This is a genomic window from Bradyrhizobium sp. DN3 (genome assembly GCF_041357655.1).
Taxonomy (GTDB): Bacteria; Pseudomonadota; Alphaproteobacteria; order Rhizobiales; family Xanthobacteraceae; genus Bradyrhizobium.
On the sequence record NZ_JAULLN010000020.1, the window covers coordinates 1 to 114,480 of the forward strand.

The 114,480-nt window shown below is 58.3% G+C and carries 104 protein-coding genes, 1 tRNA gene and 12 pseudogenes (1 of these 117 only partly in view); 58 read left to right on the forward strand and 59 right to left on the reverse strand.

Annotation, left to right across the window (positions count from 1 at the left end; all coding sequences use genetic code 11):
• On the reverse strand, positions 1–2,761 hold a 2,761-nt coding region (locus AAE027_RS26630), incomplete at its 3' end, for an amino acid adenylation domain-containing protein (protein ID WP_370986904.1).
• 884 nt (positions 2,762–3,645) lie between these two features.
• Between AAE027_RS26630 and AAE027_RS26635 the strand changes: the two genes are divergently transcribed.
• Positions 3,646–4,512: a hypothetical protein gene (locus AAE027_RS26635; protein WP_370986905.1), complete on the forward strand. Its 867-nt coding sequence runs from the start codon at positions 3,646–3,648 to the stop codon at positions 4,510–4,512.
• Positions 4,513–4,702: 190 nt separating this feature from the next.
• On the opposite strand, the pseudogene AAE027_RS26640 reads toward AAE027_RS26635, so the two are convergent.
• A pseudogene (locus AAE027_RS26640) lies at positions 4,703–5,154 on the reverse strand (integrase core domain-containing protein); the annotation flags it as partial.
• A 505-nt stretch (positions 5,155–5,659) separates the two neighbouring features.
• Between AAE027_RS26640 and AAE027_RS26645 the strand changes: the two are divergent.
• Complete coding sequence (locus AAE027_RS26645; RefSeq protein WP_479714247.1) at positions 5,660–5,887, forward strand: hypothetical protein; 228 nt, start codon at positions 5,660–5,662, stop codon at positions 5,885–5,887.
• Positions 5,880–6,230, forward strand: coding sequence for a hypothetical protein (locus AAE027_RS26650; RefSeq protein WP_370986907.1), 351 nt, complete (start codon positions 5,880–5,882; stop codon positions 6,228–6,230). Before AAE027_RS26645 ends, AAE027_RS26650 begins: the two co-directional genes overlap by 8 nt.
• 128 nt (positions 6,231–6,358) lie before the next feature.
• Here the strand turns inward: AAE027_RS26650 and AAE027_RS26655 are convergent, their stop codons facing one another.
• Positions 6,359–7,126, reverse strand: a complete 768-nt coding sequence (locus AAE027_RS26655) for a hypothetical protein (RefSeq protein WP_370986908.1) — start codon at positions 7,124–7,126, stop codon at positions 6,359–6,361.
• Positions 7,127–7,662: 536 nt separating this feature from the next.
• Between AAE027_RS26655 and AAE027_RS26660 the strand changes: the two genes are divergently transcribed.
• On the forward strand, positions 7,663–7,785 hold the full coding sequence (locus tag AAE027_RS26660; RefSeq protein WP_256466460.1) for a hypothetical protein: 123 nt from the start codon (positions 7,663–7,665) through the stop codon (positions 7,783–7,785).
• Between the two features lie 414 nt (positions 7,786–8,199).
• On the opposite strand, the gene AAE027_RS26665 is transcribed toward AAE027_RS26660, so the two are convergent.
• The 5 genes from AAE027_RS26665 to AAE027_RS26685 all read right to left on the reverse strand — a co-directional run bounded on the left by AAE027_RS26665 (position 8,200) and on the right by AAE027_RS26685 (position 13,793).
• Complete coding sequence (locus AAE027_RS26665) at positions 8,200–8,346, reverse strand: hypothetical protein (protein ID WP_370986909.1); 147 nt, start codon at positions 8,344–8,346, stop codon at positions 8,200–8,202.
• Positions 8,346–8,813: a hypothetical protein gene (locus tag AAE027_RS26670; RefSeq protein WP_370986910.1), complete on the reverse strand. Its 468-nt coding sequence runs from the start codon at positions 8,811–8,813 to the stop codon at positions 8,346–8,348. Before AAE027_RS26670 ends, AAE027_RS26665 begins: the two co-directional genes overlap by 1 nt.
• A 756-nt stretch (positions 8,814–9,569) precedes the next feature.
• Positions 9,570–11,039, reverse strand: coding sequence for an RES family NAD+ phosphorylase (locus tag AAE027_RS26675; RefSeq protein ID WP_370986911.1), 1,470 nt, complete (start codon positions 11,037–11,039; stop codon positions 9,570–9,572).
• A 116-nt stretch (positions 11,040–11,155) separates the two neighbouring features.
• The gene (locus tag AAE027_RS26680) at positions 11,156–12,433 is read right to left on the reverse strand and encodes a DUF6035 family protein (RefSeq protein ID WP_370986912.1); all 1,278 of its coding nucleotides are present in this window, start codon (positions 12,431–12,433) and stop codon (positions 11,156–11,158) included.
• A 163-nt stretch (positions 12,434–12,596) separates the two neighbouring features.
• Positions 12,597–13,793 (reverse strand): Fic family protein, encoded by a 1,197-nt coding sequence (locus AAE027_RS26685; RefSeq protein WP_370986913.1) that lies wholly within the window; start codon positions 13,791–13,793, stop codon positions 12,597–12,599.
• Positions 13,794–13,970: 177 nt separating this feature from the next.
• Here AAE027_RS26685 and AAE027_RS26690 point away from each other — a divergent pair, with 177 nt between their 5' ends.
• From AAE027_RS26690 to AAE027_RS26705, 4 genes are all read left to right on the forward strand, one after another.
• Complete coding sequence (locus AAE027_RS26690; protein ID WP_370986914.1) at positions 13,971–14,537, forward strand: hypothetical protein; 567 nt, start codon at positions 13,971–13,973, stop codon at positions 14,535–14,537.
• A 121-nt stretch (positions 14,538–14,658) separates the two neighbouring features.
• Positions 14,659–15,648 carry a S1 family peptidase gene (locus tag AAE027_RS26695; RefSeq protein ID WP_370986915.1) on the forward strand — a complete coding sequence of 330 codons (990 nt, stop codon included), beginning with the start codon at positions 14,659–14,661 and terminating at the stop codon, positions 15,646–15,648.
• 31 nt (positions 15,649–15,679) lie between these two features.
• Positions 15,680–16,300 carry a hypothetical protein gene (locus tag AAE027_RS26700; RefSeq protein ID WP_370986916.1) on the forward strand — a complete coding sequence of 207 codons (621 nt, stop codon included), beginning with the start codon at positions 15,680–15,682 and terminating at the stop codon, positions 16,298–16,300.
• Complete coding sequence (locus tag AAE027_RS26705) at positions 16,297–16,785, forward strand: hypothetical protein (RefSeq protein WP_370986917.1); 489 nt, start codon at positions 16,297–16,299, stop codon at positions 16,783–16,785. The genes AAE027_RS26700 and AAE027_RS26705 overlap by 4 nt, the downstream gene beginning before the upstream one ends.
• A gap of 73 nt (positions 16,786–16,858) precedes the next feature.
• Here AAE027_RS26705 and AAE027_RS26710 read toward each other — a convergent pair whose 3' ends face one another.
• Both AAE027_RS26710 and AAE027_RS26715 read right to left on the reverse strand, forming a co-directional pair.
• On the reverse strand, positions 16,859–17,347 hold the full coding sequence (locus AAE027_RS26710) for a DUF2937 family protein (RefSeq protein ID WP_370986918.1): 489 nt from the start codon (positions 17,345–17,347) through the stop codon (positions 16,859–16,861).
• Between the two features lie 335 nt (positions 17,348–17,682).
• Positions 17,683–17,895, reverse strand: a complete 213-nt coding sequence (locus AAE027_RS26715; protein ID WP_479714248.1) for a hypothetical protein — start codon at positions 17,893–17,895, stop codon at positions 17,683–17,685.
• A gap of 580 nt (positions 17,896–18,475) precedes the next feature.
• Here AAE027_RS26715 and AAE027_RS26720 point away from each other — a divergent pair.
• Positions 18,476–19,105 (forward strand): LabA-like NYN domain-containing protein, encoded by a 630-nt coding sequence (locus tag AAE027_RS26720; RefSeq protein ID WP_370986919.1) that lies wholly within the window; start codon positions 18,476–18,478, stop codon positions 19,103–19,105.
• Between the two features lie 394 nt (positions 19,106–19,499).
• Here the strand turns inward: AAE027_RS26720 and AAE027_RS26725 are convergent, their stop codons facing one another.
• Positions 19,500–20,066: a hypothetical protein gene (locus AAE027_RS26725; protein ID WP_370986920.1), complete on the reverse strand. Its 567-nt coding sequence runs from the start codon at positions 20,064–20,066 to the stop codon at positions 19,500–19,502.
• A 306-nt stretch (positions 20,067–20,372) separates the two neighbouring features.
• On the opposite strand from AAE027_RS26725, the gene AAE027_RS26730 reads away from it, so the two are divergent.
• From AAE027_RS26730 to AAE027_RS26750, 5 genes are all read left to right on the forward strand, one after another.
• Positions 20,373–20,594, forward strand: coding sequence for a hypothetical protein (locus AAE027_RS26730; protein WP_370986921.1), 222 nt, complete (start codon positions 20,373–20,375; stop codon positions 20,592–20,594).
• 94 nt (positions 20,595–20,688) lie between these two features.
• Positions 20,689–21,018 carry a hypothetical protein gene (locus tag AAE027_RS26735; RefSeq protein ID WP_370986922.1) on the forward strand — a complete coding sequence of 110 codons (330 nt, stop codon included), beginning with the start codon at positions 20,689–20,691 and terminating at the stop codon, positions 21,016–21,018.
• 171 nt (positions 21,019–21,189) lie between these two features.
• Positions 21,190–21,423, forward strand: a complete 234-nt coding sequence (locus tag AAE027_RS26740; protein WP_370986923.1) for a helix-turn-helix domain-containing protein — start codon at positions 21,190–21,192, stop codon at positions 21,421–21,423.
• A gap of 65 nt (positions 21,424–21,488) precedes the next feature.
• The gene (locus AAE027_RS26745) at positions 21,489–21,956 is read left to right on the forward strand and encodes a HipA N-terminal domain-containing protein (RefSeq protein ID WP_370987167.1); all 468 of its coding nucleotides are present in this window, start codon (positions 21,489–21,491) and stop codon (positions 21,954–21,956) included.
• Entirely contained in the window at positions 21,914–22,531 is a 618-nt protein-coding gene (locus AAE027_RS26750; protein ID WP_370986924.1) for a HipA domain-containing protein, read from the forward strand. The genes AAE027_RS26745 and AAE027_RS26750 overlap by 43 nt, the downstream gene beginning before the upstream one ends.
• A gap of 145 nt (positions 22,532–22,676) precedes the next feature.
• On the opposite strand, the gene AAE027_RS26755 is transcribed toward AAE027_RS26750, so the two are convergent.
• Positions 22,677–23,222 carry a hypothetical protein gene (locus AAE027_RS26755; RefSeq protein ID WP_370986925.1) on the reverse strand — a complete coding sequence of 182 codons (546 nt, stop codon included), beginning with the start codon at positions 23,220–23,222 and terminating at the stop codon, positions 22,677–22,679.
• Between the two features lie 526 nt (positions 23,223–23,748).
• On the opposite strand from AAE027_RS26755, the gene AAE027_RS26760 reads away from it, so the two are divergent.
• The 6 genes and pseudogenes from AAE027_RS26760 (at position 23,749) to AAE027_RS26785 (ending at position 28,788) form a co-directional block, all read left to right on the forward strand.
• Positions 23,749–24,141, forward strand: a complete 393-nt coding sequence (locus AAE027_RS26760) for an avidin/streptavidin family protein (protein WP_370986926.1) — start codon at positions 23,749–23,751, stop codon at positions 24,139–24,141.
• Positions 24,142–24,278: 137 nt separating this feature from the next.
• Positions 24,279–24,536 carry a glutathione binding-like protein gene (locus AAE027_RS26765; protein ID WP_370986927.1) on the forward strand — a complete coding sequence of 86 codons (258 nt, stop codon included), beginning with the start codon at positions 24,279–24,281 and terminating at the stop codon, positions 24,534–24,536.
• A gap of 21 nt (positions 24,537–24,557) precedes the next feature.
• Positions 24,558–25,319: a pyridoxamine 5'-phosphate oxidase family protein gene (locus AAE027_RS26770; RefSeq protein ID WP_370986928.1), complete on the forward strand. Its 762-nt coding sequence runs from the start codon at positions 24,558–24,560 to the stop codon at positions 25,317–25,319.
• A gap of 600 nt (positions 25,320–25,919) precedes the next feature.
• Positions 25,920–27,389 (forward strand): MocR-like pyridoxine biosynthesis transcription factor PdxR, encoded by a 1,470-nt coding sequence (gene pdxR, locus AAE027_RS26775; RefSeq protein WP_370986929.1) that lies wholly within the window; start codon positions 25,920–25,922, stop codon positions 27,387–27,389.
• A gap of 103 nt (positions 27,390–27,492) precedes the next feature.
• Positions 27,493–28,122 carry an FMN-binding negative transcriptional regulator gene (locus AAE027_RS26780; RefSeq protein WP_370986930.1) on the forward strand — a complete coding sequence of 210 codons (630 nt, stop codon included), beginning with the start codon at positions 27,493–27,495 and terminating at the stop codon, positions 28,120–28,122.
• Positions 28,123–28,160: 38 nt separating this feature from the next.
• Positions 28,161–28,788, forward strand: a pseudogene (locus AAE027_RS26785) (LysE family translocator).
• A 131-nt stretch (positions 28,789–28,919) separates the two neighbouring features.
• On the opposite strand, the pseudogene AAE027_RS26790 reads toward AAE027_RS26785, so the two are convergent.
• Positions 28,920–29,401, reverse strand: a pseudogene (locus AAE027_RS26790) (YybH family protein).
• A 120-nt stretch (positions 29,402–29,521) separates the two neighbouring features.
• On the opposite strand from AAE027_RS26790, the gene AAE027_RS26795 reads away from it, so the two are divergent.
• Positions 29,522–29,881, forward strand: coding sequence for a hypothetical protein (locus AAE027_RS26795; RefSeq protein WP_370986931.1), 360 nt, complete (start codon positions 29,522–29,524; stop codon positions 29,879–29,881).
• Here AAE027_RS26795 and AAE027_RS26800 read toward each other — a convergent pair.
• From AAE027_RS26800 to AAE027_RS26820, 5 genes and pseudogenes are all read right to left on the reverse strand, one after another.
• Positions 29,864–31,259: pseudogene (locus AAE027_RS26800) on the reverse strand (M20 family metallopeptidase). The gene AAE027_RS26795 and the pseudogene AAE027_RS26800 sit on opposite strands and share 18 nt — an antisense overlap.
• Before the next feature lie 29 nt (positions 31,260–31,288).
• Entirely contained in the window at positions 31,289–32,416 is a 1,128-nt protein-coding gene (locus tag AAE027_RS26805) for an ABC transporter ATP-binding protein (protein ID WP_370986932.1), read from the reverse strand.
• Positions 32,413–33,594, reverse strand: a complete 1,182-nt coding sequence (locus AAE027_RS26810) for a M24 family metallopeptidase (protein WP_245471351.1) — start codon at positions 33,592–33,594, stop codon at positions 32,413–32,415. The genes AAE027_RS26805 and AAE027_RS26810 overlap by 4 nt, the downstream gene beginning before the upstream one ends.
• 66 nt (positions 33,595–33,660) lie before the next feature.
• Entirely contained in the window at positions 33,661–35,451 is a 1,791-nt protein-coding gene (locus AAE027_RS26815; protein ID WP_370986933.1) for an ABC transporter permease subunit, read from the reverse strand.
• A gap of 7 nt (positions 35,452–35,458) precedes the next feature.
• Positions 35,459–36,574, reverse strand: coding sequence for an ABC transporter substrate-binding protein (locus AAE027_RS26820; RefSeq protein WP_370986934.1), 1,116 nt, complete (start codon positions 36,572–36,574; stop codon positions 35,459–35,461).
• 133 nt (positions 36,575–36,707) lie between these two features.
• On the opposite strand from AAE027_RS26820, the gene AAE027_RS26825 reads away from it, so the two are divergent.
• On the forward strand, positions 36,708–37,190 hold the full coding sequence (locus AAE027_RS26825) for an Lrp/AsnC family transcriptional regulator (RefSeq protein WP_370986935.1): 483 nt from the start codon (positions 36,708–36,710) through the stop codon (positions 37,188–37,190).
• 29 nt (positions 37,191–37,219) lie between these two features.
• Here the strand turns inward: AAE027_RS26825 and AAE027_RS26830 are convergent, their stop codons facing one another.
• The gene (locus tag AAE027_RS26830) at positions 37,220–38,371 is read right to left on the reverse strand and encodes a diaminopropionate ammonia-lyase (protein ID WP_370986936.1); all 1,152 of its coding nucleotides are present in this window, start codon (positions 38,369–38,371) and stop codon (positions 37,220–37,222) included.
• Positions 38,372–38,633: 262 nt separating this feature from the next.
• On the opposite strand from AAE027_RS26830, the gene AAE027_RS26835 reads away from it, so the two are divergent.
• A complete protein-coding gene (locus AAE027_RS26835) occupies positions 38,634–39,863 on the forward strand; it encodes an aminotransferase class V-fold PLP-dependent enzyme (RefSeq protein WP_370986937.1) in 1,230 nt (409 codons plus the stop codon).
• 898 nt (positions 39,864–40,761) lie between these two features.
• On the opposite strand, the gene AAE027_RS26840 is transcribed toward AAE027_RS26835, so the two are convergent.
• The 6 genes from AAE027_RS26840 to AAE027_RS26865 form a co-directional block, all read right to left on the reverse strand.
• Complete coding sequence (locus AAE027_RS26840) at positions 40,762–41,940, reverse strand: Wadjet anti-phage system protein JetD domain-containing protein (RefSeq protein WP_370986938.1); 1,179 nt, start codon at positions 41,938–41,940, stop codon at positions 40,762–40,764.
• Positions 41,941–41,942: 2 nt separating this feature from the next.
• Positions 41,943–45,380 carry an SbcC/MukB-like Walker B domain-containing protein gene (locus AAE027_RS26845; RefSeq protein WP_370986939.1) on the reverse strand — a complete coding sequence of 1,146 codons (3,438 nt, stop codon included), beginning with the start codon at positions 45,378–45,380 and terminating at the stop codon, positions 41,943–41,945.
• The gene (locus tag AAE027_RS26850) at positions 45,377–46,015 is read right to left on the reverse strand and encodes a DUF4194 domain-containing protein (protein ID WP_370986940.1); all 639 of its coding nucleotides are present in this window, start codon (positions 46,013–46,015) and stop codon (positions 45,377–45,379) included. The genes AAE027_RS26845 and AAE027_RS26850 overlap by 4 nt, the downstream gene beginning before the upstream one ends.
• A complete protein-coding gene (locus AAE027_RS26855) occupies positions 46,008–47,516 on the reverse strand; it encodes a Wadjet anti-phage system protein JetA family protein (RefSeq protein WP_370986941.1) in 1,509 nt (502 codons plus the stop codon). The genes AAE027_RS26850 and AAE027_RS26855 overlap by 8 nt, the downstream gene beginning before the upstream one ends.
• Before the next feature lie 548 nt (positions 47,517–48,064).
• Positions 48,065–48,229, reverse strand: a complete 165-nt coding sequence (locus tag AAE027_RS26860; RefSeq protein ID WP_370986942.1) for a hypothetical protein — start codon at positions 48,227–48,229, stop codon at positions 48,065–48,067.
• A gap of 94 nt (positions 48,230–48,323) precedes the next feature.
• Positions 48,324–49,400 (reverse strand): tyrosine-type recombinase/integrase, encoded by a 1,077-nt coding sequence (locus tag AAE027_RS26865; protein ID WP_370986943.1) that lies wholly within the window; start codon positions 49,398–49,400, stop codon positions 48,324–48,326.
• 542 nt (positions 49,401–49,942) lie between these two features.
• On the opposite strand from AAE027_RS26865, the gene AAE027_RS26870 reads away from it, so the two are divergent.
• Positions 49,943–50,434: a hypothetical protein gene (locus tag AAE027_RS26870; protein ID WP_370986944.1), complete on the forward strand. Its 492-nt coding sequence runs from the start codon at positions 49,943–49,945 to the stop codon at positions 50,432–50,434.
• 1,104 nt (positions 50,435–51,538) lie between these two features.
• Positions 51,539–51,757: a hypothetical protein gene (locus tag AAE027_RS26875; protein WP_370986945.1), complete on the forward strand. Its 219-nt coding sequence runs from the start codon at positions 51,539–51,541 to the stop codon at positions 51,755–51,757.
• 104 nt (positions 51,758–51,861) lie between these two features.
• On the opposite strand, the gene AAE027_RS26880 is transcribed toward AAE027_RS26875, so the two are convergent.
• Positions 51,862–52,404: an ATP-dependent DNA ligase gene (locus AAE027_RS26880; RefSeq protein ID WP_370986946.1), complete on the reverse strand. Its 543-nt coding sequence runs from the start codon at positions 52,402–52,404 to the stop codon at positions 51,862–51,864.
• A gap of 336 nt (positions 52,405–52,740) precedes the next feature.
• On the opposite strand from AAE027_RS26880, the gene AAE027_RS26885 reads away from it, so the two are divergent.
• Positions 52,741–52,947: a cold-shock protein gene (locus tag AAE027_RS26885; RefSeq protein WP_370986947.1), complete on the forward strand. Its 207-nt coding sequence runs from the start codon at positions 52,741–52,743 to the stop codon at positions 52,945–52,947.
• Positions 52,948–53,985: 1,038 nt separating this feature from the next.
• On the opposite strand, the gene AAE027_RS26890 is transcribed toward AAE027_RS26885, so the two are convergent.
• The 4 genes from AAE027_RS26890 to AAE027_RS26905 form a co-directional block, all read right to left on the reverse strand.
• Positions 53,986–54,240 carry a hypothetical protein gene (locus AAE027_RS26890; protein WP_370986948.1) on the reverse strand — a complete coding sequence of 85 codons (255 nt, stop codon included), beginning with the start codon at positions 54,238–54,240 and terminating at the stop codon, positions 53,986–53,988.
• A 673-nt stretch (positions 54,241–54,913) separates the two neighbouring features.
• Positions 54,914–55,102: a hypothetical protein gene (locus AAE027_RS26895; RefSeq protein WP_130217015.1), complete on the reverse strand. Its 189-nt coding sequence runs from the start codon at positions 55,100–55,102 to the stop codon at positions 54,914–54,916.
• 200 nt (positions 55,103–55,302) lie between these two features.
• On the reverse strand, positions 55,303–55,479 hold the full coding sequence (locus AAE027_RS26900) for a hypothetical protein (RefSeq protein ID WP_370986949.1): 177 nt from the start codon (positions 55,477–55,479) through the stop codon (positions 55,303–55,305).
• A 40-nt stretch (positions 55,480–55,519) separates the two neighbouring features.
• The gene (locus AAE027_RS26905; protein ID WP_370986950.1) at positions 55,520–55,738 is read right to left on the reverse strand and encodes a hypothetical protein; all 219 of its coding nucleotides are present in this window, start codon (positions 55,736–55,738) and stop codon (positions 55,520–55,522) included.
• An 81-nt stretch (positions 55,739–55,819) separates the two neighbouring features.
• Between AAE027_RS26905 and AAE027_RS26910 the strand changes: the two genes are divergently transcribed.
• Both AAE027_RS26910 and AAE027_RS26915 read left to right on the forward strand, forming a co-directional pair.
• Positions 55,820–56,449, forward strand: coding sequence for a hypothetical protein (locus AAE027_RS26910; protein ID WP_370986951.1), 630 nt, complete (start codon positions 55,820–55,822; stop codon positions 56,447–56,449).
• Between the two features lie 294 nt (positions 56,450–56,743).
• On the forward strand, positions 56,744–57,001 hold the full coding sequence (locus AAE027_RS26915; RefSeq protein ID WP_370986952.1) for a hypothetical protein: 258 nt from the start codon (positions 56,744–56,746) through the stop codon (positions 56,999–57,001).
• On the opposite strand, the gene AAE027_RS26920 is transcribed toward AAE027_RS26915, so the two are convergent.
• Together AAE027_RS26920 and AAE027_RS26925 are read right to left on the reverse strand one after the other, a co-directional pair.
• Positions 56,998–57,177: a hypothetical protein gene (locus tag AAE027_RS26920; protein ID WP_370986953.1), complete on the reverse strand. Its 180-nt coding sequence runs from the start codon at positions 57,175–57,177 to the stop codon at positions 56,998–57,000. The genes AAE027_RS26915 and AAE027_RS26920 overlap by 4 nt on opposite strands.
• A 242-nt stretch (positions 57,178–57,419) precedes the next feature.
• Positions 57,420–57,493, reverse strand: a tRNA-Gln gene (locus AAE027_RS26925).
• Positions 57,494–57,759: 266 nt separating this feature from the next.
• Here AAE027_RS26925 and AAE027_RS26930 point away from each other — a divergent pair.
• The gene (locus AAE027_RS26930) at positions 57,760–57,897 is read left to right on the forward strand and encodes a hypothetical protein (protein WP_370986954.1); all 138 of its coding nucleotides are present in this window, start codon (positions 57,760–57,762) and stop codon (positions 57,895–57,897) included.
• Here the strand turns inward: AAE027_RS26930 and AAE027_RS26935 are convergent.
• The 4 genes and pseudogenes from AAE027_RS26935 to AAE027_RS26950 all read right to left on the reverse strand — a co-directional run.
• Positions 57,894–58,772, reverse strand: coding sequence for a HipA domain-containing protein (locus AAE027_RS26935; RefSeq protein ID WP_370987168.1), 879 nt, complete (start codon positions 58,770–58,772; stop codon positions 57,894–57,896). The two genes, AAE027_RS26930 and AAE027_RS26935, sit on opposite strands and share 4 nt — an antisense overlap.
• Positions 58,773–58,928: 156 nt before the next feature.
• Positions 58,929–59,161: pseudogene (locus AAE027_RS26940) on the reverse strand (HipA N-terminal domain-containing protein); the annotation flags it as partial.
• Positions 59,158–59,442, reverse strand: coding sequence for a helix-turn-helix domain-containing protein (locus tag AAE027_RS26945; protein ID WP_370987169.1), 285 nt, complete (start codon positions 59,440–59,442; stop codon positions 59,158–59,160). The gene AAE027_RS26945 and the pseudogene AAE027_RS26940, both read right to left, overlap by 4 nt.
• Before the next feature lie 165 nt (positions 59,443–59,607).
• A pseudogene (locus AAE027_RS26950) lies at positions 59,608–59,817 on the reverse strand (tyrosine-type recombinase/integrase); the annotation flags it as partial.
• Positions 59,818–60,124: 307 nt separating this feature from the next.
• Here AAE027_RS26950 and AAE027_RS26955 point away from each other — a divergent pair.
• Positions 60,125–60,649, forward strand: a complete 525-nt coding sequence (locus AAE027_RS26955; RefSeq protein ID WP_370986955.1) for a hypothetical protein — start codon at positions 60,125–60,127, stop codon at positions 60,647–60,649.
• An 806-nt stretch (positions 60,650–61,455) separates the two neighbouring features.
• Here the strand turns inward: AAE027_RS26955 and AAE027_RS26960 are convergent.
• Entirely contained in the window at positions 61,456–62,196 is a 741-nt protein-coding gene (locus AAE027_RS26960) for a ferredoxin--NADP reductase (protein WP_370986956.1), read from the reverse strand.
• 740 nt (positions 62,197–62,936) lie between these two features.
• Between AAE027_RS26960 and AAE027_RS26965 the strand changes: the two genes are divergently transcribed.
• A complete protein-coding gene (locus AAE027_RS26965) occupies positions 62,937–64,898 on the forward strand; it encodes a putative bifunctional diguanylate cyclase/phosphodiesterase (RefSeq protein WP_370986957.1) in 1,962 nt (653 codons plus the stop codon).
• 1,482 nt (positions 64,899–66,380) lie between these two features.
• Positions 66,381–67,361, forward strand: coding sequence for a DMT family transporter (locus AAE027_RS26970; protein WP_479714249.1), 981 nt, complete (start codon positions 66,381–66,383; stop codon positions 67,359–67,361).
• Positions 67,362–67,375: 14 nt separating this feature from the next.
• Here the strand turns inward: AAE027_RS26970 and AAE027_RS26975 are convergent, their stop codons facing one another.
• A complete protein-coding gene (locus AAE027_RS26975) occupies positions 67,376–70,012 on the reverse strand; it encodes a bifunctional diguanylate cyclase/phosphodiesterase (RefSeq protein ID WP_370986958.1) in 2,637 nt (878 codons plus the stop codon).
• Between the two features lie 187 nt (positions 70,013–70,199).
• Here AAE027_RS26975 and AAE027_RS26980 point away from each other — a divergent pair, with 187 nt between their 5' ends.
• The 5 genes and pseudogenes from AAE027_RS26980 (at position 70,200) to AAE027_RS27000 (ending at position 74,521) form a co-directional block, all read left to right on the forward strand.
• Positions 70,200–71,060: a hypothetical protein gene (locus tag AAE027_RS26980; protein ID WP_370986959.1), complete on the forward strand. Its 861-nt coding sequence runs from the start codon at positions 70,200–70,202 to the stop codon at positions 71,058–71,060.
• 392 nt (positions 71,061–71,452) lie between these two features.
• Positions 71,453–71,743: pseudogene (locus AAE027_RS26985) on the forward strand (hypothetical protein); the annotation flags it as partial.
• A gap of 113 nt (positions 71,744–71,856) precedes the next feature.
• Positions 71,857–72,144, forward strand: coding sequence for a hypothetical protein (locus tag AAE027_RS26990; protein WP_370986960.1), 288 nt, complete (start codon positions 71,857–71,859; stop codon positions 72,142–72,144).
• A 1,012-nt stretch (positions 72,145–73,156) separates the two neighbouring features.
• Entirely contained in the window at positions 73,157–74,050 is an 894-nt protein-coding gene (locus AAE027_RS26995) for a ferritin-like domain-containing protein (protein WP_370986961.1), read from the forward strand.
• Positions 74,051–74,167: 117 nt separating this feature from the next.
• Entirely contained in the window at positions 74,168–74,521 is a 354-nt protein-coding gene (locus AAE027_RS27000; protein WP_370986962.1) for a hypothetical protein, read from the forward strand.
• Positions 74,522–74,538: 17 nt separating this feature from the next.
• Here the strand turns inward: AAE027_RS27000 and AAE027_RS27005 are convergent, their stop codons facing one another.
• Both AAE027_RS27005 and AAE027_RS27010 read right to left on the reverse strand, forming a co-directional pair.
• On the reverse strand, positions 74,539–74,709 hold the full coding sequence (locus AAE027_RS27005; RefSeq protein WP_370986963.1) for a hypothetical protein: 171 nt from the start codon (positions 74,707–74,709) through the stop codon (positions 74,539–74,541).
• An 851-nt stretch (positions 74,710–75,560) separates the two neighbouring features.
• Positions 75,561–76,523 (reverse strand): LysR family transcriptional regulator, encoded by a 963-nt coding sequence (locus tag AAE027_RS27010; RefSeq protein WP_370986964.1) that lies wholly within the window; start codon positions 76,521–76,523, stop codon positions 75,561–75,563.
• Positions 76,524–76,590: 67 nt separating this feature from the next.
• Here AAE027_RS27010 and AAE027_RS27015 point away from each other — a divergent pair, with 67 nt between their 5' ends.
• The 5 genes from AAE027_RS27015 (at position 76,591) to AAE027_RS27035 (ending at position 79,544) form a co-directional block, all read left to right on the forward strand.
• Complete coding sequence (locus AAE027_RS27015) at positions 76,591–77,622, forward strand: Bug family tripartite tricarboxylate transporter substrate binding protein (protein ID WP_370986965.1); 1,032 nt, start codon at positions 76,591–76,593, stop codon at positions 77,620–77,622.
• A gap of 53 nt (positions 77,623–77,675) precedes the next feature.
• The gene (locus AAE027_RS27020) at positions 77,676–78,014 is read left to right on the forward strand and encodes a cupin domain-containing protein (RefSeq protein WP_130212569.1); all 339 of its coding nucleotides are present in this window, start codon (positions 77,676–77,678) and stop codon (positions 78,012–78,014) included.
• A gap of 327 nt (positions 78,015–78,341) precedes the next feature.
• Positions 78,342–78,635 carry a ParB/Srx family N-terminal domain-containing protein gene (locus AAE027_RS27025; protein ID WP_165405239.1) on the forward strand — a complete coding sequence of 98 codons (294 nt, stop codon included), beginning with the start codon at positions 78,342–78,344 and terminating at the stop codon, positions 78,633–78,635.
• A gap of 26 nt (positions 78,636–78,661) precedes the next feature.
• Complete coding sequence (locus AAE027_RS27030) at positions 78,662–78,970, forward strand: hypothetical protein (RefSeq protein ID WP_370986966.1); 309 nt, start codon at positions 78,662–78,664, stop codon at positions 78,968–78,970.
• Positions 78,971–79,358: 388 nt separating this feature from the next.
• Positions 79,359–79,544 (forward strand): hypothetical protein, encoded by a 186-nt coding sequence (locus AAE027_RS27035; protein WP_479714250.1) that lies wholly within the window; start codon positions 79,359–79,361, stop codon positions 79,542–79,544.
• Positions 79,545–79,693: 149 nt separating this feature from the next.
• On the opposite strand, the gene AAE027_RS27040 is transcribed toward AAE027_RS27035, so the two are convergent.
• The gene (locus tag AAE027_RS27040; protein WP_370986967.1) at positions 79,694–80,833 is read right to left on the reverse strand and encodes an SMP-30/gluconolactonase/LRE family protein; all 1,140 of its coding nucleotides are present in this window, start codon (positions 80,831–80,833) and stop codon (positions 79,694–79,696) included.
• Positions 80,834–81,007: 174 nt separating this feature from the next.
• Here AAE027_RS27040 and AAE027_RS27045 point away from each other — a divergent pair, with 174 nt between their 5' ends.
• Positions 81,008–82,144, forward strand: a complete 1,137-nt coding sequence (locus AAE027_RS27045) for a Mom family adenine methylcarbamoylation protein (protein WP_370986968.1) — start codon at positions 81,008–81,010, stop codon at positions 82,142–82,144.
• 128 nt (positions 82,145–82,272) lie between these two features.
• Here the strand turns inward: AAE027_RS27045 and AAE027_RS27050 are convergent, their stop codons facing one another.
• Positions 82,273–82,566, reverse strand: coding sequence for a hypothetical protein (locus AAE027_RS27050; protein WP_370986969.1), 294 nt, complete (start codon positions 82,564–82,566; stop codon positions 82,273–82,275).
• 59 nt (positions 82,567–82,625) lie between these two features.
• Positions 82,626–82,988: a DUF6876 family protein gene (locus AAE027_RS27055; protein WP_370986970.1), complete on the reverse strand. Its 363-nt coding sequence runs from the start codon at positions 82,986–82,988 to the stop codon at positions 82,626–82,628.
• A 318-nt stretch (positions 82,989–83,306) separates the two neighbouring features.
• Here AAE027_RS27055 and AAE027_RS27060 point away from each other — a divergent pair, with 318 nt between their 5' ends.
• The 3 genes and pseudogenes from AAE027_RS27060 (at position 83,307) to AAE027_RS27070 (ending at position 84,539) form a co-directional block, all read left to right on the forward strand.
• Positions 83,307–83,813 carry a hypothetical protein gene (locus AAE027_RS27060; RefSeq protein ID WP_370986971.1) on the forward strand — a complete coding sequence of 169 codons (507 nt, stop codon included), beginning with the start codon at positions 83,307–83,309 and terminating at the stop codon, positions 83,811–83,813.
• Positions 83,814–83,850: 37 nt separating this feature from the next.
• Positions 83,851–84,267, forward strand: a pseudogene (locus AAE027_RS27065) (phage terminase large subunit family protein); the annotation flags it as partial.
• A gap of 116 nt (positions 84,268–84,383) precedes the next feature.
• Positions 84,384–84,539, forward strand: a complete 156-nt coding sequence (locus tag AAE027_RS27070) for a phage terminase large subunit family protein (RefSeq protein WP_283806555.1) — start codon at positions 84,384–84,386, stop codon at positions 84,537–84,539.
• Between the two features lie 61 nt (positions 84,540–84,600).
• Here the strand turns inward: AAE027_RS27070 and AAE027_RS27075 are convergent, their stop codons facing one another.
• The gene (locus tag AAE027_RS27075; RefSeq protein WP_370986972.1) at positions 84,601–84,783 is read right to left on the reverse strand and encodes a hypothetical protein; all 183 of its coding nucleotides are present in this window, start codon (positions 84,781–84,783) and stop codon (positions 84,601–84,603) included.
• 283 nt (positions 84,784–85,066) lie between these two features.
• Between AAE027_RS27075 and AAE027_RS27080 the strand changes: the two genes are divergently transcribed.
• Complete coding sequence (locus AAE027_RS27080) at positions 85,067–85,450, forward strand: hypothetical protein (RefSeq protein WP_370986973.1); 384 nt, start codon at positions 85,067–85,069, stop codon at positions 85,448–85,450.
• Here AAE027_RS27080 and AAE027_RS27085 read toward each other — a convergent pair.
• Positions 85,419–85,826, reverse strand: a complete 408-nt coding sequence (locus tag AAE027_RS27085; protein ID WP_370986974.1) for a response regulator — start codon at positions 85,824–85,826, stop codon at positions 85,419–85,421. The genes AAE027_RS27080 and AAE027_RS27085 overlap by 32 nt on opposite strands.
• Positions 85,827–86,288: 462 nt before the next feature.
• Entirely contained in the window at positions 86,289–86,666 is a 378-nt protein-coding gene (locus AAE027_RS27090; RefSeq protein ID WP_370986975.1) for an ATP-dependent DNA ligase, read from the reverse strand.
• A gap of 199 nt (positions 86,667–86,865) precedes the next feature.
• Between AAE027_RS27090 and AAE027_RS27095 the strand changes: the two genes are divergently transcribed.
• Positions 86,866–88,038 carry an IS110 family RNA-guided transposase gene (locus tag AAE027_RS27095; RefSeq protein ID WP_370986976.1) on the forward strand — a complete coding sequence of 391 codons (1,173 nt, stop codon included), beginning with the start codon at positions 86,866–86,868 and terminating at the stop codon, positions 88,036–88,038.
• Between the two features lie 685 nt (positions 88,039–88,723).
• On the opposite strand, the gene AAE027_RS27100 is transcribed toward AAE027_RS27095, so the two are convergent.
• Positions 88,724–89,032, reverse strand: coding sequence for an alpha-amylase family protein (locus AAE027_RS27100; protein ID WP_370986977.1), 309 nt, complete (start codon positions 89,030–89,032; stop codon positions 88,724–88,726).
• Positions 89,033–89,392: 360 nt separating this feature from the next.
• On the opposite strand from AAE027_RS27100, the gene AAE027_RS27105 reads away from it, so the two are divergent.
• The 5 genes and pseudogenes from AAE027_RS27105 to AAE027_RS27125 all read left to right on the forward strand — a co-directional run.
• Positions 89,393–89,701: a hypothetical protein gene (locus AAE027_RS27105; RefSeq protein WP_130212558.1), complete on the forward strand. Its 309-nt coding sequence runs from the start codon at positions 89,393–89,395 to the stop codon at positions 89,699–89,701.
• A 156-nt stretch (positions 89,702–89,857) separates the two neighbouring features.
• A pseudogene (locus AAE027_RS27110) lies at positions 89,858–90,109 on the forward strand (cyclic GMP-AMP synthase DncV-like nucleotidyltransferase); the annotation flags it as partial.
• Positions 90,110–90,260: 151 nt separating this feature from the next.
• Entirely contained in the window at positions 90,261–91,040 is a 780-nt protein-coding gene (locus AAE027_RS27115; RefSeq protein WP_370986978.1) for a hypothetical protein, read from the forward strand.
• Positions 91,041–91,382: 342 nt separating this feature from the next.
• Positions 91,383–91,529, forward strand: a complete 147-nt coding sequence (locus tag AAE027_RS27120; protein ID WP_370986979.1) for a hypothetical protein — start codon at positions 91,383–91,385, stop codon at positions 91,527–91,529.
• Between the two features lie 290 nt (positions 91,530–91,819).
• A pseudogene (locus AAE027_RS27125) lies at positions 91,820–92,148 on the forward strand (NYN domain-containing protein); the annotation flags it as partial.
• 73 nt (positions 92,149–92,221) lie between these two features.
• On the opposite strand, the gene AAE027_RS27130 reads toward AAE027_RS27125, so the two are convergent.
• Positions 92,222–92,515, reverse strand: coding sequence for a hypothetical protein (locus AAE027_RS27130; protein WP_370986980.1), 294 nt, complete (start codon positions 92,513–92,515; stop codon positions 92,222–92,224).
• Positions 92,516–92,534: 19 nt separating this feature from the next.
• On the opposite strand from AAE027_RS27130, the gene AAE027_RS27135 reads away from it, so the two are divergent.
• From AAE027_RS27135 to AAE027_RS27150, 4 genes and pseudogenes are all read left to right on the forward strand, one after another.
• Positions 92,535–94,217 (forward strand): methyl-accepting chemotaxis protein, encoded by a 1,683-nt coding sequence (locus tag AAE027_RS27135; protein WP_370986981.1) that lies wholly within the window; start codon positions 92,535–92,537, stop codon positions 94,215–94,217.
• A gap of 78 nt (positions 94,218–94,295) precedes the next feature.
• Complete coding sequence (locus tag AAE027_RS27140; protein ID WP_370986982.1) at positions 94,296–94,565, forward strand: hypothetical protein; 270 nt, start codon at positions 94,296–94,298, stop codon at positions 94,563–94,565.
• Positions 94,566–94,763: 198 nt separating this feature from the next.
• Positions 94,764–95,796, forward strand: a pseudogene (locus tag AAE027_RS27145) (IS110 family RNA-guided transposase).
• A 1,143-nt stretch (positions 95,797–96,939) separates the two neighbouring features.
• A pseudogene (locus tag AAE027_RS27150) lies at positions 96,940–97,359 on the forward strand (sigma-54-dependent Fis family transcriptional regulator); the annotation flags it as partial.
• Between the two features lie 600 nt (positions 97,360–97,959).
• On the opposite strand, the gene hisN reads toward AAE027_RS27150, so the two are convergent.
• Positions 97,960–98,748, reverse strand: coding sequence for a histidinol-phosphatase (gene hisN / locus AAE027_RS27155; protein WP_370986983.1), 789 nt, complete (start codon positions 98,746–98,748; stop codon positions 97,960–97,962).
• A 335-nt stretch (positions 98,749–99,083) separates the two neighbouring features.
• Positions 99,084–99,350: a hypothetical protein gene (locus tag AAE027_RS27160; RefSeq protein ID WP_091894593.1), complete on the reverse strand. Its 267-nt coding sequence runs from the start codon at positions 99,348–99,350 to the stop codon at positions 99,084–99,086.
• Positions 99,351–100,651: 1,301 nt separating this feature from the next.
• On the opposite strand from AAE027_RS27160, the gene AAE027_RS27165 reads away from it, so the two are divergent.
• On the forward strand, positions 100,652–101,221 hold the full coding sequence (locus AAE027_RS27165; protein WP_370986984.1) for a hypothetical protein: 570 nt from the start codon (positions 100,652–100,654) through the stop codon (positions 101,219–101,221).
• A gap of 809 nt (positions 101,222–102,030) precedes the next feature.
• Here AAE027_RS27165 and AAE027_RS27170 read toward each other — a convergent pair.
• The 9 genes from AAE027_RS27170 to cysN form a co-directional block, all read right to left on the reverse strand.
• Positions 102,031–102,273: a hypothetical protein gene (locus tag AAE027_RS27170; RefSeq protein WP_370986985.1), complete on the reverse strand. Its 243-nt coding sequence runs from the start codon at positions 102,271–102,273 to the stop codon at positions 102,031–102,033.
• Positions 102,274–102,517: 244 nt separating this feature from the next.
• Complete coding sequence (locus AAE027_RS27175; protein WP_370986986.1) at positions 102,518–103,855, reverse strand: glutamine synthetase family protein; 1,338 nt, start codon at positions 103,853–103,855, stop codon at positions 102,518–102,520.
• Positions 103,855–105,135 (reverse strand): ATP-grasp domain-containing protein, encoded by a 1,281-nt coding sequence (locus AAE027_RS27180; protein ID WP_370986987.1) that lies wholly within the window; start codon positions 105,133–105,135, stop codon positions 103,855–103,857. Before AAE027_RS27180 ends, AAE027_RS27175 begins: the two co-directional genes overlap by 1 nt.
• Entirely contained in the window at positions 105,132–106,001 is an 870-nt protein-coding gene (locus AAE027_RS27185) for an EamA family transporter (protein WP_370986988.1), read from the reverse strand. The genes AAE027_RS27180 and AAE027_RS27185 overlap by 4 nt, the downstream gene beginning before the upstream one ends.
• Positions 106,002–106,151: 150 nt before the next feature.
• Positions 106,152–106,937: a gamma-glutamyl-gamma-aminobutyrate hydrolase family protein gene (locus AAE027_RS27190; protein WP_370986989.1), complete on the reverse strand. Its 786-nt coding sequence runs from the start codon at positions 106,935–106,937 to the stop codon at positions 106,152–106,154.
• Positions 106,938–106,966: 29 nt separating this feature from the next.
• Positions 106,967–108,025 carry a dhydrorhizobitoxine desaturase gene (gene rtxC / locus AAE027_RS27195; protein ID WP_370986990.1) on the reverse strand — a complete coding sequence of 353 codons (1,059 nt, stop codon included), beginning with the start codon at positions 108,023–108,025 and terminating at the stop codon, positions 106,967–106,969.
• 31 nt (positions 108,026–108,056) lie between these two features.
• Entirely contained in the window at positions 108,057–110,468 is a 2,412-nt protein-coding gene (locus AAE027_RS27200; RefSeq protein WP_370986991.1) for a 2-aminoethylphosphonate--pyruvate transaminase, read from the reverse strand.
• A gap of 1,252 nt (positions 110,469–111,720) precedes the next feature.
• Positions 111,721–112,176 carry a hypothetical protein gene (locus tag AAE027_RS27205; RefSeq protein ID WP_370986992.1) on the reverse strand — a complete coding sequence of 152 codons (456 nt, stop codon included), beginning with the start codon at positions 112,174–112,176 and terminating at the stop codon, positions 111,721–111,723.
• 587 nt (positions 112,177–112,763) lie between these two features.
• A protein-coding gene (gene cysN, locus AAE027_RS27210; RefSeq protein ID WP_370986993.1) for a sulfate adenylyltransferase subunit CysN crosses the window boundary here: on the reverse strand, positions 112,764–114,480 show its 3' portion. 167 nt of this gene lie beyond the right edge of the window; the window shows 1,717 of its 1,884 coding nt (coding positions 168–1,884); its start codon lies beyond the right edge, outside the window; it ends in the stop codon at positions 112,764–112,766.

Sequence of the window (114,480 nt, forward strand, 5' to 3'; positions counted from 1 at the left end):
CGGGCCGGTTCAGATAACCGCGCGCCACCCCCGCCCCGCCGACGTAGAGCTCCCCGACCGCGCCAAACGGAACCGGCGCACCATGATCATCCAGCAGATAGACCACCGAATTCCGGATTGGTCGTCCCAGTGGCACCCGTTGCTGGCCATCGAAGCCAGCAGGCACCGGGTAGCAGAGACTGAAGGTGGTGTTCTCGGTCGGGCCGTAGCCATTTGAGATTCGCAGCGTCGGATGTCGCTTCTGACATGCTCTGATGGAACTGGCTGAGACCTCTTCGCCCCCGACCAGCAGTTGCTGCAGCCCACTGGTGCTCCGCCCCTCCCCGACATAGACGTCGAACAACCGCGCAGTCATCCAAGCAATAGTGATGCCTTGGTCTTGGATGATCCGGGCCAGAGTTGCCGTCGAGAGATAGCGTTCAGGATAGAGCACAACACTGGCGCCGTTCGCCAAGGCTCCCCAGACTTCGAACGTGGTCGCATCGAATGTCGGCGAGGAAGCGTTGAGAAAAACGTCCTGCGGCGAGATCTCGACGAAATCGTTCTCCGCCACCAGACGCACCACTCCGCGATGCTCGACCATGACCCCCTTGGGCGTGCCTGTTGATCCGGAGGTATAGATCACATAGGCGAGATGGCGTGAGGTGAGGCCAAGCGCACGCGGGTCCGGATCCGACGCCGGCAGATTTGCCCACGCCGGCATGGCCGTCTCCAGATCCACCACGCTCACATCGGCCAGCGCATCGGCGCCCAGCGCGGATCGGCCGGCCGCATCGGCCAGCAGGAGCCGCGGCGCCGCATCGTCGAGAACCTGCCGCAGCCGCGCCGGTGGATAGGCGGGGTCCAGCGGCAGGTACGCCGCGCCCGCCTTGAGGATCGCTAAAAGCCCGACCACCATCGCCACGTCGCGCGCAACGCAGATCGCCACCGGTTGGTCCGGCCTGACCCCGAGCCCGATCAGATGATGCGCCAGGCGGTTGGCCCGCGCATTCAGCTCGCCATAACTTAGCCGCTCCTCCTCATGGACCACCGCCACTGCGTCCGGCGCACGGCGAACCTGTGCCTCGAACAGCTCGTGGATGCACACGTCCGACGGATAGGCCGATGCCGTCCGGTTCAGCTCCTCCAGCAGGTACGCGCGCTCAGCGAATGACAAGAGTTCAATCTGCCCCACCGGCTGCCGCGGATCTGCCTTCACAGCACATAGCAAATTTTGCAAATGCTGGGTCATACGGTCGATATGCTTGGGCTCCAAGCGACTTGCATCAAAGTGCCATCGAAAGCTCCCATCTAGAGCGCAAACCTCAAATGTTAACGCCTCACCGGGCAGGGCTGCCTCAGAAGTCGGGCTCGAAGCTAGGTCACCAGTGGCAGACTCGCCACTTACAGTAAGCATAACGCCAACGGGCCAGGGCCGGCGCGATCGTAACGCCTCCATACCGAGCAACGTTGGGCAGCGCGCGATAAGATCTCGCGCGAAGCTATCCTGCTCCTTCAGCTGAGCGAATTCGGCCGCCACCACCGTGCGCGCCTCTGCAAAATCATTGTCGAGATCGATGGTAATTGCCATCGGCACAACAGAAGCGACAAGCACCTCAAGCGCTTTCAAGCCCGCTCGCGATCCACTCGACGCGGGAGTCCATCCCAATTGAAGCTCTAATTCTCCCGTGGTGCGGGCTAGGTAGATCAGCCAAGCCGTTAGCAAGAATTCCGTGCGATTACTGGGAGACAGCTCAGCCAAAGCATCTGGAATTCGCCATGAACTCAACTGCCATTGAGGTGCAGCCAAAGCTACTGAAGACGACAAAAAGGAAAGCTGGGATGTCTTGAACTGTTCAAGCCGCCGTCGCCAAAAACTCTCACGAGGCGCTAACATTTCATGCGCAACCGTTATGCTCCGCGCCTCGTCATCGCTCAGAATCGGGAGGCGGTCGCCTACATGGGAATCAGAACGCCTCGCGAGTGCCCGCGCATCCAGAGCCTTACCATCCAAGCTGCTAAGCCAAACATCAACATCCTCTGTCCCTGTCGCCACACGCCAGTGGCTGGGGTGGATCTCAACTAAAGACCCCGCAGTAAAGCCCGAGCGCCGAGCCGTCACCTCCAAGCGCCTGACGACGACAACGTCATCGCCTACGAGAGCCTTGGACAACCCCAATGAATTGGTATGATACGGGCCAAAGTCTAAGGCGCGCGTCATCGCTTCCAGATCTTGTGCGGATCGATCCCATCGCAGACAGCCCGCAGCATCTGGGCGTCGACCTTTCGGGAAAAAGCTTCGGTCCGCTAGCGCTTGCGGACGAGCACTAAGCTCTCCATTTGTTAAGCCAGTTAGAAGCTCGCGGAAGCCATCGATAGCAGCCTCATAACATTTGAGATTCAGCGTCAGCGCAGTATCGCTCGTCGCAATCAACACTTGGCGTTGGACGACCAGCTCACCAGTATCAACACCGTGATCGATACGATGCCACGTGATGCCATGTTCGGTCTCTCGGGCAAGAAGCGCCCAAGACGTCGCATGAGTTCCGGCATATCGCGGCAAGGGAGCGTCGTGGTAACTGAAAGCGCCTCTACGCGCTTTCCCAAACACATCTGCTGGCAATATGAACGGATTGGCAACGGAAAATATCCACTCGACTGGCTCGGCGTTGAGCAGCGCAGATAGCTCTTCAATGCTCGTCACACACAAGATATCGGCGAGAGCGGCCCAATCGCGGAATATGGCGTCGGCACACAGCGCCGCCCGGATCACGTGGCCCATCTCCATCACTAGCTGAGCACATCTAATAGCTAGCGTACCACCACCAACAAAGATGCAAGAGCCAACCGGTGTAGCAAGTTTCATCTGAACTCTTAGACAGGGGCTACGATGAAGGCCGTAACGGATCACCCCGCATTTCAAGCAATCGGCATACCAATGACGTACTGCGAGCGTTTCCTGAAGAAACAACGCGCGCCTCGCTCGGAATGCCGCCGTCGGACTTGGGACATCGACGTCCTGAACCAGACACAGCTCAGCACAACAATACGGACGTCATTGGCGACGATCACCGCATGGGCGTCCGCAAAGTCGTCGGAGGCTCTGCAACAGCCGCCGTCATCACCGCGCATACAGCAGAATCTCCTTGGCGCTCACGTTAAGTAACGGACGCGCCAATGACCTTCTGCGAGCTCATTCTGAAGAAAACAACGCTTCTCGCCGGGCTGCCAGAATTTTGCCGTCATGCCGTCGGGCTTGGGACATTAACGCCTCGAACGAACAGAGCTCAACACAACGGCACGCGCCGTCAACAGCGACGACCACTCAAGATCGGGCGCCCGCGCCTTGCCCGAATTGCCTTTGCGAGCCGAAATGCTCGCCGCTGCTTTCTCCAGGTGGTCTGCTCGTCGAGTGAGAGAGGGTCCTGCGGCAGGGATTCCGCTCATGTTGCAAAGTTCGCCACGCATCGCGTTTTCGCAGATTGGCGGGGGCTCGGCGTTTTCGCCTAATGCCCGCTGACGTCTGTGGCACGGCCCTTGCTCGTGAGGCGACGAAAGCGACGAAGAACGGGTCCACGGCGAATGTCGCAACCACAACTGACTCCTGATCTCTCACATCGGCGCATGCTGTTGACCCTTGGGTGCAGCGACTTGGATGTGACTGCCGTGATCGAGGCACTCAGTCGAGACTGTGTCATTTTGATTCGTAAAGTCTCACCGAGCGGGGCGGACGGCCTCGTACATCAAATTGCCGGTGAACTGGGATTGCAAAAAAAGCTAGAGCTGGAGGCCGGCTTTTCCGATTTTCTTGGTCACCGACGGCGGATCAACAACTACTTCATGAGCGTTAATTCCCGAGATGATTATCAGTTTGTCACCCCGCATTCCGAAGGAGATAGAATATCTAATATGCAGTTGTCGTGCTTTTATTGTTTCGAGAATAGTAAAGACGGAGGAGAAACAATCCTATTGAACATCGACGACACAAGTGAGGCATGGGGACTTTTACGAGAAAAAACGACAAAAATATTACCTGGATCAAAACCATTGTCTCGGGGCATGATCACTCGTGCAAAAGCACTTTATCGTCTGAGCTCGCCGGATGACTATTTGGTACCAGATGACCAAATAGTAGCCGAGGTGAAATCCGAGATCCCGGGCCTTTTGCTGGCGATTGTTATGGCAAGGCCGAAAAGAAGCTTTTCCCTTCTCCTAGGGCGGGACGTGAATGTCCTTTGGGATAACATTGGTAGTGTTGACCAAAGCTGTCTTCACTTTTTCGTTCGGATGTTGCAGGAGCGCGAACTTCTCAAGTTCCCGCCGGACGGTTTTGAGTTGCACCAACTGGACCCCGTTAATGCAGGACGGAGCTGGTGTTCAGGCGCCGATTACGAGAAACTTTTTTGTGACGAGATTATTCTCAAGCTAAAACCAGGGGACCTTGTTATTCTGAACAACCTAACTTGGGCGCATGCGGTGAACAATTGGACATCGGCACCGGGCACTCGAAGGATAGCCGTGGCATTGGCCTAGCGTAGTCCCTACTTTTCCTGAAAGTTGAGTCTTGCTTCAAGGGTGCATGAGCAGCATCCCCGAGCGACAGCGATTAGCCTGACGAAGGAGTGACCTGCCACTGAACTTTCATCCAGCGGCAGTTAGAGTCTCGGGGGGATGGAGCGAGACCGAACTTTGGACCACCCAGAACTAGAGTTTTGCGCCTCTGTCACGTTGGCGGGCTGGTTGCGCCGACGTGGTTGTGCAGCAAAATCGGCGGTCGAATGCCGATCGCGCCGTGGGGCCGTTCTTCGTTATAGTATCTGCGCCAAGTCTCCACTTTTTCTTGGGCGTCGGCAAGGCTTGAGGAACCAGTGCGTGTTGAGGCATTCGGCGCGGAAGCGGCCGTTGAAGGCTTCGATGAACGCGTTGTCGGTTGGCTTGCCGGGCCTGGAGAAGTCCAGCGTGACACCGCGTTGGTAGGCCCATAGGTCAAGATCGCGCGACACGAACTCGCTGCCTTGGTCGACCCGGATCGTCGCCGGGAATCCCACTTCCTTGCAGGCCCTTTCCAGTATCGCGACGACGTCGCTGCCGCGGAAGCTGAACTGTGGCTGCAGCAACCGGTGAGAAGCGGGAGAAGATATCGACGATCGTGAGCACGCGCAGCTTGTGTCCGCTCCATCCTCGCATTCACTTCAGTTCAAGTCGTTGGCGATAATCAATTCGCTCGGCTCGCATTAGCGGGCATCCTGACCGGCCTCGCCAAGGAATTGCGCGATAGCGTTCCGAATGTCGTTGAGCTGCGAACCCAATGAGTCTGTTCTTGCCCTCATTTGGCGATAGCTCCGGCAGAAGCCGGCTCCGGTCTCTTGGGCAAGCACGCCGAAAAGGGATCGGAGCCGCGCGAATTTCTATCCAGGAGGGAGGTATTTATAATATGCAACTTACAGCTAGCAGACCGGCCCGCAGATCGAAAACAACCACACGTCCTTAATTTTCCAGCATGAAACCAGCGCATAACCCCCACTCGACCGTTGTCCGACTCGACCTAACCGGCGCACCTCCTCCGCTCGCCGCGCCATCATCTCTCACGGCCGCCGAGCGGTCACTGTTCAACGAGATCGTAAACGCTTGCGACCCTCGACATTTCGCGAAGGGCGACACTCCGCTCTTGGTGTCGTACGTGCAGATCATTTTGGCGGTCCGGAAGCTCGCCGCTGTTGCGAACCGGAAGCCCGCTCCTGGAGCGTTCGTTTCGCTGGAGCGGATGGCGCGGCTGCAAGCGAGCCTCGCGACGAAGCTTCGATTAAGCCCGCAATCGAGGCTCGATCGCAAGACAGCAGGACGGATCGTCGCGAAGCAACGCAATGCTTCCTACTACGACCGCGCAACGGACGATGACGATGAGTGAGGCGGATCAGGACGCGTTAGAATTGGCGCTCTCGCGTATCTTGGGCAACCCCGAGCACCCGCAGCATGCGCAAGTCCACGACAAGGTGCAGAGCGAACCTTGGGCCGATGTCGCGCAATTCGCGGCCTCCAGCGAGCAGATCGATACCCTGAACCTAAAGCCGTGGCAGTCACCCCCATCGCACATTGACGATCCGGACGCCGTTGTCGCGGTGGGCACCTCGCACCCCGACTACAAGGCGGCGAAGCTCCTACAGCGGATGCAGGCTCACGGCGTTTCGAAATATGCACCTGATCCGGTGCTCGCGATTGAGAAGGCAAAGCTTGGAAGAGCGCGGCGATAAGCGCAGGGCCGACCAAGCAGCGCGGAAAGCCGGAGCGCCGCCCACTCTGACGTGCCGCCGGAGGAATGGTTATGCTTGGCCTAGGCCCCTCATTCCAACTCAACTAAGCACAGTACTGAGGGGGAAGTTCACGGTAGCAAGCGAAGGGCTTCCGCTTCAATGGCACTGACTATGCCCTCTGCCATTTTGTGTATATCGGTCAATACGCTAACGACATTGGCATTTCGCACGAATTCGGGCTCCGAAAATGCAATGGCTTGATTCAACATGACAATGTGCATGCCGGGAGCATTCAAAGGCGTCGTCGCAGATAGTTCTCGTTTATCAGGATCCCACGCATATGTCGGAGAAGCTGTGAGATCAACTGGCACAATGCTCCACGCGAACAAAGATGCCGGAGCTGGTTGAGCTTTGATCAAGAAGCGATGCTTATGAATGTTCGCCAGTCGATTTAGACCAACTAATTTGAAGTTTCCATCTGGGCGCTCCTTGCTGGGTGGATACGGCTCAAACCGTCTAATCACATCGTGCAGAGCGGCGGGCACCGATTTAAAATCAAGCTTCTTGGGATCGTCGGCGAACGGAAATGCCAAACCTCTTTCCGCCTTTTCATTCCCCTTCAGCGAGGGATCAATCAATAGCGAGGCGGCGTACACGGCTTGATCCAAAGCTGAGCGCGACTTGGTAATTGAATCATCCACCATCTCAGAAAGCTCTTCCGGGAATTCTGAGTAGTGCCGTGCCGCCACCTGTATCCCGCGCTCTCGATCACGCCGTATGCTTTCTTTGAACGGGTTGACCGCGAAGTACTCGCCAATCCCCCGGGTCAATTCGTCGATACGGCGTTTCGCACGCGCGATTTGCGTCTTTGGGTTTTCAAATGGATCAATGGCCATTGCGAAAGAGCCTAAGAAAGGTAGCCCAACATAGGTTCAACCAGCAGCCAGACCTTAGGAAGAACCCGACGATGCTGATGACCCGAGCCGTCACCGTGACGGCGGCATCGATCCGCTTCATTAAGCGGACAAAGCGACGCCAAAAACGAGAGTTGAAGAGTTTCATAGGCGCAGTCCTCCATTAAAAGAATCAGAGAACGGCAACCAGAAGTATTGTCGGGTGATTTGCTGGAGGTCCGCAAGGTGGCTTGAGTCAGCATCCTCCAAAAATAACAAGTGGTGGATAGACGGTGGAGGGCAGCAATTTGATCTTGACGGACTATGGCCGCTCGCAGCCGACTGCCCAGCAACGCCGTAAATTTACGCTACACTTGAAAGTACGCAGACGAAACCTACATACGTTTTGGAATAGTCGGAGCTGTGACCGCGGGGCACCTTGACCGGACCAATGCAGGCTAACCCACCCGCAACACTGCTGGCCTAATGTGTGAACCGGCTACCGCAAGGGACCTCACGCAAGGGGATAGGAGACACCCATGGGTGTATTCCTCGTTCTCGAAGCCAGTCAGCCGCACGGTACGACCTACCGTATCGGCTTCGGATGGTCCTTCCATCCGGCGCTGGCCTCGGTAGTCGCCGCACTGGCGCGGTTGATCTAAAGGGAAAGGCACCTCGGAGACGGGGTGCCTTTTTCTTTACCTCAAAGAGGACCGTGGAAGCTCATCAGAAAGGACTCGCTTCGGTTGTATTTTCCTGATGAAATCTAAAGACGTGACTGATTCGCCACACCGCCGGCCGCCTTAGCTGCACAGAGGGCTACTGGCCCCGGAAGGAGGTGTATTCACATGGCACGTATCGGTCGTAGCGCCATCACTGGTCGCTTCACAACGGTTAAGACGGCGAAGGGGAAACCCAACACACACGTTGTCGAGACCATCAAAACCAGCAAGGGTAAATAACCCAAGCTAAGTTTTGCGGCGGTGTCCGGCTCAACCCCGGCCCGCCGTTTTATCTTTCTAGGTGATTCGAGGAAAAAAAGATTCTGCTTTTTGCGCCTTCGGTCGCTCGCGAATTTACTCCGCGCTGGCGGCTGTCACCAGCTTAAGCTCAGGCTGGCCAGCCATGTCGCGCAAATCCTTCGCCAGCTCGGTGATGGTGACAACGCCAAGCTTAAACAGGGTATCCGCAGCCATCTCATCGAGCGAGTCGCTTGGATGCATCAGGGAGTTCTATCCAACTGCCTCATCCTATCGAGCATCGAGGCGACTTTCGGAGATGGATAGCTCGCGTTATTTTCCTTTGCCTGGGCTGCTAGTGTCTCCAGAGCCTCAACGTAGTCGTGCCAACTGCGAAAGCCCTTTTCCTGCCCGCTCACGGCTTTGTAGTAAGCGGCCATTACGACCTCCAACCCCCTCAGAGTGTGAAAGCCACAAGCTGTAAAACTCTCCAAAGCTAAGCAGCGGCCCGCCTCGCGTATCTCCGCGAGAGCAGCATCGGCGACATATGGATGTATCAAGCCGTGAAGATTTTCTTCCGCGCTGTGGAGCAATGTCGGGACATCAAAGCCTACCTTCTTCTCGATAAAGTAGGTCTCGGACTTCCGACACTCGGCGCTGAGAACGTGTCGAAACTCATCGAGCTTGGCCCGAAGCGTGTAAAGCGACCAAGTGGGGAAATCTTGGTCCAAGTCCACACCAGCTTTCATTTTGCTACGAGCTGGGCCGTCATAGAAGTTTAGATTGAGTACTTCCCGAAGAGCTATGAGGACCTGACGTGCGCTATCTCGCGTAAGTGGGAAGCGGCCAGACATTGCACTGTTCAGCAAAGAAGGCTCAGCCATAATCGTCGAATTCAAGGCCCCGGGAGTATCGATGGACGAGCATGTCGGCGACCTTTCAGAGTACGCTCATTTGCTCGCGGCCAAATCAGGAGGCCGGCTAAACAAATTTTATGGATATCTTATCGGTGACACTGTCAACCCACTGCGTCTGAGCGGAACTTGGACACCGTTTTCAGTCGGTCAGGGATGGTTTCAATCGAGCGCCCTCTTGGACCCCTCGCACTCGGCAGCCCTTGGGTGAGACCTATTTTGAATTGCTCCACTTCGGTGACGTGATTAAGCGAGCAAAGAAGCGGATCGGCGTATACCAGGACAAGCTCAAGCTGAATCTACATCAGGACGATCATTGAAGCCGCATTGAGCGTGGGGCAATGAGCTGGACGAGCGCGCACTGTGGTCTTCCGAAGCAAAGTGCGTGGCTAGTATCGCCGCCATCGCTCGAATCCGCTTGCAGCCTCACGACAGCCCTGATGTAAGGCAGATGGTACTGGAGTTCATCGATACGTTCACGGTCCTCGTGGGATTTCCGCACCCTTTGCTTCTGGCGGCGAAAGGCCCCATGCGTGAGCGCCTTTAGTCGCCGCCGCATGACCGGGTGCAAATTTAGAACGGCGATCGATCGTCCTTCTCCCAGCGGGAACGACGCACCTGATATTCGTCTGTCTTGAAGACGACGCCCTCCACATGGTGCACGCTGACGCTGTCCGGCATCACGCGAAGACTTGGCTCCCGCGGATCGGAATCGACCCGTGCTCCCGCCAACGCCGGTATGGCATCAAAGTCGGGCCATGCTGGCGATTTTACCTTTTCTTCATCAACCTTTGGCGCCGGCGGCACCTCCTCGAACACCGAGTAATCGACTTCCCACCCCTCCGCGGTACTTTGGCACGTCCTGGCTCTGATCTCGGTCCCGCTCGGAATTTCCATCGCCTCAACGCGCGCAGCCTTGTGGAACAGAACGACGTTGAGCACGTCTCCGGCGACCTGAACCGACGGGAAGATAATGCCATCGATGGGCACCGAGGATTCGGTTGCGAGAAAATCGGCGATAGCTTGCGTTGCCAGATACTCGAAAGGCTCGTCGTCGGGCATGACTGGCTGGGTGATGCGGCTGCTCAGAGATTTCAGAAATTGCGCTCGTTCCAGCCGGCGCGCAAAATCGACGTCAAAGATGCTTCCGTGCATCTGGACATTCTTGAGCGCCGTCAGATCTAGCAGCCGGAGTTTTCGGATGATCTCGAATTGCGCCACGGCAACCTTGCTTCCAACCGGAGGCCGCACCTCGGCGATGGCGGCCTTGGGATCGTTGGCGCCGTAGAACACGGAAATGCCCCGCGCGTTCATGCGACCTGCCGCAGCCAACAGCGTCGGCGGTGACCCGAGCTGGAGGTCGGGCCGACACATCGCCGCCTCGAGTTTGTCCTCGGACTGGAAGACCCGGGCGCGAGAGAGTGTATGGAAACCCGTTCCGGGCCCCGCATCTACGACAAGAGGCTGCCCCTGCCGCGTCCGCAAAGCATCGACTCCGTCGAAGATTGCCGCCAGATGCGTAGCTGCAGTGCGGCTGAAGAAGCGCGCCTCGGTCTTGAGAGAATTCTCGAACCGACGCCATTCCTCGCGCCAAGCATCATCGCTGACCTTTTTCTCCTCATAATAGCTATCGCTCGCGAACTCCGTCTCTTCACCGATGGCCGCGCTGTCGAAATCGCTATGTTCCTCCTCCAGGATTGACTGGATATCGTGGGCAGCGTCTTCAGGGATTTCGGCCGCGTTTTGAATGGCGTACACGACATCATCGCCGTGTCGATTCCATTCGTAGCTCAGCTCCTTATCGCGCTGGAGCATATGTTCGTAGTCGTTTGGCTGATCTGACGTTCGATAGTAATGCTGTTCGAATGCGGTCGCCACACGCTCGGCCATCTTGTCAAGGCTGAAGGTGCGACGCGTCTTTTCGCAATAGCTGCACTTGGCGCGCTTGCCCTTGGCGCGAACTTCATCGCTTAGATACTGCTCGCCAATGCAAGCGTAGCATATGTGCTTCGCTTTGAGGTCGTCACTATCTACGGAATGCACGATATTTCCTACCTTGTTGCGCCATCGTCTCCGACCACGTCGCTGCCTCACAGGCAGTCTGGCCTCGTCAGCATTTCCTCGAACTCACCTGATCGCGCTGCTGAATACGTCAATCGCTACGATACGCTGCTGGCATTGCGTGAAGCTGAAGAGAATATCTCCGGGAACAAGGCAAGCGCGATCTTTCCTGACACGCTCTGGCGGTCGTCTTGCGCAACTGTGCGCGCCTTGACGATCTTGTTGCGGACACTCTCGATTTCAAGGAGATCGTCCCTGTTGGTCAGTTGGGCGAAGGTCCGAATGAGGCGCACATACCGCTGTCGTCGTTCGACATTGAGGAAGGAGTTCAGCACCTCGACAAGATTTTGCTGCCGCGACCCGACCGGCCGACCGTCGATCAGGGAAAGCAGGCAGTTGATCAATGCATCCACGTCGAGCGCGTGCAGCTCGTTGACGTCGCTGCCCGGAATCTCCACTTTGGCGACGAGTTCGCCAAAGAGGAGCTCACGCTCTTTCCATTTCGTACCTTTTTCTCCGAGTGCGCCGCGCCAGCGCGAGAGAAAGTCATGATGCCAAGACGGCCTCGACGGGACCGCGTTTGCTCGGCCTCCGTCGAGCCAATTGAGGTCGGAAAGTGTGACCAATTTCGAGCGCCACGCGTCTTCATCCAGCCAGAACGCGCGCAAGATTACTTCTCGCCGCTGTCTGGAGAGGGCTATCGTTTCATCGTCAATTGAGAACAGGTTCTTGTCGTGGGAGTAGAAAATGTCCTCAAACGAACTGAGTAATCGGCCGCTCGTGGGTGGCTCAAAATTCCAGGTGAGCCAAATCAGGCGAATGGACGCGTTCTCATAGAAATCTTCGCGTTGCACGACGATGGGGATTTGCGTGGTTGCAAGTTGAACCTCCGCGACGAGTGGCATGCCATCATAGATCGCGCGTACGTCCGGCCGCCGCCGTCCATTCTCTAGGATGAGATACTCATCGATAACGACGCTTCCTGCGGTCGTGCGCGGATCGTTGGTCAATAACTCACCGACGATATGTTTGATTTTAGCATGCAGCGGGCTTTCCTGCGCTCCGTCAAATTGCTGCGCGCTAACGATATCGACGCTGGCCGGCGTCCCCGTCCACCAGGGACAAAGCTGTGGGGCACCCGGGTGGTGTTTCCAGTAGGGCTGGCCGGTCCGGCCTTCGCGCGGAGCATAGACGGCATGTCCGCATTTCGCGCAGACGAAACGCGCTTTCCTGTCGAGCCGCGCGCGCGTCGCCGCGCGACGGAGAACCTGATAATCGTCCTTGCTCATCGCTATGAGCGCATCACTCGTGATGCTGTGCATCGATGCAAGGTCAACCACTCTCTTGAGTGTCCTTCGGAGAATCGCCTCGACCATCTACCGAATCTCCCTTCGTCCGGCGTGATCATTGAGCATTTGCGGGATCGCGTGCTATGGAAAATCGTCTGAGTCTCAAGGAAGTCCCGCCGACGGCATGACCGGCGGCGGGGCGAAGACGCAACTCGCGGCTTCACCGATTGTCAGCCCGGCATGCCGGCCGTCAGGTGTCCGCACCGGGAAGAATGGGTTCTTCGCCGAAGGGGCGGTTAATGATCGACAGCGCGTCGGGCGCCGCGAAGACGCGGTTGCGCGCATAGCCGGTACGCTCGTTCAAGATTTTATTCTCGACCAGTTGCTCTACCGCTTGCGAGGCTGCAGGCACAGTAATGCTGAGAAGCGAGGCCAGACGCTTGACGGTCAGCACCGGATAGTGCGGCAGAACATCTAGTGCTCGCAGGCTCGCTGAGCCCTGGCGAAATTTGCGCCGCTTCCGCCATAGATCGCCAAGTGCAGACAAAGCGTCGCGGGTCTTCAGCAGCTCATCCGTGGTGCCGACAATTGCGTCCGCCATGAATCCGACCGCTTCATGCCATTCGAGGCGCTGCTGAGCCGCTTTGAGCGATTCATAATAAGCTGTCTTGTGGGCTTCAATGTATGGTGACAGGTAAATCGGCATCATGCCTTCCGCCGCCATCATCAACGGCAGGAGGAGACGGCCGACGCGGCCATTGCCATCACGAAACGGGTGGACTGCCTCAAAATGTGCATGCGCAACCGCCATTCGCACAATGAAGCTCTGGTACATCGCTTGCATGCCCTCGCAGCGCATGTACTTCATCGTGTCCTCAAGACACGCGGCAATGTCCGACGGCGGCGTCGGATTGTAGGTCGAGTAAGCAATATCGCCCCTGCCGCCGATCCAGACCACAACCTGGCGAAGATCGCCGGGCTTGTCCTTGTATTCTGCGTCGCCGCGCATGACGGCGCGATGCAGATCCCGCACCAAACCGCTTGTGAAGATTTCCAGTTTCTCTTGTCTGGCCCGCGGCAGGAAGTCATCGAGCGCGAGCGCGTAGTCACGCACCTGAACTACCGCCTCGCCCTGCTGGGAATCTTCGCTTTCTTCACCGGACAGCAATTCGTCAAGCGTGCTGTTGGTGCCTTCGATCGCCGAGCTGCTGACAGCTTCCCGCCGTGGCAAGATGCGGCTGATCAGATACGGGTCCTTTAGTTCGGCCGCGAGCGTCTCGATGCGCACCAAGGCTGCATCGGCCGCCCTGAGCCGGGCAAGGACCGACCCCACGGCAACGCCGTCCTCAGGCGGGGGCAGCGGAACCACGCCGTAATGCGCCGCATAGGGCGCCGGAAGCCGCTGCAATCGTTCCCAAACGGCGTGAGTGAGATTATCGCGGTTCAAGAGAAACCTTTCGCAGAAGAGCCAGTTCCGACACCATAATAAAGGTTATTTATCTATACTTCAATAAAGCGACTGATGGTTGGCCTTATATAATGTTCTTAGGTTCCGTCTTCCAAGGAACCTCTTGCCCGTACTGTCGTTACGATCTATGTCGTAACGACAGTACGGAGACATTTCGTGGCCGATCCTACGGTAGTCAGGCGAGTAAGACGCCAGCGCGACGTGCGCCTGGCTGAAGGCTGGCAGGAAGTCCGTGTGTGGGTACCCACCGAACAAGACGCAAACGACATCAGAAACCTCGCCGCCGATCGCAGGGCAAAAGCCAAAGCGCTCGCCGGCCTTGACGAAGGAATTAAGAGCATGCCCCCAGAAACACTGCACCGCATTGCCGAGGCGATCGCATCCCAGGGCTCGGCAGCCTACACGACCCCTTCCGGTCCTGTACTGGACCTCCTCACCAAACTCGCGGAAGAGGACGATCTCGCGAGCTTCTCGCGGGCTTTCATTCTTCTGGCGCGCGCCGCACCGGCTAACGCCGCGTTTGTCGCGGGCGCGGTGCCGGCAAAGATCTCCAACTTCCTGATCAAGCATCGCGGCGTCAAGGCGACCGCGCTGATCAAGTGGACCGAGTCGAATCCGGATTGGACTGAGGAGCTCAAGAACGCACTGCGTGATCCCAATCTATTTGTTCGTGTCGTCGAAGACTTCGCCTCTGCGATCAAGCAAGGGGCCGCCGCTCACTAGACCTTTGACAAACAAACCGGCGCCGTTTCAAAAAAAGCGGCGCCGGTTTCCTTGTGGCTCGGATGAGCCTTCACATTGAATGCGCCTTAGGGCGACCCGCCTTGCCATGCTAGATTGGGCGATGCCCTTTCCAGTCACCCCCGCAGCCGGAGACGATCCCCGCCAGTTTCTGATTCAAGACCCGACGGGGGTTCGCCATCCGATTATCTCCTTACTGGCAATCGACAACCACACAGGCCACGTTTCTGGTCTCGGCACGGCGTTCCGGATCGACCCCTTCGGAGGTTATCTGACCGCGCAGCATGTGCTTGAAGCATGGCTCGGGCCTTCGCGCCCGCGGTCTACGGTTGTCGGTCTGCTCAACCCGGGGCTTGTTTATGGACGCGCCCCGATTGGGGTCGACGGGATGGTCGTGATTGCGTCAGCGACCGCCTTTCGCATCCCGCCAGAAGATATCGCCCTTGATCGGCTGCTCAACCGTGACTCGAGCCGCATGTCACTCGACTGCATGATGCTGTCTTTCAAAGCAGACAACACGCGCCTGAACGAAGTACGCGATTTTCTGCCCCTGCGGCTGACCGGGAAATGGCCCGAGATCGGCGATGAAGTCATGGCGATGGGATTTCCCGAACTGCGTTCGATACAGGACCGCGAGATCGACGCGGATGTTCTGACCGAGCGCATGTATGGGTCTATTGGTCGCGTAATCGCTGTGCTGCCGAGTGGCCGCGAACATCGGCCTTGGCCGACATTTGCGGTCGACAGCCATTGGCGCGGCGGCATGAGCGGCGGACCCGTGTTCAACCAGGATGGAGAGGTGATCGGCCTCGTCAGCTCAAGCGACGAGCCGGGAAGCGACGGTGCGCAATCCTACGCCTTCTGGTTTGCGCCGATCCCGGGTCTTCAACGCAACCTCCCTCACGTCGACCCATCGAACCCGGGATGGGTGCGCGGTTGGGCGGTGGTGCGCAACGCTCCCTGGCATGTTGCGGCAATGACCAACGACCGCGCACGGGCAGAGGAAATCTGCGCGACGCTGGCGTCGGACTATTCGGTTCGCTTTGGCTCCCTGAGGGCTGGCTCAGATGACTTTATTGGTTCGGCCGATTAGGCGGGTCAGCTAAATTGGAAGCCGACCACGTATGCCGATTTCACCAAGTCGTGGGCTCGACCTTTCCCACGCGCGCATTCAAGGCAACGATGCCGATATGAGCAAACCATTTGATCTTCTCAATCTCTATGCCCGCTTCAGCCGGGAGCGAAAGATTTCCGTCACGGCGCCTCAGACAGCCCAGGAATTCCTGGCGGCGATCGGCGCGCAGCTCGACAAGGCATTGACCGATGACATTCTGATCGCAGGCCAACGAACCGCGGCAATGTTCGAAGCCATGGTGGTGGCGCTTGGTCATTACAAGCTGATGAAGGTCGAAGATACCGGGCGCGTCTATCCTGTCGGCAGATATCGGGCGCCCGATTTCCGGATCGTACTGGAAGACGACGAGCAATGGCTGGTCGAAGTCAAGAACGTCTACGAGGCAGATCCGGTCCGGCAAGAACGTCAGATCATGACACCATCTTATTTGTCCTCGCTCGACAGCTACGCGCGGGCAATACGAGCCGCGCTCAAGGTGGCCGTCTATTGGGCCAGATGGGGCATCTGGACGCTCGTGTCCCCGCACGATCTGCTGGACGAAAATGGCTACCTCAAGCTCGACATGAAACATGCCGTCCGCTTCAATGAGCTGGGCAGCTCGGCGATATGACAATCGGCACAACGCCGCCGCTCACACTTCGGCTAACCGCCGACAAGCCCAACGCCATCGGCCCCGACGGAATGGCGCCTTTCACGGTTGGAGAGGTCACGATTCTCAGTGAGGATCGTGTCCTCACGCGTACGGACGAGCAGGAGATCGCGTGGATGTTCATGAATCTCGGGGAATGGGCCGAGCAGGAGACCAAGGCCATTGTGACTGACGGAAGATTGTCGGCGATCGAGTTTTCTTGGCTGCCCGAGGAACGGCTCAACGAGGACACTGAGAGATTTGAAATAATCGGCACGCTGAGCCGGATGTTTTCCCGCCACTATTCGCAACAGGCCAATGGAGAACCGGATTCGGTGCAAATTGAACTTGAACATCGGCCCAACTGGTTCGCGCCACTGATATCGTCCGACTACAAAAGTGATGCGTTGCCGCTATGGCGCTTCGTCCAGCAGCCGCTCGCGGTGAAGACGGCGAATAAGAGTTGAGGTATAGAAGCGCCGCGCGGAGTTTGACGGCTCGGTTTGTGTCCTCCTGCCGATGAATCTCGGTTTCGTCGGATCACGCAGCGACTCTGCCTCGTGAGCCGGCAACAGCGCCGAGAAACAAGAGTGCAGCATAAGACAAGCACCAGCCGATGATCGCAAATACAATGCCCGTGAGGGTCGTCGGAAGCGCGGGCGCATAGGCGCTCCAAGCTTGCGCCATGATCGGCTTGTCGTAGTCGACCGCTACCGCCAGGATGGCCGCAAGCGTGACGCCATTCGCCAAAGCCGATTGCTGCACGTTCAGCCGGTCCAGCCTTCGAACATATTCCGTCATTCGCTGCGCCTGGTCGCGCACCAGTTGTTCTGGGTTCTTCGCCATGACACCGAGTGCGCCCGATCGGTCATAACCCGAGCGGCGGGAGTCCTCGTCGAAATTGCGCACAATGACTGTCAGCTCGTCGGCTGCGCCACCGAGCCGCTGCCTATACTGTTGCAGGAGCTCAGGAATTTGCGCAAACAGCAAAGCACCCAGAAGCGACAAAACCGCAAAGAGCCGTTGCATTGCACCACTCCTTCTCGCGTCGAGACCTCCGCTTTGAAGGTTTCAATAACCTCGATTCGGTCATTCGGGTCCAATCACAAGAAGTGGTTGTCGGCCGGCCTTTCCGCCCCAGTCGGCCGACGGCGTTCAGCCCGTTTGGGAGACCGGTAGCCGGCTCTATGCACCGATTAGCTTTCGCTCGGGAGCAATCGTAATGTTGGACGATGTGCTACAATATGCGGCGGGAATGAAAGTGTGTCACCAGTCGAGAGTTCAGGCTTATTCGTCACGCTGCCAAAACTCGGAGGCTGATCTAACGACGAACCGCCAACCTGCCTGCGGTTCAACTGCAGGGGCTATACCAACATCGAGAGCACGGTCGATATCTCGGCGTCGTCGAAATTGATGAATTGAGAGCGCGGAAAATCGAGGTCTAAAGTGCCTCCTGGGCAGAGCTGCCATACGCTGCCCAGGCAGGCGGCAGCGGCGTCATGCGACGACAAAGCCAGGTTGGTGAGGACTTGGTGAGTTTCGAGATCGACGAGAAGGTCATCGTGCGGCGATTTCAATCTCTCGGCAAAGCCGCAGACACCGATCTCCTTTGAGGAGAATTCCTTTGGTCAAATCGAATCCATCCACCCGCGATGCTGGCTTCAACATACCTCTTCAATCTTAAACATGCCGGGGACTTGCCCCGATAGGCGCTTTCGCCAGGCCCGGTCGTCCGTGGGCCGAGGCCAGCAACATCAGAAACAGTGCGCGATTGGCCTGGTACCGGGCGGCGGTCCTGCTGGCTTCCGATCCGTGCATGAGCGGCCGGCCGTCGGTCGTGCAGAGATACCATCTGCATGTCCGGCGGCGTTGTCTCAGATGGATCTCGAAGAGCGGCAGGTGCTCGGGCATCGCCTTCTTGTCAGCTATATAGTTGTGTCGTCGTTGCTGCGTTACGCAAGGTTCAAGAATTCATGAAAAAGGTTTTGAAAGCTCGAGCGATCGAAGATAGCCTGTCGCTGTCGGAGCTCGGACGGCAACGCCGTAAGGGGCCGAGCGAGCGGCACCAAGGCCGCCCGAAAAAACTTCGGATTGATCGTTAAATCAGGCCCAAGCGGAGCGCATTTCCGCAGTTGAGGCAAGTCGGGCCGTGTCAGGATGTCAACCGTACCCAACAGGATTGCCCTCTTCATCGACGGCGCCAATCTTTACGCCACGGCACGAACGGTCGGCTTCGACATCGATTATAAGAGCCTCCTGAAGGAGTTTCAGGGGCGGGGCACCCTGCTCCGCGCCTTTTACTATACGGCCGTTGTCGAGGATCAGGAGTTCTCTTCGATCCGTCCGCTGGTCGATTGGCTCCACTACAACGGCTACACCGTCGTGACCAAGCCGACCAAGGAATTCGTCGACGCTTCCGGACGCCGCAAGGTGAAAGGCAACATGGATATCGAGCTCGCGGTCGACGCCATGGAGCTTTCTGGAAAAATCGACGAGATGATCCTGTTCTCGGGTGACGGCGATTTCCGTCCCCTGGTTGAGGCGGTGCAGCGCCGCGGCGTCCGCGTCACAGTGGTCTCCACAATTGCTACCCAGCCCCCGATGATCGCCGATGAGCTGCGCCGCCAGGCCGATGTCTTCACCGATTTGGCGGACTTGCAAGCGAACGTCGGCCGCGATCCGACCGAGCGCCGAGCCGTACGCGAGCGAGACGAGGCGCGTGCGCAGAATGCGCAACGTCCCGCCTCGCCAAGGCCGCGCGACGAGGCGGACGAATTCGAGGGCTGAGCGGCACGCCTACGACGGAACTTGTTCATCCCGTAGTTTCCTGGAATCGGAATCCGGCCTTTGACATGTCGCCGCACCGGAAGCCATTGAGCGGGCTTTCACCGCCGAGCGGTCATTCAAGCGCCTCATTGAGGGGTGAATCATGCGCTACGAACTCACTAACGAGTGACTGGGCTGCCATCGAGTTAAGGCTATCGAACAAGCCGCGCAGCGCACCACGAGTTAATGACCGTCGCGTTCTTAGCGGTATTGCCAATGGACGAGAGCGCGAGGTGGTTCTCTATTGTTCCTGCACGACACAACAGTGGCGCTTGTCTTGACGCGCGTGCACCCTGCGCTTGTTATTGCTTTGACGCAGATCGAAAATGTGCTTGGGCGCTGTTGGCCCGGTCGATCAGAGCTTAGCGACGGACGAAAAACGCATCGTGAAAACCGGATCGGTCATCGATCCATCTAGCGTGACACTCTGCTCACGCACGCAATCGACGTCAGACGACGTAAAGCTGCCGGAGAACTTTACCATATCGCCGCGCTTCATCCCAGCGAGGCTCTTAAAGAGAGAAGACGTTGGCTCGATCAGCGTACGCGAGCCTATGTCGGAAAGAGCATTATTCCATGTAGCGACGTGCACGTCAGGTGCCAGTTCGATGCTAATCACTCCTTTTCCGTCGCCGTTAGAAGAGAGCTGCGCAATCTTTCCGATCCATCCGGTCGCGCTTTGACCTTGCAGGACGTTGCAGATTGCTTGCTTCCGACTGTTGCGGGCGCCTCCTGCGGCCAATTGGTTGGTTGCTGCTCTGTAAGCAGTCTTTGCCGTAGAGATCGAACGGATAAAACCAGATTGGTCGTAAGGTACCGGAACAGATGGCGGCGGCGGAGCCGAATTGCCGCGACCGGCGACCACACCAATGAGGAGCGCACCAACTCCGCAAACAGCAGCGGTCTTGATAGCGATATTCATGCGCCTTCTCCGCTTATCAGGGGTTGTCGCACAAAGTACATTCGCGCGGTCACCGGGCTGTTAACGAGCCTTAAGTGCTGCAGTCGTGCTTAGCGAATTGCTATCGCGTTCGCACGAAGTGTCGGGTTCAGGAACTCGCGCCCAACCCGTAGACAGCATCAATTCCGGGCCGGACCGCCTAAGCATGGTCGCCGCAACGTGCTTAGCATATGCGTCCAAGGCCTCACGGCGGATCACCACGATCAACGCTGCTGATCGTCGTGACTGCAATGTTAACCTCCCTCGCCGATTAGCCGGGGAAACTACATGGTTGGGGCAATACGCAATACGGTCATGGCACTCACTTTTATTGTCGTCGCCGGCAGCAACATTTTTTGGGATTTCATCAATAGCTACATCGCCTGTGGCCTTGCGCTGGCCGCTTCAGCCGCTTCCGGCTTTTGCGTCGAGCGCGCTTTCATCAATCGGTCCCATCGCGAGATGATCCGCCTCCACGGCGTGGACTGGCATTCGGTGGAGGACCAATAGCCCGGCGCATGTCATCTACCGTGCTGGCGATGTTCGAGTGTTACGAACCTTCGCTGATCCTCGGCGCATTCTTTCGCGCGCAGCGGAGGGATTTATGATTACCGACGACGATGACGCAATCAGCTTAGATCGCCTCTTTGAGATTTGGAGGCGGTCATTTTTCATCACTCACTCGGCCCCGACATATCGGCCTGCGAATCACTTTCTGCGACTTTGGTTTGTGGGACCGAGGGAAATACCTTCAGATGAGACCTTCTCCGGAGTTTGCGGTCTTGGTCCAGGCAAGCTTGATATTGACAGCGGCAAGCTGGCACTCGGCCAGTTGGCAAGCGGTCCCATTAAGTTGTGCGCCGGCAAAACGATCGCAAGGCGAACCGTGCTGGTGCCACGGATTGGTCTTGGGCTCGTGGGCGCGCTAAAATGATTGAATTAGGTGTTTCCGGTTGCACAGCCCATCGGCGGAATCCCCCGCCAGCCCAAATCGTCCCGATCGGGACGATTTTATGAAACTTAGGAATAATCAACTGAAAAACGTCCCGATCGGGTCTTTTTTATCGTAATTGTCCTTGGAACTTGCCAGATCGTCCCGATAGGGATGGTTTTGCCAACAATCACAACCAGCAAAAGCCTCGGAGCGCTGATCAGGGATGAGCGCAAGGGTCAAGGACTGACTCAGGAGCAGCTTGCCGGTCTCACCGGGGTCGGTGTGCGTTTCGTGCGCGAATTGGAAGCGGGAAAAGAAAGCTGTCAGCTCGGTCGCGCGCTTCAAGTCGCGGCCGCATTGGGTCTCACCGTCTCTGTCAGCAGGCGTCGGGAGACTGCCCGATGAACCATCTGCTGGATGTCTATGTCGGCAGGACAAAGGCCGGCATCCTCAGCCAGGATGATGCCGGGATGCTCAGCTACAGCTATGACACTGGCTACCTTGCCGGCGGGGCACCTCAGGCAATCTCCTTTTCCTTGCCGCTACAGGAGGCGCCCCCATCCGGATCGCATTGTCCGCCCTTTTTTTCAGGCCTTTTGCCCGATGAGAGTGCCCGGCAACATCTCGCCGGCGCGCTTGGGATTTCCGCGGGAAATGCCTTCGGCCTCCTTGAAGTGATCGGCGGGGAGTGCGCCGGGGCTTTGTCTCTCTATCCAGCCGGTCAGGCACCCGCTTCCTCGGATGACGATGGGGTCGAAAAAGCTGACCCCTGCCCGGCTCGAAGAAATTTTGGGCAAACTCCGCGAGCGCGCTCTCCTCGGCGGCGAGGAGGGCGTGCGGCTGTCGCTCGCCCGAGTGCAGGACAAGCTCGCCGTTTGTCTCGAGGGAGAGACAATTGGACTCGCCAAGGGCGGGGCGGCCGACCACGCACATTGTAAAGCCCTTTATTCAGGCGCTGGAGGGCAGCGTCGAGAATGAACTATTTTGTCTGCGCCTCGCTGCGCGCCTGAAGCTGCCTGTGCCTGACGTCCAGATGCGCCGGCAGGGGACCATTTCATTTCTTCTGGTCGAACGATACGACCGTTCAAGGCACAACGACGGCGACATCTCACGCCTGCATCAGGAGGATTTCTGCCAAGCCTTGAGCGTTCCTCCGGAGCACTATGCTCTGCTTTATCGAGGCGAAGTGCCGGACCTCGCCCCGCTCTATGACGTCGTCTGCACGGCCGCTTACCAGCGGTTGGCGAAAAAGCTCGCCATGGCCATCGGCAGGCGCTCGGTTCCGGATACGATTCAGTTGCAGCACTGGCTGTCACTCGTTCCCGCAACATGCGGCGCACAACGTCTGCTCATCAAGGATATCAAGGAATCGGCCGACAGGATTAGAAGCGCGGCCGACAGCCTCCTGATGGAGCTGGAAGAGGCAGGCATCACCCACACTATTCTCAAGGCGATCCGGGCCGTCATTGAAACCCGCGCCTCTCATCTGCTGCGAATTACAGAGAAAGCGTGAAGAATAGTGCATCACTAGCGATATGGAATCTGCGCAGGCACTCATTTTAGACGCATAGAGCCATCAGCCGAGCCATCGCCAAGGGCTCGCAGTGTCAGGAGCGCTATGACCACGAAATCAGTCCACGCCAGAACCGTATTCTGGATCAACGCTGGTCGGAGCCGGGCTCGGGAATCAGCGGCGCGCCCCCGACCGAGATTGGCCCTTCTGGTTTAGATGGTTGAACCACTCTCTTCGCTGGCCTCAAAGCGGGATGGGCGGCCGGCGGAGAAGGAGCCGACAGCACAGAGGCAGGCACGGGTATATTCTGCAAAGATTCGATCTTCGCGGCGAGCGCCTCGATCTGGTCCGCCATCCGTTTCAAATCGGCTTGTTGCGCACCGATGTTGCGATTGAGCTCTGCAAGTTCATCTCTCGCCCTTTGTTGCCCTGATCGAATCTCCGAGAGAGCTTCCCTATCTTCAGGTGGCAAGCCTGGTGTTGAGGCAGCTTCACGCACCGACGATGTCGCGAAAACTGCCTCGATGTCAGTCCAATAGTAGGCTGCCCCGAAGCACAGACCAAAGGAGATGACCACGATCGCGAGAATCCAGGAAAAACGTCGTGGGGATTTGTGCAAGACGGGTGGCAACTCCGAGGCGCTCGCTTGATCAATCACATCCATCATCCTCAGCTTGCCATTCCCATTCATCGGTCTTTCTCGTTGACGTGATAACGGGCAACCGTCAAGAGCTGCCGTGAAGCACGGGTGCTGACCGCAATCTCCCTATCACCGCGTCAGCAATGGCGTTGCGATGTAGCGAGATCAGAACCTCGTCGCGCAGCTGCAGGTGAAGCGCCCTTTTACATTCGGCACCATCAATCGATGATCTCGGTGAGAGCATCGTAGCCCGCAGGTCGCCGATGCATCCATTGTCTTCGGCGGTCCGCAAAACGGGTGCAGATCAAGAAGTAGGACCCGCCCGGTCGTAGGAAGCGCGCCTCACCAAAATAACCGAGCATCGGCTCGAGCTCGGCCGCCCAGGCGAACCGACGCAGGGAAAGCAAGGCCGCTGGGATCGAGGGACGCTGACTTCGCCGCGATCCAGCCCGATTTCGTGAATATGCGCCGCATTCCGTTGTCGAATGCGAGAAAAGAGCAGCGAACGTCACCTCAAGTTATACCAAATTAGTTATCTAAGTTGCTACTTTTAAGCGAACTCGCTTGGGGCTTCAATATGAAGAGACTTCTGGGATTTTTGTTGATCGCTCAGTTTTGCTTGCTTTGCGCCGAGGCCAGGGCGCAAGGGCTTCCTGCTCCCTCATACTGGAAGAATGAACGGGGTTCAGAACTGTTTGTTTGGTCCGCTAATAGCGGGTCAATAACAGGGACTTTCACAAACCATGCTCAAGGGTTTGCTTGCCAGGGTATCCCTTATCCTGCATCGGGGGCCGTTCGTCCAACCGGACTGCATTTTGTTGTTACTTTTGCCCAGTGCAATTCTTTCACCCAGTGGGTTGGAAAAGTTAACGGGCCTCAGATGCCAACGTCATGGACGCTGTTCTACGTTGATAAGGACGGCAAGCCTAGCAAGTTGAAGGGCGCGGATATATTCACGCGCGTATGGTAGTGTTCAATCTTGCAACGTCGCGACCTTAGATCGAACTCGCTCTCGCGAGTCTCGGTCTGGGTTTCCTTGAGACGCGTAGGCTCTCCGTCGCTGCCGGCCCGCTCGCGTTTGGCCCAGCTACCGCTCCTCTTGGCACCGTGTTTGGACGATCGGTAGATCGTGAGCGGTCCATCGAGCTGGCGGATCGGCTTTTCAAGGTGATGGACGAGCATCTCGCAGAACGGAAGTTCGTGGCGACTGCCCTGCCCACTGTGGCTGACATCGCATGCTACAGTTATACGCGCGCCGCACCGGAAGGCGGCGTGTCGTTGAAGTCCCATCAGAACATCGTTCGATGGCTTGAGCGTATCGAGGCTTTGCCGAAGTTCGAGTCAATGCCGCCAGCGCCCCGATAGCAGGCTCCTAGAGAGTGCATCATGGTGCCGGAACGCGCTTCGTCTCCGTTTCACTCGGGTGAACTAGAAGTCCAGCGGCGGGCTGGTGTGGATGACAACATCCGCAAGCATGCAAAGGTGGCAATTCGAAAGGAGATGCCGGTACAGCATCGGGATTTCTTCACCAACCTGACTTATGTCTTTGTCGGGTCAGCCGACAAGGACGGGCGGCCAAGCGCATCGGTCCTGACTGGGCCGCGAGGCTTCATATCGTCGCCAAATCCGACGCGCCTGCTGGTAAGGGCTGGCCGATCTGCGGACAACACCTTGAACGAGAATCTGGTGGCTGGCGCGAATTTGGGGCTGCTAGGTCTAGACCTGACCAATCGACGGCGAAACAGGCTCAACGGACGCACTGTGAGTGTCGATGCCGACGGCTTTGAGCTTATCGTGCATCAAAGCTTCGGCAATTGTGCCAAATACATCGAGATCCGCAAAGGCATAACCGCGGATGGCCTCGGGTCAGGCCAGAAGCCGAGATTTGAATTCAAACAGCTCAACGATCGGGTGAAGCATGTCATTCAGAACGCGGACACTTTCTTTGTGGCGTCCTGCACTCCGGCACAGGACAGAGTGCCCGGCACCTATGACTGCGATATATCCCATCGTGGCGGACGCCCCGGATTCGTCCTTGCCAGCGATCACGAGATAACTGTGCCTGACTTCTCCGGTAACCTGTATTTCAACACGTTGGGCAACTTTTCAGTCCATCCATATGCTCTTCATCGATTTTTCGACCGGTGATCTGGTACACATTCGAGGCCGCGTTGAAATTCTTTGGAACGATCCGCGGATAGCTGGCTATTCAGGCGCCCAAAGGGCCTGGCGATTACATGTCGGAGATGGATATTTGGCGGAAACCGCGTCCATTCGGTCCGATCCGGGCGTGGAATTCTCTCCCTTCGCGTCCATGACAGGACTTTGGGGAGATAGTTAGGTTTACGTTTTCTACGCCGCGGCCGCTGAACTCAGTTGCTCCCGATCCGCGTTTCTCACACCAATCAAACCAACGTATTATCCGCCGTTCGCGTGGGTCACTCGCGAGTCCTCAAGCGAGTTCAACTTCGTGCGAACCTCGGATTGGGCAAGAACATCGGTACTCGCGGAAGTACGGAAAGGAAACGCAAGTTCGGGGCCATAATGGTCCGCAAGTGGCCATCGCAGCAATGCCGCGGCTGCAAGCGACAACGTTCGATTCTCAAGCATGCGGCTCTCGACAAGAAGCCTCCTATTGAGGTTTCTTTGCTCCATTCTCCGACTTGGGCAAAGTTAGTTGGCATTCAGCAAGAAAGCCTACAGACTAGCCCAACTGCGAAGCAACACTAACTCACTTTGAATGGCCAGATGAAGACGTCCACGCCAAAGGGCACTGGGAGCGTAGGAGCACGTCAAATCTACGACGCCCTCAAGGGCCAGATCCTGGGGCATGTTTATGGCGCCGATGGCCTGCTGCCGTCGTCTCGCGGGCTTGCCGGAGAGCTCGGCGTATCTCGCAGCACCGTGACAGTCGCCTACGAACAACTCGCGGCCGAAGGTTTCATCAATATCCGTCATGGCGCCCGCCCGCGCGTTGCAAGAGCTGTTGCTGAAATGGAGCACAACGCGACGAAGTCCCGGCCGTCCTCGCGCAAGGTGCGGCTGTCGATGTATGGCGAGCGTGTGAGGCAGACAGCGCCGCGGCCGGAGGAGCGAGTTCGCGACCTCGTGGCAAACTTTCGGTATGGCGACCTCTCTCCGTCGGATTTCCCCGTGCTCGCGTGGAAAAAGGCCGTGGTTGCCGCGATTACGCAGCGGCCCGAAAGATTGGCCTACAACGATCCGTGCGGATGTCGGCGGTTACGCGCCGCGCTCCAGGGCTATCTCTGGCGCTCGAGGGCTGTCCGATGCGACACCGATCAGATCATTGTCGTGAATGGTTCGCAACAGGGGCTCGATCTGTGCGCGCGTCTACTGCTAGACCCCGGCGATCGGTTCGTCATGGAAGATCCCGGCTACTTGATGGCAAAGCACGCCTTCTCGGCCACGGGGGCTACCGCTGTGCCAATTCCGGTCGATAAGGACGGATTGCTCACAGAGCGGCTCAGAAAGACGGAAGCACGCGTTGCCTACGTGACGCCGTCGCATCAATTTCCGTTGGGCAGCGTCATGCCAATAGGGCGCCGGCAGCAGTTACTCAACTGGGCAAAGAAATTCAACGCTTACGTGATCGAAGATGACTACGACAGCGAGTACCGCTATGACGCCAAGCCCATTCCCCCGCTGCACGCCCTCGAAGATAGCGAGAACGTCATCTATCTTGGTACCGTTTCGAAGACGCTCTCGCCCACGCTGAGGATCGGCTACCTGGTTGTGCCGCCCGAACTACAGTCCATCTTCTCTGCCGCCAAGCAGGGCATCGACCGGCACACGCCGTTGTTTGAGCAGGAGGCGCTTGCCACGATGCTCGAGACCGGGACCTACGACAGCCATGTCAATCGCATCCGAAGGCGCAATGGCGAGCGTCGGAAAATGCTGCTCGATGCCTTACGCCGCAGATTTGGCGATCGCATCCAGATCGACGGCGCCGCAGCCGGCTTGCATGTCGTAGTCTGGTTTTGCGATCTGCCTCAGGCGTACGAAGCAATATTGATCGAGGCTGCGCGCGCGAGGGGCGTAGGTATCTACCCCGTCTCTCCGCTCTTCGATCCACGACATGCCGGTCGTGGGCGCCGGCCGGATCTTGCTGGGCTGGTCATGGGTTATGCCGCTCTGCAGCCCCGCCAGATCGAGCGTGGCTGTCAACTGCTGGCTCAAGCGGTGGAGCAGCTTCGTTAACGCCGATAGCGGCGCGGCTAACTGGACTACCACAATTTTCAGTAACTGGCAGTTTCATCCATACCAGGCGGGCGTTATCTCAGGCGCAGAATGGAGAAACACTATGTATGTGCCCCCCGCCTTCAGGGACGATGACCTGGACAATATCCGAGCGACGATCCGCTCTGCTCGGCTGGCCAATTTGGTCACCGCCACGGCAGACGGTCCAATTGCGACGCCCCTGCCGCTGTTCCTCGACGAGACCGAAGGCGAGCGCGGCGTGTTGTACGGGCACGTGGCAAAGGCCAATCCACAATGGAAGGCCTCCCCGATCGGCGAAGCCCTCGCAATCTTCATGGGTCCAGAAGCCTATGTGACGCCCTCCTGGTACGCCACCAAGCAAGAAACCGGGAAGGTGGTGCCGACATGGAACTACATCGCTGTCCACGCCCATGGCCCGGTTGATTTCTTCCATGATTCCGAACGCTTGCTGGAGGTTGTCACACGCCTTACGAACATTCACGAGAGGCCGCGCGCGACGCCTTGGACCGTTGACGAAGCTCCCGCCGATTACATCGCAGCACAGTTGCGCGGGATCGTTGGGGTGCGCATTCCCGTCACCAGGTTCGAAGGCAAGCGCAAGATGAGCCAGAACCGTCCCGAAGCTGACCGCACCCGCGTCGCCGCCGGCCTTGTGGCAAGCGAGGAGCCGAGGGATCGAGAAGCGGGACTGCTCATTCCGGTTCAGGGCTGAGGCGAGAGTCCCCAAATTAACACGATCACGGGTAAACGATGCCTGGCTTTCAGACCCTCCTTTTGTTCTTGGCAGCGGCCGTCGTTGTCGCAATAACGCCGGGGCCAGGCATCTTCTACATCGTGGCGCGAACGCTTGCCGGCGGGCGCACCGAAGGATTGGCATCGAGCCTTGGCCTCGGACTCGGCGGGCTTATGCACGTTTTCGGCGGCGCCGTCGGAATATCTACGCTCGTCATGGCAAGCGCGGAGGCGTTCACTTTTCTGAAGATCGCGGGAGCCCTGTATCTCATCTGGCTCGGGATCAAGACATGGCGCGAAGCCCGAGTCCTCGAACCAAACGGGGGTTCAAACGACGGGGTCGCATCGCGCCTTTCGCGAAGGCATCGTGGTCGAGGCGTTCAACCCGAAGACGACCGCATTCTTTCTCGCCTTCATCCCGCAATTCGTCGACCCAACCGCGTACGTCGCCGCGCAGTTCATCGTGTTTGGGCTCATCTCGGTTGTACTGAACACAAGCGTCGACTTAATCGTGACCTATTGGGCTGCGAAGGCGAGAGCCGGGTTTGCAAAGCGACCGTCATTCCTTGCCAAGACGCGACGGGCGTCGGGCGCCGTGATAGTTAGCCTGGGAGCTACGCTTCTACTTGCGCGTCGCGCAAATTGAACTCGGAGACTGGCTTATCCGCGCGAGCGACCCAACGCTCTCGCTGCGCGGTGTGCGGAGATGCGGGTTCCGAAGTCAGCGATTCACAGATTGGGCAGACCAGCCTGCATGGGATGGGCTGGCTTGAGGCCTCACACCGGCTTCTGTAGAGGAGAGCCGAAGATCGCTCGCTGATATTCGGCGAGCAGAGCGGGATCCTCAATCGATCCGTGATGATGGAGCTGCCTCCAGACGCCGTTCATCCTCGAGACCAGCGCGTAGTTCGGAAGCGCAGGTCGATGGTAGTCGACGGTGTCTTGCAGGCGCCCTTCTCACGCCCCACGAAGAGGTGCCAGTCGCTTCCACCTTGCGAGGAAAAGTCATAAAACGTCACGTTCACGACTGCGGCTCCTCCAAACAGCTTGGCACAGCCATCACGGATGGAGGGCCAACCGCGACGAATTCCGCCAATAGGATTGTCCATGCTCGGCACATCGCCTTCCGCCCAATTTACCGCGAGACCATCGAGGTCCCGCGCGTTGAAGCAGCGATAAAAGTCGATCAGCGCATCGAGCGCGCCGCCGTCGTTTCTCTTGCTTTCGACGCCGGATATCTCAGTTGGAGTTGAGGACATCTCAAACGGCTCCTTTCTTCAGTCAAGGGGGCAATGGGTCACCCTCGTGAGTCCTATCGTGAGATTTTGTTCTCCGTGCAGCAATGACAGTCCCGAGGCTGAACTCGATCACGAATGCTAGTGCGAGGGCTTTCGCAACAATTCGCGCCGCAACATCGGCTGCGGAAACAGACCCTGCAGCAGCGCCTGCTCGACTCGGTTCGAGACGGCAGCCTCAAGGCTCGGCTGAGCAGGACCAAGCTCGCAGCAATTGCAACTTTTGCCGGCGAAGCCATGACGATCCGATGCATCACCCATGTGCTTTGCCCCCTTCAGCGTGCGAATTCAAAGATGGCGCTCGGCGCCGCCTTAACGGAGGCTTGGCCTATCAGCCGGGAAGCGGGTACTTCGAAAATGCGCAAAGGCCTTCGCGGAAAAGCGATCACCCGGCCCACGGGCGCCAGCAAAGCGCAGCCGATCAGCTCATCCTCGTCGAACTGAAGGCAGGGTATCTGGCTCACCAAGATCCCAATATAGCCCCGCCATAATCTCCAGAGCTTCACGCGCGAGTCCGATCGGCAGGTGCTCGTTGGCTGCATGTTGCCGGCATCCAGGATAGGCATGGGGTACCCACAACGTGGGCAAATCCAGCACGTTGGCAAAGATGTCGTTCGGAAGCCATCCTGCAAAATTGGGCAAGATTGCCGGCGATTTCTGCGTCGTCCGAGCGATCGATGCTTGGGCCCACCTAGCCCAGGGATCCGAAGGATCGAGGCGCGTGGCAAGAAAAACACCATCGTCGGGGCTTGGCGTCACCTGGACCATGTCGAGACCGGACTTCGCGAGGTGTCGCCGAAGCGCTGGTACAATATCCTCGTGATCAACTCCAACCACGAAGCGGAGTTGACAGCGTGCCCAGGCACTCGGGGGAATGGCATTGATCAGCGCCCGCGGATTTCCGCAACTCATGGCGAGAACATCAAACGAGCACCAGCCATACACCTGCTCTGCCGGAGTCAGTCCCGGCTCGCCCCAAGCCGGATCGATATCAGGCCCGCCAAATCCCCCGTCAACGACACAATCGCCAAGCACCCTGCGGACGGAGTCAGGCAGCCCACCTGGAAGCCATTCTGGAATCAGGATACGGCCGGTCGGAGAGACGATCGTGGCCAGGGCATGCGCAAGCTGGATTGCAGGATCGGAAAGCAGACCGCCCCAATTGCCCGAATGATATGCGCTCTCGCGCGCGTCAATTGAGATGTCGAATGTGACACATCCGCGCGAGCCCAGGAATATAGTAGGCCGATGCTCGGATAGACGGGGTCCGTCAGACGCCAAGAAAAGATCGGCGCAGAGGAGGTTCTTGTGCGTCGTGCATAGTTCGCGCAGGCCAGGGGGGATCGACCTCTTCGCCCATTTCTATGAGGTATTTCAGGTTGAACCCCAGCCGACCTCTCGTCTCGAGGATAGCGTGGAGGCTGGCAATATTGATGGCATGCTGTCCTTTGTTGTCGGCGACACCACGGCCATACCAGCGATCACCGAGCTTTGCGAGGCGCCAAGGCGATATTCCTGTGGCCCACGATTCGTCCATTCCTCGAACCACATCGCCGTGCCCATATCCGAGCACCGTCAATAATGCTCCCGCTTCTCTGCGCTCTGCATGGAGGAAATCCGCGCCTGCAGCAGTCAAATGCTGGCAATCGCAGCCGAGCTCTTCAAGCATGCAGCGGAGTTCGTCGAGATATTCGACTATCTGAAGTGCTCGCTCCGGATTCTGACTCTCGGAACGAATGGCGACGAGCCGCGAAAGCACGGTCTCGAAGTCCCCAGAATCGAGATGGCTTCTCGCGCGCGAGATTGCGGCGTTCCGGCTCATCTAGGGCACCTCCTTACGCCAAAGGGACCTCAACCGGCGGCCGGAAACACGCGAGTATGCACAGCTTCGATCTCAACGCGGACCCGCTGACCGGATTGGAATAGCGGCCGTCCTGGCTTGACCGGAATCCGCGCGGTCAGCCTCAGCCCGCCCACTTGCACCAAAACGCTCTGGTTGGTGCCGGCGTACGCGGACTCCAGCACCGTCGCTTTGCCCTCGTCATCGATCTCCAAACGGATAAATTCGGGGCGCACCGCGAGCAGCCCTCGATCCTGCTGAGAGAGCACCTGCTCCTTGCGCAAGTCAACGCGCAGCCCGAGATCCGGCGTTGCTACTTCAACATTCTCGCCAGACCGGCGTAGCTCGGCGGGCAAGAAATTCGTCTCGCCGATGAAATCAGCGACGAAAGCCGTAGCAGGCTCCTCGTAGAGTTCACGAGGAGATCCGAACTGCTGCAGGCGGCCATGCTCAAGAACGGCCACGCGATCGGCCATTGACAGGGCTTCTTCCTGATCGTGAGTGACGAAGATGATGGTGCTGCCTACCTCCTTATGGATCAGCTTGATCTCCATCTGGAGCTGCTGCCGAAGCTTGCGATCGAGAGCCCCGAGCGGCTCGTCCATCAACAGAAGAGGCGGACGGAACACCAATGCACGGGCCAGCGCGACACGTTGCTGCTGCCCTCCCGAAAGCTGGCTTGGAAGCCGCGCACCGTAACCGTCGAGCGCGACCAGCTTCAATGCCTTCGTAACCTCACGTTCGACATCGCGCCCGCTCATACCGCGTCTACGAAGAGGATACGCAATGTTCTCCGCGATGGTCATATGCGGGAAGAGTGCATAGTTCTGGAACACCATTCCAAAACCACGGCGATGTCCGGGAACATCGTTGATCCGGACGCCATCAAGCTTGATATCGCCCGAAGAAGGAGTCTCGAAGCCCGCGACCATCATCAGGAGCGTGGACTTCCCGGACCCACTGGATCCGAGCAGGGCGACGAACTCGCCGGGCTCTACCGACAACGAGACGCCGTCGACTGCTTTCACCGAACCGAACATCTTGGTGATCGCGTCGACCGATACCGCGCCCCGCTTATCCTTGGTGGACAGAGGAATGCTAGCCGAATGGTCGGCGGTCATCGCAGCCGTGATTGTCATCTTGCGTCCGTTTCGAAGATCTGGCGTGGCGTCTTGGTCAGTCGTTCGCCTCCGCTCCTGGTCACGACGACGGAATCGCTCATCGCAAGACCTGCGGCCGAGGTATACATGTGGAAGACCATGCCCTCCTCAATCACCCAGTCCGAGTGGGGAGTGAAGCACCGATATAGATCACTGGTATGCTGAGAGACGAGCGGCGTCACTCCTAGCGTATAGCCGGTAATATTGTCGTAGGAATCACGCAAACCCGCCGCCACAACCCCTTCCCGCACGATGCGATCGACGTCGGCAGCTGCCGCACCAGGCCGAAGCGCAGCAATTTGCTGGTCCTGTAGCGAGATTAGGGTCTCCGCAGCCGTCCTCTGCTCATCGGTTGCTCGCCCCACGATGACAGAGCGCATGATGCGAACAGTATAGAAGCGCAGGCGAGGCAGGAGCTCGATATGAACGATGTCACCGTCCGCCAGAGGTCGCTCTTCGAGAAATCCGTGTAGAGAGTCCCAGCCCGATCCGACATTCAGCGGACCGACGAAGCCATCGTCAAACCCGAGTTTGTAATAGGCGCTTGCAGCGGCCCCCGCGACATCGCGCTGGCTCTTTCCACGTTCGATCTCCCTCACGGTCGCTTGCAGGGCGCTGTCCAGAAGGGAGCCCGCGCGCTTCATGTGGGCGATCTCCTCGGCCGACTTTCGTCCTCTGAGGCTCCATGCAGAGCGTTCGAGATCGCGAATGTCAGAGCCAGGGAGAAGCTCGCGAAGGCGATTGTGTCGCTGAACGGTGAAAGAGTTCGATTGAAAGTCGGCACCGATGTGCTTGTGGGTGATGCTCCGCTCGCGCAAGGCATCTACCAGGGCGACCAGCGGATCATCCCAGTCGCCGAAGCCGACGATATCTTCCATCCAGCTCCGCTGGCGCGCCGGCGGTATATCGAGCTTGCGAACCAGAAGGAAGGGCTCGCCCGAGGCCGGCACGACGCATGTACGCCAAAGGTTCTCGGAGACGGTGTAGCCCGACAGCCACGCCATCATCTCCGGTTCATCGAGAATAACGCAGTCCAAGCGACGAGCCGCCATCAGCGCCTGAACCAACAACAATCGCCGCCTGTACTCGTCGACAGAGAAGGTGAGATCGCGAACCATGTTACAACTTTCTGCTCTTAAACTATTGCCCAGCGACACCAACGAGATCACCCGTGTGCCAATGCGATGCGACGCGTCTCAAAGTCGTCATCTTCATTGTCAAGCTCAAACCTGCGTCCGGCGTCCTTCAATGGCTGCTCCGACGAAGAGACGCAATAAGCAAAGCAGAACCAGCACGGCCAGGAACAAGACAGCGATCACCGCGATCTGCGGACTGATCTCCAGGCGGATATTGTCCCACATTCGCATAGGCAGCGGGGTCGCGGATGGCCCACTCAGGAAAAGGCCAAACACCACGTCGTCGAAGCCCACGATGAAGGCGAATATCGCCGCGCTCGCGAGTGTTGGAAACAGAAGAGGCAAAGTCACGGTCCGTAAGGTGGTTATCGGGCCTGCGCCAAGACTCGATGCCGCCCGCTCGAGGTTACGATCGAAGCGCTTCAAGCCGGCAATCATCACGACGACAGCGTATGGCGTTCCGATGATCGTGTAGCTGAGTGCGAATGCCAGGGGAGAGCCGATCAACGGAGATCCCGCAAGCGCAAAGAAGAGCGAGACGGCCATGACGACATGCGGAACGATAAGAGGCGAGATCAGAAGAAGGTAGATCGGAAGTCGCCCCAAAAAGCGATGACGGACCAATGCGAAGGCGGCTGGGACGCCAACGCCAACACTCAAGAGCGCCGACAAGCCCGCCCAGCGCAAGCTGAAGCTCAGCGCATCCAGCCACTGGGTGTTACTGAACAGCCGAGAAAACCACCGAAGCGAATAGGCTGGCGGCGGGAACGTCAGATACGGAGCGTCACTGAACGCCAGCGGAATGACCGCCGCAAAGGGGAGGACGAGCAGGAGAAGGGCGAATCCTGCTGACGCGTACAGTAGCGGCTTACGAATCTTAGACAGAAATTCGTGCAGGCGTAAAATGGGACCGTGCGACAGCGAGGACAAGCGCTCTGCGAATGGTCGTCTGACGGGAGACCGCAAGTCGACGACGCTCGATGCAGGGATAACATCCGATCCCGGGCGGTCGTCGAGCTCTTCCGCAATGCGCCGCCGAAATATAAGAAAGATCACAACGACTGCGAGCAAGAGCAGAGAGGATTGCGCGGCCGCCTCGCTAAAATTTCCGAGGATAAGGACTCTAAGGCTAATGCCTTGCGCAATAAGATAGTCGTCCGGCCCGCCAAGAAGCTCCGGCGTGATATAGAATCCCAGGCAGGAGAGGAAAACGAGCGTACATCCGCTGACAAGGCCGGGCATCGATGCCGGAAGCGTAATGCGAAGGAATGCATCCGATGGTGGACTTCCCAAGCCCTGTGCGGCTCTCGTCAAATTCGGATTGACTCGTGTCAGCGCCGCATACAGAGGAAATACCATAAGCGGGAGCTGGACCTGCACCATGCCAATATAGACTCCGATGGAATTAAAGACCATCTGGAGCGGCTCGGAAATCGCACCAAGCGCGAGAAGCGCCTTGTTTATCGGCCCGTTGGGACTAAGCAGAACGATCCAGGCATATGTTCGGATGAGGACGCTTGTGAGGTACGGGAGAGTGACGATGAAGAGCAAAAGCGTCGCCACTCTCTGTGAACATCGAGAGATCGTATAAGCCAGTGGATATGCGATCACCAGGCAGATGCCGGTCACCGTTAAGGCAAGCGTGAGCGTCCTCAGCACGATCCAAAAGAATGAGGAAGAGCTCGCGATTTCGACATAGCTCTTGAGGGACCAACCACCATCCGATTGCAGGCTCTTGAGCGCAAGCTGGGACAGCGGCGTCAGGTAGCCGAACGTGAACAGCACCACGATCGGAAGAAGCAACAGGACAGGCGTGAGCTTGTCCCATCCAATCGACCAGCTCCGCCTGGGTTCTATGGTTGCGCTCGAATTCGACATCCCGATCCTACCGCGCACCGGCCAGCCATCGCTCCCACTGAGCCACGGCGATTTCGTTGTTCGCGCGCTCCCCAGCGGACCGAGCGTTCCAGAATTCATAGTCCTGCACAAACTGCTGTTTGCGCGCATCCGGCGAGGTGGGCAGAAGCTTGGCGCGGTCGGGCGGGATGAAGTCGTAGGCGCGCGAGTTTGGCGGTGCATATAGTATGTGCTGCACGAATTTCGCCTGGTTTTCGGCTCGCGCGGAGAAGGCGAGGAATTTGAACGCGTTTTCCGCGTTTTTGGTACCCTTCAAGACGACCCAGCAGTCGTATTGCAAGATACCCTGATTCCAGGTGTAGCCGATTTTCGCCCCCTGTTCGTTCGCCGCGGAAACCCGGCCATTCCAGGCGCTGCCAGCTGTGATGAGCTTGTCGATGATAAGCTGGGGCGCTTCCGCCCCGTTGTTCCACCACTTCACGATGTTCGGTTTGATGCGACTGAGGCTCTTGAACGCCCGATCCCAATCGATTGGATAGAGCTTCGAGGGCTCAATACCGTCCGCCATCAGCGCCGCCTCGAACGTCCCGCCATCGGAGGCCCAGGTACCGGCCATCAACGAACGTCGGCCTGCAAATTTCTGGACATCCCAGACATCAGCCCACGAGTTCGGTGCATTGGATGTAAACTTCGACGCGTCGTACGCGATGAAGAGTGAATAGACGATCGCAGGCACGGTGAACTTGCCGACCTTGACAGGACTAAACGCCTCCAGGTCGGACTTGTCGAAATAACCGTAGTCGATCGGGAGCAGCAGATTATCTCGCTCGAATGTCGGCGCCTTACCACCCGGCAGAATCGTGACGTCATACCGAGGCGCCCCCGCGAGAACGCTCGCGCGCACAGCTCCCGTATCGGTGCGAGGTTGCGCGATCACCTTGATGCCGGTCTCGCGCTCGAAAGGCTCGAAGTAGGCTATCCGCTTTGCTTCACCCCAGGACCCGCCGCCGTCATAGACGACGACTTCGCCGGTGCCTTTTGGAATTTGAGCGATCGCCGGAGCCGGAAATAGCGAGCGCGTCGCCGCAAGGCCTCCGATGAGCGCGGTGCCTTGAAGAAGTCTGCGTCTCACGATGTCCACCATAGCTGCTCTCCCTTTACTTGATGACGCCACTTGCTCCGACACTGCTCGCGCATATAATGTGACGTGCCGGCGGCGGAATTCGCCGTTTTTCATTCCTCGGTGCCGGAAAATTGCAATCTTGAGGGAAGTCCGGATGGCCGTCACGCGCGCGGATCTCGATCGCCTCGATCTCAAGTTGCTGATGTTGCTTCAGGAGAACAATCAGCAGACCTCGGAAGAGCTTGGGGAGCGTGTAGGCCTGTCACCGACATCCTGCCTGCGTCGACTAAGGCGGCTACGCGAGAGCGGCGCGATCATGTCTGATGTTTCGATCGTAGCCCCGTCGGTCACGGGAAAGCGGGTGACGTCAATTGTGCTCGTCGCTCTGGAACAGGAACACCTTCCTCTACTTGACACCTTCAAGAGCCGAATGAGCGGCTATCCCGAGGTCACGCAATGTTACTACGTGACCGGGGCAGCCGATTTCGTATTGGTCGTCAATACGGATTCGATGGAAGAGTATGGAGCTTTCACTGAAAGGGCGTTTTTCCCTGACAAGAATATCAAGTCGTTCACAACCTTCGTTGCGATGCAGACAGTCAAGTTCACGACGCGCATCAATCTCGACGTTTCCTGACTGGACGTGCGCGCTCTCTTTGCCGCAGCCTAACGGCTCCCGCTCCAGGCTGAGAGGTCTGTGGGGCCTTCAGTCGCGAACAGCAGAACTTTCGAAGACTGTCCGAGTGCGAGCCTGCCTCGATCTTCGCCAGCTGCTCTGATGAGACCGGCAAATCCCGCCGCTCCCGACTCGCCAACCCGAAGACGCGGATCGTCGGACACGCCTGCATTTAGTAGACGAACCGCATCGGCCGCTTGCTCGTCAGTGACAGTAAGGAAGCCAGTGGACATGGATTCGATGATGGGCCAAACGAGCAACGACGGGCTCTGGCACTCGAGCATAGCCATGTTCGTGGGCGGCCCCGACGGAAGACGTACAGGCCTCTCTGCATGAGCGCTCTCATAGAGGCATGCCGACCGTTCTGGCTCCACGATCCACAGATGGGTATCGCGCCCGAATAGACCTCGCGCCCAGCCGTGGCCGAACACGCTTGCTGCAAGGCCTCCTACGCCAGCCTGAACCAGAACATGCGTAAATGGCTTTGGTTGTCCCGACGTCGCTGCAATGATTTCGTCGATCAGAATTGAGTAGCCCTGAACCACGAGCGTGCAGGCAGTCTCATCTTCTCCCGGCCCGACTGTATCCGGGACAGCAATCCAACCGTCCTGCGAAGCTGCCTTGGCCGCGGCCTCGACAGAGTCGTGATAGTCTCCGGCCACACGCACGATCGCAGCGCCGAGCCTCGAGATATGAGCGGCTCGCTCGTCGCTCACGCCTTCGTGGAGATACACGACAGCCCGCGCTCCGATGAGCCTCGCTCCTGCCGATACCGAACGACCATGATTCCCATCCGAAGCGCAGGAAAATGTGAGCTCGGAAAGCATGGATCGCACACCAGGCTCCAACAACTCTGCCGGCAGACTCGCTCGTCCCGTCCGTCCCTCAACGTGTTTCATAGCGAGCTTCAGCACCGCGTATGCGCCGCCGAGCCCTTTGAAGCTGCCTATGCCGAGTCGCTGTGTCTCGTCCTTGATCCAGATCTCGCCTAGGCCCAGCTTCTCGGCTTTACGCGGCAGAGAGATCAGTTTGGTAGGAGCGTAGCGCGGACAAGCTCGAAGCAGGCAGAGCGGCTCCTCCCCTGCGTTTCGGTCGCACCACCAAGGAATGTGCTTTAGGTCCGAGGACGGACGCAGCAGCATGGGTCGAAGATGGCTGGATGGATCGGTCGATGCAGCCTTGACAGGCTGTAGGGGCGCTCGCAATTCGTCCTCCCTCGTGTCAGACCATACTCTGGCGAAACCCGATGGCGATTACCGCAAAGTTTGAGCTGCTCGATGACAGAATTGGGCATTGTTCGATGTAAAACGCCTGGTTTGGGCCTGAAGCTCCAGTTACCCTTCGATGACTCGTGCACTGAACTTGGCCGAAGTAGCGCCTTAAGTTGATGAAAGGTGATTTACGGTGCAGCCGTCTTTTTCACAGCCGCCAGGTTATTCGGAATTCGCGGATCTTTCCGATTCCGACGTGGATCGTTTGCGAGAAGATACACCAGGCGTCGCAAATCGACTCCATTTTAACAATGCGGGCGCGGCATTGATGCCGAAGCAGGTTGTCGGCGGCATGATCGAATACCTGCAGCGCGAAGCGGAAATTGGCGGCTATGAAGCAAGCGCTGAGAACACCGCTCGCCTCGACGGCGTATACGACAGCATTGCCCGGCTCGTCGGCTCCAGACGGGAGGAGATCGCGCTAGCCGAGAACGCCACTCTGGCATGGCAGCGCGCCTTTTATTCGCTTTCCTTTGGCCCAGAAGCCCGAATTCTCACGACCTCAGCCGAATTTGCGGCCAACTACGTTGCGTTGTTGCAGGTAGCGCGTCGTACCGGTGCACGGGTTGAGGTCATACCTGACGACGCAAATCGTGTTCTCGATCCGCAAGCGCTCGAGCGTATGATTGATGCTCACGTACGACTGATCGCTATCACGTGGGTGCCGACCAATGGCGGCCTCGTGAATCCGGCTGAGGCCGTGGGACGGATCGCGCGCCGACATGGTATCCCCTACTTGCTAGATGCGTGTCAGGCGGTTGGGCAGATGCCGATCGATGTCTGTGCACTTGGTTGCGATATGCTTACCGCAACGGGCCGGAAGTTCTTGCGCGGTCCGCGCGGGACAGGGTTCCTGTATATACGTGACGATTTCCTGAAGGGCGTCGAACCTGCCATGATCGACCTGTTCGGAGCACCGTGGGTTGGACCTGAGCGCTACGAACTTAGATCCGACGCGCGACGATTCGAGACGTGGGAAGCAAACTATGCAGCGCGGCTTGGACTTGGGATAGCTGTCGATTACGCTCTTTCGATCGGCATCGAGAGAATCGAACGACGTTGCCGTCTGCTTGCGAAGGGACTGCGCGAACTGCTTGCTGCAATCGCTGAAGTGTCGATTCATGACCTGGGAGAACGCCCCGCTTCAATCGTCTCCTTCACAGTTCGCAACGTGGGTGCACGCGAGGTCATGCGTCAGTTGGCAGCAGGGAAAATCAATGTGTCAGTCTCGCCACCAACAAGCACCCCGTTGGACGCAACGCGTAGAGACCTTCCCGATGTCGTTCGCGCGTCGCCGCATTACTACAATACATTCCAGGAGGTTGAAACTCTCGTGTCGGCGGTCCGCCGAATAAGCAGTTGATGGTAGCCTCGCCGAGGCTGCCTAGTCGGAAGCATCGGCGCCCGATCGGGCAGCGGCTCATAAAGGTACGACAGCAAGCAAGCCGCTGCACAATTGGACAGCTTCAACTCCGCGAGAGCTGAGAACCTGCCTAAGCTACTGGCCTAACGCTTCGTTAGGCTGTTACTCCTTGTCACCGTGCTGGTAGCATCCAACTAAGCCATCCCCGACCACCACGAAGCCATCGGCTATGCGGCAACACACGCGTGCCCGCAAGTACGATGACACCGCGGCGCCAAACATTGACGCCACGTGTCGCAGATCGCACCCGATAAGACGTTGATGTCGCGGCCACGAGTTTCCGGCAACAACAGCGCACCGACGATCGCCGACAGGCCGGCAAGCACCACCGTGTACGAGAGCCCACCGAAGATGTTACCGGTCGCAATCCAATCACGACCGCCGTCGCGACGAACGAAGCAAATCCGCCGATCCAGCCGTTTCCGAGTTGCAGGGCTACGGAAACGCCGCTGTATCGAGTGCGGACCGGAGAGAGTTCGACGAGAAGCGCTCCTAGCGGCCCGTAAACCATGGCCGCTAGGAAGACCATGGCGAACAAGATGGCTATGACCATCGGCCTATTGGGCTGCGCCGGCGTCTTTGCCGATGGCCGGCCTTTTTCGGTCAGCAAACTCACAAGCTTGGTTTCGTCGCAGCCTGCGACTGTGATCACAATGATCCGCCGCCTCTGCTGCTGCTTGTGCTGATTATGGAAGGGTGTCGAGGACCACGGCTCAAGTTTGGAACTCCTGCTGATTCGCTGGAGCTGAAGCTTGCCGAAGGAGAGCTCAATAGAAAGCGAGTGACAACGCCGCTCCGCATCGGAACATGGTCGAAGTCCGTACAGTCTCAACATCTTCTATTCGTTGGAAAAAGGCAGAGGCAGGATGGGATCGAGTTCTTCCTGCTCCAGCGTCTTGGCATCTTCCTTCGCCAGGTACGCCGCCAGAGCTGCAATCCCGGACTCCGGCGGACATCTCGCCGGGGCGGACTTTTTCGACGGCACCTCGCCGAATCTTTCAGCTATTTCGACGCTCATCAAATGAGGTCGAACCGGGCGACCGACGGCACGCTCGATCGTATGGAAGATCCAGGTGCCGTCCGGATCGATGTCCGACCAATGGAAGAGCGGCGTGCGTTCGGACACCATGCTCGCGATCGTTCGCAGTGCCTGTTGGGTGGCGAGCGAAGGATAGCCACCCACGTACATCGTCGTGCCAAGTCGACCAGGGTCCGCCTCGGCAATGTGCCTGTTGAAGCTTGCGAAGTTCTCTATCGTCAGGACGTAAGTCGGAGACTCCCGAAAGCGGATGCGATCTGCCTCCTTGGGCGTAATTCCGAGATAGTGGGGTGAGGCGCGGGACAGATCGGCCCCATCTAGATCAATCCGCCCCGCGATCAGGAGCGGCGGAGCGAAGCGCTCCAACCCGATTGTTCGCAGCGCCTCTCGCGGGCGGGCGCCGGGCGGAAATTCGAGAATTCCGTTGAGCAGCCGCACGACGACGCCTTCTATGTGCTCGAGCGTCTTGCTGTAACCCACCGTCCTTCGTGAAAATGTTTTATAATCGACGTCGAGATGCTTGTTGTCCAGGATCGCCTGAGCGAGAGCGAAGGCATCGCGCAGCTTGTTGACATCCGACGAGCCGAATCCATGCCAGCTCTTCCCTCTTCCCCAAGTATCTGTGATCGACGGGATTGCCTCGACCAGGCGCCCGTCCAAGGCGAGGCCGGCGACGAGTCGCATACCGGCATCTTGCGCGAGCTGTCCGGCCGGAACGCGACCTAAATGGCCATACAGCGCATTGGCCGCGCGCAGCCTGACGTGCGCGATCTGGTCTCGTCTGGCGCCCTTCCCCATTCCGAGACTGACTGCGCCGGCCTCTTCGGCGCGCGCGATTTGCTTTAGGAATGTATCGGCAGCTACCACGGAAGAAAACGCATCGTAGTCCGGATGCGCTATGGGGCTCGCGGCCCCGCCTTCGTATCGGTCCAGGAGATCGTTCAGTAGCTCGTTTGCGTCAGTGAAGCGCCGCGCCATGGCTACTCGGCGGCAAGGCGCGTGGCGAGCTCATCTTCGGACATCAGATCCGGATCGATCGCCATCAGCTCGCGCTTGGCCTTTTCCTTTAGCGCGACCACGGTCGCCCTCGACTGCTCGCCGATGCGATCCACTTCCACGATCGTGTCCATGTGCTCCAGCACCGCGACCCGCTTCTCGAATGGCGCCGCGATCACGAACTGCAGCCCCAAATTCTTGTAGAAGCTCATCATCTGCCGCTGGTTCTTGCCGTCCATCTTGGAGAAGGCCTCGTCGAACATGGCAAGCGCGAAACCCGAAGGCTTTCCGGCACGCCGCTCCGCGCTGCCGTAGACGGCCGCAAGCGAGGCGCCGATGGCCACGTAGATCGGCACCTGCTGTTCGGCGCCTGATCCGGTGCCGCGCCGCTGCTCCCAGCGGCTCGACCGCCCCGTCGCGACGTCCTCCATATGGATTTCGAAGGTATAGAAGTTTCGGTAGTCCTCAAATTGGGTGAAATCCTTGTCCGGATCCTCGAGCAACGCCTCGAGCGCCAGGATCGTGTCCTTGTGCGGAAAGTCGTCGGGGACGTCGCCGCGGAACAGCATCTCCAACGCCTCCGGAGACGTCTTGCCGATCTCGATGATCTTCAGGATCGGTTGGAACTCCACCACCTGGGTCCGGTGGAACGAATAGCGCTCGTTGTGGAAGGGATGGGCATGGAGACTGCGGGTCAGCGACTGCAGATCCCGCTCCATCTTGCCGATCCGCGAAGTCAGCGCGTTGATGAACTCTCCGCGCAGAAGCGTGGCTGCCTTCTCCGCCGCTTCACGCGCCTGCCTCTCGTACTGGCGCAACTCGTTCGACTCGATGTCGTCGATCAACTGCGTCATCCAGGGCTTGACCTCCTGGAGAGGCTCGCTCTCGATGCCGACCTGGGAGCTGACGCCGAACTCCCCGAAATACACCTCCAGCGCCTCGCGCACCTCCCGCTCGATCTCCCTGCGCTTGTCGTTCGCCGCCTCGACATCCTTGGCGGACTTCTCCGCAACGACGCGATGGCGTTCGACCTCGTTCTTGTGCGGCCGGGCGTCGAGACGCGCCCGGTGCACGGGGCGGCCTTTCGCCACCGAGTAAAGCGAGAGGTTCTTGGCGAAGAGCGACCAAGCGATCTTCAGGTTGAGCTGAGAGCCAGGCACGTTTTCACCATCGCTCAACCTGCTTCGCGCCGTCCTCACCTCGCCGTCGTGCTTGTTGAAGGCATCCTGCTGGGTTTTGCGCTCCGTAAGCCTTCTCTGCTTGAGTTGGTGCTGGGCCAGCTTTTTGTCCCGGAGGCCGCCGTCGCCGGCGCTGTTGAGGGCCGCAAGCCTCGCCTGCGCGTCCGCTGCCTCGGCTTGGGCTGCGGCAAACGCCGTGGCTGCGGCCTTCAGGTCGTTGGAAGGGGCATCACAGAGCGCCTTCAGCGCCATGAAGGCGCTGTCGGCGATTTGAGCTTCCTTTTCGGCCAGCGCCAGCGAATCCGCCAGATCTTCGGCTCGCTCCTGCAGGGCGCGCAGCGCGCTCGCCTGCGCCGCCTTGCCGATCTTGTGCTGCGACGGGTCGATCGACCGATGCGTCCGGACGAGACCGTCGTCGTAGAGGCCGTCCTTCATGATGGCGCGGCCGGGCCTATTGAACTGGTCCAGCGTGTCGGCAAGCCGAACCGAGCCGTACCGGCGCATGATGAACGAAAGGGCGTCCGGATCCTGCGTCCGGAAGATCGAGGGGAACGTTCCTCGCTCCGGCTTGGCCCTGAACTGTTCAAGCTTGTTGAGACTCACAAGGGAGGTACGGCGGAATTCGCGGCGTCCTTCCTTGAAGATTCCCGTGGCCACTCCGATCTGCGTCCGGTCGACGAACACCGCATCGCGGTCGCGGCCAAGTAGGGCCTCCGCGGCTCCTGCCCATTCGGACTCGGCGACTTCGATCAATTCGCAAAGCACGCGCGGCGCCATTCCCTTCTGCCGAAGCCGTTGGCAGAGGAGTTTCGTATCATCCTCCAGATGCGCTCCGGGTCCTCCGGATGCATGCTGCCGGATCCGCTCGAGGAGCTCGTTCCGCTCGCTGCGCAGCTTCGACACCTGTGCGATGATCGTCTGACGCCCCTCGTCCACTTTCGCGAGCCGCTGCGCGCCCAAGCCCGTCACGGCGGCTTCCGCGGCAGAGAGCTCCCCGGAAACTGAGGTGAGGGAGCTCGTCACTGCGGCGGCAAGGAGACTCTCGACGACGGGAATGAGATCGTCAAATCCGTGGCCCGCCATCGCGCGCAGCGGCTGCAGCCGCCGGATGGTCTCGAGCCGAGCCTTGAAATCGGACGTCGCGCGCTGCGCTGCCTGCTCGGCTACCGAGGCGCTCTGCTGCAGCGACTTCCTGCCGGTCTTGGCGTCGTGCTGGGCGATGGCCTCGGTCAGTCGTTCGATCTCGTCGTCGATCGCCTTGATGTCGTCGTCCAGGAACTTGAGTTCGCCAGTGGCGGCGTCGCGCTGGGCCGTAGCCAGTCGCAGCTTGTTCCTGAATTCGCGGTTGGCGGCTCGCGCAGCGAGCCATTCCGCGCGCTTGGCGATCCACTGTTCGCGGAAAATAGCTTCGAATGTCGCCTCCAGCTTGGCCAGGATTTCCCTCAATTGCTTGAGTGCCTCCAGCTTCAGGCGCATCTTCCGGATGATATCGCTGATGTTGCGGTAGGTCTGGATCGACTCGCGCAGCTCCTTGATCCCGATCGGACTGTCCTCGAGGATGTAGTTCCGCACGAACTGAGTGGCGGTCTGATTGTGGTCGAGTGTCATGGCGTTGACGATCGACTTTTGCAGCGCGCTCGCGTTCTGCTCGCCCCACGGCGAGTGCGGCAGGAGATGCCGCATGTACTCGCGGACGTAGTCGCCCGCCCGGTCGCGGTGATTGACGAAATTCGCCTCGCCGACCGCGGCGACAATCCTGGCGCGCACGTCGTCCCACTGCGCGGGGTACTGCGACTTTCCTTTCTGTTCGATGAAGTCCTTGGAGGTCAGGATCGCTCCAACCGCGACGAACAGTGCAAGCACGGTCTCCCTGGTGTCTGACTTTCGGGCCTCCAGTGCCATGCCGATGGTGACCGACGGCCGCTCTCCGTCCGCGTCTTCGAAGCCGAGCGCGATGTAGGTGCGCGCCTCGTCGCGCCGCCGCTGGTCTTCGCCGAGAGTTCCAAGACAGTAGTCGACGACGCTGCGTTTCGAGGCGCTGCGAGATTTTCCGCTGTCGCCGGCGACCGCGTTCAGGCGCAGGAAGCGGCGGCTGCCGCCCGTGAGAACGACCTGCGCCATGTCCAGGATCGTCGATTTGCCGGAGCGGTTTTCGCCGAGCACGCCGACATGACCGGCCACTTCGATGTCGGCAACATCGAACAGATGCCAGTTCACCATCGTGAGATGGCGGAGCTCCATCATGTCTCTCCTCCCATCCTTTGCGGGAAACGAGCCTCCTCGCTGCGGACGTAACGCTCCAGGCGCTGAAGGGCGTCACCGCCGCTGATTAGCTTGATCATCGGGCGAATTCTGACCTCCCAATCCTGCTGCTCGTCGTCGAAGTCGCCGATCTCGACCAGGTTGCGCTGGGCGACCTCGCGCAGGATGTCGCGGAAACGGGCCGCGGAGATCGCCCCTCCGCCACTGTGCTGGGCCATCTCCCGATAACGGTCGAAGAGGTCGTTCAAGGTCGCCACCACGACCGCGCGATCTTCGACCGCGCCGATGTTGACCTCCTGTTGCCAATATGCCGCCAGCACCAGCACCACGATCGTTTCGTCGAGCTTCATCCGGGGCAGCGGCACGTCCTCGTCCATGGCGACGATGCCCGCCCACTGCGCCTCCGGATCGCGATGCACCCGATAGCCGCAACTGTCGAAGAAGCCGTCGATCACATCGCGGAAGCGGCCGTCCATGATCGTGTTGAAGACGGTGCCGGTCCGTGGGTCTCCGGCGAACACGAATTGTCGGCGCAACAGGAAGTGCAGCGCCTTCCGGAGATCGGCCGCCTTCTCGGCGCCGGCGGAATTCTCGATGTTCTCGAATTCGCTAAGCATGGACCGTCCTGCCCTTCCGGAGCGGGCCCGAACGCCGGACCAGGAAGTTGGCGCACCGAAGCCAGTCGCTGTCGTGCGGCGGCGTGTCTGGACACGGCTCGAGTTCGAATCCGGCGGCGATCTGCGCCGGCACTTCGCCGGTCAGCGCATAACGACGGGCGCAATCGAATGCGAGAAAGTCGTCCACGGTGTCGATCTCCATGAAGCGGGCTTCTTTGGTCGCGAAGGGAGGTACCTGCCCTTCGAGAAAGCGTCTTACGTCCTCGGGGTTCGGCGCGATGCGCGCGATGTATTCGAGACGGAGTTTCTTGCGCAGCTCGTACAGCGGATCCGATGGCGGTCCGGCGAGCGCCCTCGCCTCGACGGGGCGGCGCGGCTGCCTGGTCGGCGCCTGATGATGCTCCGACCACGGTGACCGCAGCGGCTCGACGCTCCACTCGACGGTCGCCTTGTCGTGCCGGCCGTCGCGCAGCAGCGCGTCCAAGCGACGTACCAAGTCGCCGGCCCGTCCGACGAGCCCCTGGGCTCCGCGTTCGGCGTATTTGATCGTGTTGCGGACCCGGGCCTCGAGCTGCCTGCGGAAGGTCTCGATCCGATCGAACATCTCGCCGATCTGCTCGAAGATGTTTTCGATCGCCAACAGATCGTCCGCGGCGGCCATTCGCCCGTCCTCGACATCGGACGCCATACTGGCTGCCACGTATTCCTCGGCGAGCACCTGCATGGTCTCGGGGGTGTAGGAGACCCGTCGGGCGAGGTCGACGATGGCGTCGCGGAACCGGTACGGATGGTTGACGGTCAGGATGGACTCGAAATCCTTCAACAAGAGCTGGTCGACGAACTCTTCGAAGAAGGCCTCCAGGCGAGTGCCCACGGTCTTCGACCCCATGACCGTCCGGCGGATGCGCTTCAGGTCGGCGAGAATTGCCCGCAAGCTCTTGGTGAACTGGTCGGCCTGGTTGCGCGCCTCGCGGACAGCTAGTGCGGCTTCGCGCTGCTTACGGTCGGTGATCTCGGGCGTGAGTTTTTCGACTGCCTCGAGATTGAGACGGATCTGCACGATCAGTCCGCCGAACCGCTGCGAGAGATCCTTGTTGAGACTAGCCAACCGCTGGATGACGAGGAGTGGTCCCATCGCCATGTCGACGGTGACCCTCAGACCGTATTCCTCCTCCTCGAGCCATCCCCAGGCGAGTAACCGCGCGTAGAGCTGCCGTGCCAGGCCGAGTGCTTTGTCGCCCTTCTCGGAGGCGAGCGCGACATCCGCCTTCCGGATGCGGCGGCGGCCCGCCGAGATCATTTCCGGCAGCGCGCCGAAATCATCGCCCTCGTTCCACAACGCAGGATTCGCTCGCATGACGTCGTAGACGGCGTGGACGACCTGTTGGGGCGTCGGAAACGCCGGCGCGCCCGAAAAGAAGCGCTCATGGAGGTCGAGCAGACACGCTGCGTACAGGTGTTTGTGATCGCGCGAAAAGGCCAGAAACGCGTCGTCATGCAAATGGCGGAACAAGGACAATGGGCGCTGCTCCTTGGACCGGCTTCATCCCGAAGGACTCATCAAGTCGGCCCCTAAACTCATGATATGCGGCAGAATATTGTGGTTGAGGGCGGGTTCAATAGGGTGCAACCAGGGGGATGGTTCTTACTATGTTCCTGGTATAGCTTTCCAGTCCCGGCGTTGTCGAGTCTCCGAAAGTCGCAGCAGGGATCCCACCGCCGCTGGCTTCAGCGGCTCTAGGCTCCCGAAGGTTCGACGGGTGTCGGCCAGCGATACTAGTGCCTAGCTGTTGAAATCATTTTGCTTTCTCGACATACGTAGATTCGGCGAAGCAATTAAACGCATATATGCAAACATTTATGCATATTTTGCTTTGCGCATCCCTCACCTCCCACCAATGACCAAATGCTCGATGAGTTGCGGACCATCTTCCTGTTCGAGGCCGACCACGTCCTGATCAGTTCCGGATGGCGAAGGCGGAGGCCTTCATCGGATTCCCGGCCCGAGACAAGGGCGAGTACGTCCACGAGTCGCCCTCGAAGCTGGACCTATTGTTGTTTGCGGACATCATGGCCTCGATCGAGCGGGCGTATGAGTTCGCGTTCAATCGCAGTCGGCTGAATACATTCGGCGAGCACGAAGTCCAGGATCTTCAGGTCTTCATGGAGGGCACTGCGCGCATCGGCGGGATTTCCTCCGCCGGAGAGCAGCACCAGTTCATGACCCCGGACGGATATTGCCGCACGGTGGCCGATGCCGCGCTTGCCAGGTGGAAGCTCGAGTGGGCGGGTGACGACTCGGCGACATTCACGACCCGCGATTTAGCCGAATCGTTCTTTCGGAGGCCGTATATGAATCGCGCTTCGCGATTTTGTCGACCGCATCAGACAAATAATCGGGATGGTGATGGCCATAGGTGTTGAGCAGCACCTCGAGCGACATTCCAAGATAGCCTGCAGCCTGCCAAGGATCTGCGCCTCTCTGCATGAGCCAAGTCGCTGCGGTGTGCCGTAGGGTACGGGGGGAGACTCCCGGAGCAAGCCCCGCTAGCCTTACAGCACTCTTGAATGCCGTTTTGACCGAGGTAACAGCCTTTCCGTTGTATTCGACGAAATGTTTCGCCTCCGGGTGCCAACGTCGTAGGTGAGCAAGCAAGCGGAAAGGAATCGGCACCGTCGGCTGCCGTTTGTTGGTTTGAGCGCTGCCCTGCTTAAGACGGTAATAGCGGCCGCGCTCCAAATCGACATAAGAGCGGCCGATCGCCGGAATGGGAGATGCCGCAGCGATAGCTCCCGCATGGGACCCGCTGTAGATCCCGATCAAAATGAACCGAGCAAGGTGGCGCAGCGGACGCTTACTTGTGGGGATCTTTACATCATCCGTCGGACCACGCGAGCCCTTCTGCATTTCGCGATAGCGCCAGCAGGTCCAAACCAATTTGGCCGCATCGCTGCACGTCAGCCATTTGTCTCGTGGCTGCCCCTTCTCTGGCAGCGACACCTTCACAATTTCCCGATGATATCCTTCGGCTGCATGGTGACCAATGGCAGCGCGGAGATCTTCAAGGTCTCGGCGCGCGCCTCCCCTCTTGCCGCGCTTCTTGGCGTACGAGCGACATGCCTCCCCATTTACCTCGCCCAACATTTTTGCTCCCCACCACTCGTTCAACCGTTCGATCCGCTTCTTGAACTTGCGGATATCGGGGATGGTATCTTCGCTCTCGCTATCGACATTGAAACGGCCGCGAAGCTTGTCTAACTGCGCGTCCAAATAAATCGAGAGGACATCCGCGATAGCGATATCGTCTATGTGGCGAATTCGTCGCTTCGGGCTGTGTTTAGAGCTTATGTAGTCTCTTAGGTTTTCCTCCGCGGCCGCAAACATATCGAACGGATGCGAGAGCTATGCCGCGAAGAAGCAAGGGAGCCCGACTTCAGCTCAAGGCTGCCCGCCGAAACACGAGCGGAAAGATCACTCACCAGGCAATCTGGATCATCAGAGACAACGGCCGGGATGTCAGCACAGGCTGCGCTGCAGATGAGAGCCAGCGTTGTAAATTCCTTGCCGGCAATCTTCTCGATAACCAATCGATTGCGATCGCGCTCACGACGCAAACCCGCGACCGTCATTCCTCCCAAAGGAAATGCGATGTTCACGGCGTCAGCAAGGCGAAGAGGAGTGTCAGGTGTAATTTCAGGTTGCGTTCGAGTTGGCATCGACGCCCACGGCGCGGCTGTTAAAGACCGAAGTAAGATGTCGGCGGCTTATTGAGAGTAAAGCTTTCCTTCGTTCCATCGCAGGATTGGCGATTTCGTCGCAAAATTGAGCAGGCGACCGAAACAACGTGGCTGAACTCTATCAGTTACTTACTGAGGCTGGCGTGCCGGAGATCGCCATACGAGCTGTGCGGGCGAGAACGAGAGTGGTTGAAAACTGAGATCTTTGTGATGCGCGGCCAGGGATTAGAATCCGGTTTGTCGGCCTTTTTAGATGCCAGGCTTCCAAATGAGCAACCAGATGGACGCAAGACCTTGATTTCAGCACCAACCTTTCGCTTGAGCGAACTCCGAATGGCGGAATCAAAATCCGCTTACACCAGCAACACTATCAACGAACGTTCTGAACTTTCCCGTTTAGTTCGCCCATTGACAACATTCGGGATTATCGGCGGTTCAGAATGCGCTTGCCAGCTTTACCGGCGGAGTGCTGCGCAAATGAACGGTTACTCCGTCGAGCCGTTGGGGGACCCGCCGCCGCGCAGCCGGATCACGCACTCGCGCTGCAATTTCGGCCGGCTACGCGGCTCGCTCACCGTCGGTGGCCGTGACGTCGGACAGACACTAATCGGCGAGGGCTTGGTGCGCCCCTATGTCTGCAGCGGCACGCGCTGTCCACCGCGGCAGGGATGGTGCGGTTAGGCCAAACGTGTGGTGGCGAAGAGAAGGCCCCGCTCCACCGCTGGGGCTGGGGGCTGAATAGCAATGGAGCGGGAGACGGGAGCTCGTTCGCACCAGCGCTGGAAATCGATCGAAACCCCCGACCTGCTGAATTTGCGATCCTGATTCGAGCCTGATGGCGGCTGATACATGGCGCCATTCGGTCCAGCCGAAGCTGAAATTCGTCGGGCCGACGGCCCTAGCCGGTAGCGGATGCCAAAAACTCTTTTACGAGGCGGCGTCTGATAGTGCTTGGTTCACGTTCTCCTTGCGAAGCGAGCCAGAGGATGCGCTCGGCAACCTCCACCGCAGAGCGGTGCCGCTGACGAGTGAACGACGGGCTGGAGAGAACTTCATCTAGAACGTCGCGGAGCATATGTATTGTTGCTGCGTCGTATGCCATGCGCCAAATATCCCGCTTCCTTGAAACAACTTGCGCCGCGCGAATCGCGCAAAGGGAAGACAAGTGAAAAAAGCGTTGCCGGGCTCGAAATACGTCGTCCCGGCAGCGCCTATTCTCTAACTGAGCGCTGAAATCCCAGTTGGTTTCAACTATGCAATGGTCATGCCACAAGTTTATGACAGGGCGGCCACTCCGTGTATGCTACTCACGGGCGGAGACTGATTCGTGATGCTGGAAACGGTTCTGGTATTGCTGGGAATTGGCGCAGTGGCCCTTGTTGCCATTGCATTTTGGGGCTTTCGCAAGCAGATCCGACCTGGATAGGCGCGCGGCGGTCCGTTCTTCTATCTGCCGTTCACAATTCCCGCTCCATCGCAGAATGACTGCTGAAGGATGGTCAGTTGGTTGAAGAACGAAGGAAGGCCTCCGCGAGGAAGTTGACGAACCCGCGATCATGTTCGGGGATGGCTCGAGCATCAGGTGCCACGTCGTAGACCTGTCTGACCAGGGCGCCGCTATCGAACTCCGGGACGCGAGTCGTTGAGGGTGTACTGGTGCGGACTCCCAGTAGAGGAGGAATGCGCCCCTATACATTGGTTTAACGTCACAGTGCGCCCCAATTCTCACCAAGTTTGCCGCACATCCCAAAGGAAACAGGGCACGAAGGCACGCGAGGGCAGATAGTGGTCGTCAAGAACATCGTCATTCCTTTGGAAGTCGAGTATCTGCAAAAGGCAGCAAAGGACCGTGGAATTTCTCGTTCCAAGCTTGTGCGATACGTGATGGAGAAGGTCGTGAACGACAAACTCGTTCATGCGATTCTCGGCGAAAACGACTTATCGGACCTTGAGCCGGCGCCGCGACGATATCGGCGGTTTCGGGACGAGCCTAAACGGGACTGATCGTTTTTACGCCGCCGCTCCGATCACCTCAGAGAGTTGCTGCTCTGCTCTGGGCCTCAGTTCCTGTCATAGCTCCCTTCCCATCGCTGGGTGGATGCGGTTCTTCACCTTGATCCAGTGTTTCTGTCGGCTCGATACGGCCGCTTGCGATGTTTGGAAACAAGGCCCTCAAGCCCCATTCGACAAGTTGCCCGGAATAAATCCGGACCGATCGCGCCCCGTTCGAACGGCGCCACGGTGATCCCGTCCGGCCGTCGAGCCAGTAGCTGCTCCAGATTGGTCTTACGCATGTGGAGGGGAAGAGACCGCAGGTCGTAGCCACCCAACGCGAGAATATCGAAGGCGTAGAGCTGCACTTCGTGGTCGTGCTTGTGGGAGTGGAGCGCGTTGAAATCAGAAATGCCGTCGACACCCAAGATCACGGCCTCGCCATCGATGACGAAGTGTTCTTGGCGGTTCTTCAACGCCGCCTCGGCGATCCAAGGATAGCGCCTCGTCCAGTCGGTACCATTGCGCGATAGCAGGCGCACGCGCTGATCCTCCCGGATGACCAATATCCGGTAGCCGTCGTGTTTCACTTCGTGAAGCCAATCCGGCCCCGAGGGGACATGCTTGCCCGCGGTAGCCAGGCAGAGTTCATACGCCATACGCATAAACCGAAGATAGTCGCTTGCAGAGGATTTTACGAATCCCTCTTAAGTTCCAGCCCGGAACAGTGCTGAAGCGAACAGAGCAACGCGGTGAGCTGTGAGTAGTCTCGTTTCGCTTGGCGCTTGCTAAGCCCGAGGACCAAGCACCACCTCCAGCGGCCCCGGCCTCACAGCCCCCATGGCCGGGGCCGTCTTTCGTCATCGAGACGAAGCGCGGATTGAGACGCGGTACAGTGGCCGCTTGCTCCTATGTCGGAAAACGTACAGTCAGGCGTCCTTGGTCAGGCTACCCTCCGCTTCGAGGAAATCCTTTTTTGATTGGGAGACACTGATTTGGCGATCGGTAAAGTGAAGTGGTTTAATGTCACCAAAGGCTATGGCTTTATTCAGCCCGATGACGGCGGTTCAGACGTTTTCGTGCACATCAGCGCCGTCGAGAAAGCCGGGTATACGGGCTTGGCTGAGGGCGCTCGGATCAGCTACGAACTGATGGCGGGACGCTCGGGCAAGATGTCTGCGGAAAATCTGCGGATCGGCTGACGGGAAGACCTGTCAAGGCCCTCCGTCAGGATTCCCGGGTCGTTTTGATTGCAGTTCGCGTATTGCAGGGCGGAGCGGCCCGCCGGTTCACGCTGGCGGCTTCCTCATAGGGGAGTCACCAGAGAGCGCAGCAGATCCCAAACCATTCGAATGTAGGAAAAGAAAGACTCGTCTATAAAACGGGCAAATGGCGGCGAGTTCATTATAACGATGCCGAACAAGATTATGCCGGCTGAGCCGATGAGCATCTCTTTGAGATCGCGGTGCATGGGGCAGTGTAGATGATGCGGGGGCAGGCTACGAGCAAACATCAGTTCTCAGGTCGCGGTGTCCGTCCTCAAGAGCCGCACATAGGTGCCGCTCTCGTGAAGCTCGAGCCAGCCGCTCGACCGCGTGCTCCCCATCGATCGCGAAGTGCTGCTCCCACGATCCAAGGGAAGTGATCAGGCGCACGGCTTTCCCGCTGCGCTCCGGGCGCAGGCGGAAGCCATCGTATTTGATCTCGTGGAACCAATCTGGCCCCGTCCGCACGGCCTGGGCGGCCGTGGGGACGCAGTAATTTGCTCTAAGCATGGCCGGCATCTATGCATGGGTGGCCAGAAGTTGATCTCGCTGTCGTAGAGATCTTGGGGGATGCGGGCGAGGTCCATGGGTTTCCTAGCGGGTAAAATTCATGGCGAACAGCGCGATAACCGCCATGCATATCAACGTTCTGCGGCCGATGCAGTTCATGGATTGCCATGTGAGAAGAGATTAGGATGGCGTCATGTCGTTCGATTTTTGGCATTGGTCGAGATGTTTTAGGATGTGTTTGACGAGATCAATGATCTGGTCGGCATGAGCCATGTCCGGATCGTCTTGATCGAGCACATCCATTGGTGAGGGGATTGCGAACGACCGTCCCGCATTCCGCACAGATCAAGCTGACGCCATCATCTCCCTGTTCAACAGAATCGAAGCGTTCCTCGAACAGCTCTGCGAGTTTGACCATGCGTGCTCCTTACATGGGATTTCGGTTTCTCTCTGAAACGTCGAGAGCTAAATGGCGCCAATCTTCATGCAGATCGCGTGGGCGACCATGAATATCGGGAGAGCGATGAGGAACCATACGATGTCATCTGCGTCGCGATCCGGCGCAAACTCGCGGTTCGCGTCCGTCTCGCGGCCGTGAGGAACTACTGAAAAGGGACGGGTACCATTGGCTGCGCGCCGCAATCGCTGTTTGATCGCACTTTCCTGATCCCTAATTTTCGCGCCCACCTCACGATGTTCGGCAGTCTTTGAAGTAGGCATCAATGCCCTCTCGTGTCATTTGCGACTGTCACTGGATTGGTTGTTAGCTCGGCTCTCTCATTGTCGGGAAAATAGACAAACGGAGTCATACCCGGTGTAGCCGACCCCCCCACGCCCCTCGAAGATCCTACCGAAGCGAGCTGAGTCCGGATCTTTAAGTTTCGGAGCACTAGCGGTCGGTGGCCGGCGCCCTTTCTCGGACGAGCTCCGAAAGAAGGAGTTTGGCAACCAACTCCGGCGGCGACGTTCCCAGCTGAGTTGCCTTGCTGCCGAAAGTCGATTGAACATACACGATCGAGTTCTGGACGAAGTATGTCCCGTGGTACGCGACACCGTAGAGTATCGCGGTGACGGTTTTAACTACCGCAGGCCTGTCCATGTGGGCCTCGCTTGCATCTTGAAATGGGTCACTGAAAATCAGACCAATTGATGCATGATTCCCGTAGGTCTGAAAACCCATTAGATCATTCGACAACCCGCGGAAGCGCAGGCAGCCTGAGTGCGACCGGCACGATTACGGATTTCACGCCGGGTCCGTAAGCGCGGCTGGATCTTCCAGGTACAGGCCGTGGGGCGACTTTCCCCTATAATTGCGGTCAGCCACGCTGAAGCAGTTCTCAAACGGAGACAGCCCGAAAAACCGGGGGGTCAGACATCCCGCGGCGCGCCTTCCTCACAGGATCTTAAACAGACCACCGTCAATCAAAGCCTGAAGGTCTGCGGTAACGGTCAATGTGTGAGTTTCGGAGAACACGAGTGTCGTTCGATGTCCGTTCGGAAGGACAAATCGAACGGTGTCCGGGTTGATGTACACGGTCTGACCGGTGGCAGCGTCGGTCACGCCATATAGCGGTTTGGTCATTTCCCCCTCGCCTTCATTTCCCCTTAGCCTTCAGCCCGATCTCGACGAGTCGTGCCATTATCCTCTGCGGTTTTCGGAGCTCGAAGGCTCCTCCTGATGATAAGACCGACAACGCCGAATGCGATTAAAGCGCTGCCGGCGATGATCAGCCAGTGCGGCAGCTGCAACTCAGAGAGCATGTCGAGCACATGGCTCATTTGCTAATAGGTCAACGCCAATAGCCGTTGCACTATCGCACCCAAGCAGACGAGCACGACTAGGAGCTTTAGCAATTGTGCCAGTCGACCGTCCGGCGCAAACCTGTCTATCGCCCAAAAACAGATCGCTCCAACAACGACGATAATCAAAACGCCGATCAGAACTGAAATAGCGCCCATCTTATCCTCCTCTCAACTCCGCGGCTTCTGAAGCCACCGGTCATTTCTTGGCCTTTAGCCCGATCTCGACCAGCCGGCGGATGGCCTGGGGGCGAGAGAGTTGCTCCTTTTGCTTCGAGATCCAGCCGTCAATGGCGGCCAATTCGGCGGGAGGTAAGCGAAGCCCGATCTGCGGAGCTCCTTTGCCCTCGCTGCCCTCATAAAGCGAGGGGCGCCCCCGTTTCTTTTTACTGCTACCAGTAATTATTGACTTAGCCATGAATTACTGATACCAAAATATGCAAGCCGGGGCAAGGTGGGCACCTCGCCGCCGGCTCTAACCCACAACATGGAGTGACCCATGACGCAGGCTATTCAAATACCTACTACACGCAGGCAATTTTCCAAGTGGTTGGCGGCGGCTACGGCTGGCGCTGCGACGGCCATTCCCGCAACCGCGCTCGCCTCGCCTGACGACGACAGCGCGCTGCTGCAGGTCGAGGAGCAAATCTTTGAGGCCTGGCGGGCGTCCCGTGCCCACGATGACGAAATACAGCGCCTCGATGAGGTCTGCCGCGCTGACTACGATAGGCGCTTGCAGGAAGAGACGAGACTGCAGCAATTTCTCAGCATGGCTGCGCGCCGGGACACTGTGGACGCGACGCCAGACGGCCTGGAGCTGGATCGGCTCGTGACGTTGAGCGAGCAGCACCAGGACCGAGTTGTGAATAAGCGGCGTTATTTTGGCGCAGAGACGCCCGTTCGGATATGTGCGCTTAGGTGCAATCAGGAGGTTCTCATGTCGCGCGGTCCTCACAATACTAAGCAGGCGGACATACGGAAGGTCGTCAATGGCCTCATCGAGGGGCTCGGTGACAACAGGCTGGGTCTTGAGTTTCTGCGGATTGAGGTGGAGCGCGGCGGCAAAATCATCGCCACCGCCAGCAAAGTCGAGATCCCTTGCAACTCGACTAGCGAGGTCGCCGCCTGATGACACGTCGACCGTCGACCATTCCCGCCGGATCTTGGCCTCGTCGTATGGGGGTTGGCCTCGCGGCAGGCTATTGCGGCGAATTGTACGTAGCGCGTTGGGCGCGAATATCCTATCCCCGCGTGAAAGAAGGCCGCAGGGAGATGTGGCTGAAGGATGATCTGGACACGGCGATAGCGTCGAATGTCTCGGCCACCGATCTTGCTGAGGATTTATAGTGCGCGGGCGCCCTGAACTGCCACGGCATGTCATCCCGAAGCGGCTCAAGGGCCATGGACAGGCGTCACTCTTAAGGTGCGGACCAAGAAAAAGAAGCCCGCTGTAACCAGGGACCAGGTCTACGCCTTTGCTTATGGGTGCATCGAGCACGGAGAAGTTGAAGCGGCCGCAGTCGCCGTTATCTGCTTCGAATGGCTTCAGCGGCCAGAGAACGTGATAGCCGGCCATATCAAGTGGACGGGATATCGCAATCCGAAGCCGACGATCCGGATCGAGCACCACAAGACTGGCGAAATCCTTCATCCGCTCGAGGACGGTGAGGCAAAGTTCTAGAGGAAGCCGAGGAGATTCTGGCGAAAGTGCCCCGCCGCGGCATTCCCATGATCCTTCGCGAAGTTGAAGCGGGCGTTGCGAAGCCGTTCGGTTTTAGCACCATGCAGCACATCGTGCAGCGGATGCGCGTCAAGCTCGGCTTGCCGAAGCACTTCACCTTCGATGCGCGCCGACATGGAGGCATGACCGAACTCGAGGAAGCGGAGCTGACAGATGGCACTCTCGGCGCACAGAACACAGCAGAGTTACGCCGGCTATGCCAAGTGAACCAAGAAGCGCATGCTTGCGGCAACGCGCAAGCGACACGCACATAGGCTTGCGAACGAAGCAGCGACATCCGTTCAGAATGCGGCGCGTGACAGCGTTCAGAATGAAAAAGGAGAGAAGGCCAAAAGTGCTTAAAGATCAGGGACAAAGCTGGCTGGGGCGGGAGGGATCGAACCTCCGAATGGCGGAATCAAAATCCGCTGCCTTCCGCTTGGCTACGCGCCAAAGTTAGTCGGGAATCCTAAAAAGCTCAGTGCTTTTAGGAGGCTACGCGTATAGTCGCTACGCCGAACTGCAATGTTCTTCCGAAAACGTCCTCATGTCGCGTTTATGTCGCGTCGAGATCGCTCCCAGAGATTTCCAAACCTCCCGAAACCTTCCCTTTTTGTCCCGGATTCCGCCTATTTGGATGTAAATCGGGTTCGTAATAGCGAGACTGAGCCCGTTCGACGCTTTCCACCGGGCGGCCCAAACTGCCGCTGACCACCTGCATGAAGATCATGATCAGCGGCGCCGGCAATGCCGGCGCCGATCATGGCCGCGATGATCGCGGTCTCGATGTCGACGCCGACGATCATCATGGTGCTGCTGGTGCTGGTGATGGTCTATTGCCAGCCCCCAAAAGCTAGGTCCCCTTTAGAAGGCGTTCGCATTCCTGGGCTCGTTTGGTCAAAGCCGTTGCCAATCGCTCGATAACGGCGTTCTCCAACCCCTCCTTTTGCGCGCGGGCGCGGATGTCGTTCACGAGGCCGGGGATCTGTCCGGCCATGGAGATCAGGGTCCCAATGACCACATCCGCGTCAGCCCGCGTTTCGCGCGCGAACTTCTGCCATTGGCGCAGCCCAATTTGATCGAGCTTGTATTCGCCTCCGACCTTCATGGCGAGTTTGACCTTCCGCTGGTCGACGTGATCGTAAGGAAGAATGCTGGCTATGTCGTAGAGCGGTGCGAGGCGTACGTGAGGGCCGCTAGCCAGAAGCAAGGAATAGTTCTTTGCGTGAGCGTCGGAGCCTCCAATGAGCCAGTTGAACCCCAAAGCGCTGGCGAACGTCTCAAGGTCAGCCTCGCGGTCTGTCGAGTAGGTGCGTAGGAGCTCGATCACATCGGCGGGCGTTGGTCCGCCCTCGTTCTGGTATTTCTTGGTCGGGAGGATGCCCATGGCTTGGCAGATGTCCTCCTGATGCACGCGGATGATGTCGTTCCCACGGACTTGCCGATCGTAGCGTTCAACCACGATCGCGATTTCCTTTTCGAACCACATCACCTTGGTTTCAGCGGCCGGCAGCCCGAGTTCGCGCGCGAGTTGCAGGCAAATATGCTCATTCTCGGCGTGACCATCGAAGTGGCCTGTCGGCGGTTTCAGGATATGGGTGGTCGGAATGCGTCCGGACGGAATGCCCCATCGCTTGTTCTTCAGGGCAAAAGCCGTTTTCGGCTGGACGCCCGCAAGACTGAATTGGCCCGTGTCGCGGGGCAGACGCCAGGCAGCATGATCCTCACGCAACGCCTGAAGCCGGTTTGCTAGTTCGGGCTCGTCCAGCCATTCGATCTCGTCGTCTTTGCCTGTCTTTAGATCTTCCAGCCGATCCGGCGTTACAAACTGGACGGCTCCGCCGACATTGGAAATGAGAGCAAAGACGTTGCGAGCTGAGACCTGGAACTTCTTTGCCCAACGATCGAGTACGCGCTCACTGTCCGGCAGAAGCCCCCGAAAGGCCTGCACGGCGGCAGGGCCGTGTTCCTGTGCGGCAAGGGGATGGACAGCGAGAGAGGGTAAGCTCCCGCTGATCCCCGCCAGTCGTCGTTATAGACGAAGGTCAGCCGGCTGCGGGCATCGCTGCGCACCCGGCCAACTTCATTGCCGTCCAGGAGCGCGACAAGTTCACTCGTCATGCTCTGCCCTTCTTGGCTTTGGTGACGATGGCGTTGATATCAACCGCGGAGGTTGACCCGCGGCTGATGGGCGTTCCACTGTTTGCGTCCACAGGGATGCCGAGGACGTCGAGAGCGCGGAGGACAAGCGCCAGCTCTGCGCGCGGATGTCCGTGCTCGACCTCGATCACCCATTGACGGCTGACGCCGATGCGCTTGGCCAGTGTCGACTGGTCGAGCTTGAGGCGTTTTCGTTTGTCGCGAATGACGGCGCCGACCTCGGCAGGTGTACGTATGAGCATGGGCAATCCAAATGTCAGCGTTCGCTTACGTTAGCGTATGTCGTCGTTCGCTGACAACCGAAAAAGTCGTCGTTCGGCGACATTTCGAGACGTCATCGATCGACGACATGGCAAAAATCCGGAAGTATCAACTGTTTCAAAAGCTTAAACCAGATAAACCTGGCCTTAGCCAAACAATACCCGCTCCGCTGCGGCCAGTTCCTCGCTGTCATCATGACGCGGAAACAGGTGACCATAGATGTCCAGGGTCATCGCGATGGTCGAATGACCAAGGCGCTGCTGAACCACCTTCGGCGGCAATTCGAGGCGGCCATCGACCTTGCGGTTGATACACCAGCTCGCGAAGAAGTGCCGCAGTGAGTGCAGCCCGGAATATTAGGGTTTATTCGAAGCTGCGGGGATCGATGTGCGGGCCTGCCTACAAAGCACCGCTTCGTTGATGGGCTGACAGCATTGATTAGCTCCGCCATTTCGGGATCTCTTGCAAAGCTCAGTTCAACAGCATCGAGCAAAATCCGGCCTCAAATCGAAGTGCTTGCGGTAATGAGGGGCACTTGCGTGCCGGATCAGAATTGCGGGCCTGCCAAATAATTAAGGGTGAATGTAGAGTATGTACTGTCCTCGCCTGAGCCCGGCATAGCCGTCAAGACCAGAGTTGTACGAACCAAGGACACTCGGATGCGTGCATCAGGCGATCTTCAAGAATCGCGGCGCATTCGCGCCACTTCCCGCTTACGCCAGTCGGCTCGCGCGCAAGCTGTTGGCGATCGGGCGTCGGCGTAAGATGCGCAAGCGAACTCGCATTTTCTCGCGCGGGTCGGCTCCGTGCACGACCATGATCACCGCGTTGCGAGCTCGGTACCATCAGGGCATCTACAAAAAACTAGCCTCTACTCACAGCGTTGAGGCCGCTGCCACGATTTCGCCTCTGGGCGATCGGCTAATTCATCAGTGTCATGCAGCGATTCGCGTGAGGCATGGGATGCCCGACTTGACGCTCTGGAACAAGCTGACTCGCAAGGAGCAGAGAATTATCATTAAGCTGTACGGCGGAGGTTCCACGCATCGCGACAGCCTGATCGAGACGGTCAACCTCACGCGGCTGGGTCTCGTCACTGAGAACGGTTTAACCTCGGCCGGCCTTGAGGCCTTCGTCGCTGCTTTCAAAGCGCAACGTGACGCGCGTCAGCGGGAGTTGCTGGCGTAAATCGCGCGGCGCTACCAGAACGGCAAGCCGGCTGCGAGACGCTATGTTCGGTTAGGTGGGTCGGGTGCGCTGGTGCGCCGGACCCGATGCCAAGCTAAAAGTGCTTGGCGGCTAGCAAGCCCAGCAGCACGGTGCCTGACACGGCTGCTTCAGGCCAGACTAATCGGCGCAGAATAGAATGGTGCTGCATCAAAGCCGCGTCAGAGCAGACGAGAGCCAAATTTGAACGCCGATTGACACGAAGTCGGCCAGTACAATCAGAAGATTTAAGGGCGCTGGCGAGCTTTCCACCAAGACGCGGCTCCATGATCTCGACGGGTAGTGTCCCCTGTCAGCCAGCCGCACGCGCCCTCAAACAGAACTTGAAGCGGGTCGGGCTGTGAAGTCAGATCGAATAGCGCGCGGTATTCGACGACTCGAATGGCTCCAACCAGCGGACGTCGGCAAGTGGTACGTCAACACAGATGGAATCGATCGCATTGCGCCGTCCTGTTCGGACTCGTTGCTAAAGCTTTCGAGGTGTTGTTGCAGGTCCTCCGACTTCTGCTGAGCGTGCCCCGCGGGCGACTAGACCGTTTAAAAGAGTAGCCGACAGGAGGGGCAGTGATAGCGACAGCGGCATGGCCACATGACAGCGGACTCTCGCGCGAGTGCAGCGTGAGCAAAGTGCACGGCCAGATCGCCAAAGGTGCCGGATTTTCCGAGCCTGCAAACTGGGTAAAGAACAAGCACCCTTAAAGGGCCACCGGCGGGCGACGGTGACAGTTGAGGCCCTGGCTCGATCTCACGCAATCTAGGGCTACTGGTCAAACGCCATTTTCGACCACGAATTGCGTTGGCTTGCCGTGACTGCCCTCAACCAAGCCCCTCCCCACCAACAGCTCGCGGGTATCGCGCACCAGCGCAGGGCTGCCGCAAATCATGACGCGGTCATGCTGCGGCTCGACTTCCGGCAGTTCGAGATCCGAAAACAACTTGCCTGACGCGATCAGGTCGGTGATCCGGCCGCGGTTGCGGAAAGGATCGCGGGTAACGGTCGGATAGTAGATCAGCTGGTAGCGCACGAAATCCCCGAGCAGCTCGTCGCTCGGTAGCTTCTCGGTGATCATTTCGCCATAGGCAAGCTCGGCAACGCGGCGGCAGCCGTGCAGCAGCACGACATTTCCGAATCGCAGATAGGTTTCAGGATCCTTGATCACGCTCAGAAACGGAGCAAGACCAGTGCCGGTGCCAATCAGATAGAGATTAAGCCCATCCTCGAGATTGTCGATGACCAGCGTCCCGGTCGCCTTGCGGCTCACGGTGATCTTGTCACCTTCCTTCAAATGCTGCAGACGCGAGGTTAAGGGATCGTTCGGCTCCCTGGTCGAGAAGAATTCCAGCCGGTCCTCGTAATGGGCGCTGGCGAGGCCGTAGGCACGCAGCAGCGGCTTTTCGTCGACCTTGAGCCCTACCATAGTGAATTCGCCGCTGCGGAAGCGGAACGATGGATTCCGCGTGGTGGTGAAGCTGAAGAGATTGTCGGTCCAGTGATGAACGCTCAGCACGCTTTCCTAGCTGAAGTTGCTCATCTCACCGCTCCCGCGAAGGTTAGAGTGTGATCCGGGTACCTGTTTTCCGGAAACATCATGGTCAAGGCACCAAACGCAACGAGCGCGTTCGCTTTAAGCGAACGCAAAGGCAAGCAGGCTCGAGCAGAGCACCACCAGACCGACCACAGTCAGTGTCAGGAAGCTGTCGGAGACAAGGTCACGATTGCGCATGAAACACCCACGATTGCTCCTAGGAGCGAGGGCAGCAGTCCCGCCTTGGCTTGACGAGAAAACGGCCGGCCACCGCCTCAAGCGCCTTCTGCCGCCAGCGCTCGTACTTAGGTCTCGGGAATGGGACACCGGTTAGAGGGATGCGGAGATCGTCGCGCCCACATCACCTCTATGGCCTTGGCGACATTAGACCTGCCCTTGCGTTCGTATCGTGCGTGTTTTGGGCTGAACCCGCAGCATTGCTTCGTTCTGTCCGATATGGCGCGGGAAAGCGGCGTGATGTCGGGCGGTCACGATCGACACAAGCTGCGTCATCCTACCGACGTCATCGATAGAGAAAGTCGTCGGCGCAGGCGGCGGGTCGGCCCAGCTCTCGGCCCCGCCTTAGCCACCGAAATAATGAGTTCGGCCACCCCATGCCGCGCCGGACGTGGCGAACTTCAAGAATTTATCTTTTCTCAAATGTTTGCCGCGACCTTTCAGTACTGGCGGCAACGTTAGAGCCAGTCCTGCGGGGGTCCCAGATGAGGACATATCTGAGCTCGTATCTCTCAAAGCTATTCGCGGGGGATCTGGCGGCTTTCGGCGGCCCGGCGACTGATGAAGCGGTGGCAGGGCACATTCGCGCGGAGCAGATCTCCCTCGTGCTTGGTTACTCCCTAGGCATAATGCTAGCCAACGCCTGCAATGCGACGGTGCTTGCAATTGCCCTCTGGCACTCGCCCAACAGAAACTATGCCTTGATTTGGGCAGCTGCCGTGGTTTGCGGCGCGTTATCGATAGGCTTGAAGGCGCGTTTATCCCGACGGATTACGAAGCCGCAGTTCGTCTCCCGACAGGCTATGCATCGGCTGGTGCGAAATGCGCTCGTTCTTGGAACCGCCTGGGCGATCGTTCCGGTAGCTTTCTTCGCCGACGCCTCGAATGGCGGCCAACTCGTGATCACATGTCTTTGCTCCGGGATGCTCGCTGGCGGAGCATTCGCCTTCGCTACGATTCCGGTGGCGGCCGTTGCATTCACGGCTCCGATTTTCGTGGGTACGGCAATCTGCCTCGGCAGGAACGGCGATTTCGTCTATCTGCTCGTCGCTATCCTCGTTGTGGCCTATGGCTTCGTGCTTCTGCGCGGCGTTTTCGCCCATTCTTTCGAATTCACGAAACGCACCATTGCTCAATTAGAAGCCGAACGGAGGGTCCGGCGGGATCCCCTGACCCAGTTGCCGAACCGTTTCGCCTTCAACGAAAGCCTCGAAGCTGCCCTCAACCGGTTGGCTCGCTCGGGCGAGGAATTCGCGGTTTTGCTCCTTGATCTCGATCGCTTTAAGGACGTGAACGACAAATTCGGCCACCCCGCAGGAGATGAGTTCCTCGTTCAGGCCGCGGCGAGACTGCAGCGATGCGCGCGTGAGACCGATACTGTCGCGCGGATCGGCGGGGACGAATTTGCGCTGATCGTGACCAATCTGGCCAAAGTGGAAGACGCGTTGGAAATCGCCGAGCACTTCGTCGGCGCTTTTGGCGAACCATTCCTGATCGAAAAATGCGAGATCGCGGGCGCGACGAGCGTCGGAATCGTGTTGGCCCCGCGCGACGGCGATACGCCTCATGAGCTCCTGAAAAATGCCGACCTTGCGCTCTATCGCGCAAAAAAAGCGGGGCCCGGAACGGTTCGCTTCTTTGAGGTCAGCGACGACAAATCAGCGCGCGATCGAAGGGCGCTGCAAAGGGATCTGGAGGAGGCGATCGGGAGAGACGAGCTTTTTCTCGTCTACCAACCGTTCTTTGATATTCGCGAAAACCGAGTAACCGGCTTTGAGGCCTTGCTGCGCTGGCAACACCCTGTCCGGGGAGTCATTTCGCCGGCTGAGTTCATTCCAATTGCCGAGGAAACCGGCTTGATCCACCCGATCGGTGAATGGGTCGTCCGACGCGCCTGCTCAACGCTGTCGAACTGGCCCTCTGATCTCAGGGTCGCCGTGAACTTCTCTGCAGCTCAATTCCATAACACCAGCATCCTGCAAACAATCGTGCAGGCCCTGACGCAGGCCAGAGTCGCCCCTAGCCGGCTTGAAATCGAAATAACGGAGTCGATGCTGATCTCAAAGTACGGGCCGGCATCATCGATCCTGAGTTCACTCCTGCAACTGGGGGTGACGGTGGCGCTCGACGATTTCGGAACGGGATTTTCGTCGCTGACCTATTTGCTAAAACTGCCTTACACGCGCATCAAAATCGATCAATCCTTTATACGCGACATGCTGACACGGCCGGATAGCGCGGCGATCGTAAAATCAATAATCACGCTAGCGCAGGATCTGCACATTGGCGTGGTCGCGGAAGGCGTAGAGACCACCGAGCAGCTCGAGTGTTTGCGCCAAACCAGCTGTGATGAAGTCCAAGGATATCTCATTGGTCGGCCGGTATCAGCCGACCGCATCTTCGCCCTGCTCGACCAAAATAAGCAATGGTCGACGCCTGCCGCTTGAAACGCCTTGGGCAAACCGATAGACCATCATGAAGCGCGACGCGGCGTGCGGCGCTCGCATTGCTAGCCGAATTAATCCCAGGACAGGAATGTGACCAACTTGCGATAGCACCCTACTGCACCAAGTTCGTCACATCGTCTTGTTGTCCAGCGTCAAGGATAAGGCGAATATCGATCAATTAGGTCGAAGGTCTATCGGTAGGTATATCGGAGGCGCGAAGGCGCCGTTCCGTAGCAGCGGGCATCCCGCAAATAACGAACCACTTCCACGATGATAATTTGCGCGTCACTTTGCGTACGAATAGCCGTATCAACTCTTCGACCAGCTTCAACCGCTGGCGTTGCGTGACTTCTCAACCTCGTCGAGTAGACTAAGCCGCACGTGGACTCGCTGCCCGAGCCGTAGCGCACCGAGATCGCTGCGCCCCCATGAAGCTGCTGGAGGACGAGATCGGGACAGGCAATCTCATCGCCGTGGGGATCAGACCATGATTATGAAGATGATAGGAACTCTGCCATCTTAGAAACCTATCTCGACCTTAGCTTCCGCTGTTTCACATCGATCCAGCGCCGCCACAGCCGAAGCGACATCCATGCACTGACGACAGCTGGCTGAAATCTCCGGCGAGACCCAACAAGCTCTGCGGAAAATGAACGGAGCCCGCTCAACGAGGATCTAACATTTAGGAGCGCGATACGTGCGACTGTCAAAACGGCCATCTGAACCAGAGGCCAGAAGGGCCGGCGGCGTCCTACTGGGGCGACCTTCAGGTTCGGCAAATAAGCCCTGCCGCGACAATCGTTTCGTGCTCTATGAGCGCCTACCGCGACTGTTCGCCGAGCTCGCCTGGCGCGCGGCGACGGTTGCCATCAACGCCTATTGTACGATCTCGACCGCATCGAGCTTCTGCTCCTCGACCACCGCGGTCTTGAGCCGATCGCCGCTGGCGCCCCTTGCGCGGCAGTTCGGGTCCATTAATGGTTTTTCGTTCACGCACAGCTGACTGCACAACGCCGCAGCGATCCGACTGCTTCAAATGAGCTTCTAGATCTGGATCGTTGACATCAATTGCCCACCACGTTCCGTCCAAGCATATCAGGGGTGAAGAGACGAGAATTTTACCTCCCTTGCCAGAACGCACGTCGTTAAGCTCAACTTTCACGATTTCCGCTCCCACCCAATTCAGATTTCAGTGTCGGCAACCTATCCCGAATGGCTCCAGATTTAGTTGGAAGAAAATGAACACTTTTAGACATTTCCTCGGCAATTGCCCGGGGCACTGGGCCAGGCAAGGGGTTGTTTGGCTCGGCTGGTCGGCAATCGGACGCCGCCATGTGTCGCGAAAATTAACCAAGAATTGTTTCTGTTACCCATAACACTTCCCTAAGACTTAAAGCTAAGCGAGACCAACTTTTGCTAGTGGCTCGCGAGCAATAGTCGCGCGGCAAACGCTGACGCTATCTTTCCAATTTCATGGAACGCATGATGAGCGATCTTACGGACACGGCCCGCCATCCGCAGAACCCAATTGCCATTCCCGGCTTACGGAAGGACGACGTTGTTCGCGGAATATACTGCATGATCGCCGCGAGCGTGATGTTCGCACTATCGAGCGCACTATCGAAATGGCAAGCCGCTCTCTACCCAGTTGGCGAGGTTATGTTCTTCCGCTCCATTTCTGCGTTCGTTCTCTGCGCCGCATTGATCCTCCCGGCAACGGGCATGTCAGTCTTTAAGACTCGGCGGCCCCGCGCCCATCTTGCGCGCGGGCTGTCGCAGTCGATCTCGCAGACGTTCACTGTCATCGCCGTTAGTCTGATGCCGCTTGCAGGAGCGATCGCAATCAATTTTTCTGCATCGTTGTGGGCGGCCTTGCTGTCGTTTATCTGGCTTAAGGAGCGTGCCGGAATCGCGCGGTGGAGTGCGCTGGTAACGGGATTCGTCGGGGTTCTCGTTGTGGTAAATCCAGGTGCAGATTCGTTGCAGATTGGCGCATTGTTTGCGCTGGCAAACGCGGTTATGTATGGCAGCGTCACGGTTGCCGTTCGCGGAATGACCGCAACTGAGTCTGCAAAGACGCTGTTGATGTGGCAGATGCTTACGGTAACCTTCTTTCACTCCTTCTTGCTGCTGTTTGGATTCCGGATGCCCGCCCCGGCTGACGCAATCATGTTGACCCTGAGCGGTCTTACAAACGCCGCGGCACAATATTTTTGGACGCAAGCGCTTCACCTAGCCCCGGCCGCCGCCGTCTCACCATTCTATTACCTGACGCTCGTCTGGGCACTTGCGATCGGATTTTTCGTTTGGGGCGACGTACCGACGCTTTGGCTTCTGATCGGGGCCGGCATTGTTGTTGCATCGGGCCTGTTCCTGCTCGTGCACGAGGCTCGGCGGCCAACCAAGAAGCCGATCTCCAGTGAACAAACTGGAGAATACGGTCTTCAGAAAGTCGCTGGCTAAGCTGGTCCCAAGCTCTAGGCGACAAATTTGCGCCCGAGCGACCATTTGGCAATCATTTCAGGAACTTTCGCTATTGGAACAGGCGGACTGAACAGATAGCCTTGCCCTTCGTCGCAATCGAGCGCCGCGAGAAATTCGTACTGTCCGACGGTTTCGACGCCTTCTGCCAACGTCGTCATTCCCAGAGCGCGAGCAATACTCACCACAGCTTGCACAATCACAACGTGCTCGGTGCCTTCGGCAAGGTCAGAAACGAACGACCTATCTATCTTGATTTTGTCGAATGGGAAGCTGCGCAGATAACTGAGAGAGGAATACCCGGTACCGAAATCGTCCAGGGAAATACGGACGCCGAGTTGCTTCAACTGACGCAGGGTAGATAGGGTGGATTCATTATTGGTCATGAATACTCCCTCGGTAATTTCAAGCTCAAGGCGATGCGGCTGAAGTCCGGTTTCCGCCAGGGCGTGTCTTACGACCTCGGAGAGATTGGAAGCTGCAAACTGAATCGGAGAAAGATTAACCGCTATCTTAAGATCGTTCGGCCAGTGCGCCGCGCAGCGGCACGCCTCTCTCAGAGCCCATTCGCCAAGAGGTTGAATGAGTCCGGTATCCTCCGCTACCGCGATGAATGTTGCCGGCGGTATCATGCCATTGACCGGGTGGCGCCATCGCGCCAAGGCTTCGAATCCGGTTATGATGTTGCTCCGCAAATTGAGGATGGGCTGATAGTATAATTCCATCTCATTTTGCTCGATCGCCTCACGCAGATCGATCTCAAGCCGCCGTCGTTGCCTAAGCTCCCTGTTCATTGCAGCATGATAGAATTTATAGCTGCCCCGACCTTGGGCTTTGACCGCGTATAGCGCAAGATCGGCGGCAATCAGAAGGTCGTCGCAATTTACTCCATCGCACGGTCCAATGGCGATGCCGATACTGATTCCAGAACGGATTCGGTGGCCGCCAATCTCAAAGGGCTTCTGTGCTGCCTCGATCATCCTATTCGCCAGGGCCTCGAGCGCTGGTCGAGACTCAACCGTCGCCACAACAACTGCGAATTCATCGCCACCGAGGCGTGCCAGCACTTCATTTGCACCGAGCGTACTCTTTAGGCGCCGGGCCATCTCCTGCAGGAGCAAGTCGCCGGTCTGATGGCCAAGCGTATCGTTGATAGCTTTAAAACGATCGAGATCAAGAAACAGGACGGCGAATTCCGCCGGTGGCTGCCCGTTGTCTACTGCCGATGGTTGCCGGCGGCTCATCTGGTCGAGCATGGAGCGGAACATCCGCCGGTTTGGGAGACCGGTGAGGGAATCCTCGGAACTAAGGCGGACTGCATCTGCTTCAGCGCGCGATCTTTTCGTGACGTCAGTGAAGGTTTGGACGAATCCACCATCGGGAAGACTTTCCCTGCGAATCTCGATGATTGATCCATCTGGCATCGTTCGTTCGCTAACGCCGAGTTCTCCTGCGACAAGATCTGCCAAGATCCGAACAGACGCCGCGGTCAATTTGCCCGTCGGCGTCTCGTATTCGGCGAGTTGATCGACTCTTGGTGGGTTCTGTATGAACTCTACGGGCAAATCGAGCAACTCGCCGCAGCGACGATTGATAATCGGAATCTGCTGGTCATAGGTAACCAGCATAATTCCTTGGTTCATATACTCGAGCGTAAGGTCAAGCTGATTCGCTTTTTGTCTTGCCTTCGCGTCTATCCGTAGAAGCTGCTCAAGAGCAATGAGAACCAGCAAAGTAAGTAAGGTGCCCACCAACGAATTCAACTTGAGCGCGTTCCGAGAGCTTTCCAGGATCTGGCTTTTGCTCAAGCTAACGCTGACCCACAATGGATAGCCCTTGACCTTGCGGACAGTAATGAAGCGCGTCTCGTTGTTGGCAAGATCAATGCTCTCAAATGTTGTTTCGACCCCGGCTCGCATCTGGTCGAGCAGCTCTGTTCCGCTAAGATCGTCTCCAAGTGCGTAACCGACCGCGCTCCCGCCACTCGAACGAACCACGCCATCACTTCCGATCAGGGCGATCGCCGCCGCCGATCCAAAATTGATATTGTTGTAGAATTTCGTCAAATGGTCTGGATTGAGCGAGGCCACGACGACGCCGCCGAACGTCTGGTCACTATTCACGAAGCGCCGCGTGAACTGCACGGACCATTTTCCGCTGACACGGCCAACCACCGGCTTGCTGATAAAAAGCTGATCCGCGATGTTGTTCAAATGAAACTTAAAGTGCTCCCGATCGCTCAGATCCAGGGCAGGCGCGGGTTGAGGACCGCTGTTCGACGCGCGCATAATTCCCTTGTCATCAATAATGGCGACTTGGACGATAATGTCGCTCAGCACGTCGGTCGTGTTGGCAATAGCGCTGAAACTAACCGAATTTTTCCGGGTCTCAATGCTCCGTCGCAAGTATAGGAGCGCCTTATCAATTTCTCCGATTGATCGAAGAACATTCTCTTCGAATACCAGCGCAAAGTTATGAGCGTCTCGGTGCGCCTCTCTTTGATCCCCCCGAACATCGCCGAAGTATTTTACAGCAACTCCTGCCCACACCATGGTGATGATCACCAGGCCGAAAATTGCCGAGCTTCGACGCTCAGCAATCAGCTTTGGCAGCTCTAGGATTTGTAAATTCATGCCGAAAACAGGCCCCCTATCGGCAGGGCTTACTCGTCGGATATTTCGGGCGACTTAACTTCATTGATCGGCCACCAGAGCGTGGAAGGTTAACCTTAATAGATGAGTCACCACTCTTCCGAGTTGACGCTGAGAAAAATAACCGATTATTAACTCGCGATAAAAAGATCCTTCTTTCGGAGTTCATATGTCGGGTTGCGATACGGCTGTTTCGAAGGAAGACACATCAACCAACACTCAAATAACGGCTTGTCCGCAACCCTTTGGCAACAAAGCTGTTGACGGACGATCAATCCAAATTGCGGTGCCTGTCACTCATCGAGCCAAGGAGATCGCGCCAGAAAAGGTCCTGCAAGCCTTCAATACCTGGGCTTTTAAGCGTGAGCAACCTGACAACTCTGTTGCAATGTTGCAGAGCATTTCCAAATCAATTGCGGTCAGAAATCCTGTTCCGTTTGTGCTCTATTGGGGCAAAGGTCCGCGGTCCAACATCGACAAGCCAGACTTCGAATGTCTGAACTATTTGGCTGCCTTCACCCACCGAATCAGTAAAACATACGCGCCCGGGGCAGCTTTAAGGTTGATTTTCACCGATACCCATGCGGAATTGAACGGACATTCATCACAGAACATACGCCAATATTTTGATGAGGTTGCGGATGGCGCCCGCGAACGCGGTTTCGAGAGCTGTTGGTTGGGTGACCTCACAAAGGCCGCGGAAGCGGATAACACAAGTCCTTTAATCGATGAGATCGTACCGGAGCCGACGTTCCAGCGGCTGCTTGCTAGCGCGATGAAATGGTATCGTGGAAATGGAAGTTGTGAAGAGGGCGCATTAGAATATTACCGGATGAACATGGTCGAAAAGCGTGCGGTCGAACGCGCATTTCCTGACTCAATTTTCATCACCTTCAATGGAAGCGAATTTCGAGGGCTTTTTCCCCAAAGCCTTCCAATCTTCTACATGTATTCGCTTCGCAAAGGGATCAGCATCAAACCTTGGTTTCTCTTCCCAGATACGGCCGCCTGCGAACAGCGAGCAAGTTAGTCTCGCGTATTGGAAAGGCCGCGCTAGTGGATGAAATTCCTTCACGCCGCATGAGCCCCGAAGCGCAACAACAGCGGCCGCCTGATCTAGCCTCGCTCCGCGAACGTCGATAACGCGTGGGAATTTCGAGGCTCGTGTAGGAAGTCAAGCGAACATCATCGACCAAGACACGCGGCTCAGATCTGGTCGTGGGTGCGCCCATCGAATCGCGACCGCCCTTGCCATCTCGCGTGCGCACTATTTGCCCTTGGCACTTTGCGGCGTTTGCGCAGCCGGTGTTGCTCGCGCCGCGTAGGCCGGCTCCGAAGCGATAACGACACAGACAATCATCATCAACCCGACTTTGATCGAAAGCTCCCTCCTGCGCTGTGGCATAATTGCGCGAATCCACGCGGCGCGGCGTGCGGGTGACTGTCGTGTCCACGATCGCGAGCCAGACGCCAATGATAGCCGACGAACTTCGACGGCAGGCGGACGAATTTATCGACCTGGCACAGTCGAAGCTGAAGCTGGGTCGCAATCTGTCCGATCCGTTAGACCCACGTCAGAACGAGCGCCGGGCTCGAAAATCGGAGTGCCAGAGAGACTCTGAACGCCCCGCGGAATCCGCCGCTCCCATCCGCATTTCTAGGAACGCAACGCCTAACCGGCCGGCACCAATACCCGTCACCACAGTTCGCTGACCTGGGTTAATCCCCGGCTGGGCTGTGGCCTTTGGACCCCTCTAAAATGCACCTTTTGTAAAGTCTGTGAACGAGGCCGCCGGGACCGTTAGCAAGGACGCACCCATGGGGCCATGCCAGGTTTCGCAGCTCTGGTTGGTGGTTGCATGGAGATTGGCGCCGTCGATGAAGAGCGCGACCTTGTTCGGGGCTATCATTCGGGCACGAACCTGACATTGGATCTACGCGGCAACGGAATGATCGTTACGCAGCAGAGAGTGTTGCCGCCCGAACCCGACTTCCCTGCCACGATCACGCTCGATCAAAGTCTCCAGCAACTCGCGGCGATCGGTTTCTGTCATCCTGCAGTCTGCCATGCAGCGATCATCAGAGACGCAAGAATAAGCAACAGGATCGCGTAAAGCAGAAGTTGAGAGATCAAGTCACCATCGCGCTCGAACATTATATCTCCCATCCGCGCTGCCCCTGTTAGGCTTGGCCGGCACACTGACTTTGCCAGCTCTTTGGGCGCTTTTGCTCGACCAACACTGTACGAAACGAACGAACTATCTCCTTTCTTACCTGGGTGTATCGTCTCGGCTTCACATTTGCGTCGTGTCGGCTTCACATTGGAGCGCTTTGTTTAATCGATTAATGCAACGAGACGCACGTTCGCACCTAATCCTCCATTTGGCCGGCTTCTCCAGTGTATTTCAGCACCTCCAGCCGAAGACGATGACTGCAGTCCGGGCCATGTCTAGATCCGCTGCGGGTACTGTCCAGACGTTGGGGAGTGGGCTCGCCGCGAGCGAAGCTGATCTCTCAAGACGCGCGCGTGGGACTCACTTCCGGGGCTCAACGACTGTTTTTGTTGATCCATCCGGCGCTGCCTGCATCCCCGGTGGGCTTTGGCCTTGCGGACTTTCCGGCGGCGCGCCACCTGATTTCGTGTCGACCGGTCCGCTCCAACCTTGTGGCTGCAATTGACCTTTTTCTTCGGAAGCCGAGCGTCCGGTTGCCGAGTTCAAATCTCTCTTCGAATCGGCCTGTGCCGTTGCGACTCCGCACGACAACGCCCAGCAAATCGTCGCTATCAGAATAAGCCGCACTGCGATCTCCGCTTGGCTAAAGTACCAAACAGACCGGGCCATCTTCAGTTCCCAATTGCAATGCGGGATCGGAAACAGACGGCAAAGGCGGCGTTAGGTCAAAAGCGCTGTCTGGCGACCACCGAACCGCCGCGGTGGCTCCGGTCTGGTCGGCAGTTCACGTATTCGGACCTTTGCTCACCGCGTGAATGCTAGGAACAGGCACGATCGGTTCACGTTGTGCGTTCCGAGCATCAGGCGCTGGTGCCGAGGTCGCGGCCAATATGCGCCCTCGATGGGTATGCCGATGGCGCGGCCCCTCAATCAGAACAGAGGAGGTTACGCCATGGACGGATTTCGTATTTCCCGGCGGCAATCGCTTGCCGGCCTGTCGGTCGCGGGGCTCTCCGGACTGCTACTGCCCTCTGCCTATGCGCAGAAGAAGCGCGAGACGACGGGCGTGGGGATCGGCCCGAAAGGGTCAGCCATCGAGGATGAGGACATTTTTACCTTCGCTCTGAACCTGGAGTATATGGAAGCTGAGTTCTATCTGCGCGCCACCACTGGCAAGGGTATCAGCGACGCCGATGCCGGCACCGATGCCGGAAGGGTGGTCGGGGGACACGAGGCCCAGTTCAAGGAGAAGGCGATTCGCGAGTTCGTCGAAGAGATTGCGGGGAATGAGCTGGCCCACGTTCGGTTCTACCGCAAGACGCTTGGCCGGAGCGCTATTTCACGACCGGCGATCGACTTCGATGCGGGCTTCAAGGCCGCCGCTCAGGCTGCGGGATTGCCTGCCGATTTTGATCCGTTTGCCGATGACATGTCGGTTCTGCTCGGCGGCATGCTGTTTGAAGACGTCGGCGTGACAGCCTATGCGGGTGCGGCTCCGCTGCTGAAGAAAAAGGAATTCGTGGAAGCAGCGGCCGGCATCCTCGCCGTCGAGGCTTACCATATGGGAATGGCCCGCTCCCAGCTGTACACGATGGGCGAGAAGGCCTGGGATGCCGCCAACGCAATATCGGATGCACGGGACAAGATCGATGGGACCCCCGAAAAAGAAGACGAGGGGATTAGGATCGACGGCAAAGCCAACTTTGTGCCTTCAACGCCAGACGCGATTGCCTTCCGGCGGACGCCGCAAGAGGTTCTGCATATCGTCTACCTGACCGATCAGACCGGCGTTAATAAGGGTGGGTTCTACCCGAATGGGATGAATGGAGCTCTCAGGACCACGTGAGATCTCTCCTGTTGTACTTCGGATCGGCCTTCGCAATGAGGCGAGGCCGGGACCATTGAGTTCGGCGGGGGAGCGATCGATTGCACCGTCTCCGCTTCCGGCGCCGCGCTGGATGTCTTGGATGAGACCGGCCACATAGCCAACCGCATCGATCTAGACTGTCCCGACGATGAGGCAGCTAAGGAACGTGCGAAGTCCTTGCCGCGTGAGAATGGCCTGGAACTTTGGTTGTTCGATCGGTGCATTGCTGTCTTCAAGGCCGACTGCCATGATCAGCAACAGGACGCTGCCGACAAGCTCGAAAAGCTTTTGAAAGACGCCGAGGATTGCACGCTGCTCAGCAAGCTTGCCGCCGATCCGGCCAAGCGCGAACGCTTCGCCAAGCTGTCTGCACGATTTCGAGAAATGGCGGAGAAGTTGGAGGCCGCGAGGGCAAAGGCGGATACCGAGGAGCCGATTGCTCCGGGCTAGTGCGGAAGAAGTCTGACCTACCGAGCTAGCTGCAAATGCCCTTTGGGGCGCGGCTGGAGCTGCTCTAGGCGCCGTTCAAGCATGTTCTTTCTCTTGAGCAGGATTCTCGCCAGCTTCGCGTCGACGTCTTTCCGCAATGACCACAACTCATCGGCGGATAATGATTGCAACCGGTCTTTTTGCTCCATCGTCGCCTCCTCGACTGGAAGACACCGCGTTGAGCAAAAACTAACACGCACGTCATTAGTTCTAATGAGGGAACCAATGACCGTTCTAGGCTGACTGATGTCGTTCGTTTGCAGAGGGCTAGTGCGTCCGCGGTCGGACAGCCCTTCTGACCAATTCTCGCTTCCGCCGGGGTGCGGTAGCGAACTTTCTTTGTTCGGCCTTGCGCACACGAGATCGAAGGTTTTCCAGTTCGGAAAGCTGACAAACAAGCGCAGCGAGATGTTGGCGCAGAACAGCCGCGCGATCACAATTATCCATCGTACGCACCTGACACTATAACTGCATCGAAACGAGACCGAGCAAACTATGCAACTCAGTACAACCGTTGCACTAGCGCTCGTCAAGATGCAATTTAACCAGCAGCGTTCGAGAGTGCCGATCAGTCTGCGGACTGCGCAGGAGCTGGATTCATCGCGGCTAACCTACTCTGTTGCGGCTGAAGCCGAACCTGCTTGGATAAGCTCGTGTTGCCCGGTGGTGGAACCAGGTCCAAGGTGATTGGTTCTACTGTGAGGGTGGTGGCCTATGTGGGACTTCGATCTTTTCTCCAAACGAGAATGGTTGCTGATGGGCGTCGCCATTCTGTTGATGCTTGTCGCGAGTCTCTACGGGACATTTTGGCTTCTCGACTACTACCTCGGCAGCGCTGCTCTGGGGTAAGGAACGTCCCGGTTCTGCGAGCCGTGTTCGCGATCAGGACTTGCCATTTACCAACCAAACCCATTTTTAACAAACAACTGTCATTCTGTTCGAAAGCAACGCAATTACTGCGCAGCAGCGAACCGACGCGATGGGCCAGACGCAGAAGTGCCTAGTTGGTTTCTTGACCTAGTTGCCTAGACGCCAAACGCGCATGCTCAATGAACACCTGAACCACCGAGCTCAGAGTACGGTGTTTGAGTGTAACGGTTGAGACGTTTCGTCCTTTGATCCCAAGATCAATCGGGAGTGCCTTTAGCCCCCATCGCTTGGCATTAAACTGAAACATTGAATTGGGCATGATCGTGATAAAGCCGGCATTGGCAACCAACTGTGTTCGTAAGTGCATCGACAATGACGCTACTCTTTCCTGCGGGACCGGAACGCCTTGCTTCGCAAAAGCGGCAGAGATCAAATCGCTAATGATGTTGTTCGGCGGCATGTGAATCCACTGTTCATTCGCCAAATCTCCCAAAGAGACTTTACGGGCGCGCGCCCAGGGGTTCTGAGCACCCACAACGACATAATACCGCTCTTCGTAGAGAGGCTCTGTACTAAGATCATCGTGAGGGATCGGCTCGGAAACCCGTCCGATGATTAGGTCAACATTGCGTTCTCGAAGCTCTCTGAATTCAGCCGTTGCGTGCTGCGCGTAGTCCGCATGAACCGTGATCTTCGGATACCGCTGCGCCAGTTTTTCGATAATTGCCGGCAATAACCCAGCCATGAACGATTCCGCGCATCCAACCCTGACATTGCCGCTAGTTGGGTCAGCCAAAAATTCGATGTCGCGGACGCCCTGCTTGAGTTCGTCAAATACGGTGGATGCGCGCTTGAGCAGCGCGTCAGCGTAATGCGTCGGCTCGATTCCGCGCGGGCTACGGTCTAACAGCCGGACACGCAATAAGAGTTCGAGATTGGCAATGGCATCCGAGACTGCTGGCTGGGTCAATGCGAGCTCACGAGCAGCCTTTGCCATGCCGCCGCATTTCACCACGGTCGAAAGGATGTAGAGGTCCCGCACCCGCAGGCGGCGCCCGAGACGGCTTTCCCATTCCATCGTCACGCCAGCCACAGCTGCCACCTATAAGGCTAGAGGCAGAAACCGGGTTCTCCTTATAGCCCACCGACGTACGATCGCAATGACGAATTCACTGGCGCAGTACACCGAGGCCAATCGAACACGGGGTACCACAATGATTGCGCGTCGAGCGTTTCTCAGCCTATCCGCGGCCGCTTTTATTGAGACTGTGTCCGGTCCGGGATGGTCGCAATCTTATCCAGCTCGCCCGGTTCGTATCATTGTGCCGTACGCGCCAGGAGGTCCGAACGACGCTGTCGCCCGCATCATCGCCGCAAAGCTATCCGAACGTTGGGCGCAAGCGTTCTATGTCGAAAACATTCCTGCTGGTGCAGGCAATGTCGGCACTGCCGTGGCGGCACGCGCGCCAGCCGACGGTTACTCGGTCGTCATCGTAACGTCGAGCTTCTGGCTCAACCCGAGCTTCTACGCCAAGCTTCGGTACGATCCAGTGAAGGATTTCGCGCCTGTCACCGTCATTGCGGCGGCGCCACATGTCTTGATCGTGCATCCGTCCTTTCCAGCGAACAATCTCAAGGAATTCGTCGCCCTCGTGCGGGCGAATCCGGGCAAATACAGCTATGCCTCGGCAGGTACCGGCCAGTCGTCACACCTCGCTGGCGAACTATTCAAACTTGCTGCCGGTCTTGACCTTGTGCACGTCCCTTTCAATGGCGCATCACCTGCCATGATGTCGGTGGTAGGCGGCCACGTTCCGATTGCCTTCATCTCTTTGCCGGCCGCGGTCACTTTTATCAAAGAAGGCAAGCTGCGCGGACTGGCAATCACCAGCAATGCGAGGTCGAAACTGCTTCCCGAGGTTCCGACGATGGCGGAGGCCGGATATGAGGAGCAAGAGTCGATCTTCATGCAAGGCGTCCTGTTCCCCGCGGGCACATCACAGGACATCGTCGCTCGCTGGTATCGCGAAATAGCAGATATCGTCGCATTGACCGAAGTCCGGGACCGGCTGACTTCATTGGGCCTCGAACCGGTCGTTAATACGCCGGCAAGCTTCGCCGCACAGATCCAATCGGAGGTAGCACGCTGGTCAAAAGTCATTCGCGACGCGCGCATCAAGCCGGTGGACTAATCCAGTTCAACAACCCTGTCGATGGGCAATGAGCCTGCAAGGGAGACGCTGACATGCAGCAAGCGGTGAGAGATACCAGCCGAATCTACGAAGTCGAACGCCGATCCTATTACGCGGCGAGACCCGGATTCCGGATCGCCGAAATGCAGATCAGCCCAACACAATGCGTGCCTTGGCACCATCACAACGAAGTACAAGACACCTTCTATGTAATTAGTGGAAAAATCCGCGTCACGACACGCGATCCGGACGAGGAGGTATGTCTTAGCGTTGGCCAAACTTACGCTGTACGCCCTGGTCGACCGCACCGAGTCACGAATGCTGGCGACAGCTCCGCTGTGTTTCTAGTTCTGCAGGGGCTCGGCGACTATGACTTTGTCGGACTTTCCTGATCAGCAGGACATAGCAGACCGCGGTACCGAGGTCCGAATCGGGTCATTTTCGACCAGATTCAGCGGGTCTTACCTGCGAGACGCCAACCTAGTTGAAAGCGACCGTCGCGGTAGTTGCCATGTGGCTGGCGTTAGCGCTGGCGTCAGTGATCTTTCGATGACGGACCGGCGGCTCCTAAGCTTTCAAAGGTACTTTGGGCCTGCCCTCGCCACGCGGGTACGCGGGACCGCCCGCTTTGCGGATATTTCGCGGCGGCGTTTTGGGCCTTTGGTTTCTCGCAAAAACGGGCTTTCCCGGGCGATAAACCGCCCTTCAGGCAGCAAATAATGGATGCACTGGCGAGCAAGCCGGCCGTGGAAACATGGCCGATTGAGCGGCTACGGCCCTATGAGCGCAATTCGCGCCGGCATTCGGCCGAGCAGATCGCGCAAATCGCCGCGTCAATCCGGCAATGGGGCTGGACCATGCCGATCCTCGCGGCCGATGACGGCATGGTTCTCGCCGGTCATGGGCGCCTCGCCGCCGGCAAGCTGCTGGGATTTACCGAGGTCCCGTCATCGTGGCGCGCGGATGGACCGATCAGCAAAAGCGCGCTTATGTCATCGCCGATAATCGGCTGACCGATGCGAGCGATTGGGATGACGAGATGCTGCGGCTCGAATTGGCCGATCTCGTGGAGGGCGGTTTCGAGATCGCGCTGACCGGCATAACCGAGGACGAACTATCGCGGCTGTCCGTAGGGGTCGGCGAGTTAGAGCAGACGCCGGAATTGCCGGACGGCGATCGGTCGCCATTCCGCGACATGACGTTCATTCTGTACGGGGAGCAATTCGGGATCGTCGAGCGCGCTATAGCCAGGGCGACCAAGCCACGCGAGGCGAGCAATCCCAATCGATCGCCACAGGGCAACGCGCTGGTGGCGATCTGCGCCGACTATCTAGCGCGCATCAATTGACATGGTGCGGCTTACTCGATCTCCGCTATGCCCCGTACCGACCAGCTATCGCGGCCATCCGTTATGTCATGCTGCCGGGCATGAAGCAGCGGATGTCGATCAAACTGGAGCACCCATCGGGCTCACGTAGACCGGCCACACCATCGTACGGCCAACTCGGTTCGGTTCTTTGATCACGGCGTCGTCCGGAACGTCCCACCATTGGCCTTCGATGCGGACGCGATAATGCCTGCCTTTTGTTTCCCAATCGACGTCTGCCAACGCGGTCCCGTCAGCGTCGGAACAACAGGGGCCTTTGCCTGAGCGGAGGCTGTCGAACCAGGGTTTGAGGGGAGAGTTTGCATATCGGCCCTCGAGATCCCGGGCGGCCGCTTTGTGAAGTGTTAGAGTGGGGCTGGCGAGAACGAGTGGCAAGATAGAGGCGACAAAAATCATCCAGTCTCGTATTCCTGATTCTTCAGGCGCGATCATCGCATTAATGCCTCTCGAAAATGCCGAAGAGGATGACGGCAGCACCAACGAGCCGCCATCAAGTTCGACGTTTGTCCTTTGCAAATTCCCTTTGCAAAACTGATGCCAAAGCAAGGATGAAGCCTGGCGTTGAGTAAAACGAGCGACTTATGGGCGCCACTGCCGCAAGCAATGGTGACGACTGAGAAAAACCTAAGAGCCGCCCCGGAGGGAGCGGCTCTCTTTCTAAGATTGGCTGGAATATTGCTGGCCTCACGGCTTCATAGAGCCCTGCACACTGGTGTAGACGGCATAGAGCGACGTCGAGCCGCAGATGTACAGCCGGTTTCGTTGCTGACCGCCGAAGCAAAGATTGGCAACAGTTTCGGGTATATGGATCTTGCCGAGCAGTTCGCCGGCGGGAGTATAGCAACGCACGCCGTCCTCGTTCGGATCGCCCCAGCCCACCGAGCACCAGACGCGTCCGTCAGTATCCGTGCGCAGCCCGTCTGTGATGCTGGGCTTCGGCATGTCCGCAAAGACCTTGCTATTCGACGCCTTTCCGGCCGCGACATCGAGATCGAACACCCGGATATGCGAGGGATTATTCGGCCCGTCGGTGAAGCCGGTGTCGATGACATACAGCTTCTTCTCGTCAGGCGAGAGGGCAATGCCGTTGGGCTCAACGAAGTCATCGACGACGACCTTGATGTCTCCGGATTTCGGATCCATCCGGTAGACGTTATGCTTTTCCTGCTCGGGCTCGGCCTTGACGCCCTCGTAATAACCGCCGATGCCGTAGATTGGATCGGTGAACCAGATCGAACCGTCGGACGTGACAACCGCGTCGTTCGGCGAGTTCAATCTCTTGCCGTTATACTTATCGGCGATGATCGTGATCGATCCATCGAGTTCGGTCCGGGTGACCCGCCGTCCGTTATGTTCGCAAGTGATCAGCCGTCCTTCCCGATCGATGGTGTTGCCGTTCGAATTCATCGAAGGCTGACGATAGACGCTAACGTGACCGTCGTCCTCGGAAAACCGCATGATGCGGTTGTTGGGAATGTCGCTGAAGAGCACGTAACGCCCGGCCGCGAAGTAGACCGGGCCCTCGGCCCAGCGGAACCCGGTTGCGACGCGCTCAACCGCCATAGTGCCGGCGAAGGCCGGGAAATCGGGGGGCCCGAACGATGGTGGCCCTTTCTTGGCAGATTCCAGATGGGAGTCCGGATAGCGGCCGCCGGGCAGCGGCCCCAAGGGCAACGGCTCGCTCGCCGGTGTTGGAGCGCCCGTTTGGCCCAACGGCGTCACGGTCGCCGCAGAGGCCGCTTTGAGGCTCGACGCCGTCGCGGCCAACGCCGCAGCACCTTTGATGATGTTGCGGCGGTTGAGTTGCTTGTAGGGAAAGGTCATTGCACTTGCCATGGTTTTCTCCCATTTTTGTTGGGAGGAAACTATACCGCAATCCGGCATAAGGCGGGCGGTTCGGCAACAGAATCATCGGGCCGGGCGACGTCGCCAATGCGTTGATCTTTAGCGCATGCACCACGGCCTCGCTGTCACCGGCTCTGCGTGGAGCTATCGACGATGGGACATGCCAAAGAAATCCGCGTTGCGCCGATTGCGAAGAAAGACGCGGACGCGCTGATCATTCGGCTTCACTACAGCCACAAGACCGTCAACAATGCCTTCCTCGCGCTCGGCGTCTTTTTGAATGGCCGGCTCGAAGGCGCGATGACGTTCGGCCCCTCGATGGACAAGAGCAATATTCTCGGACTCGTGCGCGATACCGCATGGAATGGCTTTCTCGAATTGAACCGCTTGGCGTTCTCCGAGGCATTGCCGAGGAATTCCGAAAGCCGCGCGCTCTCGATCGCGCTGCGGATGATCCGGAAGCATTATCGGCAGATCGAATGGGTGATCTCGTTCGCCGATGGATGTCAGTGTGGCGACGGGACGATCTATCGCGCGGCCGGCTTCGTGCTGACCGGGATCAAGCTGAACAAGAGCTTGCTGCGACTGCCCGACGGCTCGGTCACGCACAAGATGACGCAAGTGACCGGAAAGAACCGCGCGGAGCATTTCGCGAAGACCGGCGGTTCATGGTCGGGCCAGGGCGTGCCGCTCGACGGCTACCAGATGCGATATATCTATTTTCTCAATCCGTCCGCGCGTGCGCGGCTCGCCTGCAAAGAAATCCCATATGCGGAGATCGAGCGCCGCGGCGCCGGCATGTATCGCGGTATTGCGCGTGGTAAGCAGGCGATGGCCGATTACCAATCGGAACAGCGGCGCGGCAGCGGCGACCAACAACGCTCCACTTTGAGCCGACACGTTGCGTATCGGAGGCGCGCGCTTGCTGTTTGTTCCGGGTTTAGGAACCTCGCTGCGAGACTTCGCATTATCCTCAAGTGGGATCAGCATCCTCAAGTAGGAGGATCAGCAATGGCGAAAAAGGCGAAAAAGCAGACCGCCCGAGGCCCGCGTCGTTCGGCCGGCGCTGTAAAGCATGCAGCTAGGTACTCGGCTGGCGCTTCAAAGCGTGCGGCCAAATACTCGGCCGGAGCTGCAACTGGAGCTGTAAAGCGTGCGGCCAAGAAAGCGGCTGGCGCCGTAAAGCGTGCGGCCAGCTACTCGGCTGAAGCTTCAAAACGTGCAGCCAAGAAAGCGGCCGGCGCCGTAAAGCGTACCGCCAGGAAAGTAGAGACAAGCCTAGAAAGTTGAACCAGGGCTTTGACTCATCAACCAAGCTTGTGATTTGCCGATGCCAACGCCCAAAGCTGGGCGACATTGGCACGTAAGCTATGTCAGCTTGTGGTCCGAAGCCGAACAGCGCTTAAGTCGCTATCACGTCAGCTGCCAGCAATAGTCCGGACATCCTTACGATTTGAGGGAAGCAGTCTTGAGATTAGCCCGGCGGTCAACAGAGTCGCCGGACCGTTTGGCGCTATGGCGTAAACGAGCGCGCGGCGGGTATGCGCCGCCGGGTCTTGCTCGATCTCGCGGGCGGCTTGCACGGCCGCGAGAACGGTGGGTCGCTTTTCGATCCGATATTGGCCGCGCCCGAGAAACAGCGAGGCGGTGAAGTGATCCGCTTTCCGGATCGCTTCCACCGCGAGCATATCGATGTCCGAAAATTGCGTCATGCGTTGATCCCCTGCGAGAGCGCGGCGAGCGCCTCGGCCTTTTCCCAGCCGGCTCATCATCAGTGCTCGCTCGGCAGCAGGATGACATCGTCCTCGACCCAAATGGTGATTTGATCGAGCGGGAAATCGGTGAAATCGATGTCCTCGGAATAGAGGACCGCGCCGTTATCGTTGCCGTCATCGCAAACGGGGCGCGCGCTCCTGTCATCCATGACGTTGAGCCGCCAAACCTGAAATTCCTCGGCCCGAATTTTCGGTTCGAGTTGAAGGCAGGCGATCTTGTCGAGCAGCCAATAGGCGCTGGCCTTTTCGGCGAGATACTGCACGCCGTCGGTGTAGAGCATGCGCCGGTTGAGCCCGTGGCGATACCATTCGCCGGCACCGGTGAAGTGAGCCAAATCGGCCGGGGTTAGCTTCGTCATTTTCCCAAACACCTTTCCTTGTTTGCCCCCGGCGGCACCGGCCCGGAATCGGGCCAAAGCCCCCGGGGGAATGGCCCAGAACTAGGCCACTGGTCGGTGGTTGGAAGATCTTTCACTGGCCCGGATTGAGGGAAATAATGGCGTAATATCAATGTGTTGCGGATGGCCCGGCAAAGCCCGTAGGGCCGCCACTGATGCGCGAGAATTCCGCCGAGGGATCGGGCCGGGCGAGCGGCCAAAACGCGCCCCCGGGGGCCGGATACGGGCGCCGGCGGGCGCGGCCAACTGATCACGTCGGCCCTTGCCGCGCGGCTCCTCATGGTGAGCCCGGAGCGCGTCCGGCAACTGTCAAAGGAAGGATGGATAGAGAAGCAAGGCCGCGACCAGTTTCTTCTTCTGGTCGATGTCGTGCAAGGCTATATCCGCTTTCGCAATGATAGCGACCGGCGCGCGCAAAAGAGCGCGGCCGATAGCCGGGTGCGCGATGCACGAGCGCGCGAGATCGAATTGCGCAACGCGGTCCGCGAAGATCGCCTGATCGAGATCGACGAGGCAATGGCGATCGTCGAGGAGATGATCGGGTTGTTTCGCGCGGAGACCGCCGGCCTGCCGGCGCGCGTCACGCGCGATTTGCAATTCCGGAAAACAATCGAGACCGCTGTAAATGACATCCTCGAAAGGGTGGCAGATATTGCCGCCGAAAGGGAACGCGCTGTGGCAGAAGCTCGCGCTGCTAGCGAGGCCGTCGCGTCCAGCATCGCCCGATCTATGGGCGGCGGAGAACCGGATATATCCGCAGACGGCGGCGGTCCCCGGGCCGCGTGATCCGACGCTTACGCCTTACGTTGTCGAGCCCGAGCGGATGATCGCCAGCGGCAAGTATCGCCGCGCGGTGCTCGTTTTCGGCGCGCAGACCGGCAAGTCGGAATTGATGCTCGATTGCGCCGGCCAGCGGCTCGACCAGCGGCCGGGCCCGATCCTGTACGTCGGACCGAACAAGCAATTCCTGACCGAGCAGTTCGAGCCGCGCGTCCTGGCGCTGCTCGATCAATCGCCGACGTTGACCGCGAAGCTGGCGCGCGGCAAGCGGATGACGAAAACGCGCAAGATGGTCGGCGGCGTGCCGTTCCGCCTCGCGCATTCGGGATCATCGACCGCCCTCAAGTCCGATCCGGCCGTACTCGCGCTGATCGACGAATACGATGAAATGGTCACGAACGTGAACCAGCAAGGTGGCCCGCTCGGCCTGGTCGAGCGGCGCGGCGATACCTATGCCGACCTTGTTTGCGTGGTCACGTCAACGCCGAAAAGAGGACAGGTCGCAGCGGTCGAGGACCAAAAAAGCAAGCTGGTCTTTTGGGACGTTGCCATGTCGGAAGATATCGAAAGCCCGATTTGGCAACTCTGGCAGCAACGCACCGGCACCACTGGTGCTGGCCGTGTCCTCATTGCGAGGAATATTTCGTCCCGCGCTTCAATCTGATGCGCTGGCCGCCGAACAGCACGCCGATGGCGGCGGCGCGCGCGGTCTATCTCGAATGCCCGCATTGAGCTCGCTGCTGATCGGCGGTGCATTCATCGCCGCCGGCATCCTGACGTGGCTGCTTTGGTATCAAAACCGCAATCCGACTTGAGGCACGGCCATGATCGCGACACCGAGGATTTCCGGCTCCGGATCGGTGGCGTCCGCGAGGAACTGTACAAGCTCGGCGCGGGCGATGTCGTCGAGGCTTCTCGGGCATGACGATCTTGTCGGCCGCGATGGCACGGATTTGTCGCCGCTGCCGATCTTCAAGGATCATCCGGATTGGCTGCTCTATTGGCTGATCGTCAATGGCTTCATCTCGGAATTCATTCGACGGGCGCGGCACCGAAGTGGTCCAGACGCAAGCCTATGTCCCCGATGTCGGGCACGTTGACGTGGTGAAGCTCGTGGATACGAGCGTCCCGCCGCCGAAAGGCTGATCAATGCTGACCGCGATCTTCTCGCAATTCGGAATGCCGATCATCAACGGCATGCTCGACAGGTTTCTCGATGCTTTCAAGGCATACGAGAACAAGCAATCTCGATCGAGAAATTGAGGACCCGTCTTTACGAGGCGATGCTCGGCGTGGTCAAGGAGATCGAAGTCGCGCACGCCGACGCGCTTGCGAAAATCTATCAGGCGTTCATGGGCGCGCTGGCGCAATCGCCGCTGATGCAGCGCGTGTGGGCGACCGCCGTGCTCTCGCAGCTATTCGTGCTGGTCTATCACCAGTTCGGAATTCCGCTGATCGTTCTGATCATCCGGGCGGCCTATGAGCCGCGCTGGCAATATCCGTCGAGCGGGACGACGGTCGAGTGGGCCTATTTGCTGCTCGGCGCGTTGATGGGTATGGGGCCGATGGTGCTGCGCGCGGGCCCCGGCGTCGGATCGCTCGCCGATCGGCTTAAGGCGATGGTTGGGGCGGACCCAGCATAGAGGTGCCGACGTTCAAGAGTTGCGAAATGGCGGTGACAAGCTGCGCGGGCGCGAACGGCTTTTGCAGCAGGATGCTATTGGGCACGCCTTGCACGGGCCATTCGCCAGCATGACCACCGCTCATGTAGACGATGGGGAAGGCCGGATCGATCAGTCTGGCCTGTCGCGCGACCTCCCACCCATCGATTCGGCCGTCGAGTTTAATATCGGTCACCAGTGCTCTGTAGTGGACCACGCCACTTTTCAGCAAGGTTACTGCCTGCTCACCGGAAGCAGCCGAAGTGAAGTCAAAGCCTGCATCTCTCAAGGCTTCTTGAAGGATATGCTGCAACTCCTCTTCGTCCTCGGCTAGGAGGACTACCGGCAACTCGTTCATTCCATTCCCGCGGCCTACCTGGGCAATCCGGAATTACGCGCTCCGGAAGGTTCCGGTTCCCAAGAATTGAATTGTACTTTTGGCTAACGACCGCTGTTGCTGATTGTCGCTGAGTTGCTTGAAGCAAATTCCTAACCCGTTCTCTGGCGCTGGTTGGCTTCTGCCGTAGCTGTGGCCCCGCCTGCGGTATCAGCCGTAAACCGTGCAACCCGCCGAGGGCCGCTCCAGACCTCTATCACGGGGTGCGCTTCGAGGAATTTCACAGCTCGACGCTTAGCATCATCGTCGCAGTCGCACTCCAGCTCATAGGTCGCATGGGTGACGCCCCACAGATCGACTGCATATGCCACGTAACGCATGGGTCCTGCACACTAAGAGGACGTCGGCTGACCGATTAACGATTCGTGCGCGCCCTGTTTGTTCCTCCTGTATCGAGTTTTCCGCCACCAGCAGGACAGCGCGTCAAAGCTCCCGCTCCATCGCGGGGTGGCTGCGGTTCTTGACCTTGATCCAGAACTTTTGCCGGCCACCGCGATAAGGCCGATCTCGATGTTTGGAGACTAGCCCCTCAAGTCCCATCCGGCAGGCTGCCCGGAAGAGGTCCGGCCCGATTTCGCCGCGCTCGAAGGGCGCCACAGTAATCCCATCGGGCCGGCGTGCCAGTAGCTTCTCCAGGTTGGCCTTGCGCATGTGGAGGGGCAGCGACCGCAGATCGTCGCTCCCCATTGCGAGGATGTCGAAGGCGTAGAGCTGCACCTCGGGGTCGTGCTTGCGCGAGTGCAGCGCGTTAAAATCTGAGATGCCATCGACGCCCAGGATCACGGCCTCGCCGTCGATCACGAAATGCTTCTACCGGTTTTTCAGCGCGGCATCTGCGATCCAGGGATACCGTTTTGTCCAGTCGCTGCCGTTACGGGATAGGAGGCGCACACGCTTATCCTCCCGGATGACCAGCATCCGGTAGATCCTATGCAGGCGCAGCGGGCGGAAAGGTGTACCAGCTAGCTCTCCGTCCATCAGTGCACATAGGAGATAACCGATGGAAGCCCGCACAGTGAACAACCTGCTGCCCGCCGCACCTCATCATGACGCCGTAGGGTGTCTTGTTGCAATTGAATTAAGCAAGAAAAGTTGGATTGTTGCCGTCAACACGCCCTTGGCGGACAAAATCAGTCGCCACACATTGAAGCCCGGCGATGGGAAGGAGCTTTTGGACCTGTGCGAGCGGATCCGAACGCGAGTTGCCAGAGAAACGAAGCGGCGTGTGGAGATCGTTTCTTGCTACGAAGCGGGCTATGACGGCTTCTGGCTTCATCGCCTGCTCGAAGCACACGGCATCCGCAACTACGTGATCGACCCGGCAAGCCTGCAAGTCGATCGTCGGGCGCGTCGCGCCAAGACGGACCACGTCGATGCCGAGCGATTGCTGCGATCCCTGATGGCGTATCTGCGGGGTGAGCCGAAAGTGTGGAGCGTTGTGTGCGTGCCAAGTGTCGCCGAAGAGGACGACCGCCGGCTCAATCGTGAGCGTGGTCGGTTGATCAACGAACGTATCCAACACGTCAACCGGATCAAGGGACTGCTCGCGATCCATGGCATCTATGACTACCAGCCTCTGCGCCGCGATCGGATGCTACGGCTGGAACGGTTGCGCACCGCCGCTGATGGTCAGACGTTGCCGCCACGGCTCAAGGCGGAAATTCTGCGCGAACTGCAGCGATTGGAGCTTATTTTGGGAATGATCAAGAAGATCGAGGCGGAGCGCGACGCCATTGCATCGCCCAAGACTGAGACGGAGCATACGAACGCAAAGAAGATCCAGGATCTGGCCAAAATCAAGAGTATCGGGCCCGAATTTGCGACCACACTTATCGGCGAGGTGTTGTACCGCTCCTTTGACAATCGTAAACAACTGGCGAGCTATGTCGGTCTGACGCCGGCGCATTTCCAGAGCGGCGCGATGTGCCGTGATCAGGGGATCAGCAAGGCTGGCAATGGCAAGGCTCGCACGGTCATGATCGAGCTCGCCTGGCTGTGGTTGCGGCATCAGCCTGACAGCCCCCTGAGTGTCTGGTTTCGCGAACGTGTCGGCAAACTCAAGGGCCGCATCCGGCGGATTACAATCGTCGCCATCGCACGCAAGCTGCTGATTGCGCTCTGGCGCTATCTCGAGACAGGTTTGGTGCCTAAGGGCGCCATTCTGAAGGCGTGATTAGAACCGCCAAAAGGAGACGACCGAAACAACCTTACTGATTCCAAGGTGGGATGTGTGACCGGCACGACGGCTGGCTGCAACATGCCGCTCGGTAGAAGGGTCCCATCCCCCTTGGAGCCCTGTGCCCTCGCACTGTTGCAAGAGGGATCTTGGTACGGGCTCGTCCCGACCGGATATAAGTTTGAAGGCGGCGAGTGCCGCATAGCCAAAGGGCTCCGCCTTGGATTGTTGTCAATTGAACAAACGTCGTCGTCGGAACGTCAACGAACGAACGAGGAAAACAAAAAGAGGATCAGCAGAAAACGTACATTTGCAACGTCGTAATGGCCGGGACGGATCGTAGCTCGGCGCGCGCTTCCGCCGTCAACCCCTCGCGCCTTCCGGCGCGACCCTCCGGGCTCCGGGGGTTGACCGCTCAGCGCGGCCAAGCAAAAGAGCCTGCCGTGGGCCATCAATGCAGAACGGCGCTCACGCGACGCGAAGCCTAAACGCAGGAAAAGAAAAAATGTTGATCTCGAAAAACTTCTTGACCCGCGAAGCCTCATATAAGCCGTCGTGCTTCACCTCGTGAATCCAGTCCGGTCCGGATGGGACCTGCTTCTCGGCGGTCGCCAGGCACAGCTTGTATGCCTTAAACATACGGAGCAGATAAATAGTTCGGCGCGAAATTGCGATCCCTGCCTCAGCGCCTCGCCGCTCTCTCCACGAACTTCAGGACGCATGCCGGCACTTCGTGCTCGACAAGGCGGCGGCGCAGCTCATCGGCGATCTCTACGGTTACATCGCGCGACCATCCCTCTGTCGTGTTGAAGGCCACGATGCGAGTGGGATGCTCATACAAGCCGTCCATCAGGTCCCGCATCAGCGTCGCGCGACCGGTGTCCTCTTCGGCTGTTTCGCACCAGGCTCGCCGGCCGGCAAATTCCTCGACCACAAGGTAGACATCTTGTTCTGCTGCCACAGGAGGCACAATCGACGGGGAGCGGCTCATACCCCAGGAAACTCCAACAAAATTGCAAGTTCCATCATCGATATTGCGCTATTAAATCGAGAAATAAAATAACATATAATGCCAATTAAACAATTTAAATCGTGCAAATTATTTAAATTTGGATTAGGCTAGGAATGGTTCGGGGAAATTGCGAGGCGAACCATGCACTTCCTATCGGCGGGGGATCTATTTCTCATATCCGCGATGACAGGGACGGTCTTGCTGGTTGAGATCGGACTTTTCATCATTTTGGGCATGATCTAACGGACGCCAGGAAGCGGGGCTTTACAGCATCACCGTTGCTTCTTGCGCTGCTTGCCTGCTCAATCGATCCTCGGCTGGAAGATGGGAGCGGAAGCCGTGGGGCTCAGCATCACCGCGCAGGAGTTCGCCTTCGACAACATGGCGCGCTTCATCGGCAACACGCTGACGGCATTGGGACGGCCGGTCACCAGGTTGCGCTTCCCGAGCAAAGACGTGCCGGCGGACACGATGAAGATCCTGGCGCTCGACGACGCGCGCCCCGAGGCCATCCGCCGCCTGATCCAGCAGGCAAGCAACGACGCCGATCTCGCCAAGAGCGCCTGCGACGATCCCAACAATCCCGAAGGACGGATGGTGAAGGCCCTGATGATGGGCCTGCCCGCGATGCCGAAGACCGGCGTATAGATGGAGGTGGCGAAATGAAGGACTGCAGCGAACAGGTGTCCGGCTTCGAGCGCGCCGCTGTGCGCATGTCGAAGGACGACCGCGCCGATATCTTCGGTAAGGCCAAGATCAACCGGGCTCAAGTCTGGCCTCGAGCGCAACGGCAGCCCCAAGGCGATCGGGTCGCGCACGCAGGGCTCCTACGCCATGAAGACCATGATCCTGCACGACCGCGGCGACTATGACGTCGATGACGGGGTCTACTTCAAACGCGACAGCCTGAAGAACGACCAGGGCGAGGACCAGTCCCCCGAAGACGCCAGAAAGATGGTCAGCGACGCGCTGCAGGACAAGCGTTTCGCCGACCAGTCCGAACCCCGTAACAACTGTGTGCGGGTCTACTACAAGCAGGAAGGCTACCACGTCGACGTGCCGGTCTACCGCGAGAACCGCACCACGGATCCCATCACGAACGCGGAGAAGAAGTGGTTCGAAATCGCAGCCGGCGACAAGCGGAGGACATCCGATCCGCTCGCCAACACGAAATGGTTCAAGGACGCGAACGCCACGAAGTCGCCGGATGCCAGCGCCGCCGGTGCCGGGCGATCGCGTCCGGACCGTACAGGCGGCGCTCGCCGAAGCGTTCAAGCTCCTCACCGAGAACGAGACTCGGCAGCACGACGACGACTTCCGCGAGGATTTCGGTCTCTACTGGCTGAACTGGGCCAACAGATCCGATCTTCGCGTCAAAGTCATGCCGGGCACGGAGGGTGCCAACGAGTCGATGCTCGGCCGCGCGGCTCTGATGGAAGGGCGGGTCTTCGTATTCCCGGACAAGGGCTACGCTGGCAGGTTCTGCACGAACTTGACCGGAGTCGCGTCGAAGTGCCTCAAGGAAACGCCGGTCATCTCTATCGATCCTCTGCCAGCTCCCGATCGCTATCCTGAAACCGCCGACGAACTGTGGGCTCTCGTCGAGGCGCGATCGCAGGGCGGCACCGACCTGCTGGCGCGCCTGATGGCCAACGCTCCCAAGGAGGCGTTCGTCGTCCTCGCCGGCAAGGCTCCCTTGGGCCGCGAACATTACGCCGCCGTGTACCTTCGCCGGCCGTTGGATCGCGAAGGTCGACCGCTCAAACCGGCGGGCCTTGCGGACCTCGGGGGCAGCGCGGTCGGTCACGGAACGGCCAAGGCCTTAGCGCATTCGATCCGTGCGGACTTGCCGATGATCGGCTTCGTGGAGGGCTACGTAACCACGTTCGCTACCTTCGCGCGGGCTTTCGACGAAGGCGGCAGGACGGCCTGTTCAAGTGCTTGTGCTAGGAACTATGGAGCGGGAGTGTTCAGATATCATCGCTAGATTCAAGAAGCCATCAAATCGTTAGCCGAGGTCGTCAACGGATTCGATATCACGGGAGATGCGGATTTCGTTCTATACGTTACCGACGGCGCGGTCGTGATGTTTATGATGCCTTTTGTACGAAACGCACCGCCGAGGTGACGGACTCAGGCGAGAAACGAAATTGTTCGTTCGTTACGTACTGTATCTGTCGTAGCACGGTCCGCGGGACTAAGGTATTTGTCGCTGGAGTCCGACCCTAGCGTCGTATGGTGAAGTCATCCCTTGCTGTTCGGAAGGTGACGCTGGTCCGATGGTCCTAACATGAAAGACAGCAATAGCAGCCACCCTGGAATATCGGAGATGACAGATGACCAGCGCGAATTGAGGCGCTGCAAGCAAGAGATTGCGCGTCTCAAACAGCTGGTTGTGGAGCTTTCCGAAATTGTCTTGCGCAACGTCGTAAAGAGCGACGAGGGGCGACAATCGGAACGCCCGCTGAGTCTCTGAGCGACGTCGAATTGGTGCGCTGTTTCCCAGCAGCGTGGCTTCCCGCCTTGAGGAGCACGGGGAGCGGCCCTGCCCTTATGCTCCATGAGGCAGGGCTCTTAATTTTTAGTTGGAAGCGTAGGATAGGCCAGGAGACACATTGATGACGGGATGAACTGATCAAGCGCGCGTCTTGTTGTAGCTGATGGCAGCGATTGCTTCTGATCTGGCGCGGCGCGCTCATTTCAACCGTTTTTTTGATGGATCACACGCGGCCTAGGCGAATGAGTGGTGGGAGCGGTCAAACGCCAATGTCACCATTCGACAAAATCGCGCTCTTTATCGACGCCGCCAACCTTCACGCAACCTGCAAGGCGCTTGGCTTCGACATTGACCTACAGGCGCTTGCTCGGGGAGCTTCAGAGCCGCGGCACGGTGCTGCGAGGAACAGGAATGTTCGCCAATCAGGCCGCTCATCGATTGGCTCAGGTATAACGGCTATACGGTTGTCACCAAGTTGACCAAGGAATTCATCGACGCCAGCGGCCGCCGCAAGGTCAAGGGCAACATGGATATCGAGCTGGCGGTCGACGCCATGGAGCTTGCCGAGCATATCGACCAGATGGTCCTGTTCAGGGGCTTTATGGCGATCCATTCATGGTCGGCGAGTTCGTAGCGCATGATTCGAGCCCCCAGTGCGCGGCGAGTTTGAATCACAGGGCGCCGGCCAAACGCAACGTCCTGGCCTGGCCGCGGTCATCGCTCACGGTGGAAACGCCCATGAATCCGCCCGATTCCATCGATGCGCGATGTCCGCTGCTACGCAGGCTCCAGGGATTTCCAAACAGCCTAAATCCTAGCCCGACTTGCGCAAAAGATGTGCAATCAATGATTGCTGTAACAAAAATTTCAACTAAATCTTGGTAAAAATTTACTGGATGGCCTGCAGCATGACGACGTTTAGGAAACATCGTCTTCCAATATTTTCCATTTGTGCTGTCGCTCATTTCGCAGGAGTCCCTTGCCATGCTTTCGCGCTATTCGATCAGGAGCAAACTCGTCGTCGTTATTTCTTTGCTCCTTCTCGTGTTCGGCGGCACTGGCCTGCTCGCCATCAGCAACATGCGGCTCATCCAGGGGGGCGTCGCTGAGTTCCAATCCCGTTGGCTGCCCGCGGTCCGCCTGCTCGGTAACCTCAGAGCCTACACCATCCGATATGGCAGCGTCGTGCGGGATCACATTCTGGAATCCGACTCCGCGAAGAAAGCCTCAGCCGAGAAGCTTCTTGCCGACCTGACGCGCGACATCGAAAAGGAGGGCGCCGCCTACGAGCTGCTGCTCTCCTCTCCGGAAGAGCGCAAGCTTTACACGGACTTCCAACAACTCTGGAGCGCGTATGTCGCGCAAGTTCCAGACGTGCTCTCTGCGTCCCGCAGGAATGATATTGCCACTGCCAGCGATCTGATCGTTCATCAAATGCAGCCGCTGCGTCAAGACAGTGGACAGGCCCTGCTGAAGGCAATGGACATCAACAACAAGCGTGCAGCGGCCGCCGGTCAAAGTGCTGAGCAGACCTATGCCTTCGCGTTTGCTCTCATTGTTGGGACTCTTGTCCTCACCTTGGTACTCAGTTCTATCGTCGGCCTATTGCTGTTGCGCGACATCTCAATGGGGATTAGATCCATCATTGCGCCGATGCGGGCATTGGCCAACGGCGATGTTACCGTGGCGGTCCATAGCCGGGCCAAGCATACCGAGATCGGCCAAATGGCCGCTGCCCTGCAGGTCTTCAAAGAGTCCCTCATCGCAAAGCAAGCCGCGGACAAGCTTGCCGCAGCAGAGGCCGAGGCTAAGATCTTACGCGGTCAGCGGATTGACCAGATTACTGGCGGCTTCCGATCAATGATCGGCGAACTCGTCGCCGCGCTATCCACCTCCTCCGGCGAACTGGAAGCGGCCGCAGAGACTCTATCTAAGACTGCTGATACAGCCCTGCATATTTCGGCAACAGTGGCCGCGGCCTCCGAAGAAGCATCTCTCAACGTTCAGACTGTTGCGTCCGCTACTGAGGAGATGACATCGTCCGTTAGCGAGATCGGCCGACAGGTTGAGGCATCGACCAAAATCGCGAGCGAAGCGGTTCGTCAGGCTGCAGAAACCAATCATCGGATCAACAAATTGTCCACGGCAGCAACGCGCATAGGCGATGTTGTCAGCCTTATCACGACCATCGCAGGGCAAACCAACCTGTTGGCTCTGAACGCGACGATAGAAGCGGCGCGGGCTGGAGAATCCGGCAGGGGCTTTGCGGTCGTTGCTTCCGAAGTTAAAGCCCTCGCCGGCCAGACCGCGCGGGCGACCAGCGAGATAAGCGAGCAGATCAGCGAGATACAAATCGCAACGCAGGAATCCGCCGACGCGATCAAACATATCAGCACAACAATAGATCGCATCTCGGCGATTACGGCCGCAATTGCCGCTGCCGTGGAAGAGCAGGCCAATACGACCGGAGAAATTTCGCGCAGCTTGCAGCATGCCGCCCGGGGAACGGTACAAGTCGCTTCGAACATAACTGAAGTAAAACAGGGCGCAGTCGAGGCAGGATCAGCATCCTCGCAGGTGCTATCGTCCGCGCAGTCTCTCACGAGAGAACGCAGTCGCTTGGAACACGAAGTCCAGAGATTTCTCTCTGCCATCCAGGCCGCTTAAGCGCGCATTTCGAGCCATTTCCAGTGCCGCATATTCAACAATCACGCCAGCAATCCAAAAATAGATCTGGAGATAGCCATGGGGACGGTCGTTCATTTCAAGAAAGCTGGTCGGCCGCTATTACCGTTCGAGGTCCAAGAAGGTGAGCGCGTTCTTGCGGAGGCACTGGACAGACTCACGAAAGCGAGGCTGTGGACCGCCGTGGGCCATCTCCAGACAGCCCTGATAGGCGCCGACAAAATTCGCGACCGACTGCCGGCCGGACCGATCAAGGATGATTTCGAGCAGAAGCTGGCGGCGCTTATACGGCACCTCTCCTATTTGCGCGAACAGGTCGAGCAATTGTAGCCTCATGATGGAGACACAGTTCGGAAGCCAGTGAGGTCACCAAGTGGCTCATCGCGTCATTTGCTGCGGTTGCATAAAGGCGGCGGGGTACCAGAGCGAAGCCGGCATCGACGAAGATTTATGATGGGGTGGACGCCCCGCCCGACGGCATCGATGTGCCAAAGTGGAGGTGTTGAGCACCACTTAAGGGAGGCGTCCGTGTCACAAGTTATCACAATCGGTCTGGATATCGCCAAGCACGTTTTTCACGTTCACGGAGCGGATGGGCGGGGTCGAGCGATGTTCAGCAAGCGGATCAGCCGAGGAAAGCTGCTGGATTTCTTCGCGGCGCAACGGAGTTGCACGGTAGCGCTGGAAGCATCTGGTGGAGCACATCACTGGGCTCGTCAGCTGACCCAGCTTGGCCATGAAGTTCGGCTGATCCCGCCCGCCTATGTAAAACCATTCGTGAAGCGGCAAAAGAACGATGCGATCGACGCCGAAGCGATATGCGAAGCGGCGCAGCGGCCGAGCATGCGGTTCGTGGCCATGAAGAGCGAACAGCAACAGGCGGCGGGCCTGGTGTTTCGGACCCCTGATCTGTTAGTGCGGCAGCGAACCCAGCTCATCAACGCGATGCGGGGGCACCTCACTGAATATGGTTGGATTGCACCCAAGGGGCCGTCGCACGTGGCGACGCTTGCTGATCTGATCGAGGTAGAAGCGATGACCAGCTCGCTTCCCGAAGCGGCCCACACCATGTTCCGATTGATGTTAGACCTGTTCGCCGGCCTCAACGGCAAGATCGCAGATCTCGACAAGGAGATCGCGCGACGCGCTCGCGAGGACGAAGTATCGCGCAGGCTGATGACCGTTCCTGGCATCGGCCCGATCTCCGCCACCGCGATCGCCGCTCTAGCACCGCCGGCCGAGACTTTTGCCAAAGGTCGCGACTTAGCGGCCTGGCTCGGTCTCACGCCCCTTCAAAGATCTACGGGCGGCAAGCAGAAGCTCGGCGCGACATCCAAAATGGGCGAACGCACGCTCAGGCGCCTCCTCATCATCGGCAGCAGCGCCGTAGTGCAGCAGGCAAGCAAACGGGGCGCGCCAAAGGGGTCGTGGCTCGAACAGATGCTGGCTCGCAAACCGCGCATGCTGGTAACGGTGGCGCTCGCCAACAAGGGCGCGGATCGTCTGGGCGCTACTTGTAAAGCAGGAAAACTACAGAGCTCCGGTCGCCGCCAAGGCGTGAGCCTGGCGGGCCTGAGGTCGTCACAGGTGCAGTCGGTCGAAGGAGAGTATGGCGCAACAGTCGGCGAGACGGGGCTGGAAGAACCAGATGTACTCATCGTGCCTGGAGCACGCATTTATGATTTGGTTCCGGTCCGCGAACTCCCATACAGGCCTGCAGCTCCATCGCTGCATCAGAAGCCGGACAGATGGCAGCATCCGACTACGTGCCAATCTTCCTCTAAAATACCGCTTGCATCCGGCGGGGCGTCCACAGATGAGTACGCGCCCTAACAAGCCGGGCGTTGCATAGTAGCGCGCGGTTCGCGGCAGCGTGGCTCCCCGCCCTTGTGGGGCAGGCGGAGCGGCCCCGCCCTTGGCTCCATGGAGCCTCCATGGGGCGGGGTATTTGTTGGACGGTCAGCCAAAGTGGAGGCCCTTGCACAATGAGCGAATACAGTCCCCCCCAATCCGATTGGTCCGCCGCGTGAAGAAAAGAGCCGAGAGCCGGACGAGCGATACGGAGTAATCTCACCCGGGTGAGAGTGATAATGAGCAATTTTATCCTGTGCTGTTGGCTGTCATGGCGTCATGGGCTTCTTGCTGGCCGGACGAGTGGCGCTTGCTTTAGCCGTCTTCGTTTCCGCTACATCGGTATCTTTTTTGGATGGATCGCACGCGGCCTCGCGAATGAGTGTAGCGAGCGCGGATTGCGGCCCGCCGTTGACTTTATAAGCTCATTGCGACGACAACTCCCACGCCGAGGACATATATCCATCCCTCGTGAAAATCGAAGAAATTCGAATTGAAGAGGGGAGCTGGTGATACTTCTGGATCACTACAAGGAGCCCGCCCAGCTCGCCAATCCGTCTTCGTATCGACGTCGTTAAGCCGTTTATGCCGTGTCATTCGGCCTGCAATTTTGGGACGCCGATTGATACTCCAATAGAAGTGGTGCTCCGGGCGCACCGCACAGTGCAGATTTGAGCTTGACCCGCGGCCGGTACTCAGCAACCATACGTAGATTGATTGAGGAATCACCGCCTAGTGGCGTCGAGGTGGTGCTGAAAGATAAGCTCGGCGTCATCATGACAATGCAAAGCATATTGTGACGTTTCATAGACTCGCGTCGTGGACGACGCGAACAGACATATAGGATAATAGCATGCGGCTTCTTATTGTCGGCACCTTGAAGGGCCAGCTCACGACAGCCACCAAGATCGCCATCGACAATGGCAAGACCGTTACCCAGACCGAGGATTATGAACTGGCGATGCGGGTTTTGCGCGGCGGCGAGGGTGCCGACCTGCTCTTGGTCGACGTCGGGCTCGACATCCGCGACCTCGTAATGCGGCTGGAAGCCGAGCACATTTACGTGCCGATCGTCGCCTGCGGCATCACCAACGACGCCCGCGCCGCGGCCGCGGCGATCCGTGCCGGCGCCAAGGAATATATCCCGCTGCCGCCGGAACCGGAACTGATCGCAGCGATTTTCGTAACGGTGGCCGACGAGGCCCGCGACTTTGTCTACCGGGACGACGAGATGGCGCGGGGTATCATGCTCGCCCAGCAGATCGCCGCCTCCAGTGATACGAGTGAAACTATTCTATCCTAATGCTTCGGGGCCTTCATGCGATGGAAGGCACCGGTGACGCCATGACCATGGTCGGTTTACCGCACCGTTGGTACCGGGGGGATAGCGCCGGTCGCAATGTGTTTCACATCGTGCTGTCCGCGGGCGGAGCTTGACCGGATGCGTACGTCCAAATAGCGACGATGCCTGTGGACACGGCTTTCTCCGTCGCAAGCGGCTATGGCTCGCTCGATATCGTCGGCAATAAGGGAATCCCGGAACCGAGCCAATCGCCAATTGGCGAAGAGCGTCCTGGTCAGCGCTGAACTACGCCAACCTCGTCGTTGGTCGGTGGCGGCTACGCCCTCATCTGATCGCGCTGAGCCGCATCGATGCTACGCCTCGCGTCCTGCGAGGCCACGCGCTCGGCTACAGCGTCGCGCATCACGTCTTCGGCTTCGTCCTCTGGGCATGATAGTCTGTAACCATGCGGCGTAGGCCGCAGGATCAACGCTTCAGCAGTTTGGGGTTTTCCTTGTAGAACTTGATGAGCTGGATCAGGTTTACGAAGACCGTCCCTCCGATGGTTGTCCTGTAGGGCATGATCGGTGGTTATCCCCGGATCAAGGCGAGCGCTTCGGCATGAAGCCGCGGCGTTGCGGTTGCCAAAATGCACCCTTCCGAGTGAATCGAGAGCGGGCATCCCTCCCAATCGGTGATGCAGCCGCCGGCGCCCTGCACGATCGGCACCAGCGCCATGTAGTCATATGGCTGAAGCCCCGTTTCGAGAACGATGTCGCAGTGTCCCGACGCAAGCAGGCCATAGATGTAGCAATCGCCGCCGAAACGGCGCATCCGCGCAGCTCGCGACAGCCGCTCGAATGACTCCATCTCGCCTTTGCGGAACATGTCAGGCGATGTGGTGTAGAAGCGTGCGTCGGCGACGCTCTCGCATGCGCTGGTCCGTGCCAATCCATCGCCGAACCGCGCTACGCCGGGCTTCGCCATCCACCGCTCGCCCGAAAAGGGGACGTCGATCAGACCGCAGAATGCTTGCTGCTGATAGGTCAACGCGATCAGCGTGCCGAACAAGGGAAAGCCGCTGATGAAGCTCTTGGTGCCGTCGATCGGATCGACGATCCAGGTGAAAGCGCCACCTAGCTTGTTTCCGATCTCCTCGCCGATGATGCCATGCTCCGGAAAGCGCGCCTCGATCCTTTCCCTGAGACGCAGCTCGACGGCTCGATCGGCAATCGTCACCGGACTGGCGTCGGATTTGGCGGCGACGTCCAGCGGAGTGCGGAAATAAGACAGCACGATGGGCCTGACCGAATCTGCGAGTTCAGCGGCGAATGACAGATAGACGTCGGCATCGTCTGCCGTGACGGCATGCTGGGCCATTTCGAGCGTTCGGCGCGCTGCTCGAGGGCCGTTTCGGGATTGCCGAGCGCTTTCGGTGAAGGTGCCGATGGTAGCCATTGTATCATTCCCTTTGTTTTCTCGGGCCGCGCCGATCACGTCCTCGATGGCGGTCGTGAGACCGGAGACGGTCGCGTCAATGCGGAATTCGCGTCGCGCGGCCTCCCCAATACTTCCAGTCCCGCTCATCAACGGTTACGAAGAGATCGTCCGCTGGGAAGAAGCAAAAGAACACCGTTGGCACGAGATCTCTTCATTTCGCGCCTGCGGTTGCGGTCCAGCCACGGCGTCCCGGTCCGGAACGCGCCAATATTGGCTCAAGCAATCCGCTTAGGCGGCTCCAGGCTCCCGCCCCAAACGTCCTGCGTCTGCCACCAGGATTTCAAGAGTCGTTTCGCGACAGCGGCGGGATCATCGTCCTTGCCAAGGGCGGCCTGATACGCAACGCCACTATCCTTGAACTTGTTAAGCAGTACGTATCCATCCTCGACCTTGTATTGTCCTTCCGCTATCTCGCCGGTATCGCCCTTCGCGCCCGACGGGGACCGAACGATAACACTAAGGCTGCGATAGTCATGCGGCATTTGGACACCCTAGATATGTGATTTGTCTATTAACGACTTGCCGATCAACGTCGCGCGCGAGGTGCCATATGTGTTCGTCAAACGCTACGACATTGCCCCTCCACCTGATCGAGCATGACCGGTGAAGGAAACTGCCCAGGCATCTTTCGGGCAGTGCCTGACTAACCCCGTCCCCTGACCAAAAGCTGACGGCCACGATCAATTCCTCGAATTCGGGAACTTGCGGGGCGCGATGCACCCCGGTCAACTTAGAACAGCGATGCTACAAGCCTCAAACTTGTCAGAGTTTTCCAGCCGCGCAGGCAGCCCTCGTCTTTGTCAAGGTCTTCACCGATCGTGGCGCCTTGATGAACCTTGCGGCCATCAGGCCACTCAGCAACCGCGGGTTCAAGGCTCAAGGGCTGACCGTCAAAAACAAAGACAACTTCGTCATCTTCGATTCGCTTTGACGATCTCAGCGTCGGAGGTTGATTGGGTAGTCGGCCCCTTCCACTTCATTCGGCCGTGAATACGCCAACCCAATTACATGCTTGGAGCAAACTGTATCGGCGCTGCATCGAATTGGCGCGGAACATGAGGCTTGCCTTGTGGCCGCCAGCCAGTGCTCTTTCCACCCACCGTGCAGAAAGACAGCGGATGACAATCTCTTTGCGCTGATTATCGCCGTGATTGCAATGCTAAGGTACGCTTGGTGTTTGCCCAAGACCGATATGGTCAGTGTATTCGCAATACTGTCATGTTAGGCATTTTCCTCGGAGTCGCCGCTGGCAATGCGACTTGGGATTTTGTGAATAGCTATGTTTCGCCGCCATGCAAACGCTTACCGCATCATTCGATACTGGCGCTCGGTTCGAGCGAGCCTTGATCAAATTTGCTCATCGCGAGATGGTCCGCCCTCACAACGCGGACTGGCGCGCCGGAGACTGCTAGTCTGGCAATCGCGTTCCACCCAAGGGCCAAGGCGAAGGAATGAAAGTCAATCATATCGTGCTTAGGAACCGGTCTAGACGATGGAGCAAGGAAGAGGACAAGCGCCTGCTCGAACTCACGTCAAACAACGAAATACCGAAGCGCATTTCTATCCTACTCGAGAGAAGCGAACTCGCTGTCGTTCAGCGGATGAGGAAATTGCGCGTGTGGCGTCCAAACTCCGGACCTCCTGAGAGGCCAGACAAGCGATAAGCGAAGACGCCGAGCGCGATCACCACCGTGCCGGAGGAGGCGCCGACCCCGGAGCACATCGCCGTAAAGCCGGGACAGAAACTCCGCTTCCGGCCCCGCCCACGTATGAGAGCCCGCCTATGACCGATAAGCCAGAGAGAGAAATAACGCACGAACGGGCCGCGCTGCGCGGCGATGAACGCGCCAAGGCCTGCCCGTTCTGCGGCGGGATGCCCGAGGTCGAGCTAGGCCTGACGGCAAGGATCGCCTGCATCGAGGTCGACTGCCTTAATCCTATCGTTCATTCGCCGACGCTCGCAGACGCGCTGGCCTTCTGGAACATGCGCCGGGCGTCCGGACCGGCGGTAAGCTTGACCGGCGAGCACGGCTCGAGGAGAGCGACTTCCTCGAGAGCTAAGATTGGCAGATGGCTCTCGATTGTCGCGGGCCGTAATCTCCGCCACGCAGAGACCGGGGATGATCATCCCATGACCAAAACCCTCGTTGAATTTATTGGCGGCCCCGCACATGGAGCCAGGATGACGCGTCCGCGCGTTGCGACAGTAAACGTTCCTACTCCGAGTTTCGGCAGGTTCGCATACACGATCCGACGTTGCCGCGACGATGACGGCAATCTCGTCGAAATCCTGGCGCCTGCCGGTCGCGAAGTCGATCCCGCCTTTCTTGCCAAGCGAGGACTCCGGAATTGATGGTGGAGGGACCAAGATCTCCGATATGCTGTCGCCAGGGACTTTATGGAGAATGTAGCGATGACGAAGGAACCTGACGACGTCCGCGTGTCGAGGAGATCGAAATCGACGAGTCGGCTGCGATCATAGTTGGGCAGATCGATGATGAGATCACCGTCGCTATTGCGAGCGTTGTCGGCGTTCATTTCCGGGTAACGCGGATCAGGCGCTCAAACTCTCTCGCGCCTTGGCTGTGGCCGCGGAGAATGCGGCTAAATTCCTGGCATCTATCGAGACGTAACGGCGCAGAGGACACCAAGAGATGCAGGCGGATTTTTCCAGCCGGAGTCGAGCGATTGTCCCGTCGGACACCGACACAAAGAGGGGCTTGGGCGCGAGAGGCGAAGCTCCAGCAAAACGGTCTGTTCACTCTTGCGCGTCAATCAAATCGCGCACCAGCGACAGCACTTCCGATCCTGAGTCTTCGGTGTCGGTGATTTGTTCGATAACAGCGTCGGTCACATTGAGGAGCGCGCGTCGAGCCGCTTCCCTGTCCTCGTTTCGCTGTCTGAAGTACGCGTCTATCAGGGGCCCAAGTCACCGTACTCCTTCAGGCCATGATAGGCAGCGCTGGCGGCTTTTAATTCTATTCGCGCGGCGTCATCTACACATGCATCCGAGAGCTTCAAACAACGTTTTTCGATGCGCTCGTCTTCGACCTCGTGATTCTTTTGGCGGACCACCCAACGATCCGCTCGCGCTCGGGGAAGCATGGATCGAGTAAGCGCCAATTGCAGCCGTCATCAGAAGGAGCAATCCGAAATCGACCATCAGCCCACCGGCGATTTTGATGTTTGCAAGCACTTGCTGTCGCTTTCTAAAGATTTCAATTTGGCGAGTTTGAGGTCTTGCTCAATCAGATTGAGGCCGGTTTCCAGCTTAGCCCTGCTGAACCGTCGCAATCTTTTTGTATGGTCGCTCGTATCTGAGGATGGTTTTGCTCCAGCGTGGCGATGCGTGATCAATCGTGAGTTTGGCATTCGCTTGAACGGTTTCAAGCTGTTGATCTGCACGTCGACCTGGATCGCGTGCCATCGGTAACGGCACTATCAGCGTGTCACACCTACTGCATCCAAAGTTCCGCGCGCGTGCAGCTAAGCGAATGGATCCCCGATATGAATCGAAACGCTTAACGAGTGACCGACATTTGCCCTGTATTGAAGTCTAACTTCGGCGGCACAGACAGTCGCACCAGCCCTCCGGCGCCATTCACATGATGACGACAGGACTGAGGTGCAAACTGTCGAAGAGCTCAAGCTAAATGATCTCGAAGTATCTCCGGCGTTCAAAGTCGGTGACCCGATGTTGAACGGCTTCCCATTCCCAACGGCGGGAGCAAGAAAAGGCTTCAACAAACCTTTCTCCGAAGACATCATTGGCCGCTGGAGACTGTGCAAACCGATATGTTGCCTCTGATAGGCTTTGAGGCAGTCTCGCAGACGGACGACACATCTCCACGCTTGCATCACCGACGATCGAAGCCGGTAGGGCCACATCTGTTTCGACGCCCAGTATTCCGGAACCAATGGCACATGCGAGGGCGAGATATGGGTTCACGTCAGCGCCAGCCAGCCTATACTCCAGGCGATGGGCAGACGGATCTCCCGGAATCGCCCGAACGGCGCAGGAGCGGTTGTCAACTCCCCAGCTTGGACAGATTGGCGCCCACCAGCCAGGTACCAATCTCTTGTAGCTATTGAAGTTCGGCGCAGCGAGCACACAGAAATCATTCATGTATTCTAGTTGTCCGGCGATGAATTGCCTCATAAGCTTCGAAACGTTAGCGAACGCATCGCTGTCGTAAAAGGCATTCTGACCATCCGAGGACATCGAGATGTGAATATGGCCGGACTGGCCGGGCCATTTCTCGGAAACCTTGGCCATGAATGTAGCCATCATGCCTCGCGTTTGCGCCCACGCTTTTATCATCGACTTGAATATGGTTGCTCGATCGGCAGCTTCCAGCGCATCACAATGACGAAGTGACGCTTCAACCACGCCAGGCCCCGTTTCAAAGTGCAGTCCGCTTAGAGGTATTCTCGCCTTCTCACAAAGCGCCAAGATCTCATCGAACAGCTCATGTTGAGCGACAGAACGCGCAATCGAGTAGCCGAACGGCCCGCGTGTTAAAGGAGCCCATTCGCCGAACGGCTTGTCTTCAATTGTGTCGGCGTTCTCCTTGAACAGCATAAACTCAAACTCGAACCCGGCAGTGCAGCCGTAGCCGTGGTCAGCAGCCCTTCTCAGGACCTTACGCAGAATACCGCGTGGGCAGATGTTCTCATGTGCGCCCGTGAACTCGGCGAGGTAGAGATATTGATCGCCGACATAAGACACCGAACGGCCGGTGCCTGACAGGATACGCAGATCAGCATCTCCGAATGCTGATAGCGGCTTTTGCGTGAAACTGGCCGGAATGATCTGATCCGAACAATCCCACGCCAGCACCGCTTCAGAGAACTTGATAACTTTATCTCCATCCGAGAGATCTTCACCTAAGACGTGTTTGCCTCGCAGGACGCCATCGAAGTCGCTTACGCCGATCATCGCCGCGCGGGCTGGATTCGCCCCGGTCAACCTGGCACCAGTTGGCATTAGTCGCGATCCATTAAATCGAACACCTGATCCATCCGCATTGCTCGCAACTTGCGATAGTCATCCTCAAGCTGTGTCGAGTCGCTATTCACGAGATAAACGATGCCTGGTGTCGACGCCAAGTCGATCGTCGGAACCAGCTCTTGACCAATCGGAACGAATGCAATGGCATCCGCGAAGCTCGGTAGCTTGCGGATTGTTTCGAGTCCCGGGTGACCGGCAACGACACCGCCTATATCGGAGATCAGCGAGACGCATAGTGCGTGAGCCTGCCGCTTGTAGGGCCCGCGCAGCCTCATGTACTCACCAAAGCCCTTAGGATCTGCGTAGCGCCAGGCCGTCAGCGTCATATGGTTGTGCCCCAACGCCATGGTTCGTGCTTTTGCCGACATGGTCCCTTGAAGTCTCGCTCCGAAGTCCACCAGAACCGGCCCCCGATGATCGACAATGATCTCAGCATGAGCCGGTCCGTCGACGATCTGAAGCGCCTGCAACGCACGCACCAAGTAGTCGGACAGCTCCTGAACGATTGGTTCGCTGCCGCCCAACAACCTCTCAAGTGAGCAGACCGATGATGCCCCCTCAATAGGAACGGTGTCATAGGTCCAGGCCTCCGTAACGAAGGCTTCCCCGTCGATCGAGACGGCATTTACGGTGTATTGCTGGCCGTTTATTTTTTCCTGCCCAAGGGCAAAATGATTCAACGCTCCGACACGGTTCGTCTTCCCGACAATTGCGCTTAGAGCCCGCTGAATATCAGCATCTGTCGAGCAAAAGAATACATCCTCGGTACCCGTACTGTTCAGAGGCTTGATCACGATCTCGTCGAACTTCGCTTCACGCTTCCAGCTCGCGATCTCTACAGCACTGTCGGACACGACTTGTCTGATCGATCGCACGCCTGCAGAGGTCAGCGCGCAAGACAATCGCGCTTTGTCACGCCGAGCAGCCGATAGCGCGGTCCCATTTGAAGGTAAGCCCAGCCGCTCCGACAAAGAATCGGCGAGCTCAACTCCGGTCTCGCAGCCCGCGATAACGAACTCCAACTCCCTGCCATGGAGAGCCTGAAGATGATATTCAACGATGTCGTCATACCCCATGCGCTCGCTGGGGCGAATGACTTCATCATACAGATCCGCATTGAAATGCGATTGGAATATGGGTGGAATCTGTGCAGCCGACATCACATGCACCGTTCCAATTCCATAACGCTTGAATTCTTCCGGCAGGTACCGGCCGGTAGAGTATGCGTCTACGATTACACAGTTCCGTTCTTTCATGTGGATCTCCGATACTGCAAGTAGATGTTGCCGACAGCGACAGCCGTAATGAGAACATTTCCAACGAACGTATGTGACGAAGGCACGATGCGAGAATCGAAGTACTGGAACAGGAAGGTGATGATGGGGGCGGTGGACAGGACCATGTTGACAGTGAAGGGCTCTACGCGGCGAATGCCCTGCTGGATCAAGAGCAAAGGAACAAGGATCGTCGACAGCCCAATTGCTGCGATCGCAAACCAATGCTGCGAGATCTCGGGCACGATAGATGAATGGTCGACCAGGCCCAGCAGCAAGAGAATCGTTCCGTAAAAGCGATGCGCCAGCACTTGTCGGCCAGAAAACCCACGGTCGAACAGCAGTTTGACCAGTATATTTGTGAGGGCCAGCGATAGGCCGGCCACGATCGCCAAGACGATGCCAAAGGACGATCGAGCCCCCCACTCCACGCCCGCGTTGCCGCTGGCCGAGATCCAGATCATGTAACTTCCGATCGTTGCGATCGTAACGCTCACGACGATATCGGAAGCTGGAGGGGTGCCCTGGCGCCTGATCAGTGCGTTTAACCACACTGTTGCTGTGGGCCCGAGCGCCACCATGAAGGCGACGACGATCGCAGGTTCAGCGTATTTCAGCCCGATAAAGAGGCCGATCCAGCTGATCGCTGTCACGACATTGAGCGCGACGAAGACCAGGAGCGACCATTTCGCCACCCTTGCCTCGCCTCCCTCGTGGCGCGCCAGGAGATTGAACGTCAGACAAACCACAGCGAAGGACAGCAGGAGCGCGACGAACACATCTGCTTGCTGAAAATACGATGCCGCATAAACCTCGCCTGCCGCGCTCACGACGACATAAAGCGCCACAAAGAAAACTCCTAGAGCGAAGCGATTCGTCAATCGCTGCCTGCGCGGCGGCGCACGGCCCGCGGAGGACCAGGCGCGTGCATCGGCTCCGAGGGACTCTCCTTTCGACCTGCACGGACCACGTTTGGTTTGAAATGTCACAATCCGCCTCTAGTGCTTCTTAGCTCTGCAGTACCCAACACACGCCTCACCAAATGTCTTGAACAGTTGCTTGCTGAGGAGATCGGTTGAGACGTGCCATTCGGGGTGCCATTGCACGCCGATTTGCAGTGTCGGCGCGCCAATGACCGAAGCCGCCTCGACCAGGCCGTCAGGCGCCCACGCCTCCCGCCTCAGCGCCGGGGCAAGCGCCTCGATGCCTTGATTGTGCAGCGAGTTGACTTGCGCTTCGATCGTCCGCGCGATTGGGAAGAGCGCGCCATCGGAACATATCCTGACGCTGTGCGCGGCGTCGTACTGACGGTCTCTTGGACGATCTGGCTTCTCGGCATGCATCGCGCCACTTTCCGGCCTCCACTCCGCAAGCGATGGGCGGAGTGTGCCGCCGAAATAGACGTTGAGTTCCTGAAGCCCACGGCAGATGCCCAGAATAGGCATTCCGAGCGCCATGGCGCTCTCTATGGTTACGGCAGAGAGCCTGTCCCGCGGGCGGTCAAGGATCCCAACCTCAACGTCCTGCCGATCAGCCTCCGTCAAGGACGAAGGCGCTCTCAGGATGGCGGGGTCGATGTTCGATTCATCACCAGTCAACACCAGGCCGTCGAGCCGGCCTATGATCGCCGGGGCGACCTCCTCCCTCGCATCTTCCGCGTCGACCGTCGGCAATATGACGCACGCCACTCCCGCATGACGATGGAGTGCCTGCACGTATTTGCGCCGCAACCAGTCGCGATGCACACCATCCACCAAAAGACGGTTCGAAGTGACGCCGACCACGGCTCGGGCGCGCTCTGGCCGTAGCAACGTCACGCCAGCTGCCCTCGCGTGCGGACCTCGGCAACGGACTGCTCATACAACCGTCGATTTCGCTCTTTCAACTGAGTTATGACGCTAGGTTGACCTTGGGGTCCCTTGACAAAGAGTCCGCCCCAGGTCTCGGCAACCTTCGCGTAGTTCGGATCCTGCATTCGGATTTTCTGAGCTTTGCGCAACAGCCAAAACGGGATACCCGGCGAAAGGTGATGCTCGAGGTGGTACTCATCCAGATTCTGTCCGAGGATGGCCCGCTCAAGGAAACTTCCTTTCCGATTCCTGGTGAGATAGACGTTCTGCGTCTCGGTTTCGCACATAGGTGAGTGCTCGGCGAGCTCGATAAACCAGCCGAGGACCTGAAACGTGGTGAGATAGGGCACGATCCAAAATAGGACGACGATATGGAGCAGCCCAAGCGCATATGACCCGGCCAGGATGCTGATCCAGAAGAGATAGAAGCCATACTTGTCGATAAGTATGCCTGAGCGGCTCTGATCCTCGGCTTCTGTGATCGAAAACCGGTTGGTCCAAAGATACTTCAGATACGCCACTGTCGCGCCGCCGAAGATCGGCTTCCAGATCATGTTGAAAGCGTACCGCTCCGGAGGCTGCACGTCGTAAACGCCGCTGGCCAGGAAGAACTTCAGGTCGGGATCCTTGTCCGGGTCCCCGAGATAGGGATGATGCAAATAGACGTGCGAAATCCGGTAGGCCCAGTGGCGCTGGAACAAGGGATAGGAAGCGAACAGAATGCCGAGGACGTAGTTCCAGGTCGTGTTCTTCGCGAGCGTCCGATGAGCCGCGTCATGAGCGATGGTTGTCAATCCGCGCTGATAGGCACCAATCAGAAGAACGGCGAGCGGGTAGAGCCACCATGAGATGGACACGGTCGCGAGCGTGCACGCTGCGATGACAGCGTAATCTTTGGCAATATAGGCCGCTCCCGTGATGTTGTCGGGCCTCAGCTCGGAGAGCTGCTTATTGACCTCCCGGCTGAATTGAACGGCCTCATAGCGTGATGACCTCAGTTTCCAAGCGTCTGCCTGATTCATGAGAACCTCTTCCTGATCGCCTTGCTGGTTGTCAGATTGCGGAAAGCGCCTTGTCCAGATCGCGTACGATGTCATTGACATCTTCGATGCCGACGCAAAGTCGGATCGAGCCGCCATATATGCCGGCGGCTTCGCGCTTTTCCCGCGGGACTGTGGTGTGGGTCGTCGAGACAGGATGAGTCACGAGCGTTCGGGCATCGCCTACATTCGAAACGTGATACATCAAGTCGACGTTCTGGATGAACTTGCGCCCAGCCTGCTCGTCCTCCACTTCGAACATGACCATCGCCCCGTGTCCGTATGCAGTATTGAGTGTCTGTTCGACGGTTTCCCGATCGGCGCCTTCAAAGAGCCCCGGGTAGAAGACACGGCGCACTTTAGGGTGCTCCTTGAGAACGTCGGCCACGATCCTGGCATTCGCGCAGTGCTGCTTCATGCGAAGGGGCAGCGTTTCAAGCCCTTGGATCAGTTGAAAGCTCGCAAACGGGGCGATGGCCGCGCCGGTATCGCGCAACCAGGTCATGCGAGCCTTGAGCAGAAACTCGCTCTTTCCAAGATCGTCGACATCGCGCACCGCGTTATGCCAGACAATTCCGCCATGCGCATCGTCGGGACGGTTGAACAAGGGAAAGCGAGAGGCTTTCCGGTAGCTAAACTCGCCGTTGTCAACGATCAGTCCGCCAAGCGTCGTGCCATGGCCGCATATATATTTCGTTGCGGAGTACGTCGTAATCGCAGCGCCGAGATCTGACGGCCGGCATACCAGTGGCGTCGTCGTATTGTCCACGACCAAAGGCACGCCGTACTTTCGGCCGATCTCCGCCAGCTGCTTGACGGGGAGCGGAATCAGACAGGGATTCGAAATCACCTCTCCGAACAGGCATATCGTGCGATCATCAATGGCACGCTCGAACGTCTCGGGCCTTCGAGGATCTGCCGTCCTCACGCTGATCCCAAGACGCTTTAATGTATTGTGGAGCAGGTTCCAGGTATTGCCATATAGATAGGGAGAGGCGACGACATTGTCCCCCACTTCGCCACTTGACAGGTTGACGATAGCCAGGAACGTCGCCGCTTGACCTGACGCAACGGCGAGCGAGTCGCGTCCCATATCGACGGCGGCGTAGCGCTTTTCCAGCGCGCGGGTCGTCGGATTGATGATCCTCGTGTAGGTGAACCCATCGGCCTTGACGTTGTAGACGTCAGCAATGTGGTTTAGATCGCCATCGAGTTCATAAGCCGTATTCTGGTAAATCGGCACTGCGACGGCTTTCGTCACCGGGTCGCGTCGATAGCCCGCATGCAGAACAGCAGTCTCGGCGGAAAACGGCAGCTGCGGGTCCCCGGCCGCTCGAGCCGGCATCTTTACGCGAGCCCCGCATGCCTCATGGCTCGACATCGGCCTTGCTGACCGAGCCTGACCGGACCGGAAATATGTACGAAAAGCGCACCCCAACTGCTCGATCCAGCTGGATTGGATTTCCCCAATACAACCGACGCGAAAACTCCGCGTCGGAAGATGCAGCTTCGAGTAGACGTAAAGGTTGTGGGCCGCCAAGTGGCGATACAGCCCATCGAATCCTGCCTGGTCCACGATTCCAGACGGCGCACTGAACGCGACGCAGACCGGCGACTGCAAGTCCGGGGACAGCAGCGGAGACACCACTCCTTCGAGTTCTTTGACGAGATCGTCCCTGACCTTCTCGTACCTGCAGCGCCTGGCATCGATGCCCTCCTCGTGCAGAATCTTCAAGGCCTTTGTCGTTGCCTGAACGATGTGGGTGGGAGGGGTCGATCGCCACTCACCCGTGCGCTCGAGCGAGAGCCATTGATCTCTCACGTCGAGCACAAACGACCTCGGTTCTTGAACCGCATTCTCCAGCAGCTCGCGAGACGCGATGACAAATGCCACTCCCGGCGGCCCTTCTATGCACTTGTTGCTCGAGGTGACCAGGACGTCAGGTCCACGCTGGCTCAGGTCGATGTTGAGGGCGCCGAAAGAACTCATCCCATCGATGATGGTCTTTACGCCACGTCGCCTCGCCTCCTCCACGATTGCGTCCAGCGGATTGACGATTCCAGTTGTTGTCTCACAATGCACGAGACATAGGTGCGTAACGCCAGGATTTCGGCTCAGATACTCGCCAATTTCTTGAGGATTGAAAGGATCGGTCGCTCGCTTGACAAGCTTCAGTGCTTCGACGCCCCATAACCGCAAAATTTTTAAAATGCGCTCGCCATAGATGCCGTTTATGCAGACGAGCGGCCTGTGGGCTCGGGACACAAATGAAGAGAGAGCGGCTTCCATTGCAAAGGAGCCGCCTCCCTGAATAGGCACCACCGAATAGTCGTCAGAATTTCCCAGCAAGTTGAGCATCAGCCGCCTCATGCAGGCGGTCACTTCCTTGAACTCGCAATCGCGCGATGCGAGATCAAGCTGCATCTGGCTTCTGACCGCCAGCGATAACGACAATGGACCAGGCGTCAGCAAAGAGCGCTGTCTTATCAAACCATTCCTCCTCAAGTTGTATTCGTCAATGGATCTGGAGTACGCCCACCCCACCAGGGAGCCCCTGTGGCGAGCGTCGACTTCCTCGGTCAACAGCTTCGGGTCAAACGCCATGGATCGCGGGCGCGTTTCGGGTCGCTGTCCGAAAACCCTGTCGGATGACAACCTCCATATCTCATCCCAGATGCAGAACGATCTTTCACAAAGCTCCTCACCGATGCCATTCAGACCTCCCAGAAATTGGCTTTGCCACCGCGCCCTCGCACGCAATTGGCGCCGACGCGCGCTCTCATCCAGCCATCACGCATGCGCAGGCTTGAGCGCGGTCCTTCTTGCGTCGCGAAGCGGCAGGTCGGCCGACCGACTTACGTGTGAACCTGTGCCATTCAGGCAAACTTGACGTTAGGAAAACGATGCAGTCGGATCATCGCGCCCGGATGCAGATCAAGGCATGGCACACTTGATGATCGTCGTTGGCGACGGGAGTCTGCTGCGTGGGCTTGAGACTTGATGCATTCGCACTCCGTCGCGCGTTGGAGGGTTTTGGACGCTGATGACTGTCGTTGTCCATTTCGAGATCGTACAACTTGACGTTAGGGGCGTTTCAACCCTTTCCGAGATTTTCTTGCGTGAATTTTTCCTGACCGCACTCCCATCTGGCGGCGAGAAGCCGACGTAGGCAGCAGAGTGCGGAGATTCACAGCGAGCTAGAATAATTTGAGAGTTCGACATCAGGACTGTCGGCATTCCGCCTGCGAGCGCGCTACCTGCAGGTAAGTGATGCCCCAATCTTCCCGTTCACGTACGATTCCTCGCCACCCCCAGATGGAGGACCGAGCTTCTCCCCGGTGCCGGCGAGATCCTCCTGGATGCTGGTGCCTGGAAAGTGTACGCCCTCGTCGCACATGACTGCCGGTATCACGTCGTTGCGCTTGAATGGAGCGGCCTTGTCAGGGTGTGGTCGGGTCCGGCTTGAAGGCAATTGAGCGACCTGGATCGCTGGCCGTTTAGCAACGGTCAGTTTGACACCTTTCGGCGAGTCGCCGCAGAACATGTCGTCCTGCTTTGCTAGGCTACGTCGAGCCGACTCCAGATGAGTGGCACGTGTCCCTCTCTGAAAGCGATCGCCAGGCTGGCAGCATCTCTCGGTTCTGCACGCCGCTTCGCGGCGAGAACGTCTCACGGATCAATCATCGCCAAGGTGAGCGTGCCGTGGTTGACGGCTGGTCCAAAGCGTGAGCCCCAGGGTGAGCCGGAGTTCCATCGCGTCTCGGCACTCAATGAACGCAAGTACCTCGGCGGTGAGGCGCTCTGGTTCGACGGATCGCACCTCCGAGCCGTTCTGCTCGCGTTGGCTCCTCTGCAGCGCCTGCTCGTTGATGGCGAGCTCGCGTTCGACGCGGTCTACCGCGCGGTCGAACAGGTTGACGGTTGAAAAGAGCAGATCATCAAGCGATCGTCCTTGTCGCCCGCCATGGATGAGCTCCCTTGCCTTTCGGCCGCGCCCATCGCCGCCTTCATGGCGATCAAGGACGGCAGGCGGGATGGAGCAGAATCCGAACCGCGGCGGAGGTCCGTAGCGCAGCGCAGGATGGCTAAGCTTCGCGGCTGCGTTGTCTCGCGATGCGAAGGCGCGGGGCAACGCGGGCGGTGTCCGCCGACGAGCGGCGGGCCAAAAGGAAGCAAGCTTCCCGAAAGCTGGCATGGCCGCGACAGGAAGGAGTCGTGGCCGACTGCTAAGTTCGGATTGGTCAATATACTGAAGCAAGCGCCCGCTCGCCGGATGCGGCCAGGCTCGGAAACCGAGGCGTCAGCCTCATACTGCGCGAGAGATCGAAGCCGGCCGAGACGCTGCCTGGCTCGGCTTTAACGGGAGCTTACGTGTCGCTGGCCGCACGCGTAGCAAGAAACGCTAAGCGAAAACCTCAACCTACTGGAAGTCGGACTTCCTCTCTGGCCTTTGTCATCGCGTCGTAGATTCTGATCTGGAGCATGGGACGGCGCTTCTTGAGCTCCTCCGCTCCCGCCCATGCTCCATCTCTGCTCGTGTACTCGGTCTTGAATTGACCATCCACTTCGAGCACGTAACCGGAAGCGGGCATTCGAGGAGTGGGTGCGACCATTTTGTTCCTTTAGAGTTGAAAAGTCCGATCGCAGGCCCCTGAGCCGAATCGCCTTGGCCGGGCCAGCAGGATATTGTACGAATCGATGGTGCGATGCGAGGGACATCTAACCATCAAGAATTGAGCGCGCCATCAAGACATCCACTACCGCTTCCGCTGAATGCTCTAGGGTCTGCTCCATGGTCCTGAGATGAATCTCCGGTGTTGTTGGTGCTTCGTAGCACGAATCGATCCCGGTGAAGTTCTTGATCTTGCCGGATTTCACCTTTGAATACAGGCCTTTTGGGTCTCGCCGCGCGCATTCCTCGATCGGCGTATCGACAAAGACTTCTATGAACTCTTCCTTGCCAACCAGGCCGCGCACCCTGTCCCGTTCGGCCCTAGAGGGCGAAATGAACGAGCAGATCACGATCAAGCCGCTGTCCGCCATCAACTTGGCAACTTCACCGACACGCCGAATGTTCTCCACGCGGTCCACCTCCGAGAAGCCAAGGTCCGCGTTTAATCCGTGCCGGAGGTTGTCGCCATCCAGCAGCATGGTATGCCGCGACATCGCAAACAGCTTTTGATCAACCAGGTTGGCAATCGTCGACTTTCCCGCGCCAGACAGGCCAGTGAACCAGATGACGCAAGGCTTCTGATTCTTGAGCGCGGCGCGCTCCCTCCTGTCCACGGATAGCGCTTGCCTAGCAATATTGGTGGCCCGCCGTAGCGGAAAGGCTATCATGCCGGCCCCGACCGTACGATTCGTGTAACGATCGATGAAGATAAATGATCCGGTCTTTCGATTGACGTCGTAAGGATCGAATACTGCGGGCATTGCGGTCGCAACATCGCAGAAGGCGATCTCGTTGAGGGAAAGCGTCCCGGCGGCCAGATGCTCACAAGTGTTGACGTCGATCCGATGCCTAATTGCGGTAATGCTGCCGGCAATCGTCTGCGATCCAATCCGCAGGACGTAACTGCGTCCGGGAGCGAGCGGCTCATTGTCCATCCAGATCACATAAGCGGCGAACTGGTCGGCGACCTTCGGTCGGTCGTCCGGTCGGGACAGAATGTCGCCACGGCCGATGTCGATTTCGTCTTCCAGTGTAATGGTAACCGCATCGCCGGCTTCGGCGCCGACAAGGTCGCCATCATGGGTCACGATCTGCTTGACGCGCGTAGTCCGTCCCGACGCGGCGACAACGATCTCGTCTCCTGCCGAGATACTCCCGGAAGCCACCGACCCGGCATAGCCCCGAAAATCCGGGTTGGGCCGGTTCACCCATTGGACCGGAAAGCGGAAAGCCTGGCTTGCGGTGCCGGACTGGATGTCAATGCTCTCCAAATGCTCGAGGAGGCAGGGACCATGATACCAGTTGGCATAAGCGGAGCGGTCCACGACGTTGTCGCCGTAGCGCGCCGAGATCGGGATCGGAACGATCGAGGTGAAGCCGAGACCGGCGCCAAAGGCCAGATAGTCATGGACGATCCGATCGAAGCACTCCTTGTTGTATGCGACAAGATCGATCTTGTTCACTGCCAGCACGACATGACGAATACCGAGCAGCGAACAGATAAAGGAGTGGCGGCGGGTCTGAACCATCACGCCTTTCCGGGCATCGATCAGGATGATGGCGAGCTGAGCATGCGAGGCGCCGGTAGCCATATTTCGGGTATACTGCTCGTGACCGGGAGTGTCGGCCACCATGAAGGAGCGCCGCGGCGTCGTGAAGAAGCGGTAGGCGACGTCGATCGTGATGCCCTGCTCCCGTTCGGCCTCCAGCCCGTCCACGAGCAGCGCGAAATCGATGTCATTCCCGGTGCTACCGTGCTTGATG

What these genes read in the sequence shown, in the direction of transcription:
- AAE027_RS26650 (WP_370986907.1), top strand. Translation starts at nt 5,880, where the DNA reads ATGAGTGAGGCGGATCAGGACGCGTTAGAATTGGCGCTCTCGCGTATC.
- AAE027_RS26655 (WP_370986908.1), bottom strand. Translation starts at nt 7,126, where the DNA reads ATGGCCATTGATCCATTTGAAAACCCAAAGACGCAAATCGCGCGTGCG.
- AAE027_RS26660 (WP_256466460.1), top strand. Translation starts at nt 7,663, where the DNA reads ATGGGTGTATTCCTCGTTCTCGAAGCCAGTCAGCCGCACGGTACGACC.
- AAE027_RS26665 (WP_370986909.1), bottom strand. Translation starts at nt 8,346, where the DNA reads ATGCATCCAAGCGACTCGCTCGATGAGATGGCTGCGGATACCCTGTTT.
- AAE027_RS26680 (WP_370986912.1), bottom strand. Translation starts at nt 12,433, where the DNA reads ATGGTCGAGGCGATTCTCCGAAGGACACTCAAGAGAGTGGTTGACCTT.
- AAE027_RS26695 (WP_370986915.1), top strand. Translation starts at nt 14,659, where the DNA reads ATGCCCTTTCCAGTCACCCCCGCAGCCGGAGACGATCCCCGCCAGTTT.
- AAE027_RS26700 (WP_370986916.1), top strand. Translation starts at nt 15,680, where the DNA reads ATGCCGATTTCACCAAGTCGTGGGCTCGACCTTTCCCACGCGCGCATT.
- AAE027_RS26705 (WP_370986917.1), top strand. Translation starts at nt 16,297, where the DNA reads ATGACAATCGGCACAACGCCGCCGCTCACACTTCGGCTAACCGCCGAC.
- AAE027_RS26710 (WP_370986918.1), bottom strand. Translation starts at nt 17,347, where the DNA reads ATGCAACGGCTCTTTGCGGTTTTGTCGCTTCTGGGTGCTTTGCTGTTT.
- AAE027_RS26720 (WP_370986919.1), top strand. Translation starts at nt 18,476, where the DNA reads ATGTCAACCGTACCCAACAGGATTGCCCTCTTCATCGACGGCGCCAAT.
- AAE027_RS26725 (WP_370986920.1), bottom strand. Translation starts at nt 20,066, where the DNA reads ATGAATATCGCTATCAAGACCGCTGCTGTTTGCGGAGTTGGTGCGCTC.
- AAE027_RS26730 (WP_370986921.1), top strand. Translation starts at nt 20,373, where the DNA reads ATGGTTGGGGCAATACGCAATACGGTCATGGCACTCACTTTTATTGTC.
- AAE027_RS26735 (WP_370986922.1), top strand. Translation starts at nt 20,689, where the DNA reads ATGATTACCGACGACGATGACGCAATCAGCTTAGATCGCCTCTTTGAG.
- AAE027_RS26740 (WP_370986923.1), top strand. Translation starts at nt 21,190, where the DNA reads ATGGTTTTGCCAACAATCACAACCAGCAAAAGCCTCGGAGCGCTGATC.
- AAE027_RS26745 (WP_370987167.1), top strand. Translation starts at nt 21,489, where the DNA reads ATGCTCAGCTACAGCTATGACACTGGCTACCTTGCCGGCGGGGCACCT.
- AAE027_RS26755 (WP_370986925.1), bottom strand. Translation starts at nt 23,222, where the DNA reads ATGAATGGGAATGGCAAGCTGAGGATGATGGATGTGATTGATCAAGCG.
- AAE027_RS26760 (WP_370986926.1), top strand. Translation starts at nt 23,749, where the DNA reads ATGAAGAGACTTCTGGGATTTTTGTTGATCGCTCAGTTTTGCTTGCTT.
- AAE027_RS26770 (WP_370986928.1), top strand. Translation starts at nt 24,558, where the DNA reads ATGGTGCCGGAACGCGCTTCGTCTCCGTTTCACTCGGGTGAACTAGAA.
- pdxR (WP_370986929.1), top strand. Translation starts at nt 25,920, where the DNA reads ATGAAGACGTCCACGCCAAAGGGCACTGGGAGCGTAGGAGCACGTCAA.
- AAE027_RS26780 (WP_370986930.1), top strand. Translation starts at nt 27,493, where the DNA reads ATGTATGTGCCCCCCGCCTTCAGGGACGATGACCTGGACAATATCCGA.
- AAE027_RS26805 (WP_370986932.1), bottom strand. Translation starts at nt 32,416, where the DNA reads ATGACAATCACGGCTGCGATGACCGCCGACCATTCGGCTAGCATTCCT.
- AAE027_RS26815 (WP_370986933.1), bottom strand. Translation starts at nt 35,451, where the DNA reads ATGTCGAATTCGAGCGCAACCATAGAACCCAGGCGGAGCTGGTCGATT.
- AAE027_RS26820 (WP_370986934.1), bottom strand. Translation starts at nt 36,574, where the DNA reads ATGGTGGACATCGTGAGACGCAGACTTCTTCAAGGCACCGCGCTCATC.
- AAE027_RS26825 (WP_370986935.1), top strand. Translation starts at nt 36,708, where the DNA reads ATGGCCGTCACGCGCGCGGATCTCGATCGCCTCGATCTCAAGTTGCTG.
- AAE027_RS26830 (WP_370986936.1), bottom strand. Translation starts at nt 38,371, where the DNA reads ATGCTGCTGCGTCCGTCCTCGGACCTAAAGCACATTCCTTGGTGGTGC.
- AAE027_RS26840 (WP_370986938.1), bottom strand. Translation starts at nt 41,940, where the DNA reads ATGGCGCGGCGCTTCACTGACGCAAACGAGCTACTGAACGATCTCCTG.
- AAE027_RS26845 (WP_370986939.1), bottom strand. Translation starts at nt 45,380, where the DNA reads ATGATGGAGCTCCGCCATCTCACGATGGTGAACTGGCATCTGTTCGAT.
- AAE027_RS26850 (WP_370986940.1), bottom strand. Translation starts at nt 46,015, where the DNA reads ATGCTTAGCGAATTCGAGAACATCGAGAATTCCGCCGGCGCCGAGAAG.
- AAE027_RS26865 (WP_370986943.1), bottom strand. Translation starts at nt 49,400, where the DNA reads ATGTTTGCGGCCGCGGAGGAAAACCTAAGAGACTACATAAGCTCTAAA.
- AAE027_RS26880 (WP_370986946.1), bottom strand. Translation starts at nt 52,404, where the DNA reads ATGGCGTATGAACTCTGCCTGGCTACCGCGGGCAAGCATGTCCCCTCG.
- AAE027_RS26890 (WP_370986948.1), bottom strand. Translation starts at nt 54,240, where the DNA reads ATGCCTACTTCAAAGACTGCCGAACATCGTGAGGTGGGCGCGAAAATT.
- AAE027_RS26895 (WP_130217015.1), bottom strand. Translation starts at nt 55,102, where the DNA reads ATGACCAAACCGCTATATGGCGTGACCGACGCTGCCACCGGTCAGACC.
- AAE027_RS26900 (WP_370986949.1), bottom strand. Translation starts at nt 55,479, where the DNA reads ATGGGCGCTATTTCAGTTCTGATCGGCGTTTTGATTATCGTCGTTGTT.
- AAE027_RS26905 (WP_370986950.1), bottom strand. Translation starts at nt 55,738, where the DNA reads ATGGCTAAGTCAATAATTACTGGTAGCAGTAAAAAGAAACGGGGGCGC.
- AAE027_RS26910 (WP_370986951.1), top strand. Translation starts at nt 55,820, where the DNA reads ATGACGCAGGCTATTCAAATACCTACTACACGCAGGCAATTTTCCAAG.
- AAE027_RS26920 (WP_370986953.1), bottom strand. Translation starts at nt 57,177, where the DNA reads ATGTCGGCGCGCATCGAAGGTGAAGTGCTTCGGCAAGCCGAGCTTGAC.
- AAE027_RS26930 (WP_370986954.1), top strand. Translation starts at nt 57,760, where the DNA reads ATGAAGATCATGATCAGCGGCGCCGGCAATGCCGGCGCCGATCATGGC.
- AAE027_RS26945 (WP_370987169.1), bottom strand. Translation starts at nt 59,442, where the DNA reads ATGCTCATACGTACACCTGCCGAGGTCGGCGCCGTCATTCGCGACAAA.
- AAE027_RS26965 (WP_370986957.1), top strand. Translation starts at nt 62,937, where the DNA reads ATGAGGACATATCTGAGCTCGTATCTCTCAAAGCTATTCGCGGGGGAT.
- AAE027_RS26970 (WP_479714249.1), top strand. Translation starts at nt 66,381, where the DNA reads ATGATGAGCGATCTTACGGACACGGCCCGCCATCCGCAGAACCCAATT.
- AAE027_RS26975 (WP_370986958.1), bottom strand. Translation starts at nt 70,012, where the DNA reads ATGAATTTACAAATCCTAGAGCTGCCAAAGCTGATTGCTGAGCGTCGA.
- AAE027_RS26980 (WP_370986959.1), top strand. Translation starts at nt 70,200, where the DNA reads ATGTCGGGTTGCGATACGGCTGTTTCGAAGGAAGACACATCAACCAAC.
- AAE027_RS26990 (WP_370986960.1), top strand. Translation starts at nt 71,857, where the DNA reads ATGCCAGGTTTCGCAGCTCTGGTTGGTGGTTGCATGGAGATTGGCGCC.
- AAE027_RS26995 (WP_370986961.1), top strand. Translation starts at nt 73,157, where the DNA reads ATGGACGGATTTCGTATTTCCCGGCGGCAATCGCTTGCCGGCCTGTCG.
- AAE027_RS27005 (WP_370986963.1), bottom strand. Translation starts at nt 74,709, where the DNA reads ATGGAGCAAAAAGACCGGTTGCAATCATTATCCGCCGATGAGTTGTGG.
- AAE027_RS27015 (WP_370986965.1), top strand. Translation starts at nt 76,591, where the DNA reads ATGACGAATTCACTGGCGCAGTACACCGAGGCCAATCGAACACGGGGT.
- AAE027_RS27020 (WP_130212569.1), top strand. Translation starts at nt 77,676, where the DNA reads ATGCAGCAAGCGGTGAGAGATACCAGCCGAATCTACGAAGTCGAACGC.
- AAE027_RS27025 (WP_165405239.1), top strand. Translation starts at nt 78,342, where the DNA reads ATGGATGCACTGGCGAGCAAGCCGGCCGTGGAAACATGGCCGATTGAG.
- AAE027_RS27030 (WP_370986966.1), top strand. Translation starts at nt 78,662, where the DNA reads ATGCTGCGGCTCGAATTGGCCGATCTCGTGGAGGGCGGTTTCGAGATC.
- AAE027_RS27040 (WP_370986967.1), bottom strand. Translation starts at nt 80,833, where the DNA reads ATGACCTTTCCCTACAAGCAACTCAACCGCCGCAACATCATCAAAGGT.
- AAE027_RS27045 (WP_370986968.1), top strand. Translation starts at nt 81,008, where the DNA reads ATGGGACATGCCAAAGAAATCCGCGTTGCGCCGATTGCGAAGAAAGAC.
- AAE027_RS27050 (WP_370986969.1), bottom strand. Translation starts at nt 82,566, where the DNA reads ATGACGCAATTTTCGGACATCGATATGCTCGCGGTGGAAGCGATCCGG.
- AAE027_RS27055 (WP_370986970.1), bottom strand. Translation starts at nt 82,988, where the DNA reads ATGACGAAGCTAACCCCGGCCGATTTGGCTCACTTCACCGGTGCCGGC.
- AAE027_RS27060 (WP_370986971.1), top strand. Translation starts at nt 83,307, where the DNA reads ATGGTGAGCCCGGAGCGCGTCCGGCAACTGTCAAAGGAAGGATGGATA.
- AAE027_RS27085 (WP_370986974.1), bottom strand. Translation starts at nt 85,826, where the DNA reads ATGAACGAGTTGCCGGTAGTCCTCCTAGCCGAGGACGAAGAGGAGTTG.
- AAE027_RS27095 (WP_370986976.1), top strand. Translation starts at nt 86,866, where the DNA reads ATGGAAGCCCGCACAGTGAACAACCTGCTGCCCGCCGCACCTCATCAT.
- AAE027_RS27100 (WP_370986977.1), bottom strand. Translation starts at nt 89,032, where the DNA reads ATGAGCCGCTCCCCGTCGATTGTGCCTCCTGTGGCAGCAGAACAAGAT.
- AAE027_RS27115 (WP_370986978.1), top strand. Translation starts at nt 90,261, where the DNA reads ATGCCAGCGCCGCCGGTGCCGGGCGATCGCGTCCGGACCGTACAGGCG.
- AAE027_RS27120 (WP_370986979.1), top strand. Translation starts at nt 91,383, where the DNA reads ATGACAGATGACCAGCGCGAATTGAGGCGCTGCAAGCAAGAGATTGCG.
- AAE027_RS27130 (WP_370986980.1), bottom strand. Translation starts at nt 92,515, where the DNA reads ATGAGCGACAGCACAAATGGAAAATATTGGAAGACGATGTTTCCTAAA.
- AAE027_RS27135 (WP_370986981.1), top strand. Translation starts at nt 92,535, where the DNA reads ATGCTTTCGCGCTATTCGATCAGGAGCAAACTCGTCGTCGTTATTTCT.
- AAE027_RS27140 (WP_370986982.1), top strand. Translation starts at nt 94,296, where the DNA reads ATGGGGACGGTCGTTCATTTCAAGAAAGCTGGTCGGCCGCTATTACCG.
- hisN (WP_370986983.1), bottom strand. Translation starts at nt 98,748, where the DNA reads ATGGCCCAGCATGCCGTCACGGCAGACGATGCCGACGTCTATCTGTCA.
- AAE027_RS27160 (WP_091894593.1), bottom strand. Translation starts at nt 99,350, where the DNA reads ATGCCGCATGACTATCGCAGCCTTAGTGTTATCGTTCGGTCCCCGTCG.
- AAE027_RS27165 (WP_370986984.1), top strand. Translation starts at nt 100,652, where the DNA reads ATGACCGATAAGCCAGAGAGAGAAATAACGCACGAACGGGCCGCGCTG.
- AAE027_RS27175 (WP_370986986.1), bottom strand. Translation starts at nt 103,855, where the DNA reads ATGCCAACTGGTGCCAGGTTGACCGGGGCGAATCCAGCCCGCGCGGCG.
- AAE027_RS27180 (WP_370986987.1), bottom strand. Translation starts at nt 105,135, where the DNA reads ATGAAAGAACGGAACTGTGTAATCGTAGACGCATACTCTACCGGCCGG.
- rtxC (WP_370986990.1), bottom strand. Translation starts at nt 108,025, where the DNA reads ATGAATCAGGCAGACGCTTGGAAACTGAGGTCATCACGCTATGAGGCC.
- AAE027_RS27200 (WP_370986991.1), bottom strand. Translation starts at nt 110,468, where the DNA reads ATGCAGCTTGATCTCGCATCGCGCGATTGCGAGTTCAAGGAAGTGACC.